Origin of the sequence: Roseobacter sinensis (assembly GCF_025755255.1) — a bacterium.
GTDB classification, from domain to species: domain Bacteria; phylum Pseudomonadota; class Alphaproteobacteria; order Rhodobacterales; family Rhodobacteraceae; genus Roseobacter; species Roseobacter sinensis.
Window position 1 is genome coordinate 331,799 of sequence record NZ_JALIEB010000003.1, and the last position, 84,367, is coordinate 416,165.

General features: G+C 64.9%; 90 protein-coding genes and 3 tRNA genes (1 of these 93 only partly in view). 38 read left to right on the forward strand and 55 right to left on the reverse strand.

The window, feature by feature from the left end; translation table 11 throughout:
• From mltG to fabD, 6 genes are all read right to left on the reverse strand, one after another.
• Nucleotides 1-343, reverse strand: the 5' end (the start) of a protein-coding gene (gene mltG / locus MUB52_RS06900) for an endolytic transglycosylase MltG (RefSeq protein WP_263843461.1). Its footprint begins 824 nt before the window's first position; 343 of the gene's 1,167 nt are visible here — the first part of the coding sequence; its start codon is at nt 341-343; its stop codon lies off the left edge, out of view.
• A complete protein-coding gene (gene fabF, locus MUB52_RS06905) occupies nt 343-1,602 on the reverse strand; it encodes a beta-ketoacyl-ACP synthase II (protein ID WP_263843462.1) in 1,260 nt (419 codons plus the stop codon). The genes mltG and fabF overlap by 1 nt, the downstream gene beginning before the upstream one ends.
• Before the next feature lie 90 nt (nt 1,603-1,692).
• Nucleotides 1,693-2,226 (reverse strand): GNAT family N-acetyltransferase, encoded by a 534-nt coding sequence (locus MUB52_RS06910; protein ID WP_263843463.1) that lies wholly within the window; start codon nt 2,224-2,226, stop codon nt 1,693-1,695.
• A 167-nt stretch (nt 2,227-2,393) separates the two neighbouring features.
• Nucleotides 2,394-2,627 carry an acyl carrier protein gene (locus tag MUB52_RS06915; protein WP_135505123.1) on the reverse strand — a complete coding sequence of 78 codons (234 nt, stop codon included), beginning with the start codon at nt 2,625-2,627 and terminating at the stop codon, nt 2,394-2,396.
• 249 nt (nt 2,628-2,876) lie between these two features.
• A complete protein-coding gene (fabG, locus tag MUB52_RS06920; protein ID WP_263843464.1) occupies nt 2,877-3,614 on the reverse strand; it encodes a 3-oxoacyl-[acyl-carrier-protein] reductase in 738 nt (245 codons plus the stop codon).
• Between the two features lie 3 nt (nt 3,615-3,617).
• Nucleotides 3,618-4,550, reverse strand: coding sequence for an ACP S-malonyltransferase (gene fabD, locus MUB52_RS06925; protein WP_263843465.1), 933 nt, complete (start codon nt 4,548-4,550; stop codon nt 3,618-3,620).
• A 170-nt stretch (nt 4,551-4,720) separates the two neighbouring features.
• Here fabD and MUB52_RS06930 point away from each other — a divergent pair, with 170 nt between their 5' ends.
• Nucleotides 4,721-5,938, forward strand: coding sequence for a cytochrome b/b6 domain-containing protein (locus MUB52_RS06930; RefSeq protein WP_263843466.1), 1,218 nt, complete (start codon nt 4,721-4,723; stop codon nt 5,936-5,938).
• A 115-nt stretch (nt 5,939-6,053) separates the two neighbouring features.
• Here the strand turns inward: MUB52_RS06930 and MUB52_RS06935 are convergent, their stop codons facing one another.
• Nucleotides 6,054-6,626 (reverse strand): YceI family protein, encoded by a 573-nt coding sequence (locus MUB52_RS06935; RefSeq protein WP_263843467.1) that lies wholly within the window; start codon nt 6,624-6,626, stop codon nt 6,054-6,056.
• Nucleotides 6,627-6,890: 264 nt separating this feature from the next.
• Between MUB52_RS06935 and rpsF the strand changes: the two genes are divergently transcribed.
• Genes rpsF through rplI form a run of 3 tightly spaced genes read left to right on the forward strand, consistent with a single transcriptional unit; the run spans nt 6,891 to nt 8,162 of the window.
• A complete protein-coding gene (gene rpsF, locus MUB52_RS06940) occupies nt 6,891-7,250 on the forward strand; it encodes a 30S ribosomal protein S6 (protein WP_263843468.1) in 360 nt (119 codons plus the stop codon).
• A 26-nt stretch (nt 7,251-7,276) separates the two neighbouring features.
• Nucleotides 7,277-7,504: a 30S ribosomal protein S18 gene (rpsR, locus tag MUB52_RS06945; RefSeq protein ID WP_005982441.1), complete on the forward strand. Its 228-nt coding sequence runs from the start codon at nt 7,277-7,279 to the stop codon at nt 7,502-7,504.
• 10 nt (nt 7,505-7,514) lie between these two features.
• On the forward strand, nt 7,515-8,162 hold the full coding sequence (gene rplI, locus MUB52_RS06950) for a 50S ribosomal protein L9 (protein ID WP_263843469.1): 648 nt from the start codon (nt 7,515-7,517) through the stop codon (nt 8,160-8,162).
• A 73-nt stretch (nt 8,163-8,235) separates the two neighbouring features.
• Here rplI and MUB52_RS06955 read toward each other — a convergent pair whose 3' ends face one another.
• Nucleotides 8,236-8,394: a hypothetical protein gene (locus MUB52_RS06955; protein ID WP_263843470.1), complete on the reverse strand. Its 159-nt coding sequence runs from the start codon at nt 8,392-8,394 to the stop codon at nt 8,236-8,238.
• Between the two features lie 124 nt (nt 8,395-8,518).
• On the opposite strand from MUB52_RS06955, the gene MUB52_RS06960 reads away from it, so the two are divergent.
• Both MUB52_RS06960 and MUB52_RS06965 read left to right on the forward strand, forming a co-directional pair.
• Entirely contained in the window at nt 8,519-9,058 is a 540-nt protein-coding gene (locus MUB52_RS06960) for an AAA family ATPase (protein ID WP_263843471.1), read from the forward strand.
• Nucleotides 9,059-9,154: 96 nt separating this feature from the next.
• Nucleotides 9,155-9,610, forward strand: coding sequence for a lytic transglycosylase domain-containing protein (locus tag MUB52_RS06965; protein WP_263843472.1), 456 nt, complete (start codon nt 9,155-9,157; stop codon nt 9,608-9,610).
• 63 nt (nt 9,611-9,673) lie between these two features.
• On the opposite strand, the gene tig is transcribed toward MUB52_RS06965, so the two are convergent.
• The 4 genes from tig to MUB52_RS06985 form a co-directional block, all read right to left on the reverse strand.
• Entirely contained in the window at nt 9,674-11,005 is a 1,332-nt protein-coding gene (gene tig / locus MUB52_RS06970; RefSeq protein ID WP_263843473.1) for a trigger factor, read from the reverse strand.
• Nucleotides 11,006-11,151: 146 nt separating this feature from the next.
• Nucleotides 11,152-12,030 (reverse strand): hypothetical protein, encoded by an 879-nt coding sequence (locus MUB52_RS06975; protein WP_263843474.1) that lies wholly within the window; start codon nt 12,028-12,030, stop codon nt 11,152-11,154.
• Nucleotides 12,031-12,144: 114 nt separating this feature from the next.
• Nucleotides 12,145-13,035 (reverse strand): type IV pili methyl-accepting chemotaxis transducer N-terminal domain-containing protein, encoded by an 891-nt coding sequence (locus MUB52_RS06980; RefSeq protein WP_263843475.1) that lies wholly within the window; start codon nt 13,033-13,035, stop codon nt 12,145-12,147.
• A gap of 209 nt (nt 13,036-13,244) precedes the next feature.
• A tRNA-Leu gene (locus MUB52_RS06985) sits at nt 13,245-13,329 on the reverse strand.
• A gap of 145 nt (nt 13,330-13,474) precedes the next feature.
• Here MUB52_RS06985 and MUB52_RS06990 point away from each other — a divergent pair.
• Complete coding sequence (locus tag MUB52_RS06990; RefSeq protein WP_263843476.1) at nt 13,475-13,990, forward strand: Hint domain-containing protein; 516 nt, start codon at nt 13,475-13,477, stop codon at nt 13,988-13,990.
• Here MUB52_RS06990 and MUB52_RS06995 read toward each other — a convergent pair.
• Nucleotides 13,987-15,501 carry an NAD(P)H-hydrate dehydratase gene (locus MUB52_RS06995; RefSeq protein WP_263843477.1) on the reverse strand — a complete coding sequence of 505 codons (1,515 nt, stop codon included), beginning with the start codon at nt 15,499-15,501 and terminating at the stop codon, nt 13,987-13,989. The genes MUB52_RS06990 and MUB52_RS06995 overlap by 4 nt on opposite strands.
• Before the next feature lie 167 nt (nt 15,502-15,668).
• Between MUB52_RS06995 and MUB52_RS07000 the strand changes: the two genes are divergently transcribed.
• From MUB52_RS07000 to MUB52_RS07015, 4 genes are all read left to right on the forward strand, one after another.
• Nucleotides 15,669-16,007, forward strand: a complete 339-nt coding sequence (locus MUB52_RS07000; protein WP_263843478.1) for a P-II family nitrogen regulator — start codon at nt 15,669-15,671, stop codon at nt 16,005-16,007.
• 44 nt (nt 16,008-16,051) lie between these two features.
• A complete protein-coding gene (gene glnA, locus MUB52_RS07005) occupies nt 16,052-17,455 on the forward strand; it encodes a type I glutamate--ammonia ligase (protein WP_263843479.1) in 1,404 nt (467 codons plus the stop codon).
• Between the two features lie 337 nt (nt 17,456-17,792).
• The gene (locus MUB52_RS07010) at nt 17,793-18,716 is read left to right on the forward strand and encodes an alpha/beta fold hydrolase (protein ID WP_263843480.1); all 924 of its coding nucleotides are present in this window, start codon (nt 17,793-17,795) and stop codon (nt 18,714-18,716) included.
• 210 nt (nt 18,717-18,926) lie between these two features.
• Nucleotides 18,927-19,370, forward strand: coding sequence for a glyoxalase superfamily protein (locus MUB52_RS07015; RefSeq protein ID WP_263843481.1), 444 nt, complete (start codon nt 18,927-18,929; stop codon nt 19,368-19,370).
• 15 nt (nt 19,371-19,385) lie between these two features.
• Here the strand turns inward: MUB52_RS07015 and MUB52_RS07020 are convergent, their stop codons facing one another.
• Nucleotides 19,386-20,120: a heme-dependent oxidative N-demethylase family protein gene (locus MUB52_RS07020; RefSeq protein WP_263843482.1), complete on the reverse strand. Its 735-nt coding sequence runs from the start codon at nt 20,118-20,120 to the stop codon at nt 19,386-19,388.
• Nucleotides 20,121-20,247: 127 nt separating this feature from the next.
• Between MUB52_RS07020 and dddP the strand changes: the two genes are divergently transcribed.
• Nucleotides 20,248-21,597: a dimethylsulfonioproprionate lyase DddP gene (dddP, locus tag MUB52_RS07025; RefSeq protein WP_263843483.1), complete on the forward strand. Its 1,350-nt coding sequence runs from the start codon at nt 20,248-20,250 to the stop codon at nt 21,595-21,597.
• Nucleotides 21,598-21,654: 57 nt separating this feature from the next.
• Here the strand turns inward: dddP and MUB52_RS07030 are convergent, their stop codons facing one another.
• The 4 genes from MUB52_RS07030 to MUB52_RS07045 all read right to left on the reverse strand — a co-directional run bounded on the left by MUB52_RS07030 (nt 21,655) and on the right by MUB52_RS07045 (nt 23,996).
• Entirely contained in the window at nt 21,655-22,236 is a 582-nt protein-coding gene (locus tag MUB52_RS07030; RefSeq protein WP_263843484.1) for a hypothetical protein, read from the reverse strand.
• Entirely contained in the window at nt 22,227-22,541 is a 315-nt protein-coding gene (locus MUB52_RS07035; RefSeq protein WP_263843485.1) for a hypothetical protein, read from the reverse strand. Before MUB52_RS07035 ends, MUB52_RS07030 begins: the two co-directional genes overlap by 10 nt.
• A gap of 121 nt (nt 22,542-22,662) precedes the next feature.
• Complete coding sequence (locus tag MUB52_RS07040) at nt 22,663-22,941, reverse strand: hypothetical protein (RefSeq protein WP_263843486.1); 279 nt, start codon at nt 22,939-22,941, stop codon at nt 22,663-22,665.
• A gap of 134 nt (nt 22,942-23,075) precedes the next feature.
• A complete protein-coding gene (locus tag MUB52_RS07045) occupies nt 23,076-23,996 on the reverse strand; it encodes a LysR family transcriptional regulator (RefSeq protein ID WP_263843487.1) in 921 nt (306 codons plus the stop codon).
• A gap of 113 nt (nt 23,997-24,109) precedes the next feature.
• Here MUB52_RS07045 and MUB52_RS07050 point away from each other — a divergent pair, with 113 nt between their 5' ends.
• Both MUB52_RS07050 and MUB52_RS07055 read left to right on the forward strand, forming a co-directional pair.
• Complete coding sequence (locus tag MUB52_RS07050) at nt 24,110-25,042, forward strand: VOC family protein (protein ID WP_263843488.1); 933 nt, start codon at nt 24,110-24,112, stop codon at nt 25,040-25,042.
• 10 nt (nt 25,043-25,052) lie between these two features.
• On the forward strand, nt 25,053-25,682 hold the full coding sequence (locus MUB52_RS07055) for an alpha/beta hydrolase (protein WP_263843489.1): 630 nt from the start codon (nt 25,053-25,055) through the stop codon (nt 25,680-25,682).
• Nucleotides 25,683-25,718: 36 nt separating this feature from the next.
• Here the strand turns inward: MUB52_RS07055 and MUB52_RS07060 are convergent, their stop codons facing one another.
• Entirely contained in the window at nt 25,719-26,519 is an 801-nt protein-coding gene (locus MUB52_RS07060) for a penicillin-binding transpeptidase domain-containing protein (RefSeq protein WP_263843490.1), read from the reverse strand.
• Nucleotides 26,520-26,725: 206 nt separating this feature from the next.
• On the opposite strand from MUB52_RS07060, the gene MUB52_RS07065 reads away from it, so the two are divergent.
• A complete protein-coding gene (locus MUB52_RS07065) occupies nt 26,726-27,961 on the forward strand; it encodes a bifunctional alpha/beta hydrolase/OsmC family protein (protein ID WP_263843491.1) in 1,236 nt (411 codons plus the stop codon).
• 111 nt (nt 27,962-28,072) lie between these two features.
• On the opposite strand, the gene MUB52_RS07070 is transcribed toward MUB52_RS07065, so the two are convergent.
• Both MUB52_RS07070 and MUB52_RS07075 read right to left on the reverse strand, forming a co-directional pair.
• Nucleotides 28,073-28,678 (reverse strand): biotin transporter BioY, encoded by a 606-nt coding sequence (locus MUB52_RS07070; protein WP_263843492.1) that lies wholly within the window; start codon nt 28,676-28,678, stop codon nt 28,073-28,075.
• Between the two features lie 59 nt (nt 28,679-28,737).
• Nucleotides 28,738-29,169, reverse strand: coding sequence for a DUF6314 family protein (locus tag MUB52_RS07075; RefSeq protein ID WP_263843493.1), 432 nt, complete (start codon nt 29,167-29,169; stop codon nt 28,738-28,740).
• Between the two features lie 133 nt (nt 29,170-29,302).
• Between MUB52_RS07075 and purB the strand changes: the two genes are divergently transcribed.
• From purB to MUB52_RS07095, 4 genes are all read left to right on the forward strand, one after another.
• The gene (gene purB, locus MUB52_RS07080; RefSeq protein WP_263843494.1) at nt 29,303-30,619 is read left to right on the forward strand and encodes an adenylosuccinate lyase; all 1,317 of its coding nucleotides are present in this window, start codon (nt 29,303-29,305) and stop codon (nt 30,617-30,619) included.
• 84 nt (nt 30,620-30,703) lie between these two features.
• The gene (locus tag MUB52_RS07085) at nt 30,704-30,865 is read left to right on the forward strand and encodes a carbohydrate-binding module family 14 protein (protein WP_263843495.1); all 162 of its coding nucleotides are present in this window, start codon (nt 30,704-30,706) and stop codon (nt 30,863-30,865) included.
• A 90-nt stretch (nt 30,866-30,955) separates the two neighbouring features.
• Nucleotides 30,956-31,477 carry a tetratricopeptide repeat protein gene (locus MUB52_RS07090; RefSeq protein ID WP_263843496.1) on the forward strand — a complete coding sequence of 174 codons (522 nt, stop codon included), beginning with the start codon at nt 30,956-30,958 and terminating at the stop codon, nt 31,475-31,477.
• Nucleotides 31,478-31,583: 106 nt separating this feature from the next.
• Complete coding sequence (locus MUB52_RS07095) at nt 31,584-32,648, forward strand: flagellar motor switch protein FliG (RefSeq protein ID WP_404818202.1); 1,065 nt, start codon at nt 31,584-31,586, stop codon at nt 32,646-32,648.
• Nucleotides 32,649-33,025: 377 nt separating this feature from the next.
• Here the strand turns inward: MUB52_RS07095 and MUB52_RS07100 are convergent, their stop codons facing one another.
• The gene (locus MUB52_RS07100) at nt 33,026-33,721 is read right to left on the reverse strand and encodes a DUF1223 domain-containing protein (RefSeq protein WP_263843498.1); all 696 of its coding nucleotides are present in this window, start codon (nt 33,719-33,721) and stop codon (nt 33,026-33,028) included.
• 226 nt (nt 33,722-33,947) lie between these two features.
• Here MUB52_RS07100 and acnA point away from each other — a divergent pair, with 226 nt between their 5' ends.
• Together acnA and MUB52_RS07110 are read left to right on the forward strand one after the other, a co-directional pair.
• Entirely contained in the window at nt 33,948-36,638 is a 2,691-nt protein-coding gene (acnA, locus tag MUB52_RS07105) for an aconitate hydratase AcnA (RefSeq protein ID WP_263843499.1), read from the forward strand.
• A gap of 134 nt (nt 36,639-36,772) precedes the next feature.
• Complete coding sequence (locus MUB52_RS07110; protein WP_263843500.1) at nt 36,773-37,267, forward strand: ClbS/DfsB family four-helix bundle protein; 495 nt, start codon at nt 36,773-36,775, stop codon at nt 37,265-37,267.
• Between the two features lie 17 nt (nt 37,268-37,284).
• Here MUB52_RS07110 and MUB52_RS07115 read toward each other — a convergent pair whose 3' ends face one another.
• From MUB52_RS07115 to yajC, 10 genes are read right to left on the reverse strand one after another with little or no spacing between them, the layout of a single operon-like run.
• Entirely contained in the window at nt 37,285-37,824 is a 540-nt protein-coding gene (locus MUB52_RS07115) for a DsbE family thiol:disulfide interchange protein (protein ID WP_263843501.1), read from the reverse strand.
• Nucleotides 37,817-37,975 (reverse strand): heme exporter protein CcmD, encoded by a 159-nt coding sequence (ccmD, locus tag MUB52_RS07120; RefSeq protein WP_263843502.1) that lies wholly within the window; start codon nt 37,973-37,975, stop codon nt 37,817-37,819. Before ccmD ends, MUB52_RS07115 begins: the two co-directional genes overlap by 8 nt.
• On the reverse strand, nt 37,972-38,739 hold the full coding sequence (locus MUB52_RS07125) for a heme ABC transporter permease (protein WP_263843563.1): 768 nt from the start codon (nt 38,737-38,739) through the stop codon (nt 37,972-37,974). The genes ccmD and MUB52_RS07125 overlap by 4 nt, the downstream gene beginning before the upstream one ends.
• A gap of 52 nt (nt 38,740-38,791) precedes the next feature.
• Complete coding sequence (gene ccmB / locus MUB52_RS07130) at nt 38,792-39,448, reverse strand: heme exporter protein CcmB (protein ID WP_263843503.1); 657 nt, start codon at nt 39,446-39,448, stop codon at nt 38,792-38,794.
• Nucleotides 39,445-40,062: a heme ABC exporter ATP-binding protein CcmA gene (gene ccmA / locus MUB52_RS07135; protein WP_263843504.1), complete on the reverse strand. Its 618-nt coding sequence runs from the start codon at nt 40,060-40,062 to the stop codon at nt 39,445-39,447. Before ccmA ends, ccmB begins: the two co-directional genes overlap by 4 nt.
• A gap of 43 nt (nt 40,063-40,105) precedes the next feature.
• Nucleotides 40,106-40,459 carry an Mth938-like domain-containing protein gene (locus MUB52_RS07140; RefSeq protein ID WP_263843505.1) on the reverse strand — a complete coding sequence of 118 codons (354 nt, stop codon included), beginning with the start codon at nt 40,457-40,459 and terminating at the stop codon, nt 40,106-40,108.
• An 11-nt stretch (nt 40,460-40,470) separates the two neighbouring features.
• Nucleotides 40,471-41,214 (reverse strand): sulfite exporter TauE/SafE family protein, encoded by a 744-nt coding sequence (locus MUB52_RS07145; RefSeq protein WP_263843506.1) that lies wholly within the window; start codon nt 41,212-41,214, stop codon nt 40,471-40,473.
• Nucleotides 41,207-42,175, reverse strand: a complete 969-nt coding sequence (secF, locus tag MUB52_RS07150) for a protein translocase subunit SecF (RefSeq protein WP_263843507.1) — start codon at nt 42,173-42,175, stop codon at nt 41,207-41,209. The genes MUB52_RS07145 and secF overlap by 8 nt, the downstream gene beginning before the upstream one ends.
• A gap of 1 nt (nt 42,176) precedes the next feature.
• Entirely contained in the window at nt 42,177-43,838 is a 1,662-nt protein-coding gene (gene secD, locus MUB52_RS07155; RefSeq protein WP_263843508.1) for a protein translocase subunit SecD, read from the reverse strand.
• Nucleotides 43,839-43,871: 33 nt separating this feature from the next.
• Complete coding sequence (yajC, locus tag MUB52_RS07160; protein WP_159980895.1) at nt 43,872-44,153, reverse strand: preprotein translocase subunit YajC; 282 nt, start codon at nt 44,151-44,153, stop codon at nt 43,872-43,874.
• 210 nt (nt 44,154-44,363) lie between these two features.
• Between yajC and MUB52_RS07165 the strand changes: the two genes are divergently transcribed.
• Both MUB52_RS07165 and serS read left to right on the forward strand, forming a co-directional pair.
• Nucleotides 44,364-45,080 (forward strand): trypsin-like serine peptidase, encoded by a 717-nt coding sequence (locus MUB52_RS07165; protein ID WP_263843509.1) that lies wholly within the window; start codon nt 44,364-44,366, stop codon nt 45,078-45,080.
• 77 nt (nt 45,081-45,157) lie between these two features.
• A complete protein-coding gene (gene serS, locus MUB52_RS07170) occupies nt 45,158-46,450 on the forward strand; it encodes a serine--tRNA ligase (RefSeq protein ID WP_263843510.1) in 1,293 nt (430 codons plus the stop codon).
• Here the strand turns inward: serS and MUB52_RS07175 are convergent, their stop codons facing one another.
• Nucleotides 46,451-47,542 (reverse strand): NAD(P)-dependent oxidoreductase, encoded by a 1,092-nt coding sequence (locus tag MUB52_RS07175; RefSeq protein ID WP_404818203.1) that lies wholly within the window; start codon nt 47,540-47,542, stop codon nt 46,451-46,453.
• 25 nt (nt 47,543-47,567) lie between these two features.
• Between MUB52_RS07175 and MUB52_RS07180 the strand changes: the two genes are divergently transcribed.
• Nucleotides 47,568-48,734 carry a 4Fe-4S double cluster binding domain-containing protein gene (locus MUB52_RS07180; RefSeq protein ID WP_263843512.1) on the forward strand — a complete coding sequence of 389 codons (1,167 nt, stop codon included), beginning with the start codon at nt 47,568-47,570 and terminating at the stop codon, nt 48,732-48,734.
• Here MUB52_RS07180 and MUB52_RS07185 read toward each other — a convergent pair whose 3' ends face one another.
• Both MUB52_RS07185 and MUB52_RS07190 read right to left on the reverse strand, forming a co-directional pair.
• On the reverse strand, nt 48,735-48,932 hold the full coding sequence (locus MUB52_RS07185) for a hypothetical protein (RefSeq protein WP_263843513.1): 198 nt from the start codon (nt 48,930-48,932) through the stop codon (nt 48,735-48,737).
• 89 nt (nt 48,933-49,021) lie between these two features.
• Nucleotides 49,022-49,627, reverse strand: a complete 606-nt coding sequence (locus MUB52_RS07190; RefSeq protein WP_263843514.1) for a TetR/AcrR family transcriptional regulator — start codon at nt 49,625-49,627, stop codon at nt 49,022-49,024.
• A gap of 94 nt (nt 49,628-49,721) precedes the next feature.
• Here MUB52_RS07190 and MUB52_RS07195 point away from each other — a divergent pair, with 94 nt between their 5' ends.
• The 5 genes from MUB52_RS07195 (at nt 49,722) to MUB52_RS07215 (ending at nt 54,342) form a co-directional block, all read left to right on the forward strand.
• Nucleotides 49,722-50,006 (forward strand): hypothetical protein, encoded by a 285-nt coding sequence (locus tag MUB52_RS07195; protein WP_263843515.1) that lies wholly within the window; start codon nt 49,722-49,724, stop codon nt 50,004-50,006.
• 70 nt (nt 50,007-50,076) lie between these two features.
• Nucleotides 50,077-51,363, forward strand: coding sequence for a homoserine dehydrogenase (locus MUB52_RS07200; protein WP_263843516.1), 1,287 nt, complete (start codon nt 50,077-50,079; stop codon nt 51,361-51,363).
• A gap of 77 nt (nt 51,364-51,440) precedes the next feature.
• A complete protein-coding gene (gene glpX, locus MUB52_RS07205) occupies nt 51,441-52,400 on the forward strand; it encodes a class II fructose-bisphosphatase (protein WP_263843517.1) in 960 nt (319 codons plus the stop codon).
• 37 nt (nt 52,401-52,437) lie between these two features.
• Entirely contained in the window at nt 52,438-54,183 is a 1,746-nt protein-coding gene (gene recJ / locus MUB52_RS07210; protein WP_263843518.1) for a single-stranded-DNA-specific exonuclease RecJ, read from the forward strand.
• Nucleotides 54,184-54,267: 84 nt separating this feature from the next.
• Nucleotides 54,268-54,342, forward strand: a tRNA-Glu gene (locus MUB52_RS07215).
• 20 nt (nt 54,343-54,362) lie between these two features.
• Here the strand turns inward: MUB52_RS07215 and MUB52_RS07220 are convergent.
• From MUB52_RS07220 to MUB52_RS07240, 5 genes are all read right to left on the reverse strand, one after another.
• A complete protein-coding gene (locus tag MUB52_RS07220) occupies nt 54,363-55,400 on the reverse strand; it encodes a GGDEF domain-containing protein (RefSeq protein ID WP_263843519.1) in 1,038 nt (345 codons plus the stop codon).
• Nucleotides 55,397-55,984, reverse strand: a complete 588-nt coding sequence (locus MUB52_RS07225) for a heme NO-binding domain-containing protein (protein WP_263843520.1) — start codon at nt 55,982-55,984, stop codon at nt 55,397-55,399. Before MUB52_RS07225 ends, MUB52_RS07220 begins: the two co-directional genes overlap by 4 nt.
• A gap of 98 nt (nt 55,985-56,082) precedes the next feature.
• On the reverse strand, nt 56,083-57,645 hold the full coding sequence (locus tag MUB52_RS07230; protein ID WP_263843521.1) for a trimethylamine methyltransferase family protein: 1,563 nt from the start codon (nt 57,643-57,645) through the stop codon (nt 56,083-56,085).
• Nucleotides 57,646-57,764: 119 nt separating this feature from the next.
• On the reverse strand, nt 57,765-58,466 hold the full coding sequence (locus MUB52_RS07235) for an HAD family hydrolase (protein ID WP_263843522.1): 702 nt from the start codon (nt 58,464-58,466) through the stop codon (nt 57,765-57,767).
• Complete coding sequence (locus MUB52_RS07240; RefSeq protein WP_263843523.1) at nt 58,463-58,747, reverse strand: DUF3572 domain-containing protein; 285 nt, start codon at nt 58,745-58,747, stop codon at nt 58,463-58,465. The genes MUB52_RS07235 and MUB52_RS07240 overlap by 4 nt, the downstream gene beginning before the upstream one ends.
• Before the next feature lie 100 nt (nt 58,748-58,847).
• On the opposite strand from MUB52_RS07240, the gene MUB52_RS07245 reads away from it, so the two are divergent.
• Entirely contained in the window at nt 58,848-60,251 is a 1,404-nt protein-coding gene (locus tag MUB52_RS07245; RefSeq protein ID WP_263843524.1) for a diguanylate cyclase, read from the forward strand.
• Here MUB52_RS07245 and MUB52_RS07250 read toward each other — a convergent pair whose 3' ends face one another.
• The 4 genes from MUB52_RS07250 to MUB52_RS07265 form a co-directional block, all read right to left on the reverse strand.
• Nucleotides 60,252-60,740 carry a periplasmic heavy metal sensor gene (locus MUB52_RS07250; protein ID WP_263843525.1) on the reverse strand — a complete coding sequence of 163 codons (489 nt, stop codon included), beginning with the start codon at nt 60,738-60,740 and terminating at the stop codon, nt 60,252-60,254.
• 3 nt (nt 60,741-60,743) lie between these two features.
• Nucleotides 60,744-61,121: a hypothetical protein gene (locus tag MUB52_RS07255; RefSeq protein ID WP_263843526.1), complete on the reverse strand. Its 378-nt coding sequence runs from the start codon at nt 61,119-61,121 to the stop codon at nt 60,744-60,746.
• Nucleotides 61,099-61,692 carry an RNA polymerase sigma factor gene (locus MUB52_RS07260; protein ID WP_263843527.1) on the reverse strand — a complete coding sequence of 198 codons (594 nt, stop codon included), beginning with the start codon at nt 61,690-61,692 and terminating at the stop codon, nt 61,099-61,101. The genes MUB52_RS07255 and MUB52_RS07260 overlap by 23 nt, the downstream gene beginning before the upstream one ends.
• A 67-nt stretch (nt 61,693-61,759) precedes the next feature.
• Entirely contained in the window at nt 61,760-62,215 is a 456-nt protein-coding gene (locus MUB52_RS07265) for an EF-hand domain-containing protein (RefSeq protein WP_263843528.1), read from the reverse strand.
• 246 nt (nt 62,216-62,461) lie between these two features.
• On the opposite strand from MUB52_RS07265, the gene MUB52_RS07270 reads away from it, so the two are divergent.
• Nucleotides 62,462-62,839, forward strand: a complete 378-nt coding sequence (locus tag MUB52_RS07270) for a DUF983 domain-containing protein (RefSeq protein ID WP_263843564.1) — start codon at nt 62,462-62,464, stop codon at nt 62,837-62,839.
• A 39-nt stretch (nt 62,840-62,878) separates the two neighbouring features.
• The gene (locus MUB52_RS07275; RefSeq protein ID WP_263843529.1) at nt 62,879-63,598 is read left to right on the forward strand and encodes an NUDIX hydrolase; all 720 of its coding nucleotides are present in this window, start codon (nt 62,879-62,881) and stop codon (nt 63,596-63,598) included.
• Between the two features lie 55 nt (nt 63,599-63,653).
• On the opposite strand, the gene MUB52_RS07280 is transcribed toward MUB52_RS07275, so the two are convergent.
• From MUB52_RS07280 to MUB52_RS07295, 4 genes are all read right to left on the reverse strand, one after another.
• On the reverse strand, nt 63,654-65,156 hold the full coding sequence (locus MUB52_RS07280) for a carnitine 3-dehydrogenase (RefSeq protein ID WP_263843530.1): 1,503 nt from the start codon (nt 65,154-65,156) through the stop codon (nt 63,654-63,656).
• On the reverse strand, nt 65,153-65,719 hold the full coding sequence (locus MUB52_RS07285; RefSeq protein WP_263843531.1) for a lipocalin family protein: 567 nt from the start codon (nt 65,717-65,719) through the stop codon (nt 65,153-65,155). The genes MUB52_RS07280 and MUB52_RS07285 overlap by 4 nt, the downstream gene beginning before the upstream one ends.
• A complete protein-coding gene (locus tag MUB52_RS07290) occupies nt 65,716-66,630 on the reverse strand; it encodes a BKACE family enzyme (protein WP_263843532.1) in 915 nt (304 codons plus the stop codon). Before MUB52_RS07290 ends, MUB52_RS07285 begins: the two co-directional genes overlap by 4 nt.
• A 121-nt stretch (nt 66,631-66,751) precedes the next feature.
• Nucleotides 66,752-67,795: an aldo/keto reductase gene (locus MUB52_RS07295; RefSeq protein WP_263843533.1), complete on the reverse strand. Its 1,044-nt coding sequence runs from the start codon at nt 67,793-67,795 to the stop codon at nt 66,752-66,754.
• Between the two features lie 175 nt (nt 67,796-67,970).
• Between MUB52_RS07295 and MUB52_RS07300 the strand changes: the two genes are divergently transcribed.
• From MUB52_RS07300 to metG, 3 genes are all read left to right on the forward strand, one after another.
• Nucleotides 67,971-68,567 (forward strand): YceI family protein, encoded by a 597-nt coding sequence (locus MUB52_RS07300; protein WP_263843534.1) that lies wholly within the window; start codon nt 67,971-67,973, stop codon nt 68,565-68,567.
• Between the two features lie 66 nt (nt 68,568-68,633).
• On the forward strand, nt 68,634-69,863 hold the full coding sequence (locus tag MUB52_RS07305) for an MFS transporter (protein WP_263843535.1): 1,230 nt from the start codon (nt 68,634-68,636) through the stop codon (nt 69,861-69,863).
• Between the two features lie 79 nt (nt 69,864-69,942).
• Complete coding sequence (gene metG, locus MUB52_RS07310; protein ID WP_263843536.1) at nt 69,943-71,664, forward strand: methionine--tRNA ligase; 1,722 nt, start codon at nt 69,943-69,945, stop codon at nt 71,662-71,664.
• Between the two features lie 166 nt (nt 71,665-71,830).
• On the opposite strand, the gene MUB52_RS07315 is transcribed toward metG, so the two are convergent.
• From MUB52_RS07315 to MUB52_RS07330, 4 genes are all read right to left on the reverse strand, one after another.
• Complete coding sequence (locus tag MUB52_RS07315) at nt 71,831-74,431, reverse strand: methyl-accepting chemotaxis protein (RefSeq protein WP_263843537.1); 2,601 nt, start codon at nt 74,429-74,431, stop codon at nt 71,831-71,833.
• A 263-nt stretch (nt 74,432-74,694) separates the two neighbouring features.
• Nucleotides 74,695-74,780, reverse strand: a tRNA-Leu gene (locus MUB52_RS07320).
• A gap of 41 nt (nt 74,781-74,821) precedes the next feature.
• Nucleotides 74,822-75,376, reverse strand: a complete 555-nt coding sequence (locus MUB52_RS07325; RefSeq protein WP_263843538.1) for a tetratricopeptide repeat protein — start codon at nt 75,374-75,376, stop codon at nt 74,822-74,824.
• A 31-nt stretch (nt 75,377-75,407) separates the two neighbouring features.
• Nucleotides 75,408-75,908 carry an Lrp/AsnC family transcriptional regulator gene (locus MUB52_RS07330; protein WP_263843539.1) on the reverse strand — a complete coding sequence of 167 codons (501 nt, stop codon included), beginning with the start codon at nt 75,906-75,908 and terminating at the stop codon, nt 75,408-75,410.
• Nucleotides 75,909-76,005: 97 nt separating this feature from the next.
• On the opposite strand from MUB52_RS07330, the gene putA reads away from it, so the two are divergent.
• Entirely contained in the window at nt 76,006-79,419 is a 3,414-nt protein-coding gene (gene putA / locus MUB52_RS07335) for a bifunctional proline dehydrogenase/L-glutamate gamma-semialdehyde dehydrogenase PutA (RefSeq protein ID WP_263843540.1), read from the forward strand.
• A gap of 70 nt (nt 79,420-79,489) precedes the next feature.
• Nucleotides 79,490-80,257 carry a rhomboid family intramembrane serine protease gene (locus MUB52_RS07340; RefSeq protein WP_263843541.1) on the forward strand — a complete coding sequence of 256 codons (768 nt, stop codon included), beginning with the start codon at nt 79,490-79,492 and terminating at the stop codon, nt 80,255-80,257.
• On the opposite strand, the gene MUB52_RS07345 is transcribed toward MUB52_RS07340, so the two are convergent.
• From MUB52_RS07345 to dusA, 3 genes are all read right to left on the reverse strand, one after another.
• Nucleotides 80,258-81,043 carry an inositol monophosphatase family protein gene (locus MUB52_RS07345; protein ID WP_263843542.1) on the reverse strand — a complete coding sequence of 262 codons (786 nt, stop codon included), beginning with the start codon at nt 81,041-81,043 and terminating at the stop codon, nt 80,258-80,260.
• Between the two features lie 123 nt (nt 81,044-81,166).
• Nucleotides 81,167-81,976: a hypothetical protein gene (locus MUB52_RS07350; RefSeq protein WP_263843543.1), complete on the reverse strand. Its 810-nt coding sequence runs from the start codon at nt 81,974-81,976 to the stop codon at nt 81,167-81,169.
• A gap of 48 nt (nt 81,977-82,024) precedes the next feature.
• Complete coding sequence (gene dusA / locus MUB52_RS07355; protein ID WP_263843544.1) at nt 82,025-83,026, reverse strand: tRNA dihydrouridine(20/20a) synthase DusA; 1,002 nt, start codon at nt 83,024-83,026, stop codon at nt 82,025-82,027.
• Between the two features lie 113 nt (nt 83,027-83,139).
• Between dusA and MUB52_RS07360 the strand changes: the two genes are divergently transcribed.
• Nucleotides 83,140-84,228, forward strand: coding sequence for a site-specific integrase (locus MUB52_RS07360; RefSeq protein WP_263843545.1), 1,089 nt, complete (start codon nt 83,140-83,142; stop codon nt 84,226-84,228).
• The last annotated feature ends 139 nt before the right edge of the window (nt 84,229-84,367 follow it).

The window sequence follows — 84,367 nt, forward strand, 5'->3', positions numbered from 1 at the left end:
CCTCGGTGCCGCAGGTGCTGGCCCCGCCGCGTGTGACCACATCGACGATCTCCTGCATCGATGCGCCGGGGTCAACCAGATAGCTCCCCGCCTTCAACTGGCTTGTCTTATCGGCATAATCCGCACCCATCCGGAAGATCGTCGACGACGTCACCGCCCCCCGTTCCTCCAGGTTCACGCTCAGCCGCCGCATGGTCGACCCGCTCGGCACATCGACGCAGATCGCCTGCTGCAAAGGTCCTGAAGCCGTGTATTGCCCCTGCCCCCAGAGGATCACGCCGCCCAACAGAAAGAGCAGCACGATCAGCATGGTCACTGCATTAGAGGCGATATGCCGCCACATCAGCTTACTTTCCCAAAGATCACGCTCGCATTCGTGCCCCCGAACCCGAAGGAGTTCGACAGGGCCACATTGACCTCACGCTCCCGCTTCGCATTCGGTGCCAGATCGATATCGGTCTCCACCGCGGGGTTATCAAGATTGATTGTCGGTGGTGCGACCTGATCGCGGATCGCGAGAATCGAGAAGATCGCCTCGATCGCGCCCGCAGCCCCCAGCAAATGCCCGGTGGCCGACTTCGTCGACGACATCGTCACCTTGCTCGCGTGCTCGCCCATCAGACGCTCCACCGCGCCAAGCTCGATGGTATCCGCCATGGTCGAGGTGCCATGCGCGTTGATATAGTCGATATCCTTCGGCTCCAGCCCGGCATCCTTCAGCGCCGCGCGCATCGACCGCTCGCCACCCTCTCCGTCCTCGGAGGGCGCGGTGATGTGATAGGCATCGCCCGACAGCCCATAGCCCAGCACCTCGGCATAGATCTTCGCGCCGCGCGCCTTCGCGTGCTCGTACTCTTCCAGCACCACGATGCCCGCACCCTCGCCCATGACAAAGCCGTCGCGGTCTTCATCATAAGGCCGGCTCGCCTTCTGCGGGTCATCCGCGCGCTTGGTGCTCAGCGCCTTGCAGGCGTTGAACCCCGCAATCCCGATTTCGCAGATCGCCGCCTCGGCCCCGCCGGCGATCATCACTTCCGCATCGCCATGCTGAATGAGCCGGCTCGCGTCGCCAATCGCATGGGCGCCCGTCGAACAGGCGGTGACGACCGAGTGGTTCGGCCCCTTGAACCCATATTTGATCGAGACTTGCCCCGAGATCAGATTGATCAGCGCGCCCGGCACAAAGAACGGAGACACCCGGCGCGGGCCCTTCTCGTTCATCATGATGGCAGTGTTCGCAATCGAGTTCAGCCCGCCAATGCCGGAGCCGATCAGCACACCGGTGCGCTCCAGGCTCTCCACATCGTCGGGCTGCCAGCCCGCGTCTTCCACGGCCTGCTGTGCCGCGGCCAGACCGAAGAGGATGAAGGTGTCGACCTTACGCTGGTCCTTCGGTTCCATGTAGTCGTCGGCATTGAACGTCCCATCCGATCCGTCGCCCATCGGCACTTCGCAGGCGTATTGCGTGATCACCCGGCTCGGGTCGAACCGTGTGATCGGTCCCGCACCGGACTGACCGTCGAGAATCCGCGACCAACTCGCCTCGACCCCGTTTGCCAGCGGGGTCACCAGACCCAGCCCCGTGACAACTACTCTGCGCATCGCAATGCCCCTTCCAAATTCGTGCCCCCCCATACAGCGCGACCCGGTTTTGATGCAAGAGCGCTCAATCGGGCGCCGGCCACTGCTGTACTACTGCGGCGGACCCTTGCGCGCCAGAAGTCGCACCGGCGCTTCGGCATAGGTCGCATCCCGCATGACCTGATAGCCCAGGGCCTCTGCAATCCGCAGCGAGGCGGCGTGTTCTGGTGCGATCATGCAGACCAGATGGCCGGTCACGACACGGTCGAACCAGTCATGCGCCGCCCGTGCCGCCTCCATGCCCAAACCCTGCCCGTGCGCATCGGGGCAGAGCACCCAGCCTGCTTCGGGATAGCTGTCGAAATCCTCGCCGAGGTCGCGCTTGGCATAGAAGAACCCGACCTGACCCGACATCTCCGGAGCCCGATGCCGATGGATGGCCCACTGCCCGAACCCGGTGATCTGCCAATGGCCCGCGTTGCGCAGAAAGGCATCCCAGGCCTTCGATTTCGGCCAGGGCTCGCCGCTGATGTGCTGCACGACCTCCGGCATCGCCCAGATCTCGGCATAGCGCTTGAAATCCTCTGGGCGCATGCCGCGCAGCGTTAGGCGATGCGTGTTGATCGTGGGTATGGTGCGCGACATCTCGCTGCCTCTGCTCTCGTCCCGGGGATTGGCGCCCTCTGCGCACAGATTTGCGCAAGACCGCCGCGCAATTCAACCCCTGAGCGAACCCCGCACAGCAAAAGGCGCCTCTCCCTGCGGAAAGGCGCCCTTGAGATACGCGTGCCGGACCGGGCCGGCGAGACTGCTCAGGAGGCTTCGCTGATGAACTTCACCGCGTCGCCGAACGTCTGAATGGTCTCTGCCGCATCGTCGGGAATCTCGATACCGAATTCTTCTTCGAAGGCCATCACCAGCTCAACGGTGTCGAGGCTGTCAGCGCCAAGGTCGTCGATGAACGAAGCGTTCTCGGTCACTTTGTCCTCTTCCACACCGAGGTGCTCCACAACGATTTTCTTCACGCGATCTGCGATGTCGCTCATAATAGTCCCTCATTCGTTCGGGCCGGGTTGGCCCCTTTCGGTTGTCCATCTCCCTGCACAGCACAGAGGAGCGAACGTGTGCCCCAAAGGGGCGGCTCTGTCCGGGTCAACACGCCTGTCGCTGTGCCGCCTCAGATGCACCGATATGCAAATCACTGCATGTGGGGTGCAAATATTTGCCCCCTTTAGCACACGCGACACAGATGGCAAGGCATTGTGCGAGGCTGGCGCGGGGACCGCGAATGTGACCTACAACATGGCCATACCGCCGTTTACATGCAAGGTGGTGCCGGTGACATAGGCCGCCTCCGGGCTCGCCAAATAAAGCACCGCGGCGCCGATTTCCGCTGGCGTCCCCATCCGACCGGCGGGAATTTGCCCCATGATTCCAGTCTTTTGATCGTCGGTCAGCTTGTCGGTCATCGCCGTCTCGATAAAGCCCGGCGCCACCGCGTTCACGGTGATCCCGCGGCTCGCCACCTCGTAGGCGAGACTTTTCGACATGCCAACCATCCCGGCCTTGCTGGCGGCATAATTTGCCTGGCCCGGGTTCCCGGTCGCTCCCACGACCGAGGAGATATTCACGATCCGCCCCCAACGGGCTTTCATCATCCCGCGCATCACGCCCTTGCAGAGCTTGAAGGTGGCCGAGAGGTTCACGTCGAGCACCGACTGCCACTCGTCATCCGACATGCGCATGAAGAGGTTGTCGCGGGTGATGCCGGCGTTGTTGACCAGAATATCCACCGCGCCCATCGCCTCGGCCGCCTGCTTGGGCAGCGCCTCGACCGCCGCCATATCACTGAGGTTGCAGGGCAGCACATGCGCCCGCTCGGTCAGCTCGGAGGCCAGCGCATCCAGCGGATCCACCCGGGTGCCCGACAGCGCCACCGTGGCGCCCGCGCCATGCAAGGCCCGCGCGATCTCGGCCCCGATGCCCCCCGAAGCGCCGGTGATCAGCGCGCTCTTGCCTGTCAGATCAAACATGTCTCAGCCTTCCAAAATTGCCTTGATGTCCTCTGGCGCGCCCACGGTGCGGGTCGCCGCCTCCTTGGCGATGCGCCGGATCATGCCCGTCAAGGCTTTGCCAGCCCCGATCTCCCAGAAGGCGGTCACACCACTGGCCGCCATCCACTCCACCGAGGTCTTCCAACGCACTTGGCCCGTCACCTGCTGGATCAACAGCGCCTTGATCTCGGCGGGGTCACTGACCGCCGCTGCCGTCACATTCGCGACCAGCGGCACCTTCGGCGCTGCCATCTCCACATCCTCCAGCGCCTCGGCCATCGTCTCGGCCGCCGGCGCCATCAGCGCACAGTGAAAGGGCGCCGAGACCGGCAGCATGAGCGCGCGCCTGGCCCCTGCCTCCTTGGCCAACGCACAGGCCCGGTCCACGGCCGCCTTGTCGCCCGAAACCACGTTCTGCGCCGGATCGTTCTCGTTTGCCACCTGACAGACCTGGCCGTCCGCCGCGGTCTCGGCCACGCGCGTTACGGTGTCGAAATCAAGCCCCAGCACCGCGGCCATGGCCCCCTGCCCGACGGGCACCGCCCGCTGCATCGCCAGACCGCGCGTGCGCAACAGCCGCGCCGCATCGGCCACCGAAAACGCACCCGCCGCGGCCAGCGCCGAATACTCGCCCAGCGAATGCCCCGCCACATGGCTTGCACGCTCGAGACCCAGACCTTCCGCCTCCAGCGCCCGCAGCGCTGCAATCGAGGTCGCCATGAGCGCGGGCTGCGCATTCTCGGTGAGGGTCAGCGTCTCGATGTCGCCGTCCCAGATCAGCGCGCTCAAACTCTCGCCAAGTGCCTCATCGACCTCGTCGAAAACCGCCTGCGCCGCGGGGTAGGCCTCGGCCAGCGCCCGGCCCATGCCGATCGTCTGCGCCCCCTGCCCAGGAAATACGAATGCTGTGCTCATGTGCCCCTCGTTCTTGATCTTGACCCCCGGCTTAGCCTGACCTTAAGCCCGGCGCAACGGGCGCCAAGGCCGATTTGCACCTGCGCGCAGCAACTGTGCGCGCAAACCCATTGCCGTTGGGGCGCACACGCCTAATCTTCACTGCAACCCATCATCGCCCGGAGGCTGCCATGGCCCTGTCCAATACATCCACCCACTACGGCGGGGTGACCAAAACCTTTCACTGGCTCACGGCGCTCCTCATTCTCACGCTGATCCCGCTGGGCATCTACGCCAACTGGCTGCCGTACGAGACCTCCGAGCAGCTGGCGCAAAAGGCCTGGATGTTCTCGCTGCACAAAACCCTCGGTGTGACGGTCTTCTTCGTGGCGCTCGCGCGAATTCTCTGGGCCCTGAGCCAGCCGAAACCCACGCTGCTGCACCCCGACCGCAAGCTCGAAAGCCTGGCGGCGGAAACCGTGCACTGGCTGCTTTACGGCTCGCTGCTGCTCGTGCCGCTCTCGGGCTGGGTGCACCACGCCGCCACCGATGGCTTCGCGCCGATCTGGTGGCCACTGGGGCAAAACCTGCCCTTCGTGCCGAAATCCGAAAGCCTGGCCTCCACCGCGGCCGGGCTGCACATCGTCTTCGAACGCGTGCTCGCGGCCTCGGTTATCCTGCACATCGCCGGCGCGCTCAAACACCACATCATCGACAAGGACGCGACGCTGCTGCGCATGTTGCCCGGCCGCCCAGCCGTTCTCGCCCCGCTCACGCCGCACCACGTGGCCGTGCCGCTGGTCAGCGCGCTCGTCATCTGGGGCGGCGCGCTCGGCATCGGCAGCACGCTGGGTCTTTACGAAAAACACACCGTGGATGTGGCCGCGGCCGAGCTCGAAGCGGTTCAGTCCGACTGGATCGTCCAAGAGGGCGAGATGGCCATCACGGTGAAACAGCTCGGCTCCGATGTGACCGGCAGCTTCGCCGACTGGACCGCCGCCATCACCTTCGACGAGAACGTGACCGAAGGCCCGGCCGGAACGGTCGACGTGACAATCTCCATCGGCTCGCTCACGCTCGGCTCCGTCACCGGACAGGCGATGGGGGCGGATTTCTTCAACGCCGAGACCTTCCCCACCGCCACCTACACGGCCGATCTGATCCGCAGAGCCGGGGGTTACACCGCGGACGGCACTCTGACCATCAAGGACCAGTCCGTCCCCGTCTCCTTCCCCTTCGATCTGCAGATCGCTGACGGCGTCGCGACCGTGCGTGCCGAGACCTCACTCGACCGGCGCAACTACAGCATCGGCAACAGCCAGACCGACGAGGCCTCCCTCGGCTTCTCGGTCGGGGTCACGATCACGCTGACCGCCACCCAAGGCGACATCGCCTCGCCCGACAGCTAGGCCCCTTCACCCGTCTGCAAATACTCATGGCTCACCGTCGGCAACGGGCATGACGCGCAAACGAAAGGCCGCGCCCCCGGGATCAGGACGCGGCCTGCACATCGAAAATCTCGGACTACTCCGCCTTGCTGGCCTCAATGGAGATCCGCACCTCGACCTCGTCGCTGACCGCCGGCGCAAAGGCGCCCAGGTTGAAGTCCGACCGCAGCAGCGTGGTGGTGGCATCGAACCCGGCCCAGTCCTTGTTGGCCATGGGGTGGGTCCCGGTCTGGTTCAGCACCGCATCCAGAACGACTGACTTTGTCACATCGTTCAGGGTCAGATCGCCGGTGATCTTGGCGGTATCCTCACCGGTCACCTCGATCGCGGTTGACGTGAACGTGATCATGTCGTCCTCTTCCGCACCGAAGAAATCGGCCGACATGAAGTGCGCCTCCCGCTTTTCCCATCCGGTGAACATGCTCATCGTTGGCATCGAGACGGTCACTGAGGAGTTCGTCGGATCCTCCTGATCGAACATGATTTCGCCTTCGAAGCCCGAGAACATGCCGAAGGTCGTGGAATAGCCTAAGTGGTCGTAACTGAACAGAACTTGGCTGTGGCTGGAATCCAGCACGTATTTCTCCGCCGCCGCGGATGCCATGCCGGCAGTTGCAGCCAGAGCGGCAGCAAGAACGAGCGATTTCATGTGGGAACCTCCAGTTTGGATAGACATTACGGATATAATGTGGGGCTTTCGGCGGCCCTGACAATTCCGCAGAGCCGAACAAATTCTGCGCGCTGGCGAACATCGTCGCCCGACCGAACCTGGGCTATTGCACCACATGCCAAAGCGTGTATATGGACGCATCCTTTTGCAAACACTTGAACCGCGCAGTCTCTCGTGGCGGGGCCGCAAAGGGATCAACGGCCCCACCTTTGAAATGCGCCTTGATAGAAATGAGGACCACACATGCCTTTGTATGAGCATGTCATGATCGCGCGTCAGGATCTTTCCAACACGCAAGCCGAAGGGCTGATCGAACATTTCGGCGCCGTCCTGTCGGACAACGGCGGCCAACTCGTGGATCACGAGTACTGGGGCGTCAAGACGATGGCCTACAAGATCAACAAGAACCGCAAGGGCCACTATGCCTTCCTGCGCTCTGACGCACCCGCGCCGGCCGTGCAGGAGATGGAACGCCTGATGCGCCTGCATGACGATGTGATGCGCGTGCTGACCATCAAGGTCGACGCACACGCCGAACTGCCGTCGGTGCAGATGCAGAAACGCGATGATCGTGACCGCGGCGAGCGCCGCGAGCGCCGTTGATCAGCTTTAGGACAAGGACATAACCCATGGCCGCTAAACCATTTTTCCGCCGCCGCAAGGTCTGCCCCTTCTCGGGAGACAACGCGCCCAAGATCGACTACAAGGACACCCGTCTGCTGCAGCGCTACATCTCCGAGCGTGGCAAGATCGTGCCCAGCCGGATCACCGCAGTCTCCGCAAAGAAGCAACGCGAACTGGCCCGTGCCATCAAGCGCGCCCGCTTCCTCGCGCTGCTGCCCTACGCCGTGAAGTAAGGAGCTGACCATGCAAGTTATCCTTCTCGAACGCGTTGCGAAACTGGGCCAGATGGGCGAAGTCGTCGATGTAAAACCCGGCTACGCCCGCAACTTCCTGCTGCCGCAAGGCAAGGCGCTGTCGGCCTCCAAGGCCAACATCGAAGCCTTCGAGCAGCAGAAAGCCCAGCTCGAAGCGCGCAACCTAGAAACCAAGAAAGAAGCCGAAGCGCTGGCCGAGAAACTCGATGGGCAGCAGTTCATCGTGATTCGGTCCGCCTCCGACGCGGGCTCTCTCTATGGTTCGGTGACCACCCGTGACGCAGCCGAAGCCGCAACCGAGGCCGGCTTCTCCATCGATCGCAAGCAGGTCGTCCTGCAGCCGATCAAGGAGCTGGGCCTGCACAAGGTCACCGTCGTACTGCACCCCGAAGTTGACGCCACCATCGAGCTCAACGTGGCCCGCTCCGAAGAGGAAGCCGAGCTGCAAGCCTCCGGCAAATCCATCCAGGAACTGGCCGCCGAGGAAGAAGCCGCCGCCGAATTCGAAATCGCGGAGCTCTTCGATGATATCGGCGCCGCCACCTCCGACGACGCGGATCTCGCCGAGGCCGTGGCCGAGGAGAGCGAAGAAGACCCCGCCTCGGGCGATCAGGAGGACACAGCCGGCCGCGGCTGATCCTCCCCGTGAGTGAACCAGGTAAGGCCGGTCGCATCTGCAACCGGCCTTTTTTTATGGCCTTCGCCGCGGCTCAGATCAGCCCGGGCGTCCCGCAGTCGGCAGCATCCAAATCCAGAACCGGGTCGTCCGGTCCGCAGGTCTCGCCGCTGATCGGATAGGTTTCGGGCTGGGTGCAGGCGACCAGGCCCAACGATCCGATCAACAGCAGCGCTTGTATCCATGTCTTCATTGTCGTTACCTTGTTCTTGCGTGATAGGCGTTAAGTATCCGCAGCGCCGCACGCACATCTTGACCCACATCAACCGAGCCGCACGACGTGGGGTCACCCTGGCGCAGTTTTGTCTAAGGCCCACATGACCCGCTTCATTCTCATCTCCGGCTGCTCGGGCGGCGGCAAGTCCACACTGCTCGCAACCCTGCAGGGCCTCGGCTTTGACGGTATCCCCGAACCGGGTCGGCGGGTCGTGGCCGCTGAGCGGCGTGTGGGCGGCACGGCGCTGCCCTGGCGCGATATGTCCGCCTTCATCGCCAAGACCTTCGAGCTTGCGCAGCAGGACCTGCGCGTGGCCAGAGGCGCAGCCGGGCCGGTCTTCTTCGATCGCGGTCTCATCGATGCGGCCGCCGCGCGGGCCCACCTGACCGGCGTTCCCCTGCACAGCGTTTTGAAGACACCCAGCCCCTACGCGCACACGGTCTTTCTTGCGCCGCCCTGGCCCGAGATTTTCGCGGGCGACGCGGACCGGCGGCATAGCTTCGACGAGGCCGTTGCCGAGTATGACCGGCTGTGCCGCGCGTTCGATGCCTTGGGTCACGAGGCCATCACGCTCCCTCGAACACCCCCGGCGGAGCGCGCGCAGTTCGTCCTGTCGCACCTTGAGCTGAGCGCGGGATGAGCAAGCCGCCGCCCATCGCAGGCCGGCGCCCTTGATGTCACCTGCAGGGCGCGGTTTATCCGCCCGGCAGATGCCCAGATGACAGGACGCCTCCGTATGTTCACCCGCCGATCCATTCTGCTCGCCGCCTGCGCGCTCGCAGCCTGCAGCACACCGGAGCCCGCGGCCTTCGATCCACCGCTCTATCCCAATGAAACCCCCGAGCTTCGGCAGCTCATCAACGAATACGCCGATCTCTACGAGCTGCCGCGCCCTCTCGTGCACAAGCTCGCGATCCGGGAAAGCACCCACCGGCCCTGGGCGCGGAGTGGTCCCTACTATGGGCTGCTGCAGATCCTGCCCGAGACCGCCCGCACGATGGGCTTTCGGGGTCAACCCAACGACCTGCTCGATGCGGAAACCAACCTGAAGTACGCGCTGCGGTACCTGCGCGGCGCCTGGTTGCTGTCGGATGGCGATCACGACACCGCCATCATGTGGTACGCGCGCGGCTATTACTACGAGGCGAAGCGGCGCGGCATGCTGGTCGAGACCGGCTTGCGCCCCGGCTGATCATGAAAAAAGGGCCGCTGGTTTATGCAGCGACCCCTCTCGTCCCTCCTCCCCGAAAGGACGCTATTCGTCTTCCAGCGCGTCGACGGCTTTCTGAAGATCTTCTTTCGAGACGGTCTTCTCCTTGATCGTCGCCTGTTCGAACACGTGGTCGACAACCTTGTCCTCGAAGATCGGCGCGCGCATCTGCTGCTGCATCTGCTGGTTCTGCTGGACGAATTCGAAGAACTGCCGCTCCTGGCCAGGGTATTGGCGCGCCTGCGCCATGATCGCCTGTGTCATCTCGGCATCGGTGACCTCAACCTCGGCCTTCTGGCCGATCTCGGCCAGCAGCAGGCCCAGACGTACGCGGCGCGTGGCCAGCTTCACATGCTCTTCGGTCGCTTCGATCTCCGGGTGGTCGTGCCCTTCCACGTCCGGGTTGTCCTCGTGCCAGAGCTGATGCGCGATCTGCTTGGCTTCGGCCTCGACCAGTGACGGCGGCAGATCGAAATCGACCATCCCGTCCAGCGCATCGAGCAGCCCACGCTTCATCACCGCCCGCGCGGCTCCGGCGTATTCGGCTTCCAGGCGTTCCGAGATCTGGCCTTTCAGCGCCTCGAGGTCTTCGGCTCCGAATTTCTTCGCCAGCTCGTCATCGATCGTGGCGGCGACTGGCTCTTTCACCTCCTTGATGGTGCAATCGAAGGTCGCTTCCTTGCCCTTCAGGTTCTCGGCCTGGTAATCCTCGGGGAAGGTCACGGTGACGGCTTTTTCCTCGCCGGCCTTCACGCCCACCAGCTGCGCTTCGAAGCCCGGAATGAAGGAGTTCGAGCCCAGCACCAGCGGGTAATCCTCGGCCGAGCCACCATCGAAAGCCTCGCCGTCGACCTTGCCCACGAAATCCATCACGACCTGATCGCCGTCCTTGGCCTTGGCACCCTTCTTGCGCGCCTTGAAGTCCTGCGCCGTCTCGGCGAGGTTCGCGAGCGCCTCGTCGACGGCGGCGTCTTCCGCCTTCACCACCAGCTTCTCGAGCTTGATCTTGGCGTAATCGATCTCCGGGATTTCGGGCAGCGCCTCATAGGACATCGAGACCTCGACGTCGTCGCCCTCTTTCCAGTCCTCGTTGGTCATCTTGACTTCGGGCTGCAGCGCGGGCCGGTCGCCGGATTTCTCGAAATGTTCCGACATGGCGCCATCGATGCTTTCCTGCATCGCTTCGCCCATGACGCGCTGCCCGAACTGCTTCTTCAGCAGCGCCATCGGCACCTTGCCCTTGCGAAAGCCCTTCATCTCCACCTCGGGCTGCGCTTCGGCCAGTTTCTCGTTGACCTTGGCGTCCAGCTCGGCCGCTGTCACGGTGATGGCATAGCTGCGTTTCAGACCTTCATTCAGCGTCTCGGTGACCTGCATGTGTGCTCCATAGAACTAGGGCGCGCCGGCCGGCGCGGGCATGAAATTTGCGCCCTTCTATTGGTGTGTCGGCAGCGGTGCAAGGCCGAATAGGGCCAGAGGCGGAGCGGGTCGGCAAAAACCCAGCCGAAGTCCCGCTTGCGGCGTCATTGCTCCAGATAAAGCGCCACCATGCCGTCGGTCAAACCGGCCATCTCGTCGGTCAGGGCCGCGACCTCGGTCAGAGTCTCACGCCCCACCGGCTGATCGCCCAGGCCGCGCTCCAGGAGCGGGCGCAGCCGCGTCCAGACATCCTTCATCTCCATCACCTGCTTGATCGCCGCAAGGGTCGGCGGATCCACGATTTCGAGGTCGAAATCGCCGAATTCCATCGCCGTCAGGATGGTCTCGAACCTGTCGATGGCGTGAGCGAGCTCATCGCGCATGCGAGCTTGCGAGAGGTCAATGCCGATGTAGCACAGCGCCTTGGCGGCTTTGCGCACCAGCATGCTCTGGCCAGCGGCCTGGCTGATCGTGCGGACCATCTCCTGCCGGGTGACGAGCCGGGTGCGATAGGTTTCGGCGACCTGCTCGACGAGCGCTTCCAGATTGCTGGACACGACCGGATCGAGCCGGATCAATTGCTGAACGGGAATGGCATGAAAGTCACCAGACATCACCTGCCGCGAGGCCGGCGCAAAGGTGGCCCACTGCGTATCGATACCGTCGAGCCCGGCGAGGATGACCGGGTCGCTTTCCGGACCCGCAATGCCCTCGCCCTGCCCCGACCGCAGCGCTGCGGCGTTGTCATCGAACATCATGGAAGCGATGAAGGCCTGCTCGGCCTGAAGTTGCGGCGCGACACCCGCCATCAGGAAACAGGTCGACTTGGCCATGGTCTGGAACAAAGCGCGCTGGTGTGCGGCTGCCTTGATCCGTGCAAGCGCGTCTGCATGCTGCGCCTGCGCATCGGCAAAGGCCGCACCGCTGCCCAGCAGAAGCAGACAAATCGCCGTCAGTTGCACCGGATAGACCAGATATCGCATTGGACACCCTATTGCCATCATGGGCATCTTCTATCCGGCAAGTGTTAATACCGCGTATGTGCGCTGCGCCTTCTCGCCGGATCGCCGCTGAGCGGCCCGAGCGCTGCCAAATCGCTACTCGACGTAGAGACCCACGGCCTGGTTCATTTCCTTCAGAACCTGATCGCTGATATTGGCCAGCTGCACACGGGTCGCATGATCGACGTCAGTATCGTCCGAGATCGCCGCGACCAACGCCTTGAATTCCATCCAGGTGCCGTTCGTCAGCTCCAGCTGGCGTTTCACCGCGTCGCTCGGCGGGGCAATGATGCCGTCCTCCTCCGATCCGCCCATCAGCTTGGCCATGGCACTGTCAAAGTCGCGCATGGTCGTCTCCACCAGCTCCCGGCTGCCAAGGTCGCCCAGCCCGATGATCGCGAAACAGACCTCTTTCGAGATCTTCTGCGTCAGCATGCGCTGACGCCCCGCGACCTGAACGGTCTTGAGCAAGCCTGCGGGGATGTTGTCGGTCTGGTGGGCGGTTTGAATGGTCAGCACCGCCGCGTGCATTTCCGCGAGCGTCGCCATGTTCATGTTGATCAGCTGCGCCATCGGCACAGAGTGGAAGTCGCCCGCCGCAACCTGCCGCGCGGCCGGGCCAAGCGTCGCCCAGAGCGCCTCGACCCGAGCGAGGGCCGCCAGCACCTCCGCGTTGGTTTCCGGCAGCAGCCCCAGAGTTTCGTCCCCATAGCGCAGCGCAGCCAGAACATCGTTGAACTGCTGCACGTTGGTCTCGGTCTTGGCGACGAACCGCTCGGGATCCACGCCGGCCATGACAAGGCAAGCGTTGCGGGCCATCTGCTGCGTCAACATACGCTGGCGTCCGGCCAGGTTGATGCGGGTGCCCGCGTTGCTCTCGGCCGTGGTCTCGGCCGAGACCGCGGGCGCCTGCCCGAGATACACCGGCGTCGCAACGGCGACCGCCATCAGAATGACCGCGCATTTCTCCGTAACTCGCCTAAACATTTCGCACACCTCGTCTAAAATTTGACATTCCGCCGCATTTGGCTGGAAAATCTTAACAACTGGTTATGGCATGCCGCCGAAAGTGGTGCGTTTTTGGGACAAAATTTGTTCATTTTTGGGACAACTTCGTCGAGACCGCCGTACAGGCCCCTAAGCGACACGCGCCTGAACCACCGGTCGCCCGGCTCGTACCGGCACTTGGGCAGCTGTGGTGCGGGTGAAGGGACTTGAACCCCCACGCCTTGCGGCGCCAGAACCTAAATCTGGTGCGTCTACCAATTCCGCCACACCCGCACGCAGGCCGGATCGCAACCCGGTTGGCGGGCTGCTTAGCAAACCCTCCGCCGCAGTGCGAGTGCAAAATGATCCCGCATTTTAACAAGACGTTATCATAATCGGTGTTCACTCGGGCCAGAGGTCACGTCAAGGAGGCAGACCAATGAAGCCGAGAACGGCCGGGCGCAGCAGGGCCCGCTCCAGCAGTACCTTCTGTACCGCCGCAGAGCCTGCCGGCCATGCCGGTCTGATCTCGGGCGCGCAGGTTCTGACGCTCAAAGGTGAACGCTGCGTTGAGGCACTGCGGGTGGGCGATCATGTGCTTACCCGCGGTGGTGCGTTGCCGCTCACCCGAATAGATGTGATCAGCGCGCTGGTGCCTTGCGTCTATGTCATCGCCGGATCCCTCGGACACAGCCGGACCGACCGCGATGCCTTGCTGACCGCGGATCAGATGATCTTTTTGCGGGATTGGCGCGCGACAGCAGTCTTCGGCCAGCCGAGCGCTCTGGTCCCGGCACAGAAACTCGTCGACGGTGAATTCGTCCGTGACCTTGGCCAGCAACTGGTCACGCTCTACCGGCTCTTCTGTCCGATGCCGCAAATCCTCTTTGCGGACGGCTTGAACCTCGGCACCGCGGACACCGCTCCCGGGCCCGCGGTGCGGCCCGCGGCCTAGAGACCCAGATCGCGAAACACCGCCGGCAGGGTCTCGGGCAGATCCTCGGCGATGAGGCCTGGGCCGAAGCGGCGTGCGCAGCCTGCATGCAGCGCCACAGCCGCCGCCGCCGCCTCCACAGGCGCGAGACCGCGCGCCAGCAGCCCGGTCACAAACCCCGCCAGTACATCGCCTGAGCCCGCCGTGGCCAGCCAGGCCGTCGCCGCCTCGGGCGGATTCACCCGGCAGCTGCCATCGGCCCCAGCCACCACCGTGTCCGGTCCCTTGAACACCACACAGCAGCCCGCCCGGTCCGCCGCCTGCATCGCCGCATCAATCTTCGAGAAGGCCGGCCCGCGGTCGGGCTTAGCCTCCAGCCGCGCGGCAACGTCCGGAAAGAGCCGTGCGAACTCCCCGCCATGCGGCGTCAACACGCACCCCCCGTGCAGCGCATCGAAGAGCGCCGGGTCCTGTCCGATCAGCGTGCAGGCGTCGGCATCGAGCACCACGGGCTTGCCCGACGCCAGGACGGCTGCGATCTTCTCCGCAGCACCCTCATCGAGGCCCAGGCCGGGGCCCAGGCAGACCGCGGTGATCCGGCTGTCTCGCAGAACCGCCGACAGATCGGATGCGTCCGAAATCCGCCGCAGCATCAGCGCCGTGATCTGTTGGGCGACCTCCATCTGGGCTGCCGGCGGCACGCCCAGCGTCACCAGCCCTGCACCGACCCGCAACGCCCCGCGCGCAGCCAACCGGGCCGCCCCCGTGCGCCCCGCTCCGCCGGTCAGCACCAGCGCGTGCCCATGCGAAAACTTGTGCCCCCGACGCTTTGCCAGCGCCTCCAAGGGCAGGCCGATGAGCTGCGCGGGTGCGACCGCCGCACGATCGTCCAGCCACGGCCCCAACCCGATGTCCACGACCCGGAGCGCGCCGCAGACCTCACCGGCATCCGCCAAATAATGCCCGCGCTTGGCGGTCTGGAAGCTCACTGTCAGATCGGCCGCCAGCGCCGCCCCAAGAATGCGCCCGCTGTCCGCACAAAGCCCGCTGGGGATGTCCACCGCAACCCGATGCCCGATCTCAGCCTCCGCTGTCATCAAGCCTGCAAGATCGAGCGTCACCGGTCGGGTCAGCCCAGTTCCGAAGAGCGCGTCGACCAGCAGATCGACCGCGCCCGTGATACATCCCGGCCCGAGCGGGACGACCGCGTGGCCCGCTGCGCACCAGCGGTCGTGGTTCGCCTGCGCATCGCGCGGCAGGCTCGTGGGGTCGCCCAGCAGGCAGACCTCGACCAGCCAACCGCGCTCGGCCAGCACTCTGGCGATCACGAAGCCGTCCCCCCCGTTGTTGCCCGGCCCACAGAGCACCACCGCGCGATGCGGCCCCCACCGAAGCGCCGGCCACTGCGCGAAGAGCGCGTCGCACACGCCCTGACCGGCCCGTTCCATCAGCTCCAGACCGGTCACGCGCCCCGACTCCATCGCCACTTTTTCGAGCGAACGCATCTCGGCTGCCGTCAGGATTTCGGCCATTTTTGCGCCTTCCGATTCATTTGTGATTACTTTTTATGCGTTTTGCCTGCAGATTGGGCGCATGTTTGCCAAATCTGCAGCGGACCAAAGGCAGTTTACGCCAATCCATGGACCGCTCCAGTGCGAAATGATCTGAACCCTGAGGAACACTGGCGAGGGAGGCCCCCATGAAGAAGATCGAAGCGGTGATCAAGCCGTTCAAACTCGACGAGGTGAAAGAGGCGCTGCAAGAAGTGGGTGTCCAGGGGCTCTCGGTCATTGAAGTCAAGGGCTTCGGACGCCAGAAGGGCCATACCGAGCTCTACCGCGGTGCCGAGTATGTGGTCGATTTCCTGCCCAAGGTGAAGATCGAGATCGTGCTCGACGACGATATGGTCGATGCGGCGATCGACGCCATCGTGGGCGCGGCGAAGACCGAAAAGATCGGCGACGGCAAGATCTTCGTCACGCCCGTCGAGCAATCCATTCGGATCCGCACCGGCGAAACCGGATCTGACGCGCTCTGACGCGCGCAAGACACATCATTCCAACCAAGAGGGATATAGGAAGAATGAGCAAAGAGCTTCTGAAGATGATGAAGGATGAGGACGTGGCCTACGTCGACATCCGCTTCACCGACCCGCGTGGCAAGCTGCAGCACGTGACGGTGATGTCCGACCAGGTCGACGAGGATTTCCTTGAGGAAGGCTTCATGTTCGACGGCTCCTCCATCGCCGGCTGGAAGTCCATCGAAGCCTCCGACATGAAGCTCATGCCCGATGTGGACAGCGCCTATGTCGATCCGTTCTACGCGGAAAAAACCGTCTGCCTGCACTGCTCCATCGTCGAGCCGGACACGGGCGAGGCCTATGAACGCGACCCGCGCTCGACAGCCGAGAAGGCCGAGGCGTACCTCAAGTCCTCGGGGATCGGCGATGTGGCCTACTTCGGGCCGGAAGCCGAATTCTTCCTCTTCGACAACGTCAAGTTTTCCAGTGCGATCAACAAGGTATCCTACGAAGTTGATGCAATTGACGCATCCTGGAATACCGATACGGACTACGAGATGGGCAACATGGGGCATCGTCCCGGCGTCAAGGGCGGCTACTTCCCGGTCAACCCCACCGACGAGTCGCAAGATCTGCGCTCCGAAATGCTGTCGACCATGAAGCGCATCGGCATGAAGGTCGACAAGCACCACCACGAGGTCGCCTCGTGCCAGCACGAGCTGGGCCTGATCTTCGACTCGCTCACCAAACAGGCGGACGAGCTGCAGAAGTACAAATACGTGATCCACAACGTGGCGCACGCCTACGGCAAATCGGCCACCTTCATGCCCAAGCCCATCGCGGGCGACAACGGCACCGGGATGCACTGCAACATGTCGATCTGGAAGGACGGCAAGCCGCTCTTCGCGGGCGACAAATACGCCGATCTGTCGGATGAGGCACTCTGGTACATCGGCGGCATCCTGAAGCACGCGAAAGCGCTCAATGCCTTCACCAACCCGTCGACCAACTCCTACAAGCGCTTGATCCCAGGCTTCGAAGCGCCTGTTCTGCGCGCCTACTCCGCGCGCAACCGCTCCGGCTGCGTGCGCATCCCGTGGACCGAAAGCCCGAAAGCCAAGCGCGTCGAGGCCCGCTTCCCCGACCCCTCGGCGAACCCCTATCTGTGCTTCGCAGCACTTCTGATGGCCGGTCTTGACGGCATCAAGAACAAGATCGATCCGGGCGAGGCGATGGACAAGAACCTCTATGACCTGCCCGCGGAAGAGCTCGCCGGCATCCCGACCGTCTGTGGCTCGTTGCGCGAGGCGATCGAAGAGCTGGAGGCCGATATGGACTTCCTGCTGGCCGGTGACGTCTTCACGAAGGACCAGATCGAGGGCTACATCGAGCTCAAGATGGAAGAGATCGAAACCTACGAGCACACCCCACACCCGGTGGAATTCGGGATGTATTACAGTTGCTAGAGGCCAAGGGCCTCTAGCAACTGAGCCGGATAAGTTGGTTTTCGCAGAAAACCTGCGGTCCGGCCCCCTTGGAATGTATGGAAAGGCGCGGACACCCTCCGCGCCTTCTTTCTGTGGATTCGACCTGCACCACTCTGTCTGCAGGGCGCCCCTGCCCACCACCAGCGCCCGCCCGCCCAGCGGGCGTCGACTGGAAGAGAATGAGCGCCCGGTCCGGCCCAGCCGGACCGGGCGCTCGCCGCTGAACACCGGGAAAACCAAACGCGGTTTTGAATTTTCCCGGTTTTGGTGCATCATTCACCATATTTGAATGACGTATTTTTCCGGAGACCTTTTGATGACGCTGTTTTTCACCCGCCGTACGTACAATGCCGCCAAAAAGAAATTCACCAACAACCCCGCCGCCCTTACCCGCTTCGTCCAGATCACGAATGGCCCCGACAGCCGCGGCCGCTGGAGCGGGGGTGCAATCAGCCAGTCCGACTGGCTGCGCGAGGTGAAGCATGAGGCCAGCTCAAACGAAATCACCATCTATGTGCACGGGTTCAACACCGACCAGATCGACATGCTGCGCCGCCTCGACAAGATTAAAAATGGCCTGCGCGCTCAGGGGAATCGCGGGGCCGTGATCGGCTATGACTGGCCCAGTGACGGCAAGGTCTTCTCCTACGACCAGGACCGCAACCGCGTGAAGGACACCGCACATTTCCTGGTCAGCGACGGGATACTGCCCCTGCTGGCGATGTCGCCGCGTCCCAAGATCAACCTCATCGCACATTCCATGGGCGCCTATGTGATCCTGCGCGGGTTCTCAAACTTTGATGACGCGGCGGGTCCGGGGGCGAGCGCCTGGCGTGCCAATGAGGTTGCGTTCCTCTCGGGCGATGTCGCCCGGAACTGGCTCGGCAAGGGCGCCTGGGGCGCGTTGCTGCTCTCCCACCGCGCCCGGCGCTTCACCAATTACTACAGCGAAGGCGACCGGGTGCTGCCGATCTCGGCCTTCACCGACGGCTTCCGCAAGCGCGTGGGCCGCGACGGGCTGCCCAGCATCACCGAAAAGACGCACTTCGATGTGAACGCAACCCCGCAATACCTGCGCGACGTCCCCCCCGGCAAGCGCAGCAAGGCACGCTCGCACCGCTGGTGGTTCGACAGCAGCACGCTCTATGCCGATATTGCGCAGACCTTCGCCGGACAGGCCCCGGGCAGCCTCGCCACCCGGCAGGATCTGGGCGAAGACGATCTTGCGTTGATCAGCTGACCCGCCGCCGGCCCCTTGTCAGAGCCGCAAACCGGCCCCTTGTCAGAGCCGCAAAGACGGCGTAGACCGCGCGCAGGTCCTTCCGTGCACCTGCCGTTCGCATCTGGTGAAGCCGCGGATCTTCTGTCTCAACCGTCGATCCCGAGGGGTCGCGCATCGGTGCCGGCAATGCGAACACCCGCCCTCTTCCGCGACCCGATGGAGACGACAATGGACATCGCTCTTCCCTCCCGCGACGCCCTCAAGGCCCAGGCCCGGCGTCTGCGGACAAAACTGGCCGAGACAGGCCTCACACTCTCACACAGTGCCGCGCTTGAAGCCATCGCGCATCAATGGGGTGCGCGCGACTGGAACACGCTCTGCGCCCGGGCCGGCAGCGCGCCCGCGCCCGTCTGGCAGGTGGGTCAGCGGGTCTCGGGCCGGTATCTGGGCCACCCGGTCCGCGGTGAAATCCGTGCCGCCGAACGGCGCGGGCCAACGCACTGGCGCCTGACGCTACGGCTTGACGAGGCGGTCGATGTGGTTGCATCGCGCCAGTTCTCCAGCCTGCGGCGCCAGATCAGCTGCACGCTCGATGCAACAGGCCGCAGCCCGCAGAAGACCTCGGACGGCGCTCCTCAGATGGTGCTGCACGATCACTGGACGAAGCCTTAAGCTCACCGGGCGCCCTTAGCGGCGCCCGGGTCTCACCACATAGGTGTGGATCGAGAAGACCACCGCCCCGCTCTGCGGCAGACGCAGGATGCATTGCCGCTCCGCCCGCTGATAGGGTGCTGCGGCCTCCTCTGGCGCGATCCGCCGCGGCGAAAGGGCCGAGCGCGGCTGGAAGAGCTCCGGATCATCATACCAGAGCCGGTTGAACCGCCACAGCGGATGGCCCACCTGCACCCCGTCGAAGAGCCGCTGCACCCGCCGGGCGATCCCATCGTCATATTCGGGCACGGTGTCGTGGATGCCGATGAGCGGCCGGCCTACCTTCTCGTGCAGCCGCCAGCTCGCCGGGAAGCAGAGGCAGGCCGCCACCAGCACATGCTCAGCCCCGCGCTTCTCCAGGATGCAGATGTCCTCTTGCACCAGCCGGCCCAGCACCACGAGCGGCGCGTCGCTCTCAAGGTCAACCACGTCTCCGTCGGGACAGATGCACCGCCGCCCGTCGACCGCGAATCCGAGCCCGGGCAGCAGGCCGAGCGCCTCCGCCAGCACCTCCTGGGCGGCTGTCTCCGCCGCTGGGTCCTGCCAGTAGACCTCCGCGCGCCGCTTGGCGATCAGCGCGCGCCGGTGCGCCATCTGCGCCGCATAGGCGTCATCCACCCGCAACCAGGGCTCGCGGAGTGGCTGCACCCCGGGCAGCCCCCGCGCCTCCAGCATCTCATCTGGAATCGATGTCTGCAAAATCTCAACCATGACAAAGCCTAAGCCCCAATCCCCATGCCGCCTTCAAAAAACGACGCTGCGCGATGTCGCAGACAAGCATCCCTCGGCCACGAATCGGGCGCAAGTTGACCATACGGCACAGACAGGACCACCGGCGATGAACCAGCACTTCAGCGACACCCGCAAGATCGACCCCAGCCGCGGCGCGCTGCTCGGCGACGGCACCCCGAACGATCAGGACCGGATCGAGATCGGCCCCACGCAGCTCGCCTTCGCCGAATGGGCGGCCGCCGGCCTCACCCTGCCCGACCTGCCGGCAATGCGCGCCTATCGCCACGCGCGGCTCACGCAGCACATCGTCGAGCGCGGCTACGCGGGGCTTCTGATGACCGACCCGCTCAACATCCGCTATGCCACCGACAGCACCAACATGCAGCTCTGGAACACGCATAACCCCTTCCGCGCGGTGCTGCTCTGCGCGGATGGCTACATGGTAATGTGGGATTACAAGAACTCACCCTTCCTGAGCAAATTCAACCCTCTGGTGCGCGAGCAGCGCGCGGGCGCCGACCTCTTCTACTTCGACCGAGGTGATAAGACGGGCCAGCAGGCCGACGTCTTCGCCAACGAGATCCGGATCTTGCTGCAAGATCACGCCCCGGGCCTGCGCCGCCTTGCCGTTGACAAGATCATGCTGCACGGGCTGCGCAGCCTCGAACGCCTCGGCTTCGAGATCATGGAGGGCGAGGAGGTGACCGAGAAGGCGCGCGCGGTGAAGGGTCCTGACGAGATCAAGGCGATGCGCTGCGCCATGCACGCCTGCGAACAGGCGATGTATGCGATGGAGGACTTCGCCCGCACCCATGTGGGCGACGGCACCACCTGCGAGGATGACATCTGGGCGGTGCTACACGCCGAGAACATTCGCCGCGGCGGCGAATGGATCGAAACGCGGCTGCTGGCCTCGGGGCCCCGCTCCAACCCCTGGTTCCAGGAATGCGGGCCGCGCGTCTGCCGGCAAAACGAGATCATCTCTTTCGACACGGACCTGGTGGGCGCCTATGGCATCTGCACCGACATCTCGCGCAGCTGGTGGATCGGCGATCAGGCCCCGCGCCCCGACATGATCTATGCGATGCAGCACAGCATCGAGCACATTCGCACCAATATGGAGATGCTGAAACCGGGCGTAATGATCCCTGAGTTGACGGCCAACTGCCACGTGCTTGATGACAAGTTCCAGGCGCAGAAATACGGCTGTCTGATGCATGGCGTGGGGCTTTGCGACGAGTGGCCGCTTGTCGCCTACCCCGACAAGGCAGTCCCGGGTGCCTACGACTACCCGTTGGAGCCGGGCATGACGCTCTGTGTCGAGGTACTCGCGGGCGAGGTGGGTGGCGATTTCTCGATCAAGCTCGAGGATCAGGTGCTGATCACCGAGGACGGCTACGAGAACCTGACCTCCTACCCCTTCGATGCGGCCCTGACGGGGCGATTAGACCGCTAGGGGCGGGCCGTTCTTTCCTCGGATCAGGATGGAGCGTCGCGCGTGGACGACACGCCGTCAGTCCGATAAGGCGTCCAAGGCCTCGGCGGCCTGACGCCGGTTCTGGTCTTGAATCATCCGGACCTCTCCACCACCCGCCCGCGTCCAGGCGGCGGCATTGAGTTGCGTCAGACCCCGCTTAGCCACCGCCTCCATGGCGGCTATCAGCGCCGCCGCATCCTCCAGCTTGGCGTTCATGGCCGCCGCATCACCGGTGTCGATTGCAACGCCACGAAAATCATTGATCATACTGTTTAGTTCAACGAGCGCTTCGAAGTGCCTTGCCTCAACCAGATTGGCCGCCGCCACCTCGAAGTCGGAGCCGCCATCATCCAGCCACTTGTTGAAGTCTGCCGCATCCGCCCCAAGGCGGGCACTGGATTTGGGCCTGCGGTGGATATTGCCTGCGTTCCGGCGAATTGAGAGGCTGATCTCGTCAAGGTCATCGTCCTCGAGCGCATAACTGTCGATGATCTTGAACAGGTTCGCCTCATGGTCGTGAGCTTTGGGCCGCAGCGTCTTCGTGAACGCTTCGGACCACCGCCCGATCGACGAGCCCAGCCGGGGTCGTCGATCCGCTGCTCGGACCTCTAGTAACATTTGTTCAGCGGTGGCTTGAAGACAATCTTCAAGACGTTGCCCGGCGTGTGAGGCGGCGCCAGTACGTCCAGGAGGAACTTATCCTTCATTGCCGTCTTCGGGAATGTGTCGATGCTCTTCAACCCGTCGTCGAACTGGGTCTTTGGCTGCGGCAAGCAGAGCTTGAGAAACTCATCATGCAGACTGTCATGGTTGGCGCCATGCTCCGCGATCACAGCCCTCACGTCACGCTCATTCAACGTCAGCCCATTCAGCCGATATGCGCCATTGGCAAAATGGCTGAAATTGCGCGCGCGGGTGGCCAACCAGACCTTCCGCGACTCCTCACGTGGCTTTCTCGCGCAGCGTTGAATTGGTCCGCCCCTGCGGCCTCGGGGTTGTCCGCGACATCATCAATGAGATCCTTAACCTGCGCCGTCACATCCCCTAGCTTTTTCTCGCGAATAATATGGTGATCGGTGAATCATCGCCGGCTGGCCCGTCGTCCGCAGAACAGTCGTAGCTTTCACCGTAGGTAACATGCGCCGGAAGCACCGCGTCGTACTCCGAGGCCCGCTGCACCACCTGCCCCGCCGCCTGACGCGCAAGGCGCCCCAGGTCCCGGCTCGCCCGGCTGTGATTGGTCTTCCTCTGCAACGCGACAAGGCTCTGCTGACCGGGCACCGCGGGCGCCAACACGACCGGCCCTGAGCGGATTTCGTTCACGGCCGCCCATATTTCTGGCAGATCAGCAACAGCCGACGCGTCGGGTTCGCCAAACGGAGGCGGTTTGCACCAAAATCGGGAAAGCTGACCGATATGCGCCGTCCGACATGGCATGCCAGTGGCACATGGTGTGGCTAGCCCTCCGCCGCGGCGAACTCCAGCCCCTCGATCTGGCGCAGATAGGCTTCGAAAAACTCCGTGAAGGTCGCCACCAGCGGCGGCAGTTGCTCATAGGGCGGATAGTAGAGTGTCAGCCACAAGGGCTCCACCTGCCAGTCGGGGAAGAGCCGCTCGACGGCGCCGCTGGCGAGCCCTTCCGCCACGATGAAGCCCGGCAGCACCGCGATCCCCGCTCCCGCGGCAGCGAGCAAGTAGAGCAGATCGCCATTGTTCGAGACAATCTCGGTGCCGGCGCGCACGACACGCCGGGTGGCCCCCTTGCGAAACACCCAGGTCTCCGGCTGCCCACCCGTACCATAGGAAAGCGCATACTGCGGGCGCAGCGCCTCCGGATGCTCGGGGCGCGGCAGTCGGTCGAAGAGCGCAGGCGCCGCAACCGCATAGCGCGGCACTTCGCAGAGCTTGCGCCAGATCGTCGATTTGTCGGTCGGCGGGCGCGAGATCCGGATCGAGAGGTCGCAGTCCTCCTGCATGATATCCACCAGCGCGTCCGTCATCTGGATGTCGAGCGCGATGTCGGGATAGGCAACCCGGAAGCTCTCGACCAACCCCGGCAGAAGCCGCACCCCCATGGACACCGGCGCGTTGATCTTCAGCGCGCCCCGGTCCGGCAGGCCCGCGCGCCGGATCTCGCGTGCGATGCCGTCGAACTGCTGCACAAGCGGCTGGTACCGCGCCGCCACAAGTGCCCCTGCGCTCGTCAGCGCCACCTGCCGGGTCGTGCGGGTCAGAAGCTGCTGGCCCAACTCCGCCTCGAGCCGCGCGACGATCCGCGTGACCGAGGCCGGGGTGATGCGCAACCGACGCGCAGCACCCGCAAAGCTGCGCTGTGCGGCCACTTCGAGAAACACGCGGATGGGTCTGAGCTCGTCCATCCGATCATTATTGCATCAAGCGCAATAGTGAGTGCAAGACACTGTCTATTCCCAACAACAGTGCAGGAGCTTATCTTCATCGCAACCGCTCACACAGCACAGGATGTTCCATCATGCTCACAGAGATCAAAGGCCTGCATCACGTGACCTCCATGGCCGGGGATGCCAATGACAACAACGACTTCTTCACCGGCACGCTTGGCTTGCGGCGCGTCAAGAAGACGGTGAACTTCGACGCGCCCGATGTCTACCACCTCTACTACGGCGATGAGGTCGGCACTCCGGGCTCAGTGATGACGACCTTTCCCTACGGCCGGATGCCCCGCGGCAGCCGCGGCGTGGGGGAGGTCGGCGTGACCGAATTTGCGGTGCCCGAAGGCAGCCTGCCCTTCTGGGCCGACCGTCTGGCCGCGCAAGGCGTGACCGGGCTGGAGCACACCACGCTCTTCGGCGAGACGCGCCTGGTGTTCGACGGCCCGGACGGCGACGGCTTCGCGCTGGTCGAGGCCGCACCACAGGGGCGCAGCACCTGGACCGGTGGCGGTATCTCAGACGATCACGGGATCTTCGGCTTCCACGGCGCGCGGATGCGCCTGCGCGAGACCGCGGCCACCGATGAGCTGCTGAGCTTCATGGGCTATCAGAAGATCGACAGCGCCGATGGCGTCACCCGCTACGGGATCGAGGGCGGCAATGCGGCCAGCACGCTCGATGTGGAGCAGGTCCCCGATGGCGCGGCCGCCACAGAGGGCGCGGGGTCGGTGCACCACATCGCTTTCGCGGTGGAAGACCGGGCCGCACAACTCAAGGTGCGCGCGGCCCTGATGGACACGGGCTACCAGGTCACGCCGGTGATCGACCGCGACTATTTCTGGGCGATCTACTTCCGCACCCCCGGCGGCGTGCTCTTCGAGATTGCAACCAACGAGCCCGGTTTCGACCGCGACGAGGACACCGCCCATCTGGGCGAGGCGTTGAAGCTGCCCACGCGCTACGAGCCGCATCGCGCCAAGATCGAAAGCCTTCTGCCCGATATCGCAGCCTGAGGAGACCCTTATGTCAGTCGATCTCTATCGGGGGCCGGTCACGGCCCCTGACCCCGGCCAACCGGTGATCTTTGCCTTCCACGGCACAGGCGGCAACGCGGCTGAGATGCACGCGCTTGCGCGCCAGATTATGCCGGGCGCCGGGGTGATTGCCCCGCAGGGCGATGTGTCCGAGCATGGCGCCGCGCGGTTCTTCCGCCGGACCGCCGAGGGTGTCTATGACATGCCGGACCTCGCGCAGCGCACGCAGCGCATGGCCGCCTATGTGGCTGCGCAGAAGGCGCACCACCCCGGCCACCGGGTCTATGCCTTCGGGTATTCGAATGGCGCCAACATTCTGGCGTCCGTCGCGATGGCGCAGCCGGAGCTCTTCGACCGGATCGGGCTGCTGCATCCGCTGATCCCCTGGGCGCCCGACCCGGTGCCGGAGTTGCAGGGCACGCCGGTCCTCGTCTCGGCCGGGCGGCATGATCCGATCTGCCCCTGGCCGCTGACGGAACGGCTTGTCGACTGGTTCGAGGCTCAGGGGGCGGAGGTGCGCACCGAAATCCACGAGGGCGGGCACGAGCTGCGCCCGGCGGAGCTGGTGGCGCTCAAGGCTCTCTTCTCGACACAAAAAGAGACGGCGGCGCTTGCCTGAGCGCCGCCTCCCCATCGCTGCCCTGCCAACGCCGCCTCATTCGCCCGCGGCGAAGATCTCCAGACGATCGAGCACATGGCGCACAAGCCGCTGCCGCTCGGGCGCCTTGTCAAAGCCCGGCAGGTCCATGTTCAGCGCGAAGACATATATCTCTGCGCCATCCTCCACCCAGCCCACGTACCAGCCCAGGTCATCCTGCCCCTCGCGCAGATTGTAGCCCGTCTTGGCATAGAGCCGGGCGTCCTCCTGCGTCTCGGCCAGCATGATCTCACGGGCCTTCGCGTAGGTCTCGGCTGACAGCGGCAGGTCCTCCCGGGCGAGACGGGCGAGGAAGGCCAGCTGCTCGTCGGCGCTGATCGCCAGCGGTCCGCGCAGCCAGTACTGCTGCAGGTCTTGCGCGCCGCCGATCTCCGCATTGCCGTAGTCGAATGCAGCCAGCCACTCGGACATCACCTCTTCGCCCAGACCGCGCGCAATCTCCTGATAGACCCAGACAGCCGAGCGCTGGAAAGCGCGTGTCAGCGTCTGATCCTCATTCCACGATTCGAACGTCCGCCGCTTGCCGTCCCAGGCAAAGACCGTCTCGGGGCCGGCAAAGCCGGTCTCCAGCGCGATCAGCGTATGCGGGATTTTCGAGGTTGACGCGGGCTGAAACCGCTCATTTGCCCGCTCCGGGTTGCTCGACCACTCATGCCCGTCCGACAGCCGCTCAACCCGCATCACGACGCGCGCGTTCTCGCCCCCCGCCTCCGCAACAAAGGGCGAGATATCAGTTGGTTGCGCTATGGCTTTGCCTGCAAAAAGGGCGCAGAGCGCCACCCATCTCAAAAGGGTCATTGCCTCAGGTCTCCTGCTTTTGTCATGTATGAGAGCCTTCGGGATAAGCCGGAGCCTGTGCCTGGGAAAGCGCATTCGGACCCTGTTTCTACCGGTTGGCGGCTTTCCGCCCGGCCTCCGACCGTCACCTCCCCGTGATCCTTCTGTCACACCTCTTGCATGGCGCACCCCCGCGCCCCACTCTGGAGATACAAAGGAGCGCTGCCATGCCCACAGAACGGATCACCTTCTCCGGCCACGATGGCTCGGAGCTTGCTGCACGGCTGGATTTGCCCGACGGCCCGCATCTGGCCACCGCGCTCTTCGCCCATTGTTTCACCTGCGGCAAGGACATCCCCGCCGCGCGTCGGATCGCAGCGCGCCTTGCGTCGATGGGGATCGCCGTGCTACGCTTCGACTTTACGGGGCTCGGCCATTCCAAGGGTGAATTCGCCAATACCTCTTTCACATCGAACGTGGATGATCTCATCGCCGCCAACGCCTATCTGACCAAGCGCGGGATGACGCCGGCGCTGATGATCGGCCACTCGCTTGGGGGGGCTGCGGTTCTGAAGGCGGCTGCGGAGCTGAAAACCGTGAAGGCTGTCGCGACGCTGGGCGCGCCCTCCGATCCCGGGCACGTCACCCATAACTTCGCGGACGCGCTGCCCGACATCATGGAACAGGGCGCGGCAGAGGTCACGCTCGGCGGGCGCCCGTTCCGCATCGGCAAGGCGTTTGTCGAGGATGTGTCTTCGGAGGCGCTCACCCCGGCGATTGCGACCTTGCAGGCGGCCCTGCTGGTTCTGCACGCGCCGCGGGACGAGATCGTCTCCATTGACAACGCCAGCGAGATCTTCATGGCGGCGAAACACCCCAAGAGCTTCGTCACCCTCGACAGCGCCGACCACCTGATTACCCGCGCCGACGATGCCGAATACGCCGCGGACGTGATCGCCACCTGGGTCCGCCGCTATATCGGCCTGATGCCGCCCGCGCCGCCGCCCGGGGCGCCGGAAGGGGTGCTGCGGGTCTCGGAGGCGGATCCTGACGGGTATCTCACCGACATTACGTCGTCTGATGGCCACCACCTGCTGGCTGATGAACCGCTGGCCTATGGTGGCACCAACAAGGGCCTGAGCCCTTACGGCTTTCTCTCGGCGGGCCTTGGGGCCTGCACTTCGATGACCCTGCGCATGTACGCCCGCCGCAAGGGCTGGCCGCTGGCCCATGTCTCCGTGGACGTCAGCCACAACAAGGTGCATGCGCAGGATGCCGAAACCGCCGTCGGCGAACAGATCGACACCTGGAAGCGGCGCATCACACTGACCGGCAAACTCGACGCCGACCAGCGTGCGCGCCTGCTGGAGATTGCGGACAAATGCCCGGTGCACCGCACACTCGAGCGCAGCTCGACCGTCATCACCGAACTGGTGGACGCCGAGGTCCCCGAATCCGTCTGAGCCAGCCGCCACAGCGGGCTCCGGGGCTCACGGTGCAAAAATCGCCCGTGGAAAAGAATGAGGCGCGGCCCAACGGGTCGCGCCTCGCGTTTTGACTGATTTGGCAGGGCCTTAGCGGCGGGCATCTCCGACCAGCTTCCAGACAGCGGGCAGGATCAGCGCCGCCAGCGCCAGCTTGATCGCATCCCCCAGCAGGAAGGGAGTAAGGCCCCACTCCAGGATCGGCTTGTCCCAGCCGTAAAGCTGGCCCAGCCACAAGAGGCCGGGCACGTAGAGCAGGATGTTCCCGAGCAGCATCGCCAGCGCCATCCAGATCATGGAGCGGTCCCAGCCGCGCTGCGCCAGCGCCCCCAGCAAAACGGTCGCCATCACATAGCCGACCAGATAGCCGCCGGTGCCGCCCATCATGTATTCGATGCCGTTCAGATCGGCGGTGGAGCTCTGGAACACGTCGAAGCCAAGCGCCCCGATGATCATGTAGCCCAGGATCGTCGCCAGCCCGAGGCGCGCGCCATAGGCCGCGCCGATCGTCAGCACCGCGAAGGTGCCGAGGTTCATCAACACCGGCGAGCCCGGCACCGGTACCTTGATATTGGCCGCGATGGTCAGAAGGGCGATCCCGAGCACCACCAGAACCGCCTGCTTGACACGCCGGGCGGCGCCGGCCTGCGGGCCGAAATGATCTGCCAGAACGGCGTGAGAGGCGGTGAGTTGCATGAGGCTCGGTCTCCTGTTGCGAAATCCTGGCCCTTCAATGCCGCAGCGACGCGGACGGTTCAAGCCCTGTTGCGCGAATGGCGCCGATATCGGCTGCTCATCTCGTAGCGCTTGCGTGGCCCCTCCACCCGCCAGACCGTTGAAAACGCAGGCCAGTCCGAGAAATCGTAGCACACCGTATAGGCATCCGGATCGCACCAGTGCTCCGCCGTCCCCCCCGTTGCAGGCACCTGGTGAAAGAACCTGCCATCCTCGAAATAGACCCGCAGCCCCGCGCGCCAGAGATAGCGGCGCTCTGCCTGCATCGGAGCGCCGCCCGGCACCGTCAGCGTCCCGGTTTCGCGATAGAGCAAACCCGCCTCATCCGGGATCCAGATCGCCTCTCCCGCAAAGACGGCCTGCGCGCCCGCGTCATGGCGGATCTCGCGGGTCAGTTCCCAGGCGCCTTCGAAGTCCGCAAGGCGGCGCCTCTGCGCCTCGGCCATTGTCATGCGCAGCCTTGCGTGGCGGCGGCAAAGACGCCGGGTTTGCGCCTGCACGACATTTTGCCCTCCTGCCTTGTGGCTGCATCTTGCGCAGTTTAAGAGCCGAGCCAAGCCGACACAAATGCGAAAAGGTGCGCTGATGATCCCCCGCTACTCCCGCCCCGACATGGTTGCCATCTGGTCCCCGGAGACGAAGTTCCGCATCTGGTACGAGATCGAGGCCCATGCCTGTGACGCGATGGCCGATCTGGGCGTGATCCCGCGCGAAAACGCCGAGGCCGTCTGGAAAGCCAAGGACGTGGAGTTCGACGTGGCTCGCATTGACGAGATCGAAGCGGTGACCAAGCATGACGTGATCGCTTTCCTGACGCATCTCGCCGAGCATGTGGGCAGTGAAGAGGCCCGCTTCGTGCATCAGGGCATGACCTCCTCGGACGTGCTGGATACCTGCTTCAACGTCCAGCTGACCCGCGCCGCCGACATCCTGATCGACGACATGAAGGCCCTGCTGGCCGCACTCAAGCGCCGCGCCTACGAACACAAGGACACCGTTCGGATCGGGCGCAGCCACGGCATCCACGCCGAGCCCACCACGATGGGCCTCACATTCGCGCGGTTCTACGCCGAGATGGACCGCAACCTGAACCGGCTGGAGAAGGCGCGCTATGAGATTGCGACGGGCGCCATCTCGGGTGCTGTCGGCACCTTCGCCAATATCGACCCGGCGGTCGAAGAGCACGTCTGCGCGCAACTGGGGCTCGTGCCCGAGCCCATCTCCACTCAGGTGATCCCCCGTGACCGGCATGCCGCCTTCTTCGCGGCGCTCGGCGTGGTGGCCAGCTCCATCGAGAACATCGCCACCGAGATCCGCCACATGCAGCGCACCGAAGTTCTGGAGGCGGAAGAGTTCTTCTCCAAGGGTCAGAAGGGCTCGTCCGCCATGCCGCACAAGCGCAACCCGGTGCTGACCGAGAACCTCACCGGGCTGGCGCGGCTCGTGCGCATGGCGGTGATCCCGGCGATGGAGAACGTCACCCTCTGGCACGAGCGCGACATCTCGCACAGCTCGGTCGAGCGCAACATCGGCCCGGACGCCACGATCACCCTCGATTTCGCGCTCGCGCGCCTGACCATGGTGGTGGACAAACTGGTGATCTATCCGGACAACATGCTGGCCAATATGAACAAGTTCCGCGGGCTGGTGATGAGCCAGCGCGTGCTGCTGGCGCTGACCCAGGCCGGCGTGAGCCGCGAGGACGCCTACAGGCTGGTGCAGCGCAACGCGATGAAGGTCTGGGAGGAGGGTCGCGACTTCAAGACCGAGCTGCTGGCCGATTCGGACGTGACGGCAGCGCTCAGCCCCGAGGAGATCGAGGAGAAGTTCGATCTCGGCTATCACACCAAGCATGTCGACACGATCTTCGCGCGCGTGTTCAAAGACGCGGCATCCGCCTAGGTCAGCCCCCGCCGGCCGGGCATTTCTGTTGACCCAGGGTCATCCGGTGCTAGCTTGGAGAGCATCAACGAAAGGAGACCCGCAATGACGATCAAGACCTTGGCCGCCGCGGTGGCCCTGACCTTCGTGCCCGCCCTCGCCTTCGCGGCAGGCTGCAACTACGGCAAGCAGGAAGTGACGATGTCCTGCGCCGCCGGCACCGTCTATGACAGTGCGACCAACTCCTGCGTCGCCACCACCACCTGAAATATATGCGATCACGGCCTCGTGATCGCATAAACGCATCGGCTGCCCTGTAATCCCCGTACCAAGTGTATTTCAGAGTCAGGAGCATTCATGCGTATTCTTTTAAGTGCAGCCCTTTTGGCCCCGACCATCGCCGTCGCAAATGGCGGTGACAACGATGCGCCCCCGCCGAGGCCGGCGGTGAGCTGCGAAGGCGCAAAAGTCTACGACAAAAAGACCAAGACCTGCGTCGATGCGCAGGAGAGCAGCCTCCAGACCGAAGAGATCTACCTGACAGTCCGCCAGCTGGCCTATGCCGGACGTTACGAAGATGCGCAGACCCTCGCGCAAGCGCTGCCCCAAGATCACACGGGCCGGCTGACTTACATGGGCTTCACGCATCGCAAACTCGGCAATCTGGAGCTCGCCAACCTGTTCTACGAACAGGCGATTGCTGAAAACCCGCACAACATCCTCGCCCGCTCCTACATGGGTCAGGGGTTTGTTGAGTCGGGCGACAAGGTTGCTGCTGTCGCGCAGTTGCGGGCGATCCGCGCGCACGGCGGGGCCGGCACCTGGTCGGAAACCGCGCTGCAGAACGCCATCGCCACAGGCTCGACCTACAACTACTGACCGGCAGTCTCTCTCACGTCTGTTTTTGGTTTGTTCTCAGGCAATCCTTAACCATTGTCTGGCAGAACAAAACAAGACCAAAGACAGGTGAGATACGATGACAGACATGGTTCCCATGGCCCCGTTTCCGGCCCTTCCGGGGACGGGCACGCAGGGCCAGGCGCCCGCGAGCCTCAACCGCAAGGCGAAAGCGGCCATTGTGGTGCGGCTTCTGCTGAACGAGGGCGCGGACATCCCGCTCGAGGATTTGCCCGAGGACCTTCAGGCGCAGTTGACCAAGCAGATGGGATCGATGCGCCTCGTGGACCGCGGCACCTTGGCCAGCGTCGTGTCGGAGTTTGCCGATGAACTTGAAAGCATCGGATTGTCCTTTCCCGGTGGGATCGCAGGCGCGCTGGACTCGCTCGATGGGCGGATTTCGAAGCAGACGGCGGCGCGCCTGCGCAAGGAGGCGGGCGTGCGCCAATACGGCGACCCCTGGGCGCGTCTGCGCGACATGAGCGCCGAGAAGCTGCTGCCGGTTCTGGAAAACGAGAGCATCGAGGTGGCGGCCGTGCTGCTGTCGAAGATCGACGTGCCGCGCGCCGCCGAACTTCTGGGCAAGCTGCCGGGCCCGAAGGCGCGGCGCATCACCTATGCCGTCTCGCAAACCAGCGCGGTGACCCCCGACGCGGTGGACCGGATCGGCCTGTCGCTTGCCGCACAGCTCGACGCCGAACCGCTCAAGGCCTTCGATGACGGCCCGGTTGAGCGGGTCGGTGCAATCCTGAACTCCACCGCATCGGTGACCCGCGATGATGTGCTTGAAGGGCTCGACGAGACGGATGCCGGCTTTGCCGATCTGGTGCGCAAGGCGATCTTCACCTTCGCCAACATCCCAAAGCGCATCGCACCGCGCGACATCCCGCGGATCATCCGCGAGTTGGATCAGGATCAGCTCTTGACCGCTCTCGCCGGTGCCGAGGCCGCCGGGATGCAGGACAGTGCCACCTTCATCCTCGACAATATGTCAGGGCGCATGGCCGATCAGCTCCGCGAGGAAGTGGGCGAGCGCGATAAGGTGAAACAATCCGAATTCGAAGAGGCCACGGCGGATATCGTCGCGAAGATCCGCGAGATGGAAGCGGCCGGCGACCTGTTGCTCGTGGTCGAGGATGGCGACGACGGCTAGACCGTCGCGGGTGCGCCCTCATGGGCAGGCGGCCGTGGTGGCCTCAGCCAACGCGCGAGGGGCAATCAGACGACATTGCCCCGTGGTCCCGGACCGGCCGAGCGTCAGCCATGCCGCGAACGCCTGCAACGAAGCTGCGTGGAGACGACCGCCCAACCTCAGGCGGCGGCAAAGATCTTTTGTGGAACGCGCCTGACCTCGCGGGTGTCGCACAGGCGGCGGGGCTGACCTAGAGCGTTTTGCCTGTCACCTGAGACAGGGTGCATCACCTATTGCGCTGATTTCATTGAGATCAGGCAACGATAGGGGATGCGGGTTCAAGGCGAATTGCCTTAGTGGATGTCGTATGGGCGATGCCACTGACGCGCACTCTCCGCCTACTTGAGCTCTCCGGCCGCCAGGATGGGCCCCATCTTCGAGGCCTGAACAAGCACCACGACAGGCTCTTCCCCGGTGACCTGCGCGGTGATCTTCAAGGGCGCGCGCCCGTCCCACTCCCGCAGCACCTTCCAGTCCTGGGTGACGTTGGCATAGGTGATCGTTCGCCCCGCGTTTTCGCCCCGGGTAATTCGGGCCTCGCGCTCCGGCACGTAGCGCAGCATCTGTACGATCATCGGGCCTGCGACACCCGTCAGCGGGGCCGCGTCGATGCGGATCTCATCCCCCGCGCGCGACAGCGTCAGCTGCACCGCGGCCGGCTTTTCCTTGTGCGCCGCAATCGCATTCGACACCTCCATCGGCTTTGCGCCAACGATGTCGGTGGTCCCGTTCACGATCATCTCGGGCGTGTAGATCGACCGCCGGCCGGCCAGCCGCGCATAGGCCCGCTGCCGCTCGGCATTGCGCGGATCGGCAAACTCGTCCTTCCAGCCGATGTAATCCCAGTAATCCACATGAAGGGCCAGCGCGATCACATCGTCCCGCTCGGCCAAGCGGTGCATCAGCTCGTCCGCCGGCGGGCAGGAGGAACACCCCTGCGAAGTAAAGAGCTCGACGACGACGGGGCTCTCCTGTGCAGCCAGGGGCGCGGCCATGAGCCACAGCGCGGCAGCCACCTTTGACAAACGTTTCATGTGATTCCTTCTCTGGCTGTCTCAGCCCCTGAAGCACCCTAGAGACTTGCCTTTGTAATGACCAATCAAGGTTTCTTGAGAGTTTGCGAGATAAAACCCTTGAAACGGTACACAATGGTATACAATATAGAGGCAATACGGTTGATTTGAGTTGAACTGGCCTGTCCCATAGGGCATTCAACGCGCAACTCAAAGCCCATCCAGCTCTAGCCAGAGGACCCCTGCCATGCCCATTACCGTTGGTCACGACACAGCCAAGACCCGCAAGACCCTCACCGTTGGCGCACAGAGCGTCGACTACTACTCGATCCCCGCCGCCACCGAGGCCGGGCTCGGGGATTTCGCCAAGCTGCCCGCCGCGCTCAAGGTCGTTCTGGAGAACATGCTGCGGTTCGAGGACGGCAGGACCGTCACCACGGATGACATCAAGGCCTTCGCGGACTGGGGCACGCAAGGCGGCAAGAACCCGCGCGAGATTGCCTACCGCCCGGCGCGGGTGCTGATGCAGGATTTCACCGGCGTGCCAGCTGTCGTGGATCTGGCGGCGATGCGCGACGGCATCGTGGCTTTGGGCGGCGATCCGGAGAAGATCAACCCGCTGAACCCCGTCGATCTGGTCATCGACCACTCGGTGATGATCGACGAGTTCGGCAACCCCCGCGCCTTCCAGATGAACGTGGACCGCGAGTACGAGCGCAACATGGAGCGCTACACCTTCCTCAAATGGGGTCAGAAGGCCTTCAACAACTTCCGCGTCGTGCCCCCCGGCACCGGCATCTGCCACCAGGTGAACCTGGAATACCTCGCCCAGACGGTCTGGACGGACACCGACCAGGACGGCAAGGAGGTCGCCTATCCCGATACGCTTGTGGGCACCGACAGCCACACCACGATGGTCAACGGCGCGGCGGTTCTGGGCTGGGGCGTCGGCGGGATCGAGGCGGAAGCGGCGATGCTGGGCCAGCCGATCTCGATGCTGATCCCCGAAGTGGTCGGCTTTGAACTCACCGGCACCATGATGGAGGGCACCACCGGCACCGACCTCGTTCTGAAAGTGGTGGAGATGCTGCGCGCCAAGGGCGTGGTCGGCAAATTCGTCGAGTTCTACGGCGAAGGGCTGGACCGCCTGCCCCTGGCCGACCGCGCGACCATCGCGAATATGGCACCCGAATATGGCGCGACCTGTGGCTTCTTCCCCATCGACGGCGAAACGCTGCGCTACCTGCGCAACACCGGCCGCGACGAGGACCGCATCGCACTTGTCGAGGCCTATGCCAAGGAAAACGGTTTCTGGCGCGGCGCGGACTATGCGCCGATCTACACCGATACGCTGCATCTGGACATGAACACCATCGTGCCCGCGATCTCGGGCCCGAAACGTCCGCAGGACTACGTGGCGCTCGATCAGGCCAAAGCGGCCTTCGCACGCGAGATGGAAGAGACCTTCAAGCGCCCGATGGGCAAGGAAGTCGCCGTCGCGGGTGAAGACTACACGATGGAAAGCGGCAAGGTCGTGATCGCCTCGATCACCTCCTGCACCAACACGTCGAACCCTTATGTGATGATCGGCGCAGGGCTCGTGGCACGCAAGGCCGCAGCCCTCGGCCTCGACCGCAAGCCCTGGGTCAAGACCTCGCTGGCGCCGGGCTCTCAGGTCGTCTCTGCCTATCTGGAAGCGGCGGGGCTGCAGGAGGATCTCGACAAGATCGGCTTCAATCTCGTCGGCTACGGCTGCACCACCTGCATCGGCAACTCCGGCCCGATCCAGAAAGAGCTGTCGGATGCCATTGCCGAGGGCGATCTGGTCGCAACCTCCGTGCTCTCGGGCAACCGCAACTTCGAAGGCCGGATCAGCCCGGACGTCCGCGCCAACTACCTCGCCTCGCCGCCGCTTGTGGTGGCCTATGCGCTCGCAGGCACGCTGGACATCGACCTCACAACCGAGCCGCTTGGGCAGGATCAGGACGGCAATGACGTCTTCCTGAAAGACATCTGGCCCTCCAGCCAGGAGATCGCGGAGCTGGTCGAAGCGACAGTGACGCGCGAGGCCTTCCTGACCAAATACGCCGATGTCTTCAAAGGCGACGAGAAGTGGCAGGGCGTGGAAACCACGGACAGCAAGACCTACGACTGGCCCGCGGCCTCCACCTACGTGCAGAACCCGCCCTACTTCCAGGGCATGGGTAAGGAGCCGGGCGTCATCACCAACATCGAAGGGGCCAAGGTGCTGGCGGTGCTGGGCGACATGATCACCACCGACCACATCAGCCCCGCGGGCTCATTCAAGGAGACGACACCCGCCGGACAGTATCTGATCGAACGGCAGGTGCCGGTCCGCGAGTTCAACTCCTACGGCTCGCGCCGCGGCAACCACGAGGTCATGATGCGCGGCACCTTCGCCAATATCCGCATCAAGAACGAAATGCTGGATGGGGTCGAAGGCGGCTATACCAAGGGCCCGGATGGCGAACAAACCTCGATCTTCGAGGCGGCGATGGCGCATCAGGCCAATGGCACGCCGCTCGTCGTCTTCGGCGGCGAGCAATATGGCGCAGGCTCCTCGCGGGACTGGGCAGCCAAGGGCACGGCCCTTCTGGGCGTCAAGGCCGTGATCGCCGAGAGCTTCGAGCGGATTCACCGCTCCAACCTGGTGGGCATGGGGGTGATCCCCTTCGAGTTCACCGGCGGCGACACCCGCACCTCGCTGGGTCTGACCGGGGATGAAACGGTCTCGATCCATGGGCTCGACACGATCAAGCCGCTGCAGCAGGTGCCCTGTACCATCACCATGGGCGACGGCACTGTGCAGGAAATCACGCTCAAGTGCCGGATCGATACGGCGATCGAGATCGAATACATCGAACACGGCGGTGTGCTGCACTACGTGCTGCGCAACCTCGCGCAAGAAGCCGCCTGAGCCTCATATCCGCCGACGAACAGAACAGCCCCGGACATCGCTCCGGGGCTTTCCTTTTGCCGTCTCCTTTTGCGCCGGATCAATGTGCAGACCCACCCTTCCGCATAGTCTGCCCCGCGAAAGGAGCATATCCCATGGCCGCGACAACCCGGACCGCGCTGATCGAGATCACGCAGAAGGAGTATGACAAGCTGACGCGCCTGATCGCCCCGCTCTGTGCGGCGCAGGCCGTGGTCAAGGACGATGACGATACGTCGATCAAGGATGTCATTGCCCACCGGGCCCATTGGATCGAGCTGTTTCTTGGGTGGTATGCGGATGGTCAGGCCGGGAAAGAGGTCCACTTCCCGGCGGCGGGTTACAAGTGGAACGAGCTCAGGCGCTACAATGCTGATCTGAGGCTTCGGCAGAAGGATCTGGGATGGGACGGGGCGGTCGCAGCTCTTGAGACCCGCTTTACCGAGCTTTCGGCCTTCATCGACGGCAAGACCGATGCAGAGCTCTACGGCGGCCCGATGAAAGGCGCCAACAACCACTGGACCCCGGGCCGCTGGGCCGAAGCCGCAGGGCCCAGCCATTTCAGATCGGCTGCGAAATACATTCGGGCGCGGCTGCGGCAGATGCCCTGAGGGCCGCGCGGGGCGGCCTACTCCGCCAGGGCCTTTTCGAGCTGCGGCAGGAAGCGCTGCTCATAGTCGCTGCCGATCAGGGGCCCGGCGAAGCGGAAGAGCACGGTTCCTTCCGCATCGAGGATGAAGGTCTCGGGCGGCGCGGTCACCCCCCAGTCGATGGCCGTGCGCCCCTGCGGATCGAAGGCGACGGCGGCAAAGGGGTTGCCATCGTCATCGAGATAGCTGGTCGCATTGCGCGCCTGATCCTTGAAGTTCACCCCGATGATCGGCATGCCCTCACGTGCCATTTCGAGCAGCTTGGGATGCTCGGCGTGGCAGGGCGGGCACCAGCTCGCCCAGAAATTCACCAGCGTCACCTGGCCCGTGGCCATCGCCTCGGGCGTGACGGGCGGGTAGTCGCCAAGCGCCTCCGTCGTGATCGCCGGCGCCGGTTGGCCGATCATGGTCGAGGGCAGATCGTTGGGATTGTCGCGAAACATGCCGATCCCCGCCATGACGACGAAGCCCGCAAAAATCAGCGGCGGCGCGATCATCAGCGGCGAGATCTTAGGCATCGGGTGCCCTCCGCCGCTCTACCTCCTGCAAAGCCCGGCGCGCCCGGCGCCCCTGTCGCAGCGTCCAGACGATCAGCAGCACCAGCAGCAGCAGCGACACCCCATAGGCCGAGAGAACCGCTTCGGCGTATTTTCCCAGATCGGGCATCATGCGCGTGTCTCCCGTGCCAGCAGCGCCCGGGTGCGGCGCAGCCGGATTTCAGTGCCCGTGCGGTAAAGCACCAGCGCGATGAAGATCAGCACGAAGCCCGCGATGCAGACCAGCAGCGGGACGTAGAACACATCCGCCACGTTCTCCTCCTTGTCGAGGCTGAGGGACGCGCCCTGGTGCAGCCCCTGGTTCCAGAAGTTCACCGCGTAGCGGCTGAGCACCGCAAAGACCGACCCCACGAGGCAGAGCACCGAAGTCAGATCGGCTGCGGTGTCCGGATCCTCGATCGCCTCCCAGAGGGCGATGTAGCCGAGATAGAACAGAAACAGGATCAGGAAGGAGGTGAGCCGCGGGTCCCAGGCCCACCACGTGCCCCACATCGGCTGGCCCCAGACGGCGCCGGTGAAAAGTGCCATCAGCGTCATCACCACGCCGACAGGGGCCGCCGCCTTGGCCGCCAACGCGCTGACGTGATGGCGCCGCACGATCCAGATCAATGAGGCCACGAGCATCATGAACCACGCATTGATCGCCATCAGCGCCGAGGGCACGTGCAGGTAGATGATCTTGACGGTCGAGCCTTGCCGGAAGTCATCCGGCGTGAAGAAGAAGCCCCAGACCAGCCCGACAATCAGGCAGATACCGGACAGCCACCACAAGACAGGCAGCACGCGCGCGCTGAAGGCCAGGAACTTCACCGGGTTGGCATAGCTCCAGAAGCCGGACGGGCGTTTCGGGATCGGCGTTTCGTCGGTCATGGACATGAGCCAGATGTAAGCGGTTGCGCGCGTGCGCTCAATGGGCAAATGGTCCCGCTCACCGCAAGTTCACCCGCAGCGCCGCGGCCGATGCAAAAGGCATGATCGCGATCACACCCGCGGTGATGCCCGCCAGCATCAGAAGCGGCGTCGTGGTCTGCAGGCCGTCCGCACCGCGCCGCGCGACCTCGGCCCCGAAAATCAGCGTGGGCACGTAGAGCGGCAACACCAGCAGCGACATCAGGAGCCCGCCCCGTTTGACCCCAACCGTCAGTGCGGCCCCGAATGTGCCGATCACCGACAGCGCCGGCGTGCCAAGCGCCAATGAGATGACCAGCCAGAGATAGCCGGGCCCCGGCAAGCTCAGCAGGACCCCGAAGAGCGGGGCAGCCAGCACCAGCGGCAGACCGGTGGTGATCCAATGCGCCAGCGCCTTGATGCTGAGCGCGGCCTCCAGCGGTAGCGGCGACGTCGCCAGAAGATCGAGCGTCCCGTCCTCCCAGTCGAGCGCCAGCAGCCGGTCGAGCGACAACAGGCAGGCCAGAAGCGCGCCGAGCCAGAGGATGCCGGGCGCGATGCGCGACAGCAACTCCGACTGCGGGCCAACGCCAAAGGGCACAAGCACCGTCACGATCAGGAAGAACGCAAGGCCAAGGCCAAAACCGCCCCCCGCCCGGATCGCGAGGATCAGATCGCGGCGCAGAAGGGCTTTCACAGGAAGGCCTCGTCGCTCGCGCCGGCGCGGGCGTCGGCGGCCGCGCGGAAGGGTGTCACGTCCAAGACCTTGGCGTCGAGCCCGAGGTCGATATGCGTCGCAATCAGGGCCGAACCGCCTGCGCCCAGATGCGCGCGGACGGCATCGGCGAAAAGCGCCACCGCATCGCGGTCGAGCGAGACCGTCGGCTCATCCAGCATCCAGATCGGACGGCCGGTCACCAGCATCCGCGCAAGGCCCAACCGCCGCTTCTGCCCGGCCGAGAGGGTGCCTGCGAGCCGGTCGCGCAGCGGGTCGAGCGAAAAGGCGGCCATGGCGGGCTCGATATCCCTCTGACCGAAGACATCGGCCCAAAACCGCAGATTTTCCGTGACGGTCAGCATCGCCTTCAACCCGTCGGAATGCGCGGCATAGGCAATGTCGTCCTCCCCCGCGACAATCTCGCCATTAAGGGACGGCTGCAGCCCGGCCAGCGTGCGCAGAAGGGTCGTCTTGCCCGATCCGTTCGGCCCCCGCAGGATCAGCGCCTGCCCCGGTGCCAGCGAAAAAGAGAGCCGCTCCAGCACCGGCAGCCCGCCCCGGGCCACGCAAAGATCACGGATCGTCAGTGTCATGGCCCCAAGCGTTAACCGATTGCCGCCGCGACCAAAAGCCCGATCAGACCGGGATCAGCGCCAGCGCAATGCGGCGGCCTTCGCTCAAGAGAACGTTGTAGGTGCGGCAGGCGGCGGGCGAGGCCATGACCTCAACCCCCAGCCCGGCCTCCTCCAGCGTGCGGCGCAGTTGGCTCGGCAGATGCGCTGTTTCGGCGCCGGTTCCGACAAAGAGCACATCCACCGTGTCCTTGAGCGCCAGCAGCGCGTCGGCATCCTCATAGCCCGTCCAGGCCGTGACCCCCGACGGCCCGATGATCAGCGGCCCGTGAAAGACGTCGCCGCCAATGCGGAAAAAGCCCGGGCCATAGCCCTCGACCGGTTTGGCATCGGTGAAGGTGATCTCATTCAGGCGCATGGGCAGGCTCCCTAATGGTTCCAGACGGGCAGGCCGATCAGCACGGCAGCCGCCACAACGGCATAGGCCACGCGACGGTAAAGCCTCTCCCGATCGGGGTCAAACAGGGTCCGCCCCAACAGCGTGCCCAGGCCATAAGGCAGCAAGAGCAGCAGGCCGAGCCAGACCGCCTCCCAGCCGATCAAGCCCTGCCAGGCCATCAGCGGCACGAGCGAGAGCGAGGAGAGCGTGAGGAAGATCAGCGTATTGGCGCGGCTGCGCGCGATGCTGTCCTGCCCGCCCAGTTGGAAGAGAATAACCAGCGGACCATTGAGCCCAACCGAGCCCATCATGACGCCGGCCGCGGCGCCGATGGTCGCGCGCACGGGTTTCGTGGGGGACGCGCGATACCGCCAGCCCGCGATCAGCAGGGCCAGGGTGATCGTGATGATCGCCGAGAGCCCCCAGCGGATCAGCACGGTGTCCACCGTGGCCAGAATCCAGATGCCGAGCGGCGCGCCCAGAATGGCCGCGCCCACCATCATGAGAACGTTGGGCCGGTCGGCCTGCCCCCACGCGCGGGGCACAAGGGTGACCAGTGAGGCGAGCGCCGAGACGGCGAAGGCACCGATGGCCAGCGGTGGGGCGATCACCGCCGTGGCCACGGGCATATAGACCAGCGCCGCGCCGAAGCCCGAAAACCCGTAGACCAGCCCCGCCGTGAACGTCGCCACCACCACCCAGATCAGCCCAGGGGTGGCGAGCAGGTCAAGCATCTATATTGGCGTATTGATTGCCGGCATTGGCATCGGGCTTCGACCAGTCCCGCTTGACGCCCAGATAAAGCAGGGCTGCCGAGGCCACGAAGATCGAGGAATAGGTCCCCACGATCACACCCCAGATCATCGCGAAGACGAAGCCGCGGATCACGTCGCCGCCCAGCACAAACAGCGCGATCAGCGCCAGCAGCGTGGTCACCGAGGTCATGAAGGTCCGGCTGAGCGTTTCGTTGATCGAGATGTTCAGCACCTCGTTCAAGGGGCGTTTTTTGTATTTGCGCAGGTTCTCCCGCACCCGGTCGAAGACCACCACAGTGTCGTTCAGCGAATAGCCGACGATGGTCAGAAGGGCGGCGATGATCGCGAGGTCGAAGCGGATCTGCAATTCAGAGAAGACCCCGATGGTCAGGATCACATCATGCACCAGCGCCAGCACCGCGCCCAGGGCGAACTGCCATTCGAACCGCAACCAGATGTAGATCAGCACCGCCCCGATGGCGAGCACCACGGCAATGGCGGCGGTCTGGATCAGCTCGCCCGAGACCTTGGGGCCGACGGACTCCACCGAGACGAACTTGATATCGGGCCGCACCGTCTTGAGCGCGCTTTCGACCGAGGCGATGATCTCGGGGGTGACCGCCTCCTGCCCTTCCTGCGCCTGGATGCGGATCATCGCCACGTTCTGCTCGGGCCCGAAGGTCGGGTCGAACACCTCGGTGATCGACACATCGCCCAGTTCCAGCACTGCGATCGCATCGCGATACACCCCGATGTCGACAGGCTGCGCGCTCTCGGTCCGGATCGTGGTGCCGCCGCGGAAGTCGATGCCGAAGTTCAGCCCCTGGATCATGAAGGAGGCGAAAGCGACCACCATCATCAGCCCGGAAATGCCCAGCCAAAGCTTCCAGCGCTTGAAGAAATCGAAGTTCGTGCCTTGCTTGACCAGTCTCAGACGCATCTCAAACCTCGATTGTTTTGGGGCGGCGACGTTCGAACCACATCACCACCAGCAGGCGCGTGACGAAGATCGCGGTGAAGACCGAGGTCAGAATACCAAGGCCCAGCGTGATCGCAAAGCCGCGTACAGGGCCGGAGCCCATGGCAAAAAGGATCGTGGCGGTGATGAAGGTGGTGATGTTCGCATCGAGGATCGCACTCAGCGCCTTTTCATAGCCGAGCTCGATGGCGCGTGCCGGGCCTTTGGAGGTCTTCAGCTCTTCGCGGATCCGTTCGAAGATCAGCACGTTCGCATCGACCGCCATCCCGACGGTGAGCACGATGCCCGCGATGCCCGGCAGGGTCAGCGTGGCCCCGATCAGGCTCAGGAGGCCGAAGATCAACCCGATGTTGATGATCAGCGCCACATTCGCGAAGAGACCGAAAAGCCCGTAGCTGAGGAACATGAACACAAGCACCGCAGCAAAGGCCACAATCGTGGCGATCTTGCCCGCATCGATGCTGTCCTGCCCCAGCTCGGGGCCGATGGTGCGCTCTTCGAGGAACTCCAGCCCCGCCGGCAGCGCACCCGCCCGCAGCAGCACCGCCAGGTTGGTCGACTCTTCGACTGTGAACTGGCCGGTGATGATGCCGGATCCGCCAGGGATATGGCTCTGGATCGTGGGCGCGCTCACCACTTCGTCATCGAGCACGATAGCGAAGGGCGAGCCGATGTTCTCGGCCGTATAGTCGCCGAACTTGCGCGCGCCCGAGGTGTTGAAGCGGAAGTTGACTGCCGGCCGCCCGTTCTGGTCGAAAGCAGGCTGCGCATCGACCAGCTCTTCGCCCGTCACCACGGGGGCCGCTTCGATGGTGTAGAAGACACCCGCCTCGTCGAGGGACGGGACGATCTTGTTGCCGATGCCCGGTGCGGCCTCCGGGTCGGTCCCGCGGGTCACCACCGGGTTGAATGTAAGCTGTGCTGTGGTGCCGATGATCTCTTTCAGCTCGCTGGCCGAGCCGATGCCCGGCACCTGGATCAGGATCCGCTGCGCGCCCTGCCGCTGGATCGTGGGCTCGCGCGTGCCCACCTCGTCGATCCGGCGGCGGATGATCTCGAGCGACTGCTGCACGGTGCGTTCGTCGGTGGCGAGCTTCTCCTCTTCCGACAGGGTGACGACGATCAGGTCACCCTCGGCGCGGACATTGATGTCATTGGCCCCGACGCCGGTCAGCGTCTGTACCGGGCGCGCCAGCCCGCGCACGATCTCCAGCGCGCGCGGCATGCCCTCGGGCTGGCTGATGCGCACCCGCACCTCATCCTCGGCAGAGGGTTGCAGGCGGATCGTGCCCACTGTGGCGCGCTCGGGCCGCAGCGCATCGCGAATTTCCGGCCAGGCCGCATCCATCCGCGCGGCATAGACGTCCTCGACCTGCACCTCAGCCAGCAGATGCGCGCCGCCCCGCAGATCGAGGCCGAGGTTCACCAGCCCCGAAGGCAACCACTCGGGCCAAAGCCCGCGGTCGGCCTGGTTTTCAGGAGTATCGGCGCCCAGCTCGATCGCCTGGATCGCGTCGTTGTGCCGCTCGACATTGGTATAGAAGGCGTTCGGCATCGCCAACCACAGACCCACGGCACATGTCAGCCAGATGAGGATCCGTTTCCAAAGGTCGATTTGCAGCATTTCTACGCCTTTTCAGAAGACTACGAGGCGTTGTTACTTCGCCGGCTCGGTCTTGGACAGCACGCTGGCGATGGTCGACTGCACCACCCGGATCTTGACGCCGTCGGCGATTTCCAGCTCCAGCTCGTTCTCGCCGTCCTTCACCTTGGAGACCTTGCCGATCACCCCGCCCTGGGTCACCACCTGGTCGCCCCGGCGCAGCGCATTCACCATCGCCTGATGCTCTTTCACCTTCTTCTGCTGCGGCCGGATGAGCAGAAAATACATGATCGCGAAGATCAGAATGAGGGGCACAAATTGCGCGAACGCTTCCATGAAAACGGTCCTTCCGGGTAGATCGCGGCCGCGGCGGGCGCGGGACGCAAAGTTTGGCGGAACCTATGGGCTGAAAAGACGCTTTGCAAGGGAGACCGTGCAGGTTTCACGGCCGTCACACCTACAATTTGGCGTGGCGCAAACACCGGGTCTTGGCGGGGGCGCGCAAAGAGGCCACATTCGGTTCGACGTCTTGCTGCCGGAGCCTGCATGCCCACCCTACGCACTGCCCTTTGCCTTCTGTTCGGACTGCTGGCACTTGGCCCCGCGCCGGTGCAGGCGGGCCCCCTGCCCGCCCTCGGGCTGAAGGAACGGCAGGGCTGGGTTGCCGTGGGCCTTGTCAACTCCGCGGGGTATCGCACCCGGGCCTCCTGCACCGGGACCCTGATCGCGCCGGACCTCGTGGTGACGGCGGCGCATTGTGCCGGCGGAACGCCGCATTTCGTCGCGGGCTGGGACCGGGGCAGCTTTGCCGCGCACCGCCGCTCGGTCGAAGCCCTACTGCATCCCAACTATCAGGGCGCAGACGGCAATGACCGGTTCCGCCACGACATTGCGGTGCTGCGACTCGATGAACCGATTGCGACCCGCAACATCCTCCCCGTGCCCCTGAGCGATCAGGCCGCGCTGCGGGTCGGCGCGTTGACCGTCCTCGGCTATCATCGCAAACGCCCGCATGTTCTGAACGGGCGCGCGGACTGCCCCACGCTCTCCGATCCGCGGCAACCCGTCCTTCTGCTGGGCTGCGAGGTGATCTCGGGCAATTCGGGCGGCCCCGTGTTGGTGCCGGTCGGTGACGCGTGGACGCTGGTCGCCGTGGTCGCGGGGCGGGTCGGCGGCGATGCCCCGCGCGCCCTGGCCGTTCCGGTCGATGATTGGCTGATGGACCAATGGCGCGCGGCGATGGACCGCGCGGCGGCGCGGTGAATTCTGACGGTTACGCAGCGGCGCAAGATCGGTCATAAGCACGGAACAGAGGACGACTCAGACCAAGGACCGCCGCCATGCATGACATCCGTGCCATCCGCGAAAACCCCGATGCCTTCGACGCAGCACTTGCGCGCCGCGGTGAGGCACCGGTGTCGGCGGAGCTGCTGGCCCTGGACGAGGCCCGCCGCGCCAAGATCAGCGCGGCCGAGACCGCCCAGGCCGAGCAGAACAAGGCTTCGAAGGATGTGGGCGCGGCCAAAGCCTCGGGCCACGAGGCGGAATTCGAGCGACTGCGCGCGCTTGTGGGTGAGAAAAAGGCCGAAGTGGCCGCGATGCAGGCCGAGGCCAAGGCGCTGGATGCGCAGCTCACCGACCAGCTGGCACGTATCGCCAACCTGCCCGCCGCGGACGTGCCCGATGGGGCCGATGAAAACGACAACGTCGAAGTCAACCGCTGGGGCAGTCCGCGCACGTTCGACTTCGCGCCCAAGGAGCACTTCGAGATCGGCGGGGTCGCCGCCTCGATGGATTTCGAGATGGCCGCCAAGATGTCGGGCAGCCGCTTCGTGGTGCTGAAAGGGGCCGTCGCGCGCATCCACCGGGCGCTCGCGCAGTTCATGATCGACACCCATGTGGAGGAGAACGGCCTGACCGAGATGCAGACGCCCGTGCTGGTGCGCGACGAGGCGATGTATGGCACCGACAAGCTGCCCAAGTTCGGCGAGGACAGCTATCAGACCACGAACGGCTGGTGGCTCGTGCCCACGTCCGAGGTCTCGCTGACTTATAGCGTGGCCGATGACATCCTCGACGAAGCAGCGCTGCCGATCCGCATGACCGCACACACGCTCTGCTTCCGCTCGGAGGCGGGAAGTGCGGGCAAAGACACCGCGGGCATGCTGCGCCAGCACCAGTTCGAGAAGGTCGAAATGGTCTCGATCACGCATCCGGACGAAAGCGAGGCGGAGCAGAAGCGCATGTTGCGCTGCGCCGAGGACCTGCTGGAACGGTTGGAGATCCCGTTCCGGACCGTGGTGCTCTGCACCGGCGACATGGGTTTTGGCGCGCGACGCACCTATGACATCGAAGCCTGGCTGCCGGGGCAGAACACTTATCGCGAGATCTCCTCGGTCTCGACGACGGGCGATTTCCAGGCCCGGCGCATGAACGCCCGCTTCCGCCCCGCAGGCGGTGGCAAACCACAGTTCGTCCATACGCTGAACGGCTCAGGCCTGGCGGTCGGACGGTGCCTGATCGCGGTGCTGGAGAACGGGCAGCAGGCCGATGGGTCGGTCACGCTGCCGCAGGTTGTGGCGCCTTATCTCGGCGGCAAGACCACGCTGTCGGCCGACGGGCAGCTCGTCTGATCAGGGTCGGACCGGGGCTTTGCCCCGGACCCCAGGATATTTTTGGCCAGAAGAAGCCGCACGGCGTGGCGTGACCTCATATCCCCGCGTCTCGGGCTCTTCGTCGGTCAGGGTGCGGGGAAACCCGGGGGCGCGCACCTCGAGGCCGGTGGCCTCTTCCAGCCGCTCGATCATCCGGTCGGACTGGGCGCGCGCGCCGTAACGCGCCTGGCCGTCGGTCATCATCTCGATGATCTTCGGAGACAGCTCCAGTGGAACGCCGTGCCGATCCGCGAGCTTCTGGAAAAGCCCGATGTCCTTCTGCACCAGATCCATGGTGAAATTCACGTCACGCGCGCCGGAAAGGATCAGCTGGCTCTCCGTCTCGTGCACGAAGGAGGTGCCGGAGGACATCGCAATCGCCTCATAGGTGAGCCCGAGGTCGATCCCCGCCGCCTTCATCACCGTGAGTGCTTCGCAGAGCGTCAGCAGGTTTGCGGTGGCCAGGTAGTTGGTCATGACCTTCAGTACGCTCGCCTGCCCGATCTCGCCCACATGCAGAATGCGCCGCCCCATGCAGCTCAGAAGCGGCAGCACCTGCTCGAACGTCGCCCGGTCGCAGCCCGCGTAAATCGAGATATTGCCGGTCTCGGCCCGGTGACAGCCCCCCGAGACCGGACAATCCACGGCCGCACCGCCCTGCGCAGCCACCAGAGCACCCAGCCGCCGCACCTCCTCGGTGTCGGTCGTCGACATCTCCATCCAGATCTTGCCCGGCGCCACATGCGGCAGCATCTCCTCGACGACGGCAGCCGACGCCGCGGGCGACGGCAGGCAGGTGATGACCGCATCGCACGCCTGCATGATCGCAGCGGCCCCCTCCCCCTGCGAGGCGCCCTGCGCAACCTTTGCCGCCACCAGATCGGCATTCAGGTCAAAAACCCGGACGTCGATTCCGTTGCGAAGGAGCGAGCCGGCCAGCTTGCCGCCCACATTGCCCAACCCGATGAATCCGACCTTCATGCCGCTCTCCCGCACCTGCGTCTTTGCCGGACTGTGCGGGGCGCGCATCATTTCGGTCGCGCCTGTTTGCGACCTTTGCAATTGACCCATCGCCGCGAGCCCGTAGGCTGAGATCATGGCACAGCCTGCCCCACAGCATGACCTCGACCGCGCTGCCGGCATCGAGGTGACCGAGGACTTCGAGCGCTTTGCGCAGCGCAACGACATCTTCACGCGCGCCTTCTGGGATCCGGCGGTGCGCACTGCGAAAACCGATGCCTTCTTCGCCTCGTACCGCATGGAAGCGATCCCGCGGCGGGGCGATGGCTTCAGCCAGCGCGATTTCGCCCTGCGCAATGCCTCCTGGCTGATCTCCGACATCATGACCGACCGCTTCGCCGACCAGGGCCGTCGCGAGGGCTTCCAGGCGCCGATCAGTGCCGATACACCCGTTGCAGAGAGCCGCGCGCACGTCTCGAACCCGGTAGATATGTCTATTGAAATCAAAAGGGTAGCATGCTTCTTTAAAGCAGATCTATGCGGGATTACGGCCTTGGATCCGCGCTGGCACTACAGTAGCCGCATTGACACGCGTGATCTCTCCGATGCGCCGAACGATCTGCCCGAGGGCATCACTTCGGTGATCGTGCTGGGCCATGAGATGGATGCAGCGCTCGTCGAGACCTACCCTGCCGCCACGGGCGGGGCCGCCACGGGGCGCGCCTACAGCCAGGAGGCGGCGACGGTGATGCAGCTCGCCGCCTACATCCGCAACCTCGGCTACGAGGCGGTGCCATCGATGAACGACACGGCGCTCGTGATCCCCTATGCGCTGAAGGCGGGCCTGGGTGAATACGCACGCAACCAGATGGTGATCACGCCGGAGTTCGGCCCGCGGCTGCGGTTCTCGAAGATCTTCACGTCGCTGCCGCTGGCGCATGACGCGCCCAGACCGTTGGGCGTGCGCGCCTTTTGCGACATCTGCACGAAATGCGCAGAGGCCTGCCCGGTCAAGGCGCTGCCGTTCGGGCCGCCGGAGGCGGGTGGCGCCAATGTCTCCGCTCTCCGCGGTGTGCGGAAATGGACCTCGGACGCCGAGAAATGCTTTGGCTTCTGGGCCACGCTCGCGTCCGACTGCGCCATCTGCATGCGCGTCTGTCCCTTCAACCGCGATTTCAGCCGCTTGTGGCACAGGCTTTGGCTGCGGCTCGCGCTGTCGCCGCTGCGGCGCCTGGCGCTCTGGCTCGATCGGCGCCGTGGCGGGCGGACCAAACCCAGCAGCTGGTGGTCCGCCCCCGGTTGATCAGGGCCCCGAGCGGCGCACGTTGCCGTGCCAGTCCTCGCCCGCAATCGGAGCCACATTCATCGCCTCGTGAACGGTTGCGTCGAAGCTGACCCGCGTGATCATCAGCCCCAGCATCACGCCTGCCGCAAGAACCAGCATCGTCCGCAGTGTCGTCCGGCCCGGCGCGGACTGCCGGTCAAAACTCGTGTAAGCCATCTGAACCTCCTTTCAGGCATCTTCCCGTGATGACCCTTATGTAGCGGCTCCCGACTAATTCTTTAAACGAATATATAACATGTAATGCATCACGATACGTGATGTATTGCGGGTGCTGATACGGCCTTGCGCACCATCTGCCAATATTGCTCCTGTACCTCATCCAGCGACAACCGCCCGGCCGAGCGGAACCAGGTGCTGACACCGGTCAGCATGGCGATCACCGCCATGGTGGCGATTTTCGTATCGGTCACGGCGAAGGATCCCTCGGCCACGCCGGCCTTCAGGATCGTCTCCAGCCGGTCCTCGTAGCGACGGCGCAGGGCTTCGATGCGGGCGAAGTTCTCGGGCGTCAGATTGCGCAGTTCCATATAGGCGATGAACACGGCGTCGGGCCGGTCGTGGTGAAACCGGATATGGAACTGCACGAATTGGCGCAGCCGGGCTTCGGGCGCCGCCGTGGGATCGTCCTCGAAGGCCGCCAGCAGCGAGTCCAGATGGCTCTGCATCAGATCGAAGAGCAAGCTCTGCTTATCCGCCGTGTAATTGTAGAGCGCGCCGGCCTGGACACCCACCTCGCGCGCAATCTCGCGCATGGATACCGCGGCAAAGCCTTGCCGCGCGAAGAGTTTCAGGGCCGCGGCCCGGACCCTGGGGCCTGTGATGTCGGAATGAGAGCCTGCCGTGCGCGCCATGCCCCTGATTAACTGAACATGCGTTCAAAACAAAGCCTTCTTGCGCGCTCAGCCGCGCTGGGGCACAAAGCCCGTGCCAAACGGAGCCGTCCTCATGCGCCTTGCCGCTCTTTGCCTGCCGCTGATCTTCTGCGCCGCCTGCGTGCAATTCCCCGAGGTCGATGACGCCACGGATCAGACGGCACGTGACGCGGACTACCCCGATCTGATCCCCCTCGACGGTGTACCGCCCCCCTCTACCGAGGCCCAGACGGAGCGCGACGAGACGCAAGCGGCGCTCGAGGCGCGGGTCAGCGGGTTGCAGGCGCGCGCGGCCGGTCTGCGCGGCGCGGTGCTGAGCGGCGATGACAGGTCCCGGCTCGACGACAAGATCGAGTAGCGCGTTGCACGGGCGCGGCGAACGGGCTACACGGCCCGAAACAGCGCCTCAGTAAAAAGGAAATGCGGTTATGTCTGCGCCACTTCGTCTTGGGATTGCAGGTCTGGGCACAGTGGGCATCGGGGTTCTGCGCATCCTTCGCAAGCATGCGCCCCTGCTGGCCGAGCGGACGGGACGGCAGATCACGATCACCGCGGTGTCTGCGCGCGACAAGTCGAAAGACCGGGGCCTGCCGCTTGACCGGTACGCCTGGGAGGACGATCCCGTTGCGCTCGCAAGACGCGACGACGTCGATGTCTTCGTCGAGCTGATCGGCGGCGATGAGGGCCCGGCCAAGGACGCGGTCGAGGCCGCTCTTGCCGCGGGCAAGGACGTGGTGACGGCCAACAAGGCGCTTCTGGCGATCCATGGCCAGGAACTTGCCGAAGCGGCCGAAGAGAGCGGCCGGGCGCTGCGCTATGAGGCCGCCGTGGCCGGTGGCATCCCGGTGATCAAATCGCTTGCCGAAGGGCTGGCCGGCAATGACATAACCCGCGTCATGGGCGTGATGAACGGCTCGTGCAACTACATCCTCACACGCATGGAGTCCGCGGGCCTCAGCTATGCGGACGTGTTCGACGAGGCCAATGGCTTGGGCTATCTCGAGGCCGATCCGCAGCTTGACGTGGGCGGGATCGACGCGGCGCACAAGCTTGCCATCCTCTCCTCGCTCGCCTTCGGCACGGTGGTCGACTTCGACGGCATCACGCTGGACGGGATTGAGCGCGTGAGCATCGAGGACATCCACGCCGCCGCCGACATGGGCTACAAGGTCAAACTGCTCGGCGTTGCGCAGAAGACCGGCCGCGGACTGGAACAGCGGATGCAACCCTGCCTCGTGCCGGACAGCTCACCGCTGGGCCAGCTCGACGGCGGCACGAATATGGTCGTGCTTGAAGGTGACGCGGTCGGCCAGATCGTGCTGCGCGGTCCCGGCGCCGGCGAAGGGCCGACCGCAAGCGCCGTGCTGGCGGATATCTGCGACATCGCGCGCGGCGTGCGCGGCCCCGTCTTCGGAAAACCCGCGAAGACACTCACGCGGATGCCGCGCGCCCACGCCGATCTGCCCGCGCCCTACTACCTGCGCATGACGCTGGAGGACAAACCGGGCGCCCTGGCCAAGATCGCGTCGGTGCTGGGGGAGGCAGGCGTCTCGATCGACCGCATGCGTCAGTATGGCCACGAAGATACCATGGCCCCGGTGCTGATCGTGACCCACAGCACAACGCCGGATGCCGTCACCAGCGCGCTGGCCGCCATGGGTGCAACCGGCGTTCTGTCCGGCGATCCCGTCGCCCTGCGCATCGAGGCCGTCTGAGCCCCGAGGCGCGGTTGTGCGCCGCCGCGGCTGCCGCTACACCTACTCTCGTATTTGCCCCACAAAGGAACAGTTTCATGCCCGGCCATGCTGAATTTCAGGACCGTATGCTTTCCCTCGGCCTTGCCCGAGTGTCCGAAGCAGCAGCACTCGCCTCCGCCCGCCTTGTGGGCCACGGCGATGAGAAGGCTGCCGATCAGGCTGCGGTGAATGCGATGCGCGAACAGCTGAACATGCTCGATATCGCGGGCGTCGTGGTCATCGGCGAGGGCGAACGCGATGAAGCGCCGATGCTCTACATCGGCGAGGAGGTCGGCACCGGCAAGGGCCCCGGCGTGGACATCGCGCTTGACCCGCTCGAAGGCACCACGCTCACGGCAAAGGACATGCCGAATGCGCTCACGGTGATCGCGATGGGCCCACGCGGCTCCATGCTGCACGCACCGGATGTTTACATGGACAAACTCGCCATCGGCCCAGGGTTTGCCCCCGATGTGGTCACCCTGGGCATGAGCCCGGGCGAGCGTATCTCGGCGCTGGCGAAGGCCAAGGGCTGCGAACCTTCGGACATTACGGTCTGCATCCTCGAACGCCCCCGGCACGAGGAGATGATCGCCGAGGTCCGCGCCACGGGCGCCTCGATCCGCCTGATCACCGATGGCGACGTGGCCGGCGTGATGCACTGCGCCGAGCCCAACACCGGCATCGACATGTACATGGGCGCAGGTGGGGCACCCGAGGGGGTGCTGGCCGCCGCGGCTCTGAAGTGCATGGGTGGGCAGATGTATGGCCGTCTGCTCTTCCGCAATGACGACGAGAGGGGCCGCGCCGCGAAAGCGGGCATCACCGACCTCGACAAGATCTACGCCCGCGACGAGATGGTCACCGAAGACGTGATCTTTGCCGCCACCGGGGTCACCGACGGCAATATCCTGCCGGCGGTCAAGCGCGAGCCGGGCTGGATGACGACGGAAACGCTGATCATGCGCTCCAAGACCGGCTCGGTCCGGCGCATCAACTACCGCACACCGGTCTAGGCGCCGTGGCCGGCGCGCAGCCCAGCACCGGACGGCCGTGAGCTTTCTCGGCGTCGCGCAGAGCCTGACGGGACGGCGCTGGGTCGGCCCGCCGGTCGAAACCGCCCGCGATGCCGAAGCGCTGACCCAGCAGAGCGATCTGCCCGATGCCGTGGCGCAGGTGCTGGCGCGGCTTGGTGTGGCGGGCCCGAACGTCCAGGCGTTCCTTGCCCCTGCCCTGCGCGACCTGCTGCCTGACCCGCACAGCCTCAAGGACATGGAGGCGGCGGCCAGCCGCCTGCTGCGGGCCCTGACCGCGCGTGAAAAGATAGCGATCTTCGCCGACTACGACGTGGACGGGGGCGCCTCGGCGGCGCTGCTGATGGTCTGGCTCCGCCAGATGGGGCACGGGGCGACCCTCTATGTGCCCGATCGGATCGACGAAGGCTATGGGCCGAACGAGGCGGCCATGGCCGATCTCGCTGCAACCCACGACCTGATCGTCTGTGTCGATTGCGGCACCCTCTCGCACGACCCGATCGCAGCCGCCCGGGGCACCGATGTGCTGGTGCTCGATCACCATCTGGGCGCCGAGACGCTGCCGCCGGCGCAGGCGGTGGTGAACCCCAACCGGCAGGACGAAAGCGGCGACCTCGCGCATCTCTGCGCCGCCGGCGTGGTGTTTCTGCTGCTGGTGGAGCTCGGACGGCAGCTGCGTCAAACGGGCCGAACCGGGCCGGACCTGATGGAGCTGCTCGATCTGGTCGCGCTTGCCACGGTTGCCGATGTCGCCCCGCTGGTCGGCGTCAACCGCGCTTTCGTGCGGCAGGGCCTGCGCGTCATGGCGCGGCGCGCCCGGCCGGGCCTGGCCGCCCTTGCGGATGTCGCGGGCATGGACACCGCACCGACGGCCTACCACCTCGGCTTTCTGCTTGGTCCCCGGGTCAACGCGGGCGGGCGCATCGGTGCGGCCGATCTGGGTGCGCGGCTGCTGGCCACCGATGATCCGCACGAGGCCGCAGCCCTCGCTGAACGGCTCGACCGGCTGAACGCTGAACGCCGCGAGATCGAGGCAATCGTGCGTGCAGCGGCTCTCGCGCAGGCCGAGACACGCGGCCTCGACGCGCCGTTGGTCTGGGCCGCCGGTCCGGGATGGCACCCGGGCGTCGTCGGCATCGTCGCCTCGCGCCTCAAGGATGCCTCCGGCAGGCCCAGCATCGTGATCGGGCTTGAGGACGGCATCGGAAAGGGCTCGGGCCGGTCCGTCACGGGTATCGACCTCGGCCAGCCGATCCAGCGGCTGGCGCGCGAGGGCCTCCTGCTGAAAGGCGGCGGACACAAGATGGCGGCCGGCCTGACAGTCGCCGAAGACCAGCTCGAGCCCGCGATGACCCGGCTGGGAGAGCTGCTGGCCAAGCAAGGCGCCCATCTGGCCGGTGCTGCGGATCTGAAGCTTGACGGGCTGCTGATGCCCGCTGCCGCCACGGTCGAGCTTATCGAGATGATCGAACAGGCGGGCCCCTTCGGCGCGGGCGCACGGGCGCCACGCTACGCTTTTCCCGACATGGCCATTCGATTTGCCAAGCGGGTCGGCGAAAACCACCTCAAGATCAGCTTCGGCACGCCTGGCGCCGCCACGCTGGACGCGATCTGTTTCGGCGCGTTCGACGGCCCGCTTGGCCCGGCGCTGGAGGGTCATGGCGGCGCGCATTTTCACCTCGCCGGGCGGCTCGACATCAACAGCTGGCAGGGGCGGCAGAGCGCCCAACTGCGCTTGGTAGACGCCGCGCCGGTCGAGGGCTGACTGCGGCAAAGTTTCTTGATCACGGCCGCAATTTCCGCTTGCGCGCCGCGCGCGGATTGCCTAATCAACCGCTCACGATCCAGTGGCCCGTTCGTCTATCGGTTAGGACGCCAGGTTTTCAACCTGGAAAGAGGGGTTCGATTCCCCTACGGGCTGCCACTCTCTCCGACTTTTGGCGATCAGATTTGCGGCGCTTGCGCGCGCGGCAGTGGTGTCTTTGCGCCGCCCGATTGGTCGCGCAGGTCTTCGGAAAAGAAGGTGTGCTGCCGGCGGCCGCGGCTCTTCGATTCGTAAAGTGCGACATCCGCGTCGCCCAGAAGCTGATCGGCCGTGACCACCTCGTAGTGGCGCGACAGCGTCGTTCCTGCGCTGCTCGACACGTTGCAAATCTGGCCTTCGAAGAGGATCGGTTCGCTGACCCGCGCGATGATCCGCGTGGCGATCTGGTCGATGACCTTAGGGCGGTCAACGCTGCGCAGCAGCAGGACGAACTCGTCGCCGCCCACCCGCGCAACGGTATCGTGGCTGCGCACCTCATTGAGCATGATGCGCGCGACCTGCTGCAACACGTAATCGCCCGCTGCGTGGCCCATCGTGTCATTCACCGCCTTGAAATAGTCGAGGTCCATGTGCATCAGCGCGAAATCCTCGCCGTTTGCAATCAGATCCGCGAGCATACGGTCCATGCCCCGCCGGTTGCGCAAACCGGTCAGCGTGTCGCTCAGCGCCTGTTCTTCGGCAGCAACACGGGCGCCCTGCAGGCGCCGGTTCAGCTGGCGCGAAGCTTCCATCGCAGCGGACTTCGCCTCGACGAGATAGAGCATCTCGATGGTCAGATCCGTGGGCGCGAAATCGGCCGCCGTAAGCTTGTAATCCTGCACGGCATCCACCACCGAAATACCGAACGACAGGTTGATGATCATCTGGCCCGTCTCGGGGCCCTCCATCAGAACCGCCTTCAGATCGCGATGCGGCGGCCTGCGAAACTGCAGATGCAGCTTGATCCCTGCTGTTTCGCGCAGCGCCTCGGGCGTCGAAATCTCGCGCGGTCGCTTGATGTCGAAGAGCTCGAGGAACCGCCGTCCGATCATGGACTGATCCGGCAGCAGCTTTTGTGCGGTCGGGCCGGCAAAGAGGATCAGACCGTCACGGTCCAGGATGAGGTGCATCGGGCACATCACGTTCAGCACGTTGTGACATTGGGCGCTGCTGCTCATGACGCCTGTGCCCCGAGTTCAAAACCGCGGCCTTCGGTGAAATCCGTCTCCAGCAAGGCGATGGAGACCGTCTCGACCCCATCTTGGGCACCCATGTGCTCTAGGAAAACCAGCGCGCCGTAGTCATCCGCCATAGCCCGCAGAACACCGGTGAAGAGATGCCCGCATCCGGGGATCTCGCCCTCGCAGGCGAGGCTGTACTGATGCGGCCCGTGCTCGCGCAGCTCCAACCGCGGCAGCACAAGGTCGGAGACGGCCAGGCGGGCCCGGTCGGGCAAATCGTCCAGCGAATGCAGAAAGTCGATGAAGTTGACGCCACCAAAGCGCAACAGCCGACGCAAGGCCTCCAGATTGGGGTGCGATACGAGGTAATTGCCGATGTCTTCCATCAACTCGTCATAAGGCCGGTCGAGAATATCGCTGACCGCCGTGAGCACCCGCGGCGTCACCGCATCGTCATAGGTCCACATGGCTTCGAAATCGACAAAGCCGAGATCTGCCCGCCGCGCCACGGCCGCCCATTGCGGCGCACCGTAGCTGTCGACGACAAACCGCTGTATCGCCCTGTTTACAAGCCCGTGCATTCCTGCCTCATTCCAGTCCCGCGGCGGGAGAATGAGGCCGATCGGTTAAAAAATTCCGAACGATCGCGCGCGGAGCACAAAATAGGGAACGCCGGGCCTCAGAAATCGGTCGGTGCGCCGCCTTCTGCTTTGCGCCGGGCGACGAAATCGGCGAGCTCCTCGCGGATCGCCACATCCATGGGCGGTGCTTCGAAGCTGCCGATGATCTCCTTGAACATCAGATGCGCCCGCTCCGGTGTCCAGACAGCGCCCGCGACTTCCCACCCTTCGTAGTTGCGCCAATCGCTCAGGAAGGGCTGATAGAAGGCGGTGGTATAGCGGTCCTGGGTGTGCTGGATGCCGAAGAAATGGCCAGCGTTGCCCACCGACTTGATCGCGTCGAGGGCAATCTCGTCCGGGCCGGTCGCGGTGAGGGCTGGGTCCATATAGCGTTGGATTTGCTGGAGAATCTCGCAATCCATGATGAATTTCTCAGGGCTCGCGATCAGCCCACCTTCGAGCCAGCCCGCCGCGTGGTAGACCATATTCGTCCCCGATTGCACCGCAGCCCAGAGGCTGTTCGAGGTCTCCCACATGGCCTGCCCGTCAGGCACATTCGCGGCACAGACACCCGACGAGCGCAGGGGCAGGCCGTAAAAGCGCGCAAGCTGCCCTGTCATCTGCGTGGCACGCATGTATTCTGGGGTGCCAAAGGCGGGTGCTCCAGACTTCATGTCGACGTTCGACGTAAAGGTGCCGATGGCTACGGGACAGCCTGGGCGGATGATTTGCGCCAGCACCACGGCGCAGAGCGCCTCGGCCAGCGATTGCGCCACGGCGCCCGCCATCGTCACCGGCGCCATGGCGCCGGCCAGCGTGAAGGGCGTGACCACGAGCCCCTGCCCGCGCCGCGCGAGCCGCATCCACCCGTCCAGCATCGGATAGTCGTGTTTGAGCGGTGAGGTCGAGTTGATATTCGTGTACATTCGGGGGCTTGCATCGAATTCTTCATGTGAAAGCCCGCTCGCGATGCGAACCATCTCCATCACATCCTCGACCCGCTCCTTGCCCAGCGAATAGGCGTGCATGACCTTGTCGGTGAGCGTCAGCTTGTCGAAGAGCACATCGAGGTGCCGAATGCTCGCGTGCAGATCGACCGGTTCCACCGGGTAGCCGCCCGCGAAGTGGATGCAGTTGAAATACTGCGTGAGTTTCAGAAGGTTACGGCACATCTCGCGGGTGCCGGGCACTTTCGTGCCGCGCTCCAGATCCCAGTAGTTGGGAGGTGAAGAGACATTGCCGAAGAGCAGGTGGCGCCCGCCCACCGTGATGCTGCGTGCCGGGTTGCGGGGGGTCAGGGTGAACTCCGCGGGCGCCTTGCCGATCCACTCCATGACCATATCGCGGCCCATGCGCACGTTTTCGCCATCGACCGTGCAGCCGGCCTGGCGCAGGATTTGCACGGCCTCGGGGTTGAGGAATTCGATTCCGATCTCTTCGAGAATGCGCATAGCGCCATCGTGAATCGCCGCAACGCCTTCGGGTGTCAGCGGCTCGGTCGGACGGTCGGTGTTGATCGGCGGGTTCCAGGGCATCTGCTCGATCACGGCGGTGCCGCGCCGGCTGGCTGCACCCGCGCGTCCGCCGCTGCGTGTTCTGCGTCTGGTTGCTGCCTCGGCCATCCTGATGCCCTCCCTGCAGGTCTCGGCCCATAAAAGGCAGAGCGCTGCGGGCACAGCCGTCTTGTTCACGACGCATTCAGTCGTTTTTATGCGGAGCGGAGGGGCGCCTGGATCGCGGCTCAGACTTGGGCCTGCCCCGCGATCCAGGCGGGCAAAGCGGAGATGTTGTCAAAGACGATGTCGGCCCGGGCACTGAGCTCGTCCCGACCCGCCAAGCCCGTCAGCACGCCGACGCAACGCATGCCCGCAGCACGGCCCGCCTCGAGATCATGGGTGCTGTCGCCCACCATGACGATCTCCTCCACCGGCAGGCCGACGGCATCCGCGAAGGCGAGAAGCTGGCCCGGTGCCGGCTTGCCGCCATGACCGCTGTCGAAGCCTGCGATGAAGTCGAAGAGATGAAGGATGCCGGCCCGATCGAGATGCGCCCGCGCCGGCGCCTCGGAATCATTCGTGGCCACGCCCAGACGTAGACCGGCTTGCCGCAGACCGCCGAGCAGAGGCACCAGCGGTGCCGCTTCGACCTGCGGCGCGCGCGCGGCCTCCGCGTTCATCACCGTAAGCAGACTGCTGCGCGACTGACCCGGCAAATGCGGCAGAAGGGCTGCGGCGATTTCGCTGGTGGTGCCCGCCACAACCACGCTTCCGGGCGCGAATCGCCGCGCCGCGTAGTCGAACCCGATTGCATCACCCAACCGCGCCGCGTGCATCGCATCCGCTGCGATCCGCTCGAGGAAGACCGCGCACCAGGCTTGCCACGTGGCCGCGAAGTCGAAGAGCGTCCCATCCTTGTCGAAAAGGACGCCCCGCACCGGCCTCATGTCCAGTTCACCTGCGCCCCGCCGGGCAGGGCCTGCCGGGCTTGCATCGGCGCGTCATAGGCCAGCCCGAGCGCGTCGCAGGCCTGCACCACCCAAGCGTCATCCATCATCAGAAAGTCCAGAACCGACCCCAGAAACACCGGGTCGCTTGCACCTGCCCGCACGTCTGCTTCGCTGGCGCCCGTCGCGCCCAGAAAGACGGGCAAAAGCTCGTCCTCGGCGGCCAGCCAGCCGAGAACGCTCAACCCGAGGACTTCGGCGCTTTCCCGCGTATATCCCATCACTTTGCCTACAAATCGCCCCACATTCGCAACGCTTTGTTAACCAAATTCGGCACAATGTCGACGGGCAGAAAATAACCTCCAAGAGGACCCGGCGGGCGTGCAAGGAAAAATACTGATTGTTGACGCGATTTCCACAAATCGCATCGTGTTGAAAGTGAAACTCGCCTCGGCGTTTTATGAAGTGATACAGGCCTCAACCGCGGATGAAGCCTGTGTGTCGGCCCTCCGCCACGACCCCGATCTGATCATCTCGGCGATGGCCCTGCCCGACTGCGACGCGGCCGAACTGTGCCGGCGCCTCGACCGCAGCCCGCAGACCCGCGCGATTCCCCTCATGGTGGTTGGGTGCCGTCCCGATGCGGACACCCGGCTCAAGGCGCTCGAGGCGGGCGTGCAGGATGTGATGCTGAAGCCGATCGACGACACACTCCTCCTTGCGCGGGTCCGCAGCCTGATCCGCGCCCACAATTCAGCAGCGGAATGGCAGATGCGAGACGACACCTCACGCGCCCTTGGCTTTGCCGAGGACACCCTCGACTTTGGCCCACCGGGACAGGCGGTTCTGGTGGGCGCGGATGCCACTGCAGCGCACAGCTGGATCTCTCAGCTGCGTCCGCATCTGCGCACCGAACTCAGCTTCACCTCGCCGGAGACCGCTCTGCGCGATCTGTCGCCGGGCAAGGTGCCGGATGTGTTCATCCTGACGCTGTCGGAAGAGGACAACAGCACCAGTGACGTACTGCGCCTGCTCGCGGCAATCCGGGCGACAGCCATCACGCGGCATGCCGGTATCCTGGTGGTGCAGGCGCGCCCCGACCCAGGGCTTGGCGCCTATGCGCTTGATCTGGGTGCCGACGATCTGATGACCGACGGTTTCGACGTCGCAGAACTGACCCTCCGCGTCAAAGCCATGCTGCGGCGCAAGCATGTGGCCGACAAGCTGCGCGCCACGGTGCGGACTGGGCTCAAGGCGGCCGTCTCGGACCCGCTGACCGGGTTGCACAACCGCCGCTACGCGATGCCGCATCTGACGCGCGTCGCCGAACACTCCGCCGCCACCGGGCGCAGCTTTGCCGTGATGGTAGCCGATCTGGACCACTTCAAGCAGATCAACGACGTCTATGGTCATGCCTCGGGCGACGCGGTGCTGATCGAGACGGCGCGGCGGCTGCGCGACAATCTGCGCGGCGTGGACCTCATCGCCCGAATCGGCGGCGAGGAATTTCTGATCGTGATGCCCGCCACGCCGCTCTCCGAAGCGCGTGTCGCAGCCAGCCGGCTCTGCCGCAAGATCGGCGGACGCGGCTTTATCGTGCCTGGTGCGGATGAGCCGATCAAGGTCACCGTTTCGATCGGCGTTACTATCGGCGGCATTCGCAAACCACACGACAGCGCTGCACCGCAGGATGCCAACATGCTGCTGGATGCGGCCGACAAGGCGCTCTATGCCGCGAAGATGCAGGGCCGCAACCAGGTCAATCTGAACCGGCCCGCCGCCTGATCAGCGCCGGGTCTTGGGGCCACGCCGCAGCACCTCCTCGACCGCATCGGCATAGGCGCTGCGCTCGGCATCGCTCATGTCCGAGACAACCTCCAGCCAAGCGCCCTGTGCCGCTTTCTGCACCGCAATGGTGGTCTCGGCCTGTCGCGACATCGCTCCGGCCAGGGCAGAAGGGTCGAAGGGCGTCGCCCGCAGCGTCGCGAGCACATCGCGGTAGAGCGCGCGCCGCGCCTCACGGTCGGGCACGCCCACACCGGACCGCACCGCCCGTCTGACCGCGCGCCGATCGTCGCGCGGAAGAGCAATCATGTAAGGCAGCCCATAGGCACCGAAACCCGAGCTGCGCGCCGCGGCGATCTTCCCATCGCCGTGGCGCAGCACCGCACCGCCGATCAGCCCGATCACCGCGAAGTTGAAGGCCAGGGACAGGCCCAGCACGATCTTGATCCAGCGTGGTGCTGAGCCCTTGGGTGGGGTCGTATCCTGCATGTCCTAGCCTTCCTCCACATCCCAGCCGAAGCTGGTCAGTTCCGCCGTGTTGCTCAGGATGTCGGCGGCCTCATAGCCCAGAATCAGCGCCCCCGCATCCGGCAACGCGTCGGGTGGACTCCACCCGATCCAGACACCCGCGCAGGTCGCCGCGACCAGGCCGCCCATGCCGCGCCAGCCTCCGACGAGATCGCTGATCCGGCTCCAAAGCCCGGACGATGGCGCCGCCCGCGCAGCCGGTGAAGGCTGCACACGATCCGCATCCGCCAGAACCCGCGCCATCAGCGCATCGGGCACCTCGGGCGGTGCCGTGCGCGCGGCATCGAGAAGCGCATCGAGCGCTGCGTCTTCGCTGTGTTCATCCGGCTTTTTCATCGTCATACCCCAGCTCTGCGCGCCGCCCGGCAAGGATTGCCGTCAACGCTCGTTTCCCACGCGCGGTCAGGCTTTCCACCGCCCGCGGGCCAATCTCCATCACCTGCGCAATCTCGGGGTTCGACAACCCCTCGATATGGCGCAGCACAACCGCCTGGCGCTGACGCTCGGGCAAGGCATCCAGCGCTGCCTGCAAGGCATCATACCGCGCCCGGTTCTGCAAATGCGCGGCAACGCTTGGCTGCGGGTCGGCGGGCTCCGCGATCTCGTCGAGCCCCACCGAACGCCACTTGCGCAGCCGATCGGTGCAGAGGTTGGCCGTCACCCGGTAAAGCCAGGTGGTCACCTTCGCCTCGCCCGGCCGCCAGTCCGGCGCCATACGCCACAATCGCAGCATCGCCTCCTGCGCCACATCCTCCGCCGCTGCCGCATCTCCGAGCAGCCGCATCGCATGCGCGTAGACCCGCGGCAGCACCCGCGCACTCAGCGCGCGCGCCGCTGCCGGATCGCCTTCCGCATAAAGTGCGAGAAGCGCATCATCGGTGTCTGAGCGGTCTGCATCTGGCGACATATCCATCCCGGGCATCGATAGAAGCGGGCGGCGCGGCGATCAAGTCGCCCCGCCCCCCTTGTCGTCCTGCCTGTCAGTCCGACGCGCCCTGCCCTTTGCGTGCCCCGCGGGCCTTGTCGCGGGCCGCGTCGAACTCGGCCTGGGTGATCACCCCGTTGCCATCCGTGTCCACGCGTGAGAACCGGCGCTCGGCCCGATCGGGGCGCTGCATCTCTTCGGCAGAGAGCTTGCCGTCACCGTTGGCGTCCATACGTTCCAGCATCCGGGCCGCACGATCCGTCACGCGCTCCGCCGCGGCCGTCTGGATTTCTTCCAGGGTCAGAAATCCGTCGCCATCGGTATCGGCGCGCTCAAAGCGCTCCGTACTCCGGTCGCGCATCTCGTCCAAAGTGATCTGACCGTCGCCATCGGTATCAAGCGTGCCAAAGTCAATCGGCGCGCGCGCGCTATTGTCACGGGCCAAAGCGGCGCCACCGGCAATCGTAATGCCGGTGGCGGCGATCAAAGCAATAAAAGCGGTCGTCTTCATCGGGTTACTCCTTGTTTTTATGTCCGGTCTTGCAGCCCTCGGTCTTTTGGGGCCGGACAGCACTTCTACGCAGCAGCGCGCATCTTCCGTCGCTGAAGATTTGCGCAAGTTTTCGCGACATCCCGACGCAGCGACAGCGGAGCACCTTTCAATTGCCCAGTTTTGGGCGCATGACGGAATTGGTGAAAGGAGTGGGGCATGACAGAGACGTCGCAACAGGCTGCACAGTTGTCCGCGGACGCGCAGATGTCCGAGCGCCGCGAACGCAATACCAAGCGCTCGATGTTGCGCGGCTGGCGGCGGAAGTGCCCCAACTGCGGCAGCGGGCCTTTGCTGCGCTCCTATCTCAAGGTAAACGACAGCTGTCCGGTCTGTCGCGAAGACCTGCACCACCACCGCGCGGACGATGGGCCCGCCTATCTGACCATCCTGCTGGTCGGACATCTCATGGCGCCGCTGCTGCATGTGGTCTTCGTGGCCTGGCGGCCCGAGCCGCTGACGCTATTCACGATTTTTGCAGTTGGCTGTGTTGGTCTCTCGCTTTATCTTCTGCCTAGATTGAAGGGCGCCATCGTCGGCTACCAATGGGCGCGGCAGATGGGCGGTTTCGCTCAAAGCAGCTAAGCCGCTGCGCGATCGCGCCGGACCACCGAAAGGCACAGGATGCCGAACCCTGACAGCGCTCAAAAGACAGCCGTTCGCAATGCGGCCGCGGTCATCGTGCTGCGGGACCGGCAGAGCTCGCCCCGCATTCTGATGGGTCAACGTGGCGCGAACGCCGCCTTTATGCCCAACAAGTTCGTCTTTCCCGGGGGTGCGCTGGATCCCGCAGACCACGAGGTTCCGCTCGCGGCCGCCCTGCCCGACATTTGCGCCATGCGGCTTGCCGAGACTGCCGAGCCTGGCCTGGCGCAGGCGCTCGCAGCAGCCGCGATCCGCGAGCTCTGGGAGGAGACCGGGCTGGTGCTGGGGGTCCCGGGCGCCTGGCCGGGGGAAGTTCCGCCAGACTGGCAGAGTTTTGCGGCCACGGGTCACCGCCCCGCCGCATCGCCGCTTCAGTTCGTCTTTCGGGCGCTCACACCGCCCGGGCGGCCCCGGCGGTTCGATGCGCGGTTCTTCCTTGTCGATGCGAGTGATCTGTCTGGCGATCCGGACGACTTCTCGGCGGCCAGCGATGAGCTGTCGCATCTGCAATGGGTGTCGCTACGTGATGCCCGCAGCTTCGATATGCCCTTCATCACCGAGGTGGTGCTGGCCGAGATCGCGGCGCGGGTCACGGACCGCGCTCCACCTCCGAGTGTTCCGTTCTTCAAGAACGACGACGAGGAATCGCTGTTTCTACGCCTGCGCGGGGCCGGACCCCTCGGACCACGGGTGGCCTGAAAGCCCACCCAACCTGCCGGCACCAACGTTGAGGACAGGCAGGTCCGGTGGGCTTTCAGGCCACCGCGCCGCCACCTGCCGGCCCATCGCGCGGTGCCCCGACAAACCGACCGGCACCCGCCGGACGCGGCAGTTGCGCCTGCGCGTCGGCAAATCGGCGCAGGGCGGCATCGATCTCGGGTGCCGGCTGTGACGGACGCCGGGTATCGAGGCTGACATGCAGCAGAAAATGCTCGCCCGTGGCCAGCAGGCGCGCGCCGGCGTGCATCTCGTGCCATAGGTGCATCTTCTTGCCGCCGCCGCCCAGAACCCGCGTGTGCACCTCGATCACCGTGCCCGCATGCACCTCATCGAGGTGCCGGATATGGGTCTCGGCCGTGAAATAGCTGCCGCCGGATGCGATATACTCGGCGTCACAGCCGATCAGCTCCATGAAGCGGTCGGTCGCATCGCCGAAGGCCTGCAGGTATTTTGCCTCATTCATGTGGCCATTGTAATCCGTCCAGTCCAGTGGCACGGCGCGGCGGACCGTCAGCACGGGGGCTGCCGGGTCGGTCACATCGGCCGCACGCTGCCCCAGGGCATGACCCTCTCGCATCGCGCGCTCCTGCGCTGCCAGCACGTCGCCCGCGCCCCAGCCCTGCCCCTTGAGCGCGCGCATCATCGCCACGAGATTGCCGTCACGAAGTCGCTCCAGGTCGCGGATGCTGTAGTGACCCGACTGCGCGTCGGACTGCCCCGCAATCAGATCCACCAGCTCCTCGGTGAACTCCGGCACATCGGTCAGCTTCGTCCAGGGCCAGGCCAGCGCAGGCCCGAATTGCGCCATGAAATGCTTCATCCCCGCCTCGCCGCCGGCGATCCGATAGGTCTCGAAAAGGCCCATCTGCGCCCAGCGGAGACCAAACCCATAGCGGATCGCATCGTCAATCTCGGCCGTCGTCGCGATCCCGTCCTTGACCAGCCAGAGGGCCTCGCGCCAGACCGCTTCGAGCAGGCGATCGGCCACATGGGCATCGATCTCCTTTTTCAGGTGCAGCGGATACATGCCAAGACCACGCAGTGTGGCGAGAGACTGCTCCAAAATCTCCGGCGCCGTCAGCGCGGTCGTCACAACTTCGACCAGCGGCAGCAGATAGACCGGGTTGAACGGATGACAGACGATAATCTGCTCGGGGCGCAAAGAAGATTGTTGGAGATCGGAGGGTCTGAACCCGGAGGTGGACGAGCCGATCACCGCAGCCGGATCGCAGGCCGCCTGGATTGCCGCGAAGGTCTGCTGCTTGATCTCGAGCCGCTCGGGCACGCTCTCCTGGATCCAGACTGCACCGGTCACCGCCTCAGCGATGGTGTCGTGAAAACTGAGCCCTCCCTCCTCCGGCAGCGCCACGTCGAGCAGCCCCGGCAAGGCGCGGCGCGCGTTCTCCAGAACCGCGTCGATCTTGCGTTTGGCGTCAGGGTCGGGATCGAAAACCCGGACATCCCAGCCGTTCAGAAGAAACCGCGCCGCCCAGCCGCCGCCGATCACGCCGCCACCGATGATCGCCGCTGGTGTCATGGGGCAACCTCCTGCAGTCCAGCGACATCATATCCGTTGAACGCCATGATCTGGCGCGCGGCGGCACGGCGGTCGGCGCGCAAATCGGGGCCGCGGTTCAGGATCCAGCCCATCTCGCCCGAGGGCGTCCCGATCACCGCGGTGCGCGCCTCTTCGTCCATCCACATGACCCAAAGGGCGCGGCTGTCGCTGTCCAGATCCGAGCTGCCCAGCCGCAGAACCCCGCGCGGATCCACGGTCATCGGCACATCGAACGCGGGCTGACCGTCGCAGCGCACGACCAGCCGCGGGCTCTCCGCCTCGGTCATCGCGTCCCAGTGCTGGGATGCACATTGCGGAAAGAAGGCGGTCGGAAAGGCTTCCACGACCAGCCACTCGCCGGCGAAAGCCGCGGGCGAGAACCGTGTGGTGGCCGAAATCGGCACCGCGGTGTCGCGATAACCCGGTTCCGGCGCGGGCGCGCAGGCCGCGACGGCAACACAGACAAGCGCGATGAGGGGCGAGCGCCCCGCCGGCGGCCTCACCGACACGCCAGCAGCCTCGGACGTCCCGGCGCCACTCATCCTGCGGGCGCCCGCTTGACGAGGCCCAGCGTCTCGCGCACCTCAGCCGGCCCGATGACCCGTGCGCCCATGTTCTCGATAATGCTGGCGGCGCGTTCCACAAGCTGCCAGTTCTCCGCCAGCACACCCTTGTCGAGCCAGAGATTGTCTTCAAGTCCAACGCGCACATGCCCTCCCGCCAGCACCGCGGCCGCGACGTAGGCCATCTGGGTCCGCCCCAGCGAGAAGGCCGAAAACGTCCAGTCGGGCGGGACATTGTTGACCATGGCCATGAAGGTGTTGAGGTCGTTCGGCGCGCCCCAAGGCACGCCCATGCAAAGCTGCACGAGTGCGGGCGCCTTCAGAACACCGTTCGCAACCAGTTGTTTTGCATACCACAGATGACCTGTGTCAAAGGCTTCGATCTCGGGCTTGACGCCAAGCTCGGTCATCATGCCGCCCATCGCGGTCAGCATGCCTGGCGTGTTGGTCATGACGTAGTCTGCTTCGGCGAAGTTCATGGTGCCGCAATCGAGGGTGCAGATTTCAGGCAGACACTCGGCCACATGCGCAACCCGAGCGCGCGCGCCGATCATATCAGTGCCGTCCTCACGCAACGGCAGCGGGCTCTCGGGATCGCCGAAGACCAAATCCCCCCCCATGCCCGCGGTCAGGTTGAGCACCACATCCACCTCCGCGGCGCGGATCCGATCCGTGACCTCGCGGTAGTGATCGACGTTCCGGCTTGGCGCGCCGGTCTCCGGGTCCCGGACGTGGCAGTGAACGATCGCAGCCCCTGCCTTGGCCGCGGCGATTGCACTGTCCGCGATCTGCTGCGGAGACCGCGGCACATGCGGGCTGCGATCCTGCGTGCTCCCCGATCCGGTGACCGCGCAGGTGATGAAGACCTCCTGGGTCATTGTCAAAGGCATCCGGTCCCCCTCGTCTTCTCCCCGCGGGCCGGTCAGCCCGCCGATGCTCCGCCTTGCGCCGATACGACCCGCGAATGCGCCTGGGCGCAAGCGGGATTTGCGGCCCCAAGCGCGGTGCGCCTCAATAGGGCATCGGATGCTGCCGGTGCGCCTCAGAGATCTCGTCGAGCACGGTCTGATCGAGCGTCAGATCCATCGCGCCCAGGCAGGTCTCGAGTTGCTCCATCGTCGTTGAACCGAAGATGATGGACCCCATGAACGGACGGGTGCGGCACCAGGCCAGCGCCATTTGGGTCGGGTCCAGTCCGTGGCGCTCGGCAATGTCGAGATAGGCCTGCACCGCCGAAAAGGCCCGGTCGGTCTTGCGCCCGCCCAGATCGGCGTTCAGCGACATCCGAGATTTGCGCGGCACCGCACCGTTTTGATACTTGCCGGTCAGCAGCCCCGCGGCCAAAGGAGAAAAGGCCAGCAGCGAGACGTCTTCCTGGATGCTCATCTCCGCCATGTCGGTGTCGTAGAGACGGCAGAGCAGCGAGTATTCATTCTGCACCGAGGCCACGCGCGGGCCACCCACACGCTCTGCCGTCTCCAGCCATTTCGTGGTGCCCCAGGCGCTTTCGTTGCTGAGCCCGAAGGCCCGGATCGTGCCGCGCTTGACCTCGTCCTGAAGCGCACCAAGCGCATCTTCCATGTGGGCCTGCGTGTCCAGCATCAGCTGGCTGGTGGGATCAAAGGACCAGTTCTTGCGGAACATGTAGCTGCCGCGATTGGGCCAGTGAAACTGATAGAGATCGATGTAATCGGTCTTGAGCCGCCGCAGCGAACCTTCCACGGCCTCGGCAATGGTCTCCGAGGTGATCGGTGCACCATCACGCACGACGGCGAGCCCTTCGCCCGAATGCTTGGTCGCGAGGATCACATCCTCACGGCGCATATCCCGTTCGAACCACAGGCCGATGATCCGTTCGGTCCGACCGATGGTCTCGGCGCTGACGGGGTTCACCGGGTACATCTCGGCCGTGTCGATGAAGTTGATGCCGGCATCGAGCGCGCGGTCGATCTGATCGTGCGCCTCTTCCGCATTGTTCTGAGTGCCCCAGGTCATGGACCCCAGACAAAACTCCGAGACCTCGATCTGTGTGCGGCCCAGCCGGTTCATCTTCATCGTGATGGCCCTCATTCTGTTGGTCGCGCCACACTAGCGACCGACACCGCTGCTGCAAGCGTCTTTCACCCCGCCCAGACCTGGCGCACAGCGCATCAAGTCCGCGTGACAGCATTGGCAGCAGGCCGCGGAAAGCTACCTATAGGTCAGGGGGACGCAAGGAGACACCGGACCGATGTCTATTCTGCTCTCACGACGTGTGCTGATCGCAGCAGGGCTCGCCAGTCTGGCCACCCGCGTCGAAGCGGCGCCACAGCGCTACGACCTCGTCGAGGAGCGCTCGCGTGTCGCATTCATGTTCGACATGAGCGGAACGGCGCAGACGGGCACGGTCCCGGTGAGCACGGCCGATATCCGTGTCGATCCGCGGAACCTCAGCCGGTCGAGCGCCGATGTGACAGCTGACATTCGCGGGGCGCGTACGGGCATGGTCTTCATCACACAGGCCCTGCTGAGCGCCTCGGTTCTCGACGCGCAGACCCACCCGATGGTGCGCTACCGCTCAACGCGGATCGTCCTTGGGCGCGCCGGCCGTATCTCGGAGGGCGCCAAGATCGAAGGCGCGCTGACCCTGCGCGGCGTCACCCGCCCGCTGATCCTCGGAGCCAGCCTGACGCGGCCGGCGGGCTCTGCGCCGGACGATCTCTCGGTGCTCGCGATCCGGCTGACCGGCACGCTCAGCCGCGCGGCCTTCGGCGCGGTGGGTTATCCGAACCTGGTTGCCGACGCCGTCGATCTGGACATCAGCGCCGAAATCCGACGCCGCGCCTGAAAACGACGCCGGTTTGTCGAATAACTGGGAGGCGTCGCACGCAGAGGTGATACTGCTCCGGGCGTCATGCGCCTGCTCATCTCCTTTGCCGCCCTCTTCCTGTCCGTTCTGCTGCTACAGCTGTCCTCCGGTGGTGTGGGCCCGCTCGATGCGCTCTCGGGGCTGGCCCTGGGCTTCAGCAAGCAGGACATCGGGCTTTTGGGATCTGCGCATTTTCTCGGTTTCTTCATCGGCTGCTGGTGGGCCCCGCGCCTGATGGGCAGCGTCGGTCACTCGCGGGCCTTCGCCGCCTTCACCGCCGCCGGGGCCATCGGGCTGATGAGCCACATGCTCGTGGTCGATCCGCTGGCCTGGGCGGTGATGCGCGTCGCATCAGGTGTCTGCGTCGCGGGCTGTTACACGGTGATCGAAGCCTGGCTGCAGGCGAAGGCGACCAATGACACCCGCGGGCGCACATTCGGTGTCTACCGTGTCGTCGACATGACCGGATCGATTGCCGCGCAGATGATGATCGGCGTGCTGGAGCCCGCGAGCTATGTCTCCTACAACCTGCTTGCGATCATCTGCTGTGCCGCACTGTTGCCCCTGACCCTGACGACCGTGCGCCAGCCCGAAACACCCAGCTCACCGCGGCTGCGCCCCCGGCTCGCGCACGAGCGCTCGCCGCTCGCCGCCGCGGGCGTCCTGGTCGCCGCCCTGTCGAGTTCGTCCTTTCGGATGGTGGGGCCGGTCTACGGGCAGGAGGTCGGGCTGTCGATTGACCAGATTGCCTATTTCCTCGCGGCCTTCGTCCTCGGCGGCGCCTTGGCGCAATACCCTGTTGGCTGGCTTGCCGACACCTTCGACCGCAGGCGCGTTCTGATCTGGCTGTCGATCTCGGCCATCGGAAGCTCGGCGGTGACCATATTCGCCGCCGGCTCAGGCACCATGGGCATCATGATCACAGCCGGGCTTTTCGGGATGACCACATTCCCGATCTATTCGGTGGCCGCGGCACATGCCCATGACTTCGCCAGCGACGATGAACGCGTCGAGCTTTCGGCGGCACTCATGTTCTACTTTGCCCTGGGCGCCATTGCGGCCCCCTACGGCGCCTCGCTGCTGATCGAGCTTTACGGTCCGAACGCGCTCTTCCTCCTGATGGCGACCGGACACGCTCTTCTCGTCGTCTTCGGCCTGACGCGGATGCGGGCGCGGCCCGCCCCGTCCGAGCGGACGCGCTATACCTATCTCCCGCGGACCTCCTTCACCATCGGGCGGCTGATGCGGCGCAGACGACCTGGGACCGAAGACTGAGCGGGGCGATTTCCCCGTGGCTCTCGAGGTCAAGCTGCGCTAGAGGAGGCCAGCAAGTCAGACTAAGCGGGGTCCATTCATGGCGCGCCACCTCATCACGTCCGCAATCCCCTATATCAACGGGGTCAAGCATCTCGGCAACCTCGTCGGGAGCCAGCTTCCCGCCGATCTCTTCGCCCGCTATCAACGCGCGCGAGGCCACGAGGTCCTGTTTCTCTGCGCCACCGATGAACATGGCACGCCGGCCGAGCTGGCCGCTGCCAAGGCCGGCAAACCGGTGGCGGAGTATTGCGCCGAGATGCACGCCGTGCAGGCCCGTCTTGCCGAGGGCTTCCGTCTGTCTTTCGATCATTTCGGACGCTCGTCGAGCCCGCAGAACCACGCCTTGACCCAGCATTTCGCCGGACGACTGGCCGAGGCCGGGCTGATCCAGGAGGTGGTCGAGCAGCAGGTCTACTCGATCCGCGATGGGCGGTTCTTGCCGGATCGCTACATCGAGGGCACCTGTCCCAACTGCGGCTACGACAAGGCGCGCGGCGATCAATGCGAGAACTGCACCAAGCAGCTCGATCCGACCGATCTCATCGATCCGCGGTCGGCGATCTCCGGCGCAACCGAGCTGGAGGTGCGCGACACCAAGCATCTGTACCTGCGGCAGTCCGCATTGAAAGACCAGCTCGACGCGTGGATCGATTCCAAGGCCGACTGGCCCGTCCTGACCACCTCGATTGCAAAGAAGTGGCTGCATGACGGTGAAGGGTTGCGCGACCGCGGCATCACCCGCGATCTTGATTGGGGGATCCCGGTGCGCAAGGGCGATGCGGACTGGCCGGGCATGGAGGGCAAGGTCTTCTACGTCTGGTTCGATGCGCCGATCGAATACATAGCCTGCGCCGGCGAGTGGGCCGAGGCGCAGGGTCTGGATGCCGCGGCCTGGGAACGCTGGTGGCGCACGGACAAGGGCGCCGATGACGTCCGCTACACCCAGTTCATGGGCAAGGATAACGTCCCCTTCCATACGCTCAGTTTCCCGACGACCCTCATCGGATCCGGCGAGCCCTGGAAGATGGTCGATCACCTGAAGTCCTTCAACTACCTCAACTACGACGGTGGCCAGTTCTCGACCTCGCAAGGTCGCGGGATCTTCATGGACCAGGCGCTCGAGCTTCTGCCGGCCGATTACTGGCGGTGGTGGCTGCTGAGCCATGCGCCCGAGAAAAGCGATTCCGAATTCACCTGGGAAAACTTCCAGAGCGCGGTGAACAAGGATCTGGCGGATGTGCTTGGAAACTTCATCAGCCGGATCACCAAGTTCTGCCGGTCGAAGTTCGGCGAGGCCGTCCCGGCCGGAGGGCAATACGGTGCTGCCGAAGCGGCCACCATCGCCGAAGTGGAGGAACGCGTGGCGCGATACGCTGAGCTGATGGACACGATGGAAGTGCGAAAATCGGCACAGGAGCTGCGGGCGATCTGGGTCTGCGGCAACGAGTATTTGCAGGCCGTGGCCCCCTGGAGCACCTTCAAGACCGAGCCGCAGCAAGCCGCTGCCCAGACCCGGTTGGGCTTGAACCTAGCGCATCTCTTCGCCGTGCTCTCTGCACCGTTTTTGCCCGATGCAAGCAGAACGATCCTTCAGAGCCTGAAGATCGACACCGCCGCTTGGCCCGACGACCCGTCGGAGTTTCTGAGCCGGCTCGAGGCCGGACATGCCTTTGACGTGCCCGATGTGCTGTTCGCCAAGGTCAGTGACGACGATTGCGCGGCGTGGAAGGCACAGTTCTCCGGTCGGCGGGCCGACTGAGCCCTAAGGACCAACCAAGCCGCCGTTCCCCTGCGGCTTGATTGTCTTCTATGTCGACTGCAGCCGAAGCAGCTCGCCTTGAATCTGCATCCCCTATCTCTGCCTGATTTCAATGAAATCAACGCAAGAGGTGATACACCCTATCTCAGGCTAAAGACGAAACGCTCTAGAACTCTTCCCAACTCGAATCGATCTCGACCTCATCCGTCGGCTCGACCTTCAGCGCCGCATTGCCTTGCGTTGCAGGCACTGCGGCGGTCGGCGCCGTGCTGGGCGGCGCCTTCGGTGCTGCCGCTGGTTTCGCAACCGGAGCCACGTTGAGCTTGAAGCGCGCGACAGCAGTCGCCAGCGCATCGGCCTCTGCAGTAAGCGCATGGCTCGCGGCAGTCGTTTCCTCGAACATGGCGGCGTTCTGTTGCGTCACATGATCCAACTCGTTCACCGCGGTGTTAATCTCATTGAGGCCCGCCGACTGCTCGCGCGCGGAGGCGGCAATGGTCGAAATGCGTTTCGAGATTTCGGAGACCGACTCCACGATTGAAGCCAGCGCCTTGCCGGTCTTGTCGACCAAATCGACGCCCTGCTCGACCTGCTCGCCGGAGCTGGAGATGAGTGCGTTGATTTCGCGCGCGGCATCGGACGATCTTTGGGCCAACGCACGCACCTCGGTTGCCACGACCGCAAAGCCCCGGCCCGCTTCGCCCGCCCGCGCCGCTTCGACGCCAGCATTGAGGGCCAGAAGGTTGGTCTGGAAGGCGATGTCGTCGATGACAGAGGTGATCTTGGAAATCTCTTGCGAGGACGCCTTGATCCCATCCATGGCGTTGACGGCCTGGCGCGCGACTTCGCCGCCCTTTTCCGCGTTCGACTGCGCGTCGGCAGACATTGTCGACGCTTCATCCGCACCTTCAGCCGCAGATTTGACCGAACTGGTCAGCTCATCGAGTGCCGCAGCGGTTTCTTCCAATGTCGCAGCCTGCTTTTCGGTGCGACGCGACAGGTCATCAGCCGCCGTGGTGATCTCGGCAGTCTCGTTGCGGATGGCCTCGGAGTTGTGCATCACGGCACCCACGGCATCCTGCAGGGCGCGGACCGCTGCGTTGAAGTCCGTACGCAGTTTTTCGTAGTCGGCCGGGAAAGCTGTCGAAATCTCGAAGGTGAGATCCCCGTCCGCCAGAGACTGCAACCCGACGCCGAGCGCTTCCACGACGCTCTTTTGCTGTTCCGCCGTCCGGGCCCGCTCCTCTTCGCTGCGCAGGACCGCTTCCGCGCTCTCCGTCACATCGGTTCCGAGGAAGATCGCCCGCTCCAACTGACCGTCTGGCGACGGCACGGAGGCGAAGTTGCCCTCGACGACCAGAGATTTCCCGTCGGATGCCCGCTTCATGACGAACCGGCCGAAGACCGCCTCACTGTTGGTGTCGCTCGTCAAGACCCGCCGCTTCAATTCGGCCGCGTCGACATCGCCTGCCGAAGATCCACCGAAGATATCGGAGAAGCTGCGCTGCTTGATGGTGTCCTCGCCAACGTCAAGAAGTGCCACGAGGTTCGGGTTGGTCCCGACAACCTGACCGGCCGCATCGAATTCAATCCGCAACTGCCCGTCGTCGATTGTCTCGAGCAGTGCGGAGTTGCGGGCGGCCTCGGTGGCGTCGGACCATTCGATCACCGCACCGATCATCTCGCCAGCGTCATTGATTGCCGCGTTCATGTTCACTTCGATGAGCACGTCACCGATCTTGGCGCGATGAGACGCGGGCAAGACGCCCAAGCCCTTCGACGCAATTTCACGCGTGCGCTGACGCAGTTCGCTGAAGTTCGCAAGGTTGGCGCCCATCACCTCGCCCGCCTTCAGATCCGGCCAATGCGCCTGCAATCCGGGCATGATGTCCCCAAGCAGCTTCTCGCAGGTGGGGTTCATGAAAATCACCTCAAGCTGCTCGTCAACCATCATCATCGGCGCAGTCGACCCCACAAAAGCCGCACTCTTGAAGGCGCTTTCACGTTCTGCCAGCTTGGCCTTGGCCAGCGCTTGACGGAACATATCGAGCCGCCGCGCCATCTGGCCCACTTCGTCACCGCGTTTCGTGAACGGCACCTCGATATCGTATCGCGCCTGCTCGATGTCACCCATGGCGTCGGTCAGCCGCATGATCGGCCGTGACATCTGGCTGCGCAGGAAGAACCCGGCCAGGCCCACAGCGACCAACATGACAACAAAACCGGTCATCAAGGCGCGATTTTGGAGGGTAGCCAGTTTCGCAATCTGGCTCGCATCGCTCCAGCTGGTGACAACCACACCAGCGATGGCGTCGCCATCACCGAAGGCGGCGGGCACGGCCGTCGACAAACCGTCCTCGGACATCACGGTCTGACCTTGTTCGAGCGCATTTTGCGCCAGCGCTGCGGCAGCCTCGGCGTAGAACGCCTCGGTCCCTTCGCTATAGAGCACCGCGCCGGTATCGCTCATCACAAAGGCGCCGATTGCGTCCGGGCGCGCGGACGCGATGACGCCTTCCACGATCAACTGTACGGCATTTGTATTGCCGAACTTGATGGATCCGCCCATCTGCATGGCCAGCAACGCGGTCACCTCAGCCGCTCTTTCGCTCAGGGCCTCGGATGTCAGCCTTTTTTTCGTGTCATTGCTTATCCCCACCACGACGGCGACCACGGTGATGATGCAGACAAGCACCATGATGGTACATTTGACAAAGAGACTGTTGAGCGCGCCTATGCTGATTTTTGGGCTTTTTGGGGTCGCCATCACCTATTCCTTTTGATGCGATCGGTCCCGCCGCAGCGCATGCGCCGGGCGTGCATGGGACCAGTATTGCGATTTCCTCTACAACCCAGTTCTTACGGAGCGCTTAACGCCCGCATAACGCCGGGTGCTCCGTGACCACCGGAGCCAGGAGAATCGGGAAGATTTTCGTCAAATCGGCCGGTCACAAGACGGGCCGCTTTGCCTCTTCGGAAGCTCTGCACATCACCACATCTGGGGGAGAAGACCGTGCGGACAAATTGCCATGGTACCCGCGGCCGGACTCGAACCGGCACGGCGTTTCCGCCTGGAGATTTTAAGTCTCCTGTGTCTACCATTCCACCACGCGGGCCCGCCGCGCACCATAGCGGAGCGGGCCCCGGTGTAAACGGGTCAGATGTCGTTTCCCGAAGGCGCCAGAGGTCCGCCTTCCGCCATCAGAAAGCGCTCTGAAAGCCAGGGGTTGTTGTGCAGCGCGTCCTCGAGCTGGGCGCGCGCCTCGTCGATGCGGTCGAGGTGCATCAAGGTCAGCGCCCGTCCCGACTGCGCCCCCACATGGCGCGGTTGCAGGCGAAGTGCCACATCGAGATCCACGAGCGCGAGATCATAATCCTGACGCAGGAAGTGAACGAAGGCACGCTGGTTGAACCCTTCGGCATAGAGCGGGCAGTACTCGGCGAGCCGGTCAAAATCGGTCAACGCGCCGACGAAGTCGTAGACCTCGCGTTTGCGCATTCCGCGGTCGAGCACCTCCTGCGCTGCGGCATCGGGCGCGGTCAGCCACAGTTGCCACATCTGTTGGGACAGCGCGCGCCCGTCCTGCTCGGTGTTCGCATCCCGCGCCTCAGCAAAGAGCGTCTCGAGCTCGGCCGACACATCGGCGGGCGGCGGACACTCTGCGAAGGCGGGCAGCGCAAGGCAGCTGAGAAGAACGGAAAGCCGTGTCATACGACATCATCGACCTCAAAGCCGCGCCCCGTCAAGCCGGGTCGGCGAGCATCGTCTCCTTGACCGCTTCCATCGCAACGAAGGTCGAGGTGCCCGCAACATGGGGCAAGGCCGAAATCGTCTCGCCCAGAAACTGCCGGTAGCGGGACATGTCCCGCGTGCGCACCTTCAGCAGGTAGTCGAAGCTGCCCGCGATCATATGCGCCTGCTCGATCTCGGGCACCTTCGCAACCGCAACATTGAACGCGGTCAGGGCCGCTTCGCGCGTGTCGCTGAGACGCACCTCGACAAAGGCGACATGATCGAGCCCCAGCCGGATCGGATCGAGCAGCGCCCGGTAGCCGATGATCACACCGCTCTGCTCGAGCCGCCGCAACCGCGCCTGCGTGGGCGATTTCGACAGACCGATGCGCTTGGCCAGATCGGTGATGCTGATGCGCCCGTCTTCCGCAAGAACGGACAGAATCGCGCGGTCGAAGCGATCTAGATCCGCTTGATCGTTTGTCGCGTCGTCTGGCTTCATTTTGACCATATCGCCCTCCCTTCGTCTCATCTTTGGTCAGTCTGGCTTCGCTCTTCGGAGTATACTAGGCCAAACCGCTTAAAGGAAACAGGTTATGGCGCGCGACATGTCCCACTCCCTCCGTCAGCAGATCGATGCCCGCAAATACGCCGACCCCGACGCCGTCTTGGCCGATCTGATAGGTCAGGCCGCACTCTCCGCCGACGCCCGCGCGCGGATCGCGGATCAGGCCGCCGAACTGGTGCGGGACATCCGCAAGAGCACCGCCCCCGGACTTATGGAAGTCTTCCTCGCGGAATACGGATTGTCCACCGATGAAGGCGTGGCATTGATGTGCCTCGCCGAGGCGCTGCTGCGGGTGCCCGATGCCGACACGATCGACGCGCTGATCGAGGACAAGATCGCGCCCTCCGACTGGGGTCGGCATCTGGGGCACTCCACCTCCAGCCTCGTCAACGCCTCGACCTGGGCGCTCATGCTCACGGGTCGGGTGCTCGACGACGAACAACCGGGCCCCGTGCGGCATCTGCGCGCCGCCATCAAACGGTTGGGCGAGCCGGTGATCCGCACCGCCGTGAGCCGCGCGATGAAGGAGATGGGCCGCCAGTTCGTGCTTGGTGAGGACATCAACAACGCAATGGAACGTGCTGCAAATATGGAGAAAAAGGGATTTACCTACTCCTATGACATGCTTGGCGAAGCGGCCCGCACAGAAGCGGATGCAAAGCGCTACCATCTCAGCTACTCGCGCGCGATCTCGGCCATCGCCACCGCCTGTACATCGACGGATATCCGCAAGAACCCCGGCATCTCGGTCAAGCTCTCGGCGCTGCATCCGCGCTTTGAGGTGGCACAAGAGGAGGCGGTGATGACCGACCTCGTGCCGCGGCTGCGGGCGCTGGCGCTGCTGGCCAAATCGGCCGGGATGGGCCTCAACGTCGATGCCGAGGAAGCGGATCGCCTCGCGCTGTCGTTGGAGGTGATCGACCGGGTCATGGCCGAGCCCGCGCTGGCCGGCTGGGACGGCTTCGGTGTTGTCGTGCAGGCCTACGGGCCGCGCGCGGGCACTGTGATCGAGGCACTTTATGAGATGGCCGAGCGGCATGATCGCCGGATCATGGTTCGCCTCGTCAAAGGCGCCTACTGGGACACCGAGGTCAAGGCCGCGCAGGTCGACGGCGTGGACGGCTTTCCCGTCTTCACCCGGAAGGCCGCGACGGATGTCTCCTACATCTGCAATGCCAAGCGCCTGCTGCAGCTCACCGACCGGATCTATCCGCAGTTCGCGACGCATAACGCGCATACGGTCGCGGCGATCCTGCATCTGGCAGAGGACCCCGAGGCATATGAGTTCCAGCGTCTGCACGGCATGGGCGAAACACTGCACACGCTGGTCATGGCGCAGAACCGGACCCGCTGCCGCATCTACGCGCCCGTGGGGGCCCACCGCGACCTGCTCGCCTATCTCGTCCGGCGCCTGCTGGAAAACGGTGCGAACTCCAGCTTCGTGAACCAGATTGTCGACGAGGATGTCCCGCCGGAGGTCGTGGCGGCAGACCCGTTCGAGACACTCGCCGCTGCGCCCTCCCCCCGCATCGCCACCGGGGCCGAGCTCTTCCGGCCGCTGCGCGACAATGCAAAGGGCTTCGACCTCAGCCATGCGCAGACACTTGAGGCGATCGACACCGCCCGGGGCGCCTTTGCGGCCCACAGCTGGGAGGCTTACCCGTTGCTTGCCGGCACGCCCGATGCCGAAGCGCGGACCGAGCCGGTTGCAAACCCGTCTGATCCTGCGGGCTCTCCCGGCACGGTCCGCAGTGCAACCCGCGCGGATGTGGAGACGGCTCTGGCCGCTGCAACGGTCTGGGACGCGCCGCTGAACGAACGCCGTGCGGTGCTGCTGGCGGCCGCCGAGCGGATGGAGGCCCGGTTCGGCGAGATTTTCGCGATCCTGGCCCGCGAGGCCGGCAAGACCCTGCCCGACTGCCTGGCCGAACTGCGTGAAGCGGTGGACTTCCTGCGCTACTACGCAGCGCAGGCCACCAATAGCCCGCCGGCCGGCATCTTTACCTGCATCTCGCCCTGGAACTTTCCCTTCGCGATCTTCTGCGGCCAGGTGACCGCCGCGCTGGCCGCGGGCAACGCGGTGCTCGCCAAACCGGCCGAGCAGACCCCGCTGGCAGCCTTTCTGGCAGTCTCGATCCTGCATGAGGCCGGCGTGCCGCGCACCGCGCTGCAACTGCTGCCGGGGGGCGGTGAGATCGGCGCCTGCCTCACCTCGGACGACCGGGTGAACGGCGTGGCCTTCACCGGCTCGACCGCCACCGCACTGCGCATCCGGTCTTCGCTTGCCACTCACTGCGCGCCCGGTACCCCGCTGATCGCGGAGACCGGCGGGCTCAACGCGATGATCGTGGACAGCACGGCGCTGCCGGAACAGGCGGTGCAGTCGATCATCGAAAGCGCCTTCCAGTCGGCCGGGCAGCGTTGTTCCGCGCTGCGCTGCCTCTATGTACAGGAGGACATCGCGGAAAGCTTCACCGAGATGCTGATCGGCGCCATGCACACGCTGCGGCTCGGCAACCCGTGGCAGCTTTCGACCGATGTGGGACCAGTCATCGACGAGGCAGCACGCAAGACCATCGCAGACCATGTCGCCCACGCCCGCACCGAGGGCCGGGTGCTGGCCGAACTGGAGACGCCCGCCGAGGGCACCTTCATTGCCCCCACGCTGATCAAGCTGGGCGGCATCGCCGAGCTGGAGCGCGAGATCTTCGGCCCGGTCCTGCATCTGGTCACGTTCAAATCGCACGAGCTCGACGCGGTGATCGACGCGATCAATGCCACCGGTTACGGGCTGACCTTTGGCCTGCACACTCGGATCGACGACCGTGTGCAGCATGTCTCGGACCGGATCGAGGCCGGCAACATCTATATCAACCGCAATCAGATCGGCGCTATCGTGGGCAGCCAGCCCTTTGGCGGCGAGGGGTTGTCGGGCACCGGTCCGAAGGCCGGGGGGCCGAACTATCTTGCGCGGTTTGCCGATCCTGACCGTGAACACAGTGAAGAGGATTGGGACCAGCCGATGGAGCACCCGCCGGCCCTGCGCAGCGCGCTGGCACCGAATGGCCCGGCGCAGAGCCTGCCGGGGCCGACGGGCGAATCCAACCGCCTGAGCACCCTGCCCCGCGCCGCGTTGCTCTGCGCCGGGCCGGGCGCCGCGGTCGCCGAGGCGCAGGCGCGGGCCGTCGAGGCGCTCGGCGGTGTCGCGGTCAAGGCAACGGGCCGGATCGACCCCGACCTGCTCACCGAAGGCCCTGCCTATGGCGGGGTGCTCTGGTGGGGCGACAGCGAGACCGCGCGCGCAATGGAGACGGCGCTTGCCGCCCGGACAGGTCCGATCATCCCGCTGATCCCTGGCCGTCCCGATCTGACCCGCGTCCGGGCCGAACGGCATGTCTGCGTGGACACGACCGCCTCGGGCGGCAACGCCGCACTTCTGGGGGCGTCGACCTGACGCAGCCGCATCGGCGGATGCACCCCACCGCTCCCTTGACGCAGCTCGTCTGATCCCGCAGCGTGCGGCCATGTTTCCGATCCGTGATCACAACCCCTCGGGCCGCACGCCCTACGTCACCTACGTGCTGATGGCCGCCAATGTGGGAATATTCCTCAGCTACGTCGGGATCATGCAGGATGCGCGGCTGATCAACAGCTTCTGGGTCGACTGGGCCCTGATCCCGGCCCGGCTCGATGCGGGTCAGGGCAGCTACACGCTGGTGACCTCCATGTTCCTGCACGGGGGGTGGATGCACCTGGCGGGCAACATGCTGTTCCTCTTCATCTTCGGTGACAACATCGAAGATGAAATGGGGCATGCGGGCTATCTTTTGTTCTATGTCGCCGCAGGCATTGCGGCGGGCTGGGTGCAATACGCCTCGGCGCCCGCCTCTGTCGTCCCGACTGTTGGTGCCTCGGGCGCCATTGCAGGGGTCATGGGCGCCTACCTTCTGCTCTTTCCAAAAGCGAAGGTGGATATCCTCTTCATTTTCATCATCTTTTTCCGGATCTTTCCGATCCCGGCCTGGATCATGCTCGCCGTCTGGTTCGCACTGCAATTCGTTGGCGGTGTGGGCTCGGACCCGGACACCGGTGGCGTCGCGTATTGGGCGCATGCAGGCGGTTTCGTGGCCGGTCTGGCGCTCGCGCTGCCGGTCTGGCTGAAGCGCGGCGGGCCGGCCTTCTGGCAGCGCACCGATGGTCATCCGCCCCACCCCGAAGCGCGCTACCGCGTCAGAAGCAGCAACATTCCGAAGGTGAGCCGGCGGCGAGGCCCGAAAGGTCCGTGGAGCTGATCAGCCGCGGACCAGCTTGGCCAGCGGAGAAAAGAGCGCCTCATTGGCGCAGATGATCGTCCCATCGGCAACGATATCCTTCTCAGGCTCGATCGGTTCGGCCAAGCCGCCCGCTTCACGCAGGATGATCAGCCCCGCCGCAATGTCCCAGGCGTTCAACCGCCGCTCCCAATAACCGTCGTAGCGGCCCGCGGCCACATAGGCGAGATCGAGCGCCGCCGCCCCCCAGCGCCGGATGCCGGAGCAGGCAGGCGCCACGCGCGCCATCTCCGTCAGGGTCTCCGGCAGATCGGACCGCCCACCGAACGGCAAGCCCGTGGCGAAGAGCGCTTCGATCATCTTGCTGCGCCCCGAGACGCGCAGGCGGCTTTCGTTCATCCACGCGCCCGCACCCTTCTCGGCAAAGAACATCTCGTCCTTGGCCGGGTCAAAGACCACGCCCGCCACGATCTGCCCCTTGTGTTCGAGCGCAATCGACACCGCCCAATGGGGCAAGCCGTGCAGGAAGTTCGTGGTGCCGTCCAGCGGATCGACGATCCAGCGGCGCGTCGGGTCCTGACCCTCGGCGCCGCCGCCCTCCTCGCCGAGCCAGCCATAGGTGGGACGCGCGCCCATCAGGTCCTCCTTGATCAGCGTCTCGGCGTTGAGATCGGCGCGGCTCACGAAGTCGCCCGCCCCCTTCATCGAGACCTGCAGGTTCTCGACTTCGCGGAAGTCTTTCACCAGCGCGCGGCCTGCACGGCGGGCGGCCTTGATCATGATGTTGAGGTTTGCGCTGCCGACCATGCTGGGCTCTCCTTTTGGGGATCAGGCTGCGCGTATAAGGGCTGGTCACTGGCTTGCCAAGGGGGCACGGCCGCGCCGTCCCGGACGCAGGGGCCCACGCGGGTGTGACGGCTGCGGATGGGTTCAGCGGGCTTCCAGCCAGGCTTCGACGCCGCCAGCCATCGGCGGCCTGAAATAGGCGATCATCCGTCCGTCCGGCCCGGCCGTCGCAGTCTCACCCCAGGGTGCCACCCCATGCAGCACCATTCGGTGCAGCAGGATAACGGCACCAACGGGCGCATGCACGACGATCCGCGGACAGCTTTCGAAAACCCGGCGCCGGGCCGCGGTGTACGCATCTGTCACGTCCACCTGCGACAGCGGACCCGTCGCTGGCCCCAGCGCTTCCCGCAGGGCCGCCTGCATGACCGCGTGGCTGCCCGGCCAAACCACCAGGGGGGCCGCCGCCTCAGACGCGTCTGTCATCGGCAGGCCCAGGATGAAGGCATGCGGCTCCCGAACAAACCGGCGTTTCGGGTCTCCCACACCGATCAGCCCGTCCACATGCGCGGCATTCCGGTTGAGCCGGTACCGAAAGCCGGCGGCACTTTCGCCTTCGCGCGGGCGTGGATAGCCCGGATAGGTGACAGAGAGCTGCGCTGGGTGCAAAGCCGGCCAACCACCGCAATGCGCCGCCGTGAAGGCCACCGCCGAGCCAGTGAGCGCAGGCCCGCCGGCCACCCGGCCCGCCACATCGTTCGGCAGCACATCAAGCCCGACGAACCACGTGCCTTCGCATTGGAGCATCGCGGCATTCTGCTCGGCGCTCACCGCGGCGCGGGCGTGCGGTAATGCGTGGGTGACCCAGTCGAGCACCGCGTCTTCCGGAGGAAACACGGCCCAGCCGGTCTCGGAAAACGCGGACGGATCGCCGTCCGTGCGGTCTAGAGCCATGACGCGCCCCGCACCCCCACCGCCTCTGCGTTGACGCCGCCCACGTGGCTACCCCACCTTCCGGCAGTCCTCGCGCGGGGCGATCTGCTGCAGCGCCTCGCGCACCAGATCCGTGCCCGCGCCGGGACGGTGTGCCCCCTCGGACAGCATGCGCCGCCACGCGCGCGCGCCGGGCCGCCCGGTGAAGAGCCCCAGCATGTGCCGGGTGATCTGACCGAGTTTGCCGCCCTGCGACAGGTGATCCTCGATATAGGGCAGCATCTGCAGAACCGCCTCTTCCGGCAGGCTGGCTTCACCTGTTCCGAAGATCCGCGGGTCGGCCTCGCAGAGGATCGCGGCAGGGTCCTGATACGCCGCACGCCCGATCATGACGCCGTCCAGCCCGCCGTCCAGAAACTCCTGGGCTTGATCGAGCGAGGTGATGCCGCCATTGATACTGATGTGCAGGTTCGGAAAGAGCCCTTTCATCTGCCGCACCAGATCGTAGTCAAGCGGCGGGATATCGCGGTTTTCCTTCGGGCTGAGCCCCTGCAGCCAGGCCTTGCGGGCGTGGATGATCACCCGCTCGCACCCGGCGCGCACGATGTGGGCCAGAAACTCGGGCAGCACCACGCTTGGGTCCTGCGCATCCACGCCGATCCGGCATTTCACTGTGACCGGGACATCCACCGCCCGCTGCATCGCCGCCACGCACTCCGCGACCAACGCCGGCCGCTCCATCAGGACAGCGCCAAAACAGCCGGATTGGACCCGGTCGGACGGGCAGCCGACGTTCAGGTTGATCTCGCAATATCCCGCCTCCGCACCGATGCGGGCGGCCTCTGCCAGCTCACCCGGGTCCGAGCCGCCAAGTTGCAGCGCGACCGGGTGGTCCGACAAGGTGTGGTCGAGCAAATGCAGCGCCTGGCCCCGGACTAGCGCAGCCGACGTCACCATCTCGGTGTACAGGAGCGCGTGCTCGCTCAACAGCCGGTGAAAGTGCCGGCAATGACGGTCCGTCCAATCCATCATCGGAGCCACGGACAATCTAGCATGTTGATTTATTTGCATTTTTTGCGTATCTTCAAACTGTTGGCGGCGGATGCTGCTACGCTGGACTACGCCCCAATATCCCCGAATTTGCCCCTCTACGACGACTCATTGCACACACGGCGCACACGAAAATGGCCTCCATCACCAAGCTCCCCTCCGGCGCCTACCGGGTCCAGATCAGACGAAAGGGCCGCTACGCGAGCGAGACGTTCCTCCGTCGCGACGACGCCCATCGTTGGGCCCGCCAGGCAGAGACCCGAGTCGATCAGGGGCTGGCGCCGAACAAGTCGTCCGTTTCCCGCCTCCAGACCTTTGGCGACCTCATCGACCTTCATATAACCGATATGTGCGAGGTAGGGAAACCGCCGCGTCGCAGCAAGGCCGCCACGCTGACCACGCTCAAGCGCGATCTCGGCAAGGAGCGGATCGGGCACCTCGACCGGCAGAAGCTGATCGACTACGGCAAGACGCGCGCGGAGCAAGGTGCGGGCCCGGTCACTCTCGGGATCGACATCGGCGTGATCAAGATGATCATCACCCATGCGGCGGCTGTACACGGCCTCGACATCTCCCCAGAGCCCGTCGATCTGGCGCGTGTCGCACTGAAACGGCTTGGCCTCATCGGCAAGGGTACAGAGCGGGATCGACGCCCCAGCACGGACGAGTTGAACCGCTTGTTCCGTTCCTTCGATGACAATGAACGCCTGACGCTGCCCATGACGCGGATCGTGAAGTTCGCGGTCGCCACGGCCATGCGGCTCGACGAGATCTGCCGGATCGAATGGAACGATCTCGATGTCGACCGCCGCATGCTCCTGATCCGCGACAGAAAAGACCCGCGTAACAAGACCGGAAATGACCAGCGCATCCCGCTCTTCGCCGCCACCGGATTCGACGCCTGGGCGCTTCTCATCGCTCACGCAAAGGGTTTCGGACGTTTTGACGACAGGATTTTTCCCTACAACTCGCGATCGGTTGGCACGGCCTTTCGACGAGCCTGTAGAAGCGTCGACGTGAGGAATCTGCACTTCCACGATTTACGTCACGAAGGCACAAGTCGCCTTTTCGAAGCCGGGCTCGCCATTGAACAGGTCGCGCTGGTGACAGGCCACAAAGACTGGAAAATGCTGCGCCGTTATACACATCTTCAACCAGAAGCGCTGCATGCGTTGGTTCCGAAACGCGCGGTTTCGCCTTCGTCACTGTTAGCCGGAGAATGAAGAAAGTCTGGACTGCATCGATGATCACGCAGCGGGTCTGCCGAAGTCAAAGTCGGCCCAATTGTCTAGCCCCCTGTTGCTGGGCCACTGATCAGCCGTTTCTCTAATAGGGTTTCTGGCACCGGTGGCCGCATGTTGA

What these genes read in the sequence shown, in the direction of transcription:
- MUB52_RS07255 (WP_263843526.1), bottom strand. Translation starts at nt 61,121, where the DNA reads ATGACGATGAAAAAGCCGGATGAACACAGCGAAGACGCAGCGCTCGAT.
- MUB52_RS06910 (WP_263843463.1), bottom strand. Translation starts at nt 2,226, where the DNA reads ATGTCGCGCACCATACCCACGATCAACACGCATCGCCTAACGCTGCGC.
- MUB52_RS07070 (WP_263843492.1), bottom strand. Translation starts at nt 28,678, where the DNA reads ATGCAACTCACCGCCTCTCACGCCGTTCTGGCAGATCATTTCGGCCCG.
- MUB52_RS07140 (WP_263843505.1), bottom strand. Translation starts at nt 40,459, where the DNA reads ATGCGCCTGAATGAGATCACCTTCACCGATGCCAAACCGGTCGAGGGC.
- MUB52_RS07095 (WP_404818202.1), top strand. Translation starts at nt 31,584, where the DNA reads ATGGTTCCCATGGCCCCGTTTCCGGCCCTTCCGGGGACGGGCACGCAG.
- tig (WP_263843473.1), bottom strand. Translation starts at nt 11,005, where the DNA reads ATGCAGGTCACCGAGACGCTGAATGAAGGTCTGAAACGCAGCTATGCC.
- MUB52_RS07175 (WP_404818203.1), bottom strand. Translation starts at nt 47,542, where the DNA reads ATGGGTCAATTGCAAAGGTCGCAAACAGGCGCGACCGAAATGATGCGC.
- MUB52_RS07110 (WP_263843500.1), top strand. Translation starts at nt 36,773, where the DNA reads ATGGCCGCGACAACCCGGACCGCGCTGATCGAGATCACGCAGAAGGAG.
- MUB52_RS07345 (WP_263843542.1), bottom strand. Translation starts at nt 81,043, where the DNA reads ATGGTCGGCAGCGCAAACCTCAACATCATGATCAAGGCCGCCCGCCGT.
- MUB52_RS06930 (WP_263843466.1), top strand. Translation starts at nt 4,721, where the DNA reads ATGGCCCTGTCCAATACATCCACCCACTACGGCGGGGTGACCAAAACC.
- secD (WP_263843508.1), bottom strand. Translation starts at nt 43,838, where the DNA reads ATGCTGCAAATCGACCTTTGGAAACGGATCCTCATCTGGCTGACATGT.
- MUB52_RS07270 (WP_263843564.1), top strand. Translation starts at nt 62,462, where the DNA reads ATGTCCGAGCGCCGCGAACGCAATACCAAGCGCTCGATGTTGCGCGGC.
- MUB52_RS07280 (WP_263843530.1), bottom strand. Translation starts at nt 65,156, where the DNA reads ATGACACCAGCGGCGATCATCGGTGGCGGCGTGATCGGCGGCGGCTGG.
- rpsF (WP_263843468.1), top strand. Translation starts at nt 6,891, where the DNA reads ATGCCTTTGTATGAGCATGTCATGATCGCGCGTCAGGATCTTTCCAAC.
- ccmD (WP_263843502.1), bottom strand. Translation starts at nt 37,975, where the DNA reads ATGATGCCCGATCTGGGAAAATACGCCGAAGCGGTTCTCTCGGCCTAT.
- fabD (WP_263843465.1), bottom strand. Translation starts at nt 4,550, where the DNA reads ATGAGCACAGCATTCGTATTTCCTGGGCAGGGGGCGCAGACGATCGGC.
- MUB52_RS07350 (WP_263843543.1), bottom strand. Translation starts at nt 81,976, where the DNA reads ATGGCTCTAGACCGCACGGACGGCGATCCGTCCGCGTTTTCCGAGACC.
- MUB52_RS07360 (WP_263843545.1), top strand. Translation starts at nt 83,140, where the DNA reads ATGGCCTCCATCACCAAGCTCCCCTCCGGCGCCTACCGGGTCCAGATC.
- MUB52_RS07225 (WP_263843520.1), bottom strand. Translation starts at nt 55,984, where the DNA reads ATGCACGGGCTTGTAAACAGGGCGATACAGCGGTTTGTCGTCGACAGC.
- dddP (WP_263843483.1), top strand. Translation starts at nt 20,248, where the DNA reads ATGAACCAGCACTTCAGCGACACCCGCAAGATCGACCCCAGCCGCGGC.
- MUB52_RS07020 (WP_263843482.1), bottom strand. Translation starts at nt 20,120, where the DNA reads ATGGTTGAGATTTTGCAGACATCGATTCCAGATGAGATGCTGGAGGCG.
- MUB52_RS07220 (WP_263843519.1), bottom strand. Translation starts at nt 55,400, where the DNA reads ATGAGCAGCAGCGCCCAATGTCACAACGTGCTGAACGTGATGTGCCCG.
- MUB52_RS07340 (WP_263843541.1), top strand. Translation starts at nt 79,490, where the DNA reads ATGTTTCCGATCCGTGATCACAACCCCTCGGGCCGCACGCCCTACGTC.
- MUB52_RS06965 (WP_263843472.1), top strand. Translation starts at nt 9,155, where the DNA reads ATGTTCACCCGCCGATCCATTCTGCTCGCCGCCTGCGCGCTCGCAGCC.
- MUB52_RS07115 (WP_263843501.1), bottom strand. Translation starts at nt 37,824, where the DNA reads ATGCCTAAGATCTCGCCGCTGATGATCGCGCCGCCGCTGATTTTTGCG.
- MUB52_RS07100 (WP_263843498.1), bottom strand. Translation starts at nt 33,721, where the DNA reads ATGAAACGTTTGTCAAAGGTGGCTGCCGCGCTGTGGCTCATGGCCGCG.
- rplI (WP_263843469.1), top strand. Translation starts at nt 7,515, where the DNA reads ATGCAAGTTATCCTTCTCGAACGCGTTGCGAAACTGGGCCAGATGGGC.
- MUB52_RS07190 (WP_263843514.1), bottom strand. Translation starts at nt 49,627, where the DNA reads ATGGCGCGCACGGCAGGCTCTCATTCCGACATCACAGGCCCCAGGGTC.
- metG (WP_263843536.1), top strand. Translation starts at nt 69,943, where the DNA reads ATGGCGCGCCACCTCATCACGTCCGCAATCCCCTATATCAACGGGGTC.
- MUB52_RS07050 (WP_263843488.1), top strand. Translation starts at nt 24,110, where the DNA reads ATGCTCACAGAGATCAAAGGCCTGCATCACGTGACCTCCATGGCCGGG.
- MUB52_RS07065 (WP_263843491.1), top strand. Translation starts at nt 26,726, where the DNA reads ATGCCCACAGAACGGATCACCTTCTCCGGCCACGATGGCTCGGAGCTT.
- MUB52_RS07165 (WP_263843509.1), top strand. Translation starts at nt 44,364, where the DNA reads ATGCCCACCCTACGCACTGCCCTTTGCCTTCTGTTCGGACTGCTGGCA.
- MUB52_RS07010 (WP_263843480.1), top strand. Translation starts at nt 17,793, where the DNA reads ATGACGCTGTTTTTCACCCGCCGTACGTACAATGCCGCCAAAAAGAAA.
- MUB52_RS07305 (WP_263843535.1), top strand. Translation starts at nt 68,634, where the DNA reads ATGCGCCTGCTCATCTCCTTTGCCGCCCTCTTCCTGTCCGTTCTGCTG.
- MUB52_RS07185 (WP_263843513.1), bottom strand. Translation starts at nt 48,932, where the DNA reads ATGGCTTACACGAGTTTTGACCGGCAGTCCGCGCCGGGCCGGACGACA.
- MUB52_RS07275 (WP_263843529.1), top strand. Translation starts at nt 62,879, where the DNA reads ATGCCGAACCCTGACAGCGCTCAAAAGACAGCCGTTCGCAATGCGGCC.
- MUB52_RS06960 (WP_263843471.1), top strand. Translation starts at nt 8,519, where the DNA reads ATGACCCGCTTCATTCTCATCTCCGGCTGCTCGGGCGGCGGCAAGTCC.
- MUB52_RS07330 (WP_263843539.1), bottom strand. Translation starts at nt 75,908, where the DNA reads ATGGTCAAAATGAAGCCAGACGACGCGACAAACGATCAAGCGGATCTA.
- MUB52_RS07195 (WP_263843515.1), top strand. Translation starts at nt 49,722, where the DNA reads ATGCGCCTTGCCGCTCTTTGCCTGCCGCTGATCTTCTGCGCCGCCTGC.
- MUB52_RS07265 (WP_263843528.1), bottom strand. Translation starts at nt 62,215, where the DNA reads ATGAAGACGACCGCTTTTATTGCTTTGATCGCCGCCACCGGCATTACG.
- MUB52_RS07180 (WP_263843512.1), top strand. Translation starts at nt 47,568, where the DNA reads ATGGCACAGCCTGCCCCACAGCATGACCTCGACCGCGCTGCCGGCATC.
- secF (WP_263843507.1), bottom strand. Translation starts at nt 42,175, where the DNA reads ATGCGTCTGAGACTGGTCAAGCAAGGCACGAACTTCGATTTCTTCAAG.
- MUB52_RS06980 (WP_263843475.1), bottom strand. Translation starts at nt 13,035, where the DNA reads ATGTTTAGGCGAGTTACGGAGAAATGCGCGGTCATTCTGATGGCGGTC.
- MUB52_RS07295 (WP_263843533.1), bottom strand. Translation starts at nt 67,795, where the DNA reads ATGAAGATGAACCGGCTGGGCCGCACACAGATCGAGGTCTCGGAGTTT.
- fabF (WP_263843462.1), bottom strand. Translation starts at nt 1,602, where the DNA reads ATGCGCAGAGTAGTTGTCACGGGGCTGGGTCTGGTGACCCCGCTGGCA.
- rpsR (WP_005982441.1), top strand. Translation starts at nt 7,277, where the DNA reads ATGGCCGCTAAACCATTTTTCCGCCGCCGCAAGGTCTGCCCCTTCTCG.
- MUB52_RS07055 (WP_263843489.1), top strand. Translation starts at nt 25,053, where the DNA reads ATGTCAGTCGATCTCTATCGGGGGCCGGTCACGGCCCCTGACCCCGGC.
- MUB52_RS07230 (WP_263843521.1), bottom strand. Translation starts at nt 57,645, where the DNA reads ATGGCCGAGGCAGCAACCAGACGCAGAACACGCAGCGGCGGACGCGCG.
- MUB52_RS07075 (WP_263843493.1), bottom strand. Translation starts at nt 29,169, where the DNA reads ATGACAATGGCCGAGGCGCAGAGGCGCCGCCTTGCGGACTTCGAAGGC.
- acnA (WP_263843499.1), top strand. Translation starts at nt 33,948, where the DNA reads ATGCCCATTACCGTTGGTCACGACACAGCCAAGACCCGCAAGACCCTC.
- MUB52_RS07285 (WP_263843531.1), bottom strand. Translation starts at nt 65,719, where the DNA reads ATGAGTGGCGCCGGGACGTCCGAGGCTGCTGGCGTGTCGGTGAGGCCG.
- MUB52_RS07125 (WP_263843563.1), bottom strand. Translation starts at nt 38,739, where the DNA reads ATGTCCATGACCGACGAAACGCCGATCCCGAAACGCCCGTCCGGCTTC.
- MUB52_RS07315 (WP_263843537.1), bottom strand. Translation starts at nt 74,431, where the DNA reads ATGGCGACCCCAAAAAGCCCAAAAATCAGCATAGGCGCGCTCAACAGT.
- putA (WP_263843540.1), top strand. Translation starts at nt 76,006, where the DNA reads ATGTCCCACTCCCTCCGTCAGCAGATCGATGCCCGCAAATACGCCGAC.
- MUB52_RS07300 (WP_263843534.1), top strand. Translation starts at nt 67,971, where the DNA reads ATGTCTATTCTGCTCTCACGACGTGTGCTGATCGCAGCAGGGCTCGCC.
- MUB52_RS07260 (WP_263843527.1), bottom strand. Translation starts at nt 61,692, where the DNA reads ATGGATATGTCGCCAGATGCAGACCGCTCAGACACCGATGATGCGCTT.
- MUB52_RS06990 (WP_263843476.1), top strand. Translation starts at nt 13,475, where the DNA reads ATGAAGCCGAGAACGGCCGGGCGCAGCAGGGCCCGCTCCAGCAGTACC.
- MUB52_RS06975 (WP_263843474.1), bottom strand. Translation starts at nt 12,030, where the DNA reads ATGCGATATCTGGTCTATCCGGTGCAACTGACGGCGATTTGTCTGCTT.
- MUB52_RS07030 (WP_263843484.1), bottom strand. Translation starts at nt 22,236, where the DNA reads ATGTTACTAGAGGTCCGAGCAGCGGATCGACGACCCCGGCTGGGCTCG.
- MUB52_RS07000 (WP_263843478.1), top strand. Translation starts at nt 15,669, where the DNA reads ATGAAGAAGATCGAAGCGGTGATCAAGCCGTTCAAACTCGACGAGGTG.
- MUB52_RS06995 (WP_263843477.1), bottom strand. Translation starts at nt 15,501, where the DNA reads ATGGCCGAAATCCTGACGGCAGCCGAGATGCGTTCGCTCGAAAAAGTG.
- MUB52_RS07085 (WP_263843495.1), top strand. Translation starts at nt 30,704, where the DNA reads ATGACGATCAAGACCTTGGCCGCCGCGGTGGCCCTGACCTTCGTGCCC.
- MUB52_RS07235 (WP_263843522.1), bottom strand. Translation starts at nt 58,466, where the DNA reads ATGAGGCCGGTGCGGGGCGTCCTTTTCGACAAGGATGGGACGCTCTTC.
- MUB52_RS07325 (WP_263843538.1), bottom strand. Translation starts at nt 75,376, where the DNA reads ATGACACGGCTTTCCGTTCTTCTCAGCTGCCTTGCGCTGCCCGCCTTC.
- MUB52_RS07090 (WP_263843496.1), top strand. Translation starts at nt 30,956, where the DNA reads ATGCGTATTCTTTTAAGTGCAGCCCTTTTGGCCCCGACCATCGCCGTC.
- MUB52_RS07145 (WP_263843506.1), bottom strand. Translation starts at nt 41,214, where the DNA reads ATGCTTGACCTGCTCGCCACCCCTGGGCTGATCTGGGTGGTGGTGGCG.
- MUB52_RS06915 (WP_135505123.1), bottom strand. Translation starts at nt 2,627, where the DNA reads ATGAGCGACATCGCAGATCGCGTGAAGAAAATCGTTGTGGAGCACCTC.
- yajC (WP_159980895.1), bottom strand. Translation starts at nt 44,153, where the DNA reads ATGGAAGCGTTCGCGCAATTTGTGCCCCTCATTCTGATCTTCGCGATC.
- dusA (WP_263843544.1), bottom strand. Translation starts at nt 83,026, where the DNA reads ATGCAAATAAATCAACATGCTAGATTGTCCGTGGCTCCGATGATGGAT.
- MUB52_RS06935 (WP_263843467.1), bottom strand. Translation starts at nt 6,626, where the DNA reads ATGAAATCGCTCGTTCTTGCTGCCGCTCTGGCTGCAACTGCCGGCATG.
- glpX (WP_263843517.1), top strand. Translation starts at nt 51,441, where the DNA reads ATGCCCGGCCATGCTGAATTTCAGGACCGTATGCTTTCCCTCGGCCTT.
- serS (WP_263843510.1), top strand. Translation starts at nt 45,158, where the DNA reads ATGCATGACATCCGTGCCATCCGCGAAAACCCCGATGCCTTCGACGCA.
- glnA (WP_263843479.1), top strand. Translation starts at nt 16,052, where the DNA reads ATGAGCAAAGAGCTTCTGAAGATGATGAAGGATGAGGACGTGGCCTAC.
- fabG (WP_263843464.1), bottom strand. Translation starts at nt 3,614, where the DNA reads ATGTTTGATCTGACAGGCAAGAGCGCGCTGATCACCGGCGCTTCGGGG.
- MUB52_RS07015 (WP_263843481.1), top strand. Translation starts at nt 18,927, where the DNA reads ATGGACATCGCTCTTCCCTCCCGCGACGCCCTCAAGGCCCAGGCCCGG.
- MUB52_RS07240 (WP_263843523.1), bottom strand. Translation starts at nt 58,747, where the DNA reads ATGGGATATACGCGGGAAAGCGCCGAAGTCCTCGGGTTGAGCGTTCTC.
- purB (WP_263843494.1), top strand. Translation starts at nt 29,303, where the DNA reads ATGATCCCCCGCTACTCCCGCCCCGACATGGTTGCCATCTGGTCCCCG.
- MUB52_RS07200 (WP_263843516.1), top strand. Translation starts at nt 50,077, where the DNA reads ATGTCTGCGCCACTTCGTCTTGGGATTGCAGGTCTGGGCACAGTGGGC.
- MUB52_RS07045 (WP_263843487.1), bottom strand. Translation starts at nt 23,996, where the DNA reads ATGGACGAGCTCAGACCCATCCGCGTGTTTCTCGAAGTGGCCGCACAG.
- MUB52_RS07250 (WP_263843525.1), bottom strand. Translation starts at nt 60,740, where the DNA reads ATGCAGGATACGACCCCACCCAAGGGCTCAGCACCACGCTGGATCAAG.
- MUB52_RS07290 (WP_263843532.1), bottom strand. Translation starts at nt 66,630, where the DNA reads ATGCCTTTGACAATGACCCAGGAGGTCTTCATCACCTGCGCGGTCACC.
- MUB52_RS06955 (WP_263843470.1), bottom strand. Translation starts at nt 8,394, where the DNA reads ATGAAGACATGGATACAAGCGCTGCTGTTGATCGGATCGTTGGGCCTG.
- ccmA (WP_263843504.1), bottom strand. Translation starts at nt 40,062, where the DNA reads ATGACACTGACGATCCGTGATCTTTGCGTGGCCCGGGGCGGGCTGCCG.
- MUB52_RS07060 (WP_263843490.1), bottom strand. Translation starts at nt 26,519, where the DNA reads ATGACCCTTTTGAGATGGGTGGCGCTCTGCGCCCTTTTTGCAGGCAAA.